Source organism: Hyphomicrobium sp. (assembly GCF_035548195.1).
In the GTDB taxonomy this organism is placed as follows: Bacteria; Pseudomonadota; Alphaproteobacteria; order Rhizobiales; family Hyphomicrobiaceae; genus Hyphomicrobium_B.
This window is the reverse complement of the sequence record NZ_DASZTY010000009.1, coordinates 1-102,041: the sequence shown is the minus strand read 5'-3', so window position 1 is coordinate 102,041 and position 102,041 is coordinate 1. Positions and strand designations below refer to the sequence as shown.

The 102,041-nt window shown below is 57.1% G+C and carries 97 protein-coding genes, 2 tRNA genes and 6 pseudogenes; 64 read left to right on the top strand and 41 right to left on the bottom strand.

Annotated elements, in window-relative coordinates; translation table 11 throughout:
* Window positions 1–1,736: HAD-IC family P-type ATPase (locus VHB22_RS02935; protein ID WP_325455455.1), on the bottom strand; the 1,736-nt coding region annotated here is incomplete at its 3' end.
* On the bottom strand, window positions 1,733–1,945 hold the full coding sequence (locus tag VHB22_RS02930) for a ChaB family protein (protein ID WP_325455454.1): 213 nt from the start codon (window positions 1,943–1,945) through the stop codon (window positions 1,733–1,735). The genes VHB22_RS02930 and VHB22_RS02935, both read right to left, overlap by 4 nt.
* Before the next feature lie 301 nt (window positions 1,946–2,246).
* Here VHB22_RS02930 and VHB22_RS02925 point away from each other — a divergent pair, with 301 nt between their 5' ends.
* Genes VHB22_RS02925 through VHB22_RS02900 form a run of 6 tightly spaced genes read left to right on the top strand, consistent with a single transcriptional unit; the run spans window position 2,247 to window position 10,893 of the window.
* The gene (locus VHB22_RS02925; RefSeq protein WP_325455453.1) at window positions 2,247–3,503 is read left to right on the top strand and encodes a nitrate/nitrite transporter; all 1,257 of its coding nucleotides are present in this window, start codon (window positions 2,247–2,249) and stop codon (window positions 3,501–3,503) included.
* Window positions 3,504–3,524: 21 nt separating this feature from the next.
* A complete protein-coding gene (locus VHB22_RS02920) occupies window positions 3,525–7,283 on the top strand; it encodes a nitrate reductase subunit alpha (protein ID WP_325455452.1) in 3,759 nt (1,252 codons plus the stop codon).
* Window positions 7,280–8,812 (top strand): nitrate reductase subunit beta, encoded by a 1,533-nt coding sequence (gene narH / locus VHB22_RS02915; RefSeq protein ID WP_325455451.1) that lies wholly within the window; start codon window positions 7,280–7,282, stop codon window positions 8,810–8,812. The genes VHB22_RS02920 and narH overlap by 4 nt, the downstream gene beginning before the upstream one ends.
* 11 nt (window positions 8,813–8,823) lie before the next feature.
* Window positions 8,824–9,450: a nitrate reductase molybdenum cofactor assembly chaperone gene (gene narJ / locus VHB22_RS02910; protein WP_325455450.1), complete on the top strand. Its 627-nt coding sequence runs from the start codon at window positions 8,824–8,826 to the stop codon at window positions 9,448–9,450.
* A 10-nt stretch (window positions 9,451–9,460) separates the two neighbouring features.
* Window positions 9,461–10,180 (top strand): respiratory nitrate reductase subunit gamma, encoded by a 720-nt coding sequence (gene narI / locus VHB22_RS02905; protein WP_325455449.1) that lies wholly within the window; start codon window positions 9,461–9,463, stop codon window positions 10,178–10,180.
* Window positions 10,177–10,893, top strand: a complete 717-nt coding sequence (locus VHB22_RS02900; RefSeq protein ID WP_325455448.1) for a peptidylprolyl isomerase — start codon at window positions 10,177–10,179, stop codon at window positions 10,891–10,893. Before narI ends, VHB22_RS02900 begins: the two co-directional genes overlap by 4 nt.
* Before the next feature lie 132 nt (window positions 10,894–11,025).
* Here VHB22_RS02900 and VHB22_RS02895 read toward each other — a convergent pair whose 3' ends face one another.
* Entirely contained in the window at window positions 11,026–11,214 is a 189-nt protein-coding gene (locus tag VHB22_RS02895) for a hypothetical protein (protein WP_325455447.1), read from the bottom strand.
* A 249-nt stretch (window positions 11,215–11,463) separates the two neighbouring features.
* On the opposite strand from VHB22_RS02895, the gene VHB22_RS02890 reads away from it, so the two are divergent.
* Complete coding sequence (locus tag VHB22_RS02890) at window positions 11,464–11,886, top strand: CBS domain-containing protein (RefSeq protein ID WP_325455446.1); 423 nt, start codon at window positions 11,464–11,466, stop codon at window positions 11,884–11,886.
* A gap of 40 nt (window positions 11,887–11,926) precedes the next feature.
* Window positions 11,927–12,376 carry a DUF2267 domain-containing protein gene (locus VHB22_RS02885; protein ID WP_325455445.1) on the top strand — a complete coding sequence of 150 codons (450 nt, stop codon included), beginning with the start codon at window positions 11,927–11,929 and terminating at the stop codon, window positions 12,374–12,376.
* A 29-nt stretch (window positions 12,377–12,405) separates the two neighbouring features.
* Here VHB22_RS02885 and VHB22_RS02880 read toward each other — a convergent pair whose 3' ends face one another.
* Both VHB22_RS02880 and VHB22_RS02875 read right to left on the bottom strand, forming a co-directional pair.
* On the bottom strand, window positions 12,406–12,681 hold the full coding sequence (locus VHB22_RS02880) for a DUF6455 family protein (protein WP_325455444.1): 276 nt from the start codon (window positions 12,679–12,681) through the stop codon (window positions 12,406–12,408).
* Between the two features lie 128 nt (window positions 12,682–12,809).
* Window positions 12,810–13,367: a host attachment protein gene (locus VHB22_RS02875; RefSeq protein WP_325455443.1), complete on the bottom strand. Its 558-nt coding sequence runs from the start codon at window positions 13,365–13,367 to the stop codon at window positions 12,810–12,812.
* A gap of 92 nt (window positions 13,368–13,459) precedes the next feature.
* Between VHB22_RS02875 and VHB22_RS02870 the strand changes: the two genes are divergently transcribed.
* Both VHB22_RS02870 and VHB22_RS02865 read left to right on the top strand, forming a co-directional pair.
* Window positions 13,460–15,346: a PAS domain S-box protein gene (locus tag VHB22_RS02870; RefSeq protein ID WP_325455442.1), complete on the top strand. Its 1,887-nt coding sequence runs from the start codon at window positions 13,460–13,462 to the stop codon at window positions 15,344–15,346.
* Between the two features lie 164 nt (window positions 15,347–15,510).
* Window positions 15,511–16,035, top strand: coding sequence for an Hsp20/alpha crystallin family protein (locus VHB22_RS02865; RefSeq protein WP_325455441.1), 525 nt, complete (start codon window positions 15,511–15,513; stop codon window positions 16,033–16,035).
* A gap of 57 nt (window positions 16,036–16,092) precedes the next feature.
* Here VHB22_RS02865 and VHB22_RS02860 read toward each other — a convergent pair whose 3' ends face one another.
* A complete protein-coding gene (locus tag VHB22_RS02860) occupies window positions 16,093–16,821 on the bottom strand; it encodes a response regulator (RefSeq protein ID WP_325455440.1) in 729 nt (242 codons plus the stop codon).
* A gap of 145 nt (window positions 16,822–16,966) precedes the next feature.
* Between VHB22_RS02860 and VHB22_RS02855 the strand changes: the two genes are divergently transcribed.
* Window positions 16,967–17,659: a Crp/Fnr family transcriptional regulator gene (locus tag VHB22_RS02855; RefSeq protein ID WP_325455439.1), complete on the top strand. Its 693-nt coding sequence runs from the start codon at window positions 16,967–16,969 to the stop codon at window positions 17,657–17,659.
* A gap of 57 nt (window positions 17,660–17,716) precedes the next feature.
* Here VHB22_RS02855 and VHB22_RS02850 read toward each other — a convergent pair whose 3' ends face one another.
* Window positions 17,717–18,037, bottom strand: coding sequence for a hypothetical protein (locus VHB22_RS02850; protein WP_325455438.1), 321 nt, complete (start codon window positions 18,035–18,037; stop codon window positions 17,717–17,719).
* Window positions 18,038–18,280: 243 nt separating this feature from the next.
* Here VHB22_RS02850 and VHB22_RS02845 point away from each other — a divergent pair, with 243 nt between their 5' ends.
* From VHB22_RS02845 to VHB22_RS02835, 3 genes are all read left to right on the top strand, one after another.
* Window positions 18,281–20,296 carry a protein-L-isoaspartate(D-aspartate) O-methyltransferase gene (locus VHB22_RS02845; RefSeq protein WP_325455437.1) on the top strand — a complete coding sequence of 672 codons (2,016 nt, stop codon included), beginning with the start codon at window positions 18,281–18,283 and terminating at the stop codon, window positions 20,294–20,296.
* Between the two features lies 1 nt (window position 20,297).
* Window positions 20,298–21,128 carry a universal stress protein gene (locus VHB22_RS02840; protein WP_325455436.1) on the top strand — a complete coding sequence of 277 codons (831 nt, stop codon included), beginning with the start codon at window positions 20,298–20,300 and terminating at the stop codon, window positions 21,126–21,128.
* Between the two features lie 65 nt (window positions 21,129–21,193).
* Window positions 21,194–21,502, top strand: coding sequence for a cytochrome c (locus VHB22_RS02835; protein ID WP_325455435.1), 309 nt, complete (start codon window positions 21,194–21,196; stop codon window positions 21,500–21,502).
* A gap of 45 nt (window positions 21,503–21,547) precedes the next feature.
* On the opposite strand, the gene VHB22_RS02830 is transcribed toward VHB22_RS02835, so the two are convergent.
* A complete protein-coding gene (locus VHB22_RS02830) occupies window positions 21,548–21,904 on the bottom strand; it encodes a cytochrome c (protein ID WP_325455434.1) in 357 nt (118 codons plus the stop codon).
* A gap of 208 nt (window positions 21,905–22,112) precedes the next feature.
* On the opposite strand from VHB22_RS02830, the gene VHB22_RS02825 reads away from it, so the two are divergent.
* Genes VHB22_RS02825 through VHB22_RS02815 form a run of 3 tightly spaced genes read left to right on the top strand, consistent with a single transcriptional unit; the run spans window position 22,113 to window position 25,196 of the window.
* Window positions 22,113–23,252, top strand: coding sequence for an ABC transporter permease (locus VHB22_RS02825; protein WP_414652697.1), 1,140 nt, complete (start codon window positions 22,113–22,115; stop codon window positions 23,250–23,252).
* A gap of 4 nt (window positions 23,253–23,256) precedes the next feature.
* Window positions 23,257–24,045: an ABC transporter ATP-binding protein gene (locus VHB22_RS02820; RefSeq protein WP_325455432.1), complete on the top strand. Its 789-nt coding sequence runs from the start codon at window positions 23,257–23,259 to the stop codon at window positions 24,043–24,045.
* Between the two features lie 2 nt (window positions 24,046–24,047).
* Window positions 24,048–25,196 (top strand): ABC-type transport auxiliary lipoprotein family protein, encoded by a 1,149-nt coding sequence (locus VHB22_RS02815; protein WP_325455431.1) that lies wholly within the window; start codon window positions 24,048–24,050, stop codon window positions 25,194–25,196.
* 38 nt (window positions 25,197–25,234) lie between these two features.
* On the opposite strand, the gene VHB22_RS02810 is transcribed toward VHB22_RS02815, so the two are convergent.
* The 5 genes from VHB22_RS02810 to VHB22_RS02790 all read right to left on the bottom strand — a co-directional run bounded on the left by VHB22_RS02810 (window position 25,235) and on the right by VHB22_RS02790 (window position 28,507).
* Window positions 25,235–25,777 carry a flavin reductase family protein gene (locus VHB22_RS02810; RefSeq protein ID WP_325455430.1) on the bottom strand — a complete coding sequence of 181 codons (543 nt, stop codon included), beginning with the start codon at window positions 25,775–25,777 and terminating at the stop codon, window positions 25,235–25,237.
* 92 nt (window positions 25,778–25,869) lie between these two features.
* Window positions 25,870–26,907: a zinc-dependent alcohol dehydrogenase family protein gene (locus VHB22_RS02805; protein WP_325455429.1), complete on the bottom strand. Its 1,038-nt coding sequence runs from the start codon at window positions 26,905–26,907 to the stop codon at window positions 25,870–25,872.
* A gap of 217 nt (window positions 26,908–27,124) precedes the next feature.
* Window positions 27,125–27,622 (bottom strand): hypothetical protein, encoded by a 498-nt coding sequence (locus VHB22_RS02800; protein WP_325455428.1) that lies wholly within the window; start codon window positions 27,620–27,622, stop codon window positions 27,125–27,127.
* A gap of 69 nt (window positions 27,623–27,691) precedes the next feature.
* Window positions 27,692–28,042: an HPF/RaiA family ribosome-associated protein gene (locus tag VHB22_RS02795; RefSeq protein ID WP_325455427.1), complete on the bottom strand. Its 351-nt coding sequence runs from the start codon at window positions 28,040–28,042 to the stop codon at window positions 27,692–27,694.
* A 9-nt stretch (window positions 28,043–28,051) separates the two neighbouring features.
* A complete protein-coding gene (locus VHB22_RS02790) occupies window positions 28,052–28,507 on the bottom strand; it encodes a c-type cytochrome (RefSeq protein ID WP_325455426.1) in 456 nt (151 codons plus the stop codon).
* Window positions 28,508–28,823: 316 nt separating this feature from the next.
* On the opposite strand from VHB22_RS02790, the gene VHB22_RS02785 reads away from it, so the two are divergent.
* From VHB22_RS02785 to VHB22_RS02770, 4 genes are all read left to right on the top strand, one after another.
* Window positions 28,824–29,924 carry an HlyD family secretion protein gene (locus tag VHB22_RS02785; protein ID WP_325455425.1) on the top strand — a complete coding sequence of 367 codons (1,101 nt, stop codon included), beginning with the start codon at window positions 28,824–28,826 and terminating at the stop codon, window positions 29,922–29,924.
* Window positions 29,921–32,671, top strand: coding sequence for a ribosome-associated ATPase/putative transporter RbbA (rbbA, locus tag VHB22_RS02780; RefSeq protein ID WP_325455424.1), 2,751 nt, complete (start codon window positions 29,921–29,923; stop codon window positions 32,669–32,671). Before VHB22_RS02785 ends, rbbA begins: the two co-directional genes overlap by 4 nt.
* 6 nt (window positions 32,672–32,677) lie before the next feature.
* On the top strand, window positions 32,678–33,802 hold the full coding sequence (locus VHB22_RS02775) for an ABC transporter permease (protein WP_325455423.1): 1,125 nt from the start codon (window positions 32,678–32,680) through the stop codon (window positions 33,800–33,802).
* Between the two features lie 281 nt (window positions 33,803–34,083).
* On the top strand, window positions 34,084–34,608 hold the full coding sequence (locus VHB22_RS02770; protein ID WP_325455422.1) for a hypothetical protein: 525 nt from the start codon (window positions 34,084–34,086) through the stop codon (window positions 34,606–34,608).
* Between the two features lie 698 nt (window positions 34,609–35,306).
* Here the strand turns inward: VHB22_RS02770 and VHB22_RS02765 are convergent.
* Window positions 35,307–35,617: pseudogene (locus tag VHB22_RS02765) on the bottom strand (MBL fold metallo-hydrolase); the annotation flags it as partial.
* A gap of 14 nt (window positions 35,618–35,631) precedes the next feature.
* Between VHB22_RS02765 and VHB22_RS02760 the strand changes: the two are divergent.
* Window positions 35,632–35,940 (top strand): AAA family ATPase, encoded by a 309-nt coding sequence (locus VHB22_RS02760; RefSeq protein ID WP_325455459.1) that lies wholly within the window; start codon window positions 35,632–35,634, stop codon window positions 35,938–35,940.
* A 141-nt stretch (window positions 35,941–36,081) separates the two neighbouring features.
* On the opposite strand, the pseudogene VHB22_RS02755 reads toward VHB22_RS02760, so the two are convergent.
* Together VHB22_RS02755 and VHB22_RS02750 are read right to left on the bottom strand one after the other, a co-directional pair.
* Window positions 36,082–36,201: pseudogene (locus tag VHB22_RS02755) on the bottom strand (NAD(P)-dependent alcohol dehydrogenase); the annotation flags it as partial.
* Between the two features lie 61 nt (window positions 36,202–36,262).
* A complete protein-coding gene (locus VHB22_RS02750) occupies window positions 36,263–36,757 on the bottom strand; it encodes a pyridoxamine 5'-phosphate oxidase family protein (protein WP_325455421.1) in 495 nt (164 codons plus the stop codon).
* 188 nt (window positions 36,758–36,945) lie between these two features.
* Between VHB22_RS02750 and VHB22_RS02745 the strand changes: the two genes are divergently transcribed.
* The 4 genes from VHB22_RS02745 (at window position 36,946) to VHB22_RS02730 (ending at window position 38,873) form a co-directional block, all read left to right on the top strand.
* Window positions 36,946–37,230, top strand: coding sequence for a hypothetical protein (locus tag VHB22_RS02745; protein WP_325455420.1), 285 nt, complete (start codon window positions 36,946–36,948; stop codon window positions 37,228–37,230).
* 488 nt (window positions 37,231–37,718) lie between these two features.
* Window positions 37,719–37,928, top strand: a complete 210-nt coding sequence (locus tag VHB22_RS02740; protein ID WP_325455419.1) for a hypothetical protein — start codon at window positions 37,719–37,721, stop codon at window positions 37,926–37,928.
* Window positions 37,929–37,968: 40 nt separating this feature from the next.
* Complete coding sequence (locus VHB22_RS02735; protein WP_325455418.1) at window positions 37,969–38,598, top strand: hypothetical protein; 630 nt, start codon at window positions 37,969–37,971, stop codon at window positions 38,596–38,598.
* Window positions 38,523–38,873 (top strand): ABC transporter permease, encoded by a 351-nt coding sequence (locus VHB22_RS02730; protein ID WP_325455417.1) that lies wholly within the window; start codon window positions 38,523–38,525, stop codon window positions 38,871–38,873. The genes VHB22_RS02735 and VHB22_RS02730 overlap by 76 nt, the downstream gene beginning before the upstream one ends.
* Window positions 38,874–38,999: 126 nt before the next feature.
* Here the strand turns inward: VHB22_RS02730 and VHB22_RS02725 are convergent, their stop codons facing one another.
* The 7 genes and pseudogenes from VHB22_RS02725 to VHB22_RS02695 all read right to left on the bottom strand — a co-directional run bounded on the left by VHB22_RS02725 (window position 39,000) and on the right by VHB22_RS02695 (window position 47,956).
* Window positions 39,000–40,040 carry an FAD:protein FMN transferase gene (locus VHB22_RS02725; protein WP_325455416.1) on the bottom strand — a complete coding sequence of 347 codons (1,041 nt, stop codon included), beginning with the start codon at window positions 40,038–40,040 and terminating at the stop codon, window positions 39,000–39,002.
* Window positions 40,041–40,049: 9 nt separating this feature from the next.
* Window positions 40,050–40,598 carry a nitrous oxide reductase accessory protein NosL gene (locus VHB22_RS02720; RefSeq protein WP_325455415.1) on the bottom strand — a complete coding sequence of 183 codons (549 nt, stop codon included), beginning with the start codon at window positions 40,596–40,598 and terminating at the stop codon, window positions 40,050–40,052.
* Entirely contained in the window at window positions 40,595–41,425 is an 831-nt protein-coding gene (locus tag VHB22_RS02715; protein WP_325455414.1) for an ABC transporter permease subunit, read from the bottom strand. The genes VHB22_RS02720 and VHB22_RS02715 overlap by 4 nt, the downstream gene beginning before the upstream one ends.
* Window positions 41,422–42,342: an ABC transporter ATP-binding protein gene (locus VHB22_RS02710; protein WP_325455413.1), complete on the bottom strand. Its 921-nt coding sequence runs from the start codon at window positions 42,340–42,342 to the stop codon at window positions 41,422–41,424. The genes VHB22_RS02715 and VHB22_RS02710 overlap by 4 nt, the downstream gene beginning before the upstream one ends.
* A complete protein-coding gene (locus tag VHB22_RS02705; protein ID WP_325455458.1) occupies window positions 42,339–43,712 on the bottom strand; it encodes a nitrous oxide reductase family maturation protein NosD in 1,374 nt (457 codons plus the stop codon). Before VHB22_RS02705 ends, VHB22_RS02710 begins: the two co-directional genes overlap by 4 nt.
* Before the next feature lie 14 nt (window positions 43,713–43,726).
* A pseudogene (gene nosZ, locus VHB22_RS02700) lies at window positions 43,727–45,657 on the bottom strand (TAT-dependent nitrous-oxide reductase).
* A gap of 37 nt (window positions 45,658–45,694) precedes the next feature.
* Complete coding sequence (locus VHB22_RS02695; protein WP_325455412.1) at window positions 45,695–47,956, bottom strand: 4Fe-4S binding protein; 2,262 nt, start codon at window positions 47,954–47,956, stop codon at window positions 45,695–45,697.
* Between the two features lie 121 nt (window positions 47,957–48,077).
* On the opposite strand from VHB22_RS02695, the gene VHB22_RS02690 reads away from it, so the two are divergent.
* The 4 genes and pseudogenes from VHB22_RS02690 to VHB22_RS02675 all read left to right on the top strand — a co-directional run bounded on the left by VHB22_RS02690 (window position 48,078) and on the right by VHB22_RS02675 (window position 51,629).
* A complete protein-coding gene (locus tag VHB22_RS02690; protein ID WP_325455411.1) occupies window positions 48,078–48,935 on the top strand; it encodes a ferritin family protein in 858 nt (285 codons plus the stop codon).
* Between the two features lie 304 nt (window positions 48,936–49,239).
* On the top strand, window positions 49,240–49,605 hold the full coding sequence (locus VHB22_RS02685; RefSeq protein ID WP_325455410.1) for a CBS domain-containing protein: 366 nt from the start codon (window positions 49,240–49,242) through the stop codon (window positions 49,603–49,605).
* 242 nt (window positions 49,606–49,847) lie between these two features.
* Window positions 49,848–50,112, top strand: a pseudogene (locus VHB22_RS02680) (transposase); the annotation flags it as partial.
* A gap of 299 nt (window positions 50,113–50,411) precedes the next feature.
* Window positions 50,412–51,629 carry an NnrS family protein gene (locus tag VHB22_RS02675; RefSeq protein WP_325455409.1) on the top strand — a complete coding sequence of 406 codons (1,218 nt, stop codon included), beginning with the start codon at window positions 50,412–50,414 and terminating at the stop codon, window positions 51,627–51,629.
* A gap of 74 nt (window positions 51,630–51,703) precedes the next feature.
* Here the strand turns inward: VHB22_RS02675 and VHB22_RS02670 are convergent, their stop codons facing one another.
* Window positions 51,704–51,940: a 2TM domain-containing protein gene (locus VHB22_RS02670; RefSeq protein ID WP_325455408.1), complete on the bottom strand. Its 237-nt coding sequence runs from the start codon at window positions 51,938–51,940 to the stop codon at window positions 51,704–51,706.
* A 210-nt stretch (window positions 51,941–52,150) separates the two neighbouring features.
* On the opposite strand from VHB22_RS02670, the gene VHB22_RS02665 reads away from it, so the two are divergent.
* Both VHB22_RS02665 and VHB22_RS02660 read left to right on the top strand, forming a co-directional pair.
* On the top strand, window positions 52,151–52,486 hold the full coding sequence (locus tag VHB22_RS02665; protein ID WP_325455407.1) for a c-type cytochrome: 336 nt from the start codon (window positions 52,151–52,153) through the stop codon (window positions 52,484–52,486).
* 515 nt (window positions 52,487–53,001) lie between these two features.
* Complete coding sequence (locus tag VHB22_RS02660; RefSeq protein WP_325455406.1) at window positions 53,002–53,739, top strand: CBS domain-containing protein; 738 nt, start codon at window positions 53,002–53,004, stop codon at window positions 53,737–53,739.
* Between the two features lie 340 nt (window positions 53,740–54,079).
* On the opposite strand, the gene VHB22_RS02655 is transcribed toward VHB22_RS02660, so the two are convergent.
* From VHB22_RS02655 to VHB22_RS02635, 5 genes are all read right to left on the bottom strand, one after another.
* Entirely contained in the window at window positions 54,080–54,466 is a 387-nt protein-coding gene (locus tag VHB22_RS02655) for a DUF302 domain-containing protein (protein ID WP_325455405.1), read from the bottom strand.
* A gap of 127 nt (window positions 54,467–54,593) precedes the next feature.
* On the bottom strand, window positions 54,594–54,830 hold the full coding sequence (locus VHB22_RS02650; protein ID WP_325455404.1) for an SHOCT domain-containing protein: 237 nt from the start codon (window positions 54,828–54,830) through the stop codon (window positions 54,594–54,596).
* A 49-nt stretch (window positions 54,831–54,879) separates the two neighbouring features.
* Complete coding sequence (locus tag VHB22_RS02645) at window positions 54,880–55,401, bottom strand: Spy/CpxP family protein refolding chaperone (protein ID WP_325455403.1); 522 nt, start codon at window positions 55,399–55,401, stop codon at window positions 54,880–54,882.
* A gap of 473 nt (window positions 55,402–55,874) precedes the next feature.
* Window positions 55,875–56,453, bottom strand: coding sequence for a cytochrome b/b6 domain-containing protein (locus tag VHB22_RS02640; protein ID WP_325455402.1), 579 nt, complete (start codon window positions 56,451–56,453; stop codon window positions 55,875–55,877).
* The gene (locus VHB22_RS02635; RefSeq protein ID WP_325455401.1) at window positions 56,450–56,725 is read right to left on the bottom strand and encodes a PepSY domain-containing protein; all 276 of its coding nucleotides are present in this window, start codon (window positions 56,723–56,725) and stop codon (window positions 56,450–56,452) included. The genes VHB22_RS02640 and VHB22_RS02635 overlap by 4 nt, the downstream gene beginning before the upstream one ends.
* 419 nt (window positions 56,726–57,144) lie before the next feature.
* Between VHB22_RS02635 and VHB22_RS02630 the strand changes: the two genes are divergently transcribed.
* Window positions 57,145–57,846: a VIT family protein gene (locus VHB22_RS02630; RefSeq protein WP_325455400.1), complete on the top strand. Its 702-nt coding sequence runs from the start codon at window positions 57,145–57,147 to the stop codon at window positions 57,844–57,846.
* A 141-nt stretch (window positions 57,847–57,987) separates the two neighbouring features.
* Window positions 57,988–60,183, top strand: a complete 2,196-nt coding sequence (locus VHB22_RS02625; RefSeq protein ID WP_325455399.1) for a heavy metal translocating P-type ATPase — start codon at window positions 57,988–57,990, stop codon at window positions 60,181–60,183.
* A gap of 725 nt (window positions 60,184–60,908) precedes the next feature.
* On the opposite strand, the gene VHB22_RS02620 is transcribed toward VHB22_RS02625, so the two are convergent.
* On the bottom strand, window positions 60,909–62,180 hold the full coding sequence (locus VHB22_RS02620; RefSeq protein ID WP_325455398.1) for an MgtC/SapB family protein: 1,272 nt from the start codon (window positions 62,178–62,180) through the stop codon (window positions 60,909–60,911).
* Between the two features lie 161 nt (window positions 62,181–62,341).
* Between VHB22_RS02620 and VHB22_RS02615 the strand changes: the two genes are divergently transcribed.
* Entirely contained in the window at window positions 62,342–62,779 is a 438-nt protein-coding gene (locus VHB22_RS02615; RefSeq protein ID WP_325455397.1) for a universal stress protein, read from the top strand.
* A gap of 665 nt (window positions 62,780–63,444) precedes the next feature.
* On the opposite strand, the gene VHB22_RS02610 is transcribed toward VHB22_RS02615, so the two are convergent.
* The 3 genes and pseudogenes from VHB22_RS02610 to VHB22_RS02600 form a co-directional block, all read right to left on the bottom strand.
* Window positions 63,445–64,044 (bottom strand): hypothetical protein, encoded by a 600-nt coding sequence (locus VHB22_RS02610; RefSeq protein ID WP_325455396.1) that lies wholly within the window; start codon window positions 64,042–64,044, stop codon window positions 63,445–63,447.
* Window positions 64,045–64,242: 198 nt separating this feature from the next.
* Window positions 64,243–66,225, bottom strand: coding sequence for a DUF885 domain-containing protein (locus tag VHB22_RS02605; RefSeq protein ID WP_325455395.1), 1,983 nt, complete (start codon window positions 66,223–66,225; stop codon window positions 64,243–64,245).
* Window positions 66,153–66,393 (bottom strand): annotated as a pseudogene (locus tag VHB22_RS02600) (integrase core domain-containing protein); the annotation flags it as partial. The gene VHB22_RS02605 and the pseudogene VHB22_RS02600, both read right to left, overlap by 73 nt.
* Window positions 66,394–66,948: 555 nt before the next feature.
* On the opposite strand from VHB22_RS02600, the gene VHB22_RS02595 reads away from it, so the two are divergent.
* From VHB22_RS02595 to VHB22_RS02580, 4 genes are all read left to right on the top strand, one after another.
* On the top strand, window positions 66,949–67,626 hold the full coding sequence (locus tag VHB22_RS02595; protein WP_325455457.1) for a glycosyltransferase family A protein: 678 nt from the start codon (window positions 66,949–66,951) through the stop codon (window positions 67,624–67,626).
* 291 nt (window positions 67,627–67,917) lie between these two features.
* A complete protein-coding gene (locus VHB22_RS02590) occupies window positions 67,918–69,102 on the top strand; it encodes a DUF3644 domain-containing protein (RefSeq protein WP_325455394.1) in 1,185 nt (394 codons plus the stop codon).
* A 586-nt stretch (window positions 69,103–69,688) separates the two neighbouring features.
* Window positions 69,689–70,465, top strand: coding sequence for a hypothetical protein (locus VHB22_RS02585; RefSeq protein ID WP_325455393.1), 777 nt, complete (start codon window positions 69,689–69,691; stop codon window positions 70,463–70,465).
* 99 nt (window positions 70,466–70,564) lie between these two features.
* Window positions 70,565–70,996, top strand: a complete 432-nt coding sequence (locus VHB22_RS02580; RefSeq protein WP_414652696.1) for an EamA family transporter — start codon at window positions 70,565–70,567, stop codon at window positions 70,994–70,996.
* Between the two features lie 23 nt (window positions 70,997–71,019).
* On the opposite strand, the gene VHB22_RS02575 is transcribed toward VHB22_RS02580, so the two are convergent.
* Window positions 71,020–71,403 (bottom strand): tetratricopeptide repeat protein, encoded by a 384-nt coding sequence (locus VHB22_RS02575; protein WP_325455391.1) that lies wholly within the window; start codon window positions 71,401–71,403, stop codon window positions 71,020–71,022.
* 789 nt (window positions 71,404–72,192) lie between these two features.
* Here VHB22_RS02575 and VHB22_RS02570 point away from each other — a divergent pair.
* Window positions 72,193–72,870, top strand: coding sequence for a response regulator transcription factor (locus VHB22_RS02570; protein ID WP_325455390.1), 678 nt, complete (start codon window positions 72,193–72,195; stop codon window positions 72,868–72,870).
* A complete protein-coding gene (locus tag VHB22_RS02565; RefSeq protein WP_325455389.1) occupies window positions 72,857–74,269 on the top strand; it encodes a sensor histidine kinase in 1,413 nt (470 codons plus the stop codon). The genes VHB22_RS02570 and VHB22_RS02565 overlap by 14 nt, the downstream gene beginning before the upstream one ends.
* A gap of 114 nt (window positions 74,270–74,383) precedes the next feature.
* On the opposite strand, the gene VHB22_RS02560 is transcribed toward VHB22_RS02565, so the two are convergent.
* Window positions 74,384–74,956, bottom strand: coding sequence for a hypothetical protein (locus VHB22_RS02560; RefSeq protein WP_325455388.1), 573 nt, complete (start codon window positions 74,954–74,956; stop codon window positions 74,384–74,386).
* A gap of 349 nt (window positions 74,957–75,305) precedes the next feature.
* Here VHB22_RS02560 and VHB22_RS02555 point away from each other — a divergent pair, with 349 nt between their 5' ends.
* The 6 genes and pseudogenes from VHB22_RS02555 to VHB22_RS02530 all read left to right on the top strand — a co-directional run bounded on the left by VHB22_RS02555 (window position 75,306) and on the right by VHB22_RS02530 (window position 81,943).
* Complete coding sequence (locus VHB22_RS02555) at window positions 75,306–76,472, top strand: glycosyltransferase family 2 protein (RefSeq protein ID WP_325455387.1); 1,167 nt, start codon at window positions 75,306–75,308, stop codon at window positions 76,470–76,472.
* Window positions 76,460–78,508: a glycosyltransferase family 39 protein gene (locus tag VHB22_RS02550; protein WP_325455386.1), complete on the top strand. Its 2,049-nt coding sequence runs from the start codon at window positions 76,460–76,462 to the stop codon at window positions 78,506–78,508. The genes VHB22_RS02555 and VHB22_RS02550 overlap by 13 nt, the downstream gene beginning before the upstream one ends.
* Before the next feature lie 129 nt (window positions 78,509–78,637).
* Window positions 78,638–78,862 (top strand): annotated as a pseudogene (locus VHB22_RS02545) (integrase); the annotation flags it as partial.
* A gap of 450 nt (window positions 78,863–79,312) precedes the next feature.
* The gene (locus VHB22_RS02540; RefSeq protein ID WP_325455384.1) at window positions 79,313–79,666 is read left to right on the top strand and encodes a DUF3489 domain-containing protein; all 354 of its coding nucleotides are present in this window, start codon (window positions 79,313–79,315) and stop codon (window positions 79,664–79,666) included.
* A gap of 29 nt (window positions 79,667–79,695) precedes the next feature.
* The gene (locus VHB22_RS02535; protein ID WP_325455383.1) at window positions 79,696–80,226 is read left to right on the top strand and encodes a DUF2924 domain-containing protein; all 531 of its coding nucleotides are present in this window, start codon (window positions 79,696–79,698) and stop codon (window positions 80,224–80,226) included.
* Entirely contained in the window at window positions 80,219–81,943 is a 1,725-nt protein-coding gene (locus tag VHB22_RS02530; RefSeq protein WP_325455382.1) for a recombinase family protein, read from the top strand. The genes VHB22_RS02535 and VHB22_RS02530 overlap by 8 nt, the downstream gene beginning before the upstream one ends.
* Before the next feature lie 272 nt (window positions 81,944–82,215).
* Here VHB22_RS02530 and VHB22_RS02525 read toward each other — a convergent pair.
* Window positions 82,216–82,305, bottom strand: a tRNA-Ser gene (locus tag VHB22_RS02525).
* Between the two features lie 66 nt (window positions 82,306–82,371).
* Entirely contained in the window at window positions 82,372–83,379 is a 1,008-nt protein-coding gene (locus tag VHB22_RS02520) for a hypothetical protein (RefSeq protein WP_325455381.1), read from the bottom strand.
* Window positions 83,380–83,633: 254 nt separating this feature from the next.
* Here VHB22_RS02520 and rplU point away from each other — a divergent pair, with 254 nt between their 5' ends.
* The 11 genes from rplU (at window position 83,634) to VHB22_RS02465 (ending at window position 92,103) form a co-directional block, all read left to right on the top strand.
* Window positions 83,634–83,948, top strand: a complete 315-nt coding sequence (rplU, locus tag VHB22_RS02515) for a 50S ribosomal protein L21 (RefSeq protein WP_325455380.1) — start codon at window positions 83,634–83,636, stop codon at window positions 83,946–83,948.
* 30 nt (window positions 83,949–83,978) lie between these two features.
* A complete protein-coding gene (rpmA, locus tag VHB22_RS02510) occupies window positions 83,979–84,251 on the top strand; it encodes a 50S ribosomal protein L27 (RefSeq protein WP_325455379.1) in 273 nt (90 codons plus the stop codon).
* 114 nt (window positions 84,252–84,365) lie between these two features.
* On the top strand, window positions 84,366–84,887 hold the full coding sequence (locus VHB22_RS02505) for a GNAT family N-acetyltransferase (protein WP_325455378.1): 522 nt from the start codon (window positions 84,366–84,368) through the stop codon (window positions 84,885–84,887).
* The gene (obgE, locus tag VHB22_RS02500) at window positions 84,884–85,924 is read left to right on the top strand and encodes a GTPase ObgE (RefSeq protein ID WP_325455377.1); all 1,041 of its coding nucleotides are present in this window, start codon (window positions 84,884–84,886) and stop codon (window positions 85,922–85,924) included. Before VHB22_RS02505 ends, obgE begins: the two co-directional genes overlap by 4 nt.
* 108 nt (window positions 85,925–86,032) lie before the next feature.
* Entirely contained in the window at window positions 86,033–87,130 is a 1,098-nt protein-coding gene (locus VHB22_RS02495) for an ionic transporter y4hA (protein WP_325455376.1), read from the top strand.
* Window positions 87,131–87,286: 156 nt separating this feature from the next.
* Window positions 87,287–88,447, top strand: a complete 1,161-nt coding sequence (gene proB / locus VHB22_RS02490; protein WP_325455375.1) for a glutamate 5-kinase — start codon at window positions 87,287–87,289, stop codon at window positions 88,445–88,447.
* A 2-nt stretch (window positions 88,448–88,449) separates the two neighbouring features.
* Window positions 88,450–89,736: a glutamate-5-semialdehyde dehydrogenase gene (locus tag VHB22_RS02485; RefSeq protein ID WP_325455374.1), complete on the top strand. Its 1,287-nt coding sequence runs from the start codon at window positions 88,450–88,452 to the stop codon at window positions 89,734–89,736.
* A gap of 25 nt (window positions 89,737–89,761) precedes the next feature.
* Window positions 89,762–90,415, top strand: coding sequence for a nicotinate-nucleotide adenylyltransferase (locus tag VHB22_RS02480; RefSeq protein WP_325455373.1), 654 nt, complete (start codon window positions 89,762–89,764; stop codon window positions 90,413–90,415).
* A 144-nt stretch (window positions 90,416–90,559) separates the two neighbouring features.
* A complete protein-coding gene (gene rsfS / locus VHB22_RS02475; RefSeq protein WP_414652695.1) occupies window positions 90,560–90,988 on the top strand; it encodes a ribosome silencing factor in 429 nt (142 codons plus the stop codon).
* A 67-nt stretch (window positions 90,989–91,055) separates the two neighbouring features.
* Entirely contained in the window at window positions 91,056–91,538 is a 483-nt protein-coding gene (gene rlmH, locus VHB22_RS02470) for a 23S rRNA (pseudouridine(1915)-N(3))-methyltransferase RlmH (protein WP_325455372.1), read from the top strand.
* Between the two features lie 4 nt (window positions 91,539–91,542).
* On the top strand, window positions 91,543–92,103 hold the full coding sequence (locus VHB22_RS02465) for a DNA-deoxyinosine glycosylase (protein WP_325455371.1): 561 nt from the start codon (window positions 91,543–91,545) through the stop codon (window positions 92,101–92,103).
* On the opposite strand, the gene VHB22_RS02460 is transcribed toward VHB22_RS02465, so the two are convergent.
* From VHB22_RS02460 to VHB22_RS02450, 3 genes are all read right to left on the bottom strand, one after another.
* Window positions 92,100–92,924, bottom strand: coding sequence for an SDR family NAD(P)-dependent oxidoreductase (locus VHB22_RS02460; RefSeq protein ID WP_325455370.1), 825 nt, complete (start codon window positions 92,922–92,924; stop codon window positions 92,100–92,102). The genes VHB22_RS02465 and VHB22_RS02460 overlap by 4 nt on opposite strands.
* Before the next feature lie 111 nt (window positions 92,925–93,035).
* The gene (locus VHB22_RS02455; protein ID WP_325455369.1) at window positions 93,036–93,425 is read right to left on the bottom strand and encodes an META domain-containing protein; all 390 of its coding nucleotides are present in this window, start codon (window positions 93,423–93,425) and stop codon (window positions 93,036–93,038) included.
* A gap of 23 nt (window positions 93,426–93,448) precedes the next feature.
* Complete coding sequence (locus VHB22_RS02450) at window positions 93,449–95,128, bottom strand: acyl-CoA dehydrogenase family protein (RefSeq protein WP_325455368.1); 1,680 nt, start codon at window positions 95,126–95,128, stop codon at window positions 93,449–93,451.
* A gap of 333 nt (window positions 95,129–95,461) precedes the next feature.
* Here VHB22_RS02450 and VHB22_RS02445 point away from each other — a divergent pair, with 333 nt between their 5' ends.
* Window positions 95,462–96,346: a YihY/virulence factor BrkB family protein gene (locus tag VHB22_RS02445; RefSeq protein ID WP_325455367.1), complete on the top strand. Its 885-nt coding sequence runs from the start codon at window positions 95,462–95,464 to the stop codon at window positions 96,344–96,346.
* A gap of 87 nt (window positions 96,347–96,433) precedes the next feature.
* On the opposite strand, the gene ccrA is transcribed toward VHB22_RS02445, so the two are convergent.
* The gene (ccrA, locus tag VHB22_RS02440; protein WP_325455366.1) at window positions 96,434–97,756 is read right to left on the bottom strand and encodes a crotonyl-CoA carboxylase/reductase; all 1,323 of its coding nucleotides are present in this window, start codon (window positions 97,754–97,756) and stop codon (window positions 96,434–96,436) included.
* A 250-nt stretch (window positions 97,757–98,006) separates the two neighbouring features.
* Here ccrA and VHB22_RS02435 point away from each other — a divergent pair, with 250 nt between their 5' ends.
* From VHB22_RS02435 to VHB22_RS02415, 5 genes are all read left to right on the top strand, one after another.
* Complete coding sequence (locus VHB22_RS02435) at window positions 98,007–98,366, top strand: hypothetical protein (RefSeq protein WP_325455365.1); 360 nt, start codon at window positions 98,007–98,009, stop codon at window positions 98,364–98,366.
* Window positions 98,367–98,499: 133 nt separating this feature from the next.
* Window positions 98,500–100,515, top strand: a complete 2,016-nt coding sequence (locus tag VHB22_RS02430) for a protein meaA (protein WP_325455364.1) — start codon at window positions 98,500–98,502, stop codon at window positions 100,513–100,515.
* A 133-nt stretch (window positions 100,516–100,648) separates the two neighbouring features.
* Window positions 100,649–100,999: a hypothetical protein gene (locus VHB22_RS02425; RefSeq protein ID WP_325455363.1), complete on the top strand. Its 351-nt coding sequence runs from the start codon at window positions 100,649–100,651 to the stop codon at window positions 100,997–100,999.
* Between the two features lie 70 nt (window positions 101,000–101,069).
* A tRNA-Leu gene (locus tag VHB22_RS02420) sits at window positions 101,070–101,155 on the top strand.
* Between the two features lie 158 nt (window positions 101,156–101,313).
* Window positions 101,314–102,041 (top strand): tyrosine-type recombinase/integrase (locus VHB22_RS02415; protein ID WP_325455362.1); only part of this gene is annotated, 728 nt, incomplete at its 3' end.

The window sequence follows — 102,041 nt, the reverse complement described above, 5'->3', positions numbered from 1 at the left end:
GAGATGCGGACAAAGAGATCCGTTACGATCGCCCGGTCTGCCAAGGCCCTGTCAGTCAGCTTATTGATTTCGTCGCCCGTGAGAACACCGTGCGCTGGAATACCCAGCATCTCGACCAAATGCGAGACGACCGGCGCGGCGTCGCCCGAAACGATCTTGACGCTTATGCCGGCGTTGACGAGGCGCGCCACGGCATCGCGCGCAGTTGCCTTTGGGGGGTCGAGAAAAGCCGCGCATCCGACGAATGTCAGAGCCACCTCGTTGGCAGGCGCTATTCTGGAGCACTCGGGGTTCATTGTCCGTCGGGCGACTCCGAGCAGGCGCAGGCCGTCGCGGCTTTTGTCCTCGAAGAGTTCTAGAATTTTTCGGCGCATGACATCGTCCAGGGCGACGACGCTTCCATCGGACCGTTCCATATCCGTGCAGAGAGCGAGAAGTGCTTCTGGCGCTCCTTTCGTGATCATCTGGTGCTCGTCACGTCGGGCAACGAGGACCGAAGCACGGCGGCGCTCGAAATCGAAGGGCGCGTCGTCGACGTGGTCCCAATCACTTTTGGATTTGGGCGCGCCGGCAAGGATCGCGTCGTCAAGATTGCTGCGCATGCCGCTCGCGAAGCGGCTGTTGAGCTGAACGAGTTCCGCAACGCGTTTGCTTTCGCGGCCATCCGCATCGAAACTACCGACATGCGCGATCTTTGCTTCCGTCAGCGTTCCTGTCTTGTCGGTGCACAAGACATTCATGGCACCGAGATCGTGAATGGCAGAGAGGCGCTTGACGACGACCCGGCGTTCCGACATCCGGACAGCACCGCGTGCCAGCGTCACCGTCATGATCATCGGCAGCAACTCCGGCGTCAGGCCTACTGCCAACGCGACAGCAAACATGAAGCTTTCAAGCGAAAGTCCATGCCTGACGAGTTGTGTCAGAAGAACGAAAAGCACCAAGAAAGCGGTAAGCCGAAGAATCAAAACACCGAGCCCGTGCAAACCCCGCTCGAAGCTGGTCGGCGGCTCTCTCGTCTGGACGGAGGCCGCAATCGCACCGAAGCTCGTTTTTCCTCCGATGCGCTGGACCAGCATTATGGCTTCGCCGCCGACGATCGTGGTCCCGGCAAACAGCGCATTGGTGGCATCCGCAATCGACGGAGATTTTGACGTCTCCGGCGACTTTTCGACCGGGTAAGGCTCGCCTGTCAGGATTGCTTCATTGGCGATTGCGGCACGGCTCGCGAGCACAATACCGTCAGCCGGTACAAGATCACCGCCGCGTAATTCGACGACATCCCCACGCACGATATCTCTGACAGGTAATTCGACAGGAAGCCCGTCGCGGCGCACTGTTGCGGTGACCGCAATTGAACGCTGCAGCGCGGCGATTGAGGATTCGGCCTTATGTTCCTGGAAGACATCAAGAATGATCGATAACGCAACGATCAGGACAATTACGGCGAAGCTTTGCCAATCACCCATCCCACCCGAAATTGCGGCGGAGATCAGCAGAATGGCGACCAATGGCTCGGCGACGCGGCGCGCTATCTTTGCGACAAGACTTTGGTGCCGGCGTGTGTCGATGACATTCGGGCCGTCGCGTGCAAGCCGCGCTGCTGCTTCGGCCGAGGTCAATCCCTGCCACCGGCTCGCGAGCACGCGCATCGCCTCGCCTATCGGGGCAAGCCAAAACGCTTGTGGTGCCGCAGATTGTGGGCTCTGGAGCTTGGAGCTGGCGCGAGGTGTCATCGACTGACCCAGGAATTTCCTAGCTTGCGGTATTTTTTCTTGACCGCTGACCACGCGATGCGATGGCAAAGCTCCTCGCGCGCGTACTCGGTCAACGCATTGTAGGTCTGCCAAGCATTGTTGAAGGCTGCTCGAAAGATTTCCTGCGCATGCACGGGTAGGCGCGATCGCAGTGATGGCGGCAGGTTGTCTAGGCTCTGAAACGGCATCATAGCCTCCGCTGGGATCTCCGGAGTATTTGGCCGATTGGGGACTCTTGTAGATAATTCGACTTTCTTTCCAAATCGGATTTGATACCAGTCAATACGGGGCCGCATACAAAGTATATGTTTAGCGAGGACTCCTCTTGGCGTCCCGACGGGCTCTTTTCTCCACGACCGTCCTATTTCGGAACGACGCGATGTTCCTATCGCAGCGTTGGACAACCTCCGTCGAGCTATCGCGGCCGCGGCTCTTCTTGCATAATATGGATCAGCGCCTACGATCGGCATGCTTGGCTTAGAGGTTCGGATGGCGAGATCGGGAAGCACGTCGGTTCTACTGGTCAGCACTTGGGCCTTCACCGTCTGCTTTGCGGTCTGGATGATGTTCGGCGTCGTCGGCATTCCGATACGCGCCAAACTCGGCCTCGACGGTACTCAGTTCGGATTGCTGACCGCGACACCCGTTTTAACCGGTGCGATATGCCGCTTGCCGCTTGGTGCCTGGACGGACCGCTTCGGCGGTCGGCGCATCATGCTGCTGCTTTTGCTCGGCTGCTCCGTGCCGGTGTGGCTATCTTCTTACGCGACAGCTTTGTGGCAGTTTTTGTTGCTAGGTCTGGCGCTAGGGCTCGTCGGCGCTTCATTTGCGGTCGGCACACCCTACGTAGCGCGGTTTTTCCCAAAGGAGCGGCGCGGTTTCGCGATGGGCTTCTTCGGCGCCGGAACCGTGGGCGCCGCGCTCAACATGTTCGTTGCGCCTGCTATTATCGATACCTATGGCTGGGAACTAGTGCCGAAAATTTATGCGGTGGCCTTGGTCGCTACGGCAGGACTGTTCTGGATTTTCTCAGCGCCAGATCCGGCGCGCAGCGACGGGAAGCAGCAGTCAATCATGCAGCAGCTCGCGGTTTTGCGCGAACCGCGCGTTTGGAAGTACTGCCAGTATTATTCGATCGTCTTCGGCGGCTTCACGGCCCTTTCGATCTGGATGCCGCAGTATTTCAAGACTGAGTACGGGTTCTCCATCGCGCAGGCCTCGCTACTTGCCGCCTGTTTCTCGTTGCCTGGAGGTGTATTTCGCGCGCTCGGCGGCTGGCTTTCGGACCGCTTTGGCGCACACGCCGTGACATGGTGGGTGCTGTGGGTCGCGGCCATCTGCCTGTTCCTGCTGTCATATCCAAAGACGGATCTAACGGTGCATACGGTGCGCGAACCTTTGAGTTTCGAGATCGCGCTGCCGTATTGGTTCTTTACGGCGCTGCTCTTTTTGCTCGGCTTCGCCTTCGCTTGCGGCATGGCTTCTACCTTCAAATATATTGCGGACGATTTTCCAGACAACATGGGTATCGTCAGCGGCGTCGTCGGCATGGCTGGCGGTCTCGGCGGCTTCTTGTTGCCCATCATGTTCGGCGCCATTCTCGACTGGTTGGGCGTAAACTCGAGCTGCTTCATGCTCCTTTACGGAATCGTGCTGGTCTCGTTGACGCTAAATTACATAACCGAAGTACGACGAGCCTCACCGCTCGGTCCGACAACGACGACGAAGGACGCGATGCAAGCCTGATGGAATGACGAGGGCATCTCAATGAGCCACTTTCTCGAGCGATTGACCTATCTTTCCCGGCGGCGGGAGTCGTTCGCCGATGGTCACGGCGAGGTCCGCGATGAAGATCGCATGTGGGAGGAAGGTTATCGGCAGCGATGGCAGCACGACAAGATCGTGCGATCCACGCACGGGGTGAATTGCACGGGTTCGTGTTCCTGGAAGATCTATGTGAAAAGCGGCGTCGTGACGTGGGAGACGCAGCAGACCGACTATCCACGCACACGTCCCGGAATGCCCAATCACGAACCGCGCGGCTGCTCGCGCGGGGCGTCCTACAGTTGGTATCTCTACAGCGCGAGCCGCATCAAATATCCAATGGTGCGGGGACGACTGGTGAAGGCCTGGCGAGAAGCCAGAAAGATGCTTGGGCCAGTCGAGGCTTGGGCCGCGATCGTGGAGAACGAGAAGACGACACGGTCTTATAAGTCGATGCGCGGACGCGGCGGCTTCGTGCGCTCGACTTGGGAAGAGACGAGCGAGATCATCGCCGCTTCCAATGTCTATACGATCAAGAGATGGGGGCCGGATCGCGTCGTCGGCTTCTCTCCCATTCCGGCGATGTCGATGGTCTCCTATGCCTCGGGTGCGCGTTATCTGAGCTTGATCGGCGGCACGCTGCTTTCATTCTACGATTGGTATTGCGACCTGCCGCCGTCGAGTCCACAGACATGGGGCGAGCAGACCGACGTGCCGGAGTCGGCCGACTGGTATAACTCGGGCTACATCATCGCCTGGGGCTCCAACGTGCCGCAGACGCGCACGCCCGACGCGCACTTCTTCGTCGAAGCGCGCTACAACGGCACGAAGGTCGTGGCCATCACGCCCGACTATGCGGAGGTCGCGAAACTTTCCGATCTTTGGCTGCATCCGAAGCAGGGCACCGACGCGGCGCTGGCGATGGCGATGGGCCACGTCATCCTGCGCGAGTTCTTTCTCGACAGACAGGTGCCCTACTTTCAGGATTACTGCCGCCGTCTGACTGACATGCCGATGCTTGTGCGGTTGAGAAAGGATGGTAAGCGCTGGGTGCCCGACCGCTATGTTCGCCAAAGCGATCTGCCCGACGCGCCGAAATCGGATCGCGCGGCGTGGAAAACGATTGCGATTGCGGAAGAAACCGGCGCGCTCGTCGTTCCGCAGGGTTCGATCGGTTATCGCTGGCCGGCAGACGGAGAACTTGCGGGGCGCTGGAACCTTGAGCCAAAGGACGGAGAGACGGGCGCAGACGTACGCCTCGCGCTGAGCCAGATCGATCGGCACGACGAGATCGTTTCGGTCGCGTTTCCGTATTTCGGCGGCATACAACATGAACACTTCCGCGAGAACGATCAGGGCGGAGATGTCTTGCTGCGAAACGTTCCCGTGCGGCGCGTCGCACTAGCGGACGGCGAAGCGTTTGTCGCTACCGTGTTCGACCTGCTTTGCGCCAACTACGGACTCGACCGCGGTCTTGGCGGCGCTTGTGCCAAGGATTTCTCCGACAACGTGCCGTACACGCCTGCCTGGCAGGAGCAGATCACCGGCGTTGCCGCCGACAAAGCGATCGCCGTGGCACGTGATTTCGCCGGCAACGCGGAAAAAACGAAGGGCCGCTCGATGGTCATCATCGGCGCGGGCATGAATCACTGGTACCACCAGGACATGGGCTACCGGAGCATCATCAACATGCTGATGATGTGCGGGACGGTCGGGATTTCCGGTGGCGGCTGGGCGCACTATGTCGGGCAGGAGAAACTGCGACCGCAGACCGGCTGGACGATGCTGGCATTCGCGCTCGATTGGGTGCGTCCGCCCCGGCACATGAACGGTACGTCGTTCTTCTACGCGCACAGTGATCAGTGGCGCTATGAGAAGCTCGACGTTGCTGAATTGCTGTCACCGCTTGCCGATCCTGCGCCCTATCGCGGAAGCATGATCGACTTGAATGTCCGCGCTGAGCGCATGGGCTGGCTACCATCCGCGCCGCAACTCGCAGCAAATCCGCTGACGCTTGCGGCAGAGGCGGAGCGCAATGGCGTGGGGCCGCGGGATTATGTGATTGCAGGGTTGAAGTCGGGCGAGATCGGGATGGCGTGCGAGGACCCGGATAATCCGGTCAATTTCCCGCGCAATCTCTTTATCTGGCGGTCGAATCTGTTCGGCTCTTCGGGCAAGGGACACGAGTATTTTCTGCGTCATTTTCTTGGCACCCGCCACGGTCTGCAGGGAAAAGACCTCGGCGAAATGGGAGAGGCAAAGCCGCAGGAAGTCGCCTGGCGCGATCCGGCACCTGAAGGCAAACTCGATTTGGTCGTGACGCTCGATTTCCGGATGTCGACGAGCTGTCTTTATTCCGACGTCGTGCTGCCGACGGCCACGTGGTACGAGAAAAACGACCTCAATACGTCCGACATGCATCCTTTCATCCATCCGCTTTCGGCCGCGGTAGATCCGGTGTGGGAGGCACGCAGCGATTGGGAAATCTACAAGACGATTGCGAAGCGCTTCTCCGAGCTTGCGGTGGGACATCTGGGTGTCGAACGTGACGTGGTGCTGACGCCGATCCAGCACGATACCGCAGGCGAGCTGGCGCAACCTTTCGACGTGAAGGACTGGAAAAAGGGCGAGTGCGAGTTCATTCCGGGCGTCACCGCTCCGCAAGTCGCTGTCGTGGAGCGCGACTATCCAAATACTTATCGGCGGTTCACGGCGCTGGGGCCGCTTGCAGACAAGCTCGGCAATGGCGGCAAAGGCATCTCGTGGAATACCGAGACGGAGGTGGAAGGTCTCGGCAACTTGAACTATCGCGTCAATGATGGCGGCCCGACTGAGGGACGGCCGCGCATTGAAACCGATATCGATGCCGCCGAAGTCATTCTCTATCTGGCGCCGGAAACGAACGGCGAAGTTGCGGTCAAGGCGTGGCAGGCCCTCGGCAAGGTGACGGGTCGTGACCACACGCACCTCGCCGAGATGCGCGAGGACGAGAAAATCCGCTATCGCGACGTGCAAGCGCAGCCGCGCAAAATCATTTCCTCACCCACGTGGTCGGGCATCGAGAGCGAACACGTCAGCTATACGGCCGGCTACACGAACGTGCAGGAGCTGATCCCGTGGCGCACGCTCACGGGTCGCCAGCAATTCTATCAGGACCATCGCTGGTTTCGCGATTTCGGTGAAAGCTTCGCGGTCTATCGGCCGCCCGTGGATACGCGCACGGTCGGCGCGATGCTCGGCCAGCGCAGCAACGGCGAACGTGAGATCGTCCTCAACTTCATCACTCCGCATCAGAAGTGGGGCATTCATTCGACCTACACCGACAACCTGATCATGCTGACGTTATCGCGCGGCGGGCCGATCGTTTGGATTTCGGAAACCGATGCGAAAAAGGCGGGCATCGTCGACAACGATTGGATCGAGCTGTTCAATCTCAACGGTGCGATCGCCGCGCGTGCCGTCGTCAGCCAACGCGTGCAGGATGGCATGTGCCTGATGTACCATGCGCAAGAAAAGATCGTGAACGTGCCGGGTTCGCAAATCACCGGACAGCGCGGCGGCATTCACAACTCGGTCACGCGTATCATGCTGAAGCCGACGCACATGGTCGGCGGGTACGCGCAGCTTGCCTACGGCTTCAATTACTATGGCACTGTCGGATCCAATCGCGATGAGTTCGTGATCGTCCGCAAGCTCAACAAGATCGATTGGCTCGACCACTCCAATCCTGTCGATCGCGCGATCGAGGAGACCGCACTATGAAAATTCGCGCCCAGATCGCGATGGTCATGAACCTCGACAAGTGCATCGGATGTCACACGTGCTCGGTGACCTGCAAGCAGGTGTGGACCTCGCGACAGGGCATGGAATACGCGTGGTTCAACAATGTCGAGACAAAGCCTGGCATCGGCTATCCGAAAGACTGGGAAAACCAGGAGCGCTGGAAGGGCGGATGGCAGCGCAAGAAGAACGGCAAGATCGTGCCCAAGCAGGGCGGGCGCCTCGCCGTGCTCGCAAACATCTTCGCTAATCCGAACCTGCCTGAGATCGACGATTACTACGAACCCTTCACCTTCGACTACGAGCACCTGCACGTTGCGCCGGAGCTGCCGACCTCTCCCGTTGCGCGGCCGCTGTCGCTTGTTACGGGACGCCCTATGGACAAGATCGAATGGGGCCCGAATTGGGAGGAGATCCTTGGCGGCGAATTCGACAAGCGTTCGCAGGATTACAATTTCGAGGCTGTACAGAAGGACATTTACGGGCAGTTCGAAAATACATTCATGATGTACCTGCCGCGGCTTTGCGAGCACTGCCTCAATCCGAGTTGCGTCGCGTCCTGTCCGTCGGGCTCCATCTACAAGCGCGAGGAAGATGGCATCGTCCTCATCGATCAGGATAAGTGCCGCGGATGGCGCATGTGCGTGTCGGGCTGTCCGTACAAGAAGATTTATTACAATTGGACCTCGGGCAAAGCAGAGAAGTGCATCTTCTGCTATCCGCGGATCGAGGCCGGACAACCGACCGTCTGCTCGGAGACGTGCGTCGGACGCATTCGGTATCTCGGCGTGCTGCTTTACGATGCCGACGGCATCGAGCACGCCGCGTCCACCGAGGATGAACAGGATCTCTACGAGGCGCAGCTCAAGCTATTCATAGATCCGCACGACCCGGAGATGGCGGCGAAGGCGCGCGCGGATGGCGTGCCGGATGCGTGGATCGAAGCAGCGCAGCGCTCGCCCGCCTACAAGATGGCGGTTGATTGGAAAATTGCGTTCCCGCTCCATCCAGAATACCGCACGCTACCGATGGTGTGGTACGTGCCGCCGCTCTCTCCCATTCAATCGCACGCGAATGCCGGGGCGATCGATACAGTCGGTGAAATTCCGGACGTGCGGTCACTGCGCATTCCAGTGCGGTATCTCGCCAACCTTCTGACGGCTGGTGCCGAGGCTCCGGTCGTTTCGGCTCTCGAGCGTATGCTAGCGATGCGCATCTACTTTCGAAAGCGCCAGCTCGGAGAGGATGGTGGCGCGGCCGTGCTCGACCAAACCGGTCTTTCGGTTGCGCAGGTCGAGGACATGCACCGCTATCTCTCCATTGCCAACTACGAGGATCGCTTCGTCATCCCGACGAGCCATCGCGAGCAGGCGGAGGATGCCTACGGACTCAAAGGTTCGTGCGGCTTCAGCTTCGGCAATGGCTGCGATTTCGGGCCGCCGCAGTCGACGCTGTTCGGTGGCAAGATGGGCCGGCGCAAGATGACCCCCGTCAGGCCGCTCGATACATGAGGACACCGCACATGCTGATCTTCAAGGCTCTGAGCGCGCTTCTTTCCTATCCAACAGCGGCAATGCGCGAGGCGTTGCCGGACATCGCCGAAGTCGTTCTCGGTTCAAGCTTTATAACGGAGCGCGAGCGCGCCGGTTTGCTCGCTCTGATCGGGGAGCTAAATCACGACGATTTACTGGCTGTCGAGGAGCGCTACGTCGATCTTTTTGACCGCGGCCGCGCGCTGTCGCTCAATCTTTTCGAGCATTTGCATGGCGATAGCCGCGATCGCGGCACGGCGATGATCGATCTGAAGCAGCTTTATGCCAAGTCAGGCTTCGAGCTTTCCTCACGCGAGCTGCCGGACTTTCTTCCGGTCTTACTGGAATATCTCAGCCAGCAGTCCATTGAGGAAGCACGCGAGCTGCTTGCCGATTGCAGTGCGATTCTCGCCAGCATCTGCCGGTCGCTGATCGCGCGCCAGAGCCGCTATGCGTCGGTGCTGCAGGCGTTGTTGGTCATCGCAGGCGAGCCGCCGATCGACGCCGCAAAAATTCCACCGGTGCGCAATTTGCGTGAAAACATCGATCAGGAATGGGCGGAACAGCCTGCCTTTGCCAACGCTACGCTTGGCGCAGGCGGCGAAGTCAATCAATAGGAGGCGAAACATGCTCTCCAATGCTTACGTCAATACGCTGCTGTTTGGAGTCTATCCCTATATCTGTCTGGTGGTCCTGCTGATCGGCAGCCTGATCCGGTTCGATCGCGAACCCTATACGTGGAAAAGCGATTCCTCGCAGATGTTGCGCAAACGTGAACTGCGGCTCGGATCCAATCTCTTTCATTACGGCGTGATCGTCGTCATCCTGGGCCATTTCGCCGGCTTTCTGGCGCCGCATTGGATGGTCGACTGGGCGCTCACGCCGGCGGCTCACCAGCTTCTGGCGATGGTTGTCGGTGGCATTGCCGGGGCGATTGCCATCGTCGGCTTGACGATCTTGTTGCACCGTCGCCTTGCTGATCCGCGCATTCGTTTGAACAGCCGCAAATGGGACATCGCGGTTGCGTTCATGCTGTGGCTGCAGCTTGCACTAGGTTTGCTGACTGTCCCGCTCTCGGCTTATCACATGAATGGTGCACTGTTTGAAACTCTGACAGGCTACGTGAAGGGCATCGTCACGCTTGATGCCGGAGCGGCCGCACTGATGGTTGGTGTGCCTTTGACGTACAAGCTTCATATCCTGCTCGGCTTCACGCTGTTTCTCGTTTCGCCGTTCACGCGCATGATCCACATATGGAGCGGAGCCGGTGCGCTTGCCTATCTAGTCCGGCCCTATCAGATCGTGCGCACGCCGAAGACGCGGGCCAAGGAGCCGATCCGCTCATGACAGTTTCGGTCAACGGCGTCGACGTTAAGGGAGAGCCGCAAACGTCTCATGAATTCGCTGCGGTCCGCGAGCTGTTGCGGCAGCGCGCTGTCGCGGTGGGATTGCTTGCGAAGGACGCCGGCGGCGATCAGGTTGATGCCGCCGTCGAAGCGCTTCTCGCACGCGAGGTAACGACGCCAACGCCAACCGATGCCGAATGCCGGCGCTATTACGATCAGCACCCGCGGGAATTTGAAAGCGGCGATCTCGTTCACGCGCGGCATATCCTTTTTCAGGTGACGCCCCGCGTCAACGTTCCCGAGATGCGCGCCCGCGCCGAGGAGGCGTTGAACGAGCTTCTGCGTGAGCCGGAGCGGTTCGCGGCGATAGCGCGCGAGCTGTCCAATTGTCCCTCTGGCCAGCACGGCGGCAATCTGGGACAGATCGGGCGCGGCGACACGGTGCCCGAGTTCGAGACGGCGCTTTTTAAACTGAGGCCGCCAGGGCTTCTGCCGGAGCTCGTAAAAACGCGTTACGGCTTTCACGTCGTCGCGATCGACCAACAGATTCCGGGATCGAAGCTTCCCTATGATCTCGTGCGTGACCGCATTGGCGAACGTCTCCGTGCGGCGGTCGAGCAAAAAGCGCTGCAACAATATGTGAGCATGCTCGCAGGCCGGGCCGAAATCGTGGGCGTGGACCTCAACGGTAGCACCTCGCCATTGCTGCAATAAACGCTGTTTCCGGGAAGAAGATCAGTTGCTGACACGGGTAGAAATGCGATCAAGCCGGTTTGGCTGATGAGCAGGAGCTTTTCGGATTCGGTGCCTATTTCTCGACCAGCAACGCTTGGTTGTCGCTAACCATCAGCGCTTTTTTGCGTTGAGCCGATCCGCAAGGAATTCCCAAAAAGCGGCAACGGCGACAAGGCCCGTGATAAGAAGGAGGGCGACAACCATCTGAACGATGCTGAAGTTCACGGCATTGCGAGCCACGAAATAACTGGCAATAAAGGCCGCGAGGATCATAATCGGGTGGATGATCAGGTTCGGCATGACCGACGCTCCGGTGACAGGTTCGGCGACGAGTTAAGTCGACTTTCTGCCGGCGGAACTTGATGCGCATTAAGCAGTCATTTGCTTCCGGATAATTCAGAGAGACTGCATCGGCCGTGTGAACTTCGCCCATTTTGAGAAGTATATTTGCTGTCGGAGTTCCTGACGCCGGAAGGCCTCCGTTGATCGGAATCAAAGCCGACGTGTTTCGATGCGTCATGGATTCCAATTTTTGATTAGGAGATGACCATGAAAGTCAGGGAAGCAATGCATAAGAACGCGGAATGGGTAGCTCCCGAGGCGCCGCTCGCGCAAGTCGCGAAGAAAATGAAGGACCTAGACGTCGGATCGCTTCCCGTCGGCGAGAACGATCGCTTGATCGGCATGATCACGGATCGGGACATTGCGTGCCGCGGATTTTCGGATGGCAAAAATGCATCCCGTCTTACCGCGCGTGACGTGATGTCAAAAGGCATCGTTTATTGCAACGATAGCGACGAGCTCAAGGACGCCGTCCATCTTATGGAAAAAAAGAAAATCCGCCGTCTACCCGTCATTAACGAGAAGAAGCGGATGGTCGGCATGCTAACGCTCGGCGATATCTCGCATGCGGCGTCGCGCGATTTGTCGGGTGAGGTTATAACCGCTGTGTCGGCACATCATGCGCGGTGATGTGCAGATTCGGCTTTCAACAAGAAATGGAGCGCTGATTGTGACAGTCCCTCCGTCAATTGCGCAGACCGTACAAAAAACGCAGGAATGGCTGAAGGAGTTGATCGAGAACGGCGATCTTGCAGATGTTCAGGAGTCGCTTGCAGTTCTTCGTGTAGTACTTCACCACTTGCGGGACCGGCTGACGCTCGAGGAGGCCGTCGACCTCGGCGCTCAACTACCGACACTTGTTCGCGGCATTTATTACGAAGGATGGCAGCCTCGCAAACGCGTCCCTCGCACGCGGTTGAGACAGAAATTCGTCCATCAGGTTGCGGAGAAGAATTTTCCAAATGCGGTTCCCTCGGAGCGGGCAATTCGGGATGTCTTCGCACTTCTTGCGCACCATTGCGACCCAGGCGAAATCTCGGACGTGATTGGCCAGCTTCCGGGCGAGCTAAAGGAATTATGGCCGAAAACGGCGCAGACGTTCCGGGCGCGAATGAGTTGATTTCTCTGGCAATTGCGCCGGTTTGCAGATCATGGCTTGGTGCGTTTGCACATCCTGAAAAGCTCTGCATTCGGACAGAACTCCGGTGGTCCGTTCTTCGTCTCAGGTGAAAATAGCCATGCCCGGCATCTGGTTTCGTAGATGCAAAATCGGCACTTCGATCGCGCATCCATGAACGCCTCACCTACCTCGACCCGCATAACCTCGACCACGTCTACGTGGCTCGCCTCCATGATCTCATCCATCAGCTTCTGGCGGCGAAGTACTTGATGGAACATCGGCCATCGGGGAACTGACGCTTGCATTGTTCCTCTCCTTCAGCTGCGTGGCCCATAGGTTATGCGCACTCTCGATGCCGTTATTGCTCTGCATCAGAGAGGGATAGCGGCAGCGCGTCGCGGGAGGCGTTGGCAGGCGATGGTTGTCTCAGCCGCTAAAAGTTGAACACATTCTCGATGTGAGAGGCAATTTCGTTATTTGGAAGGCGGGTCAGATCCTTGTCGATCTCGGCGATGATTTTATTTCGCACCTCGGGTTTGATCATTTTGCGGAGATTGCCAAGCATAGCGGGCGGCGCAACCACAACCAATCGATCGAATGCGTCCTTCGCCGAGTGGTCAGCCAGCATGGTTGCAAGCTGGCTGGCGAACAAAGCTTCTAGAGCGGTGTGCGGATCACTTCGTGGTTCGACAGCATGGCGGGAGTGTCCGACAGATTCATAAACGCGCCCTGGAGCATCCGCGCTAAGTAAGTGGCTCGGAGGATTGTCGAGGCGCGACTGCGATCCCGCGACGAGCTGCATGCGTTGCCCCTTCCCTGTCGTTTCCAGAATACGCGCCCGGCCTCCGTCTGCAACCAGTATCCATGTCCGTGTGTATTTCATGCCAGGAATAACCTTGTTTGCCTTTTCGCGTCTCAAAGCTAATTTGCACTGTGTACGTGGAAACGCCTTGATCGAGATCAGTTCGAGGAGGGAATTGATCTGGATCATGCACTGTGCGCTTCAGCAATGTGCCTGCTAAAGGTACGTGCGTCGCGATGATCGCATAACCGCATATATGAAACGAACGCAAAGGCTGGTCTATGCTGCAGGCAATCCTCGAATCCGCCGCCGCTGCAATATTGGCCATCGACGATAGAGGCCTGATAAAAGCCGTAAATCCCGCGACCGAGCGCATGTTCGGCTATACGTCAGCTGAAATGCTCGGTCACAATGTCAATATGTTGATGCCGGAGCCGTACCGCACGCAACATAATCAATATATGCAACGGTATCTGCGGACGGGGGAGAAACGGATCATAGGTATCGGCCGAGAGGTTGAGGGCCAGCGCAAGGACGGCACGATTTTTCCACTTCACCTCGCCGTAGGCGAGTTCAAGGTCTCCGGCGAGCGCTTTTTTTCCGGCATTATGACCGATCTCAGCTCGCACGCCCGCTTGCAGGCGGAGATAGACCGCCAGTCATTGATGTTTCGAGCTGTCTTCGATCATGTGCCGGAAGCGCTTGTCATCTCAGCGTCAGGAGGGCCGATTGTCCTGATCAATCCTGCTGCCGAGCGCATGTTTGGCTATAGCGCGAGCGAGGCTGCCGGGCTCGATTGGACAGCGCTCTTCCACGAGCCGCCCGACAAGAAGAAACTGGAAAAGGATTTGGCAGCGAGGAGCGATGGCGGAAGCATCGCTATCTCCACAGTCCTGCGTTGCAAGGACGGACGCAAATTCCCAGCTCAGGGACATGTTGCGGCCATTAGGGCCGCCGATCAGACGCAGATGACAGTCGTCAGCCTTTTCCGCGACATGACTGAGGAGATGAAGCGGAGAGAAGGTTCTCTGAGGCTTCAGAAGCTCGAGGCTATCGGGCAACTGACAGGCGGCATTGCCCATGACTTCAATAATTTGTTGACGATTATTTCCGGTAACCTCGAGCTATTGGAAGGGGCGGTTTCGAATACAGAGGATCGAGAGCTTCTATCCCGCGCAGTTAGGGCAGCTGATTCTGGTGCGCGGCTCACCCGAAGATTGCTGACGTTCGCACGCCGAAGGCAACTGGTTCCGGAAGTGATCAATCTGAACGAACAGGTCCAAAGCATGTCGGAGCTTCTTCGCCGCACGCTGGGTGACACGATCGATCTGAGGACGAGTTTTGCGCGAGATCTATGGCTTGTGCGTGCAGATACGGGTGAAATTGAATCTGCGGTTATCAACCTCGCCATCAATGCGCGTGATGCAATACCGAATGGCGGCAAACTTTCCATCCAGACCAGCAATGTCATACTGGAAAGAGATGAGGTTGGTTTCGAAGGGCCGCTAATGGCGGGCGATTACGTGCGCATATCGGTATCCGATAACGGCATCGGAATGAGTAAGGCAGTACTTGGCCGAGTCTTCGAGCCATTCTTCACAACCAAGCCACCGGGACGTGGAACTGGATTGGGCCTCAGCACGATCTATGGTTTCATCAAGCAGTCTGACGGGAACATCACGATTTACAGTGAGCCGGACGTTGGCACGACGGTGAATCTCTATTTCCCACGGTGCCTGGATCAGGTCGGTGCGGCTGCTTCGGCGGCAAACGCGTCGAAGGAGGAAAGAGGGAGGGGCGAGCGCATCTTGGTCGTCGAGGACAATGGAGATGTACGTGAATTGACCGTGCAGCGCCTGCAACGCCTCGGTTACGACGTTGTCGACTTTATCACGGGCGCGGCGGCGCGCGACGCGCTCAAGAGTGGATTAGAGGTCGATCTGGTGTTCAGTGACATCATGATGCCCGGCGGGCTGACAGGGATCGATCTCGGAAAATGGATTAGCGAACATTATCCGGCGTTGCCGGTGATTCTGACGACTGGGTTTGCGGACGAAGCGACCGACATCGCGGCTGCCGCCGCCGCGTGGCCGATCTTACGCAAGCCCTACACACAAAGCGATCTTGCAGAAGTCGTGCGCAGGACGCTTGAAAAGCGGCAGATTTGACCATCCGCCCCGGCGAACCGGCGGTTCGGCCCAGCGAGCTTATGCGGGCGTTCGCTCTTGCCTCAGCCGCACCCTTGACTCGCATCAAGGCCGCCCAATTTCCAGGGAGTATCCGGATGCACGAATACCGTGATCCTGACCAATGTAACCGAATGGAGGTTGTGATGTTAGTTCGAAATATGCTGCCCCGGCTTTGGCGAGATGACCGCCATCCTCTCAGCTCATTGCGCAACGAAATGGACGAGCTCTTCGAAAGCTGGACGAAGGAATTTGGCTTTCCGCAGACGCCATGGGCACAGGCGCAATCCGGAAGAGAGTTAAGTCCGCGCATGAACGTCTCTGAAACCGACAAGGAATTACAGATTACTGCGGAGTTGCCGGGCGTCGATCAGAAGGACATCGAGATCACGCTTACCGGGGGCGATCTTCTTATTAAGGGTCAGAAGAAATCCGAGACCGACGAGAAGAAGGACGAGCGAGGCCGTTCCTATCATCGCATCGAGCGGTCTTTCGGCTCGTTTGAAAGGCGACTCTCGCTGCCCTACGATGTTGATCCTGACAAGGTCCAGGCATCGTTCAAGGATGGAGTCCTTACCCTGACGCTGCCGAAACCGCCCGAGGTACAAAAATCCGCGAGGAAAATCGAGATCAAGGGCGAGAGGCAAATCGAAGCAAAGAGAGCTGCGTGAGCTTATGATCGATCGGGGACGCTGGGTTGCTTTGGCGTCCCCGCTCGTAGCGAGCGCTTAGCCTTTCATCCGCTTCACGTCACACGCGAACATATAGCCGATGCTGCGGATGGACTTGATCTTCGCCGACGCGCCTACATTGGAGTCGATCTTGCGGCGAAGTCGGCTGACCAGCGCGTCAATCGAGCGGTCAAGCGGCGAGTAGTCGTGTCCATTCAACAAGTCCATGATCTCGTCGCGTGTGAGAGCACGATGCGGTCTCCGAACGAATATCTCGAGGAGATTGAACTCTGCAGTCGTCAGCTCACGCGGTACGCCTTTTTCATCCTTAAGCTCTCGGCTTGTTATATCCATTACCCAGCCTGCGAACTCGTAAACCTCGTGCTCAGGATAGGGCGCCGCCAAGGCCGATCGATTGCTGCCTTCACGTCGTCTCAAGACGGCGCGAACACGGGCTAACACTTCGCGCAAGTTAAAGGGTTTCGAAATATAATCGTCGGCGCCAATCTCAAGACCGACGATACGGTCCACGGTATCGCCCTTGCCGGAAACCATGATGATGGGGACGTCATGCTTTGCACGTATTTCGCGTGCGAGGATGAGTCCATCCTCCTGGCCGAGAGATAGATCGAGCGTGATGAGGCTCGCCACCTCCCGCTCCAAGCTGGCGCGTGCCGCCGCTGCGTCTGCAGCTTCAGCAACAGAATAACCTTCTCGCTCGAAGCACGTCTTCAGCAGACGCCGGATTTCGGGCTCATCATCAATGACAAGTATTTTCGTTGTCATATCAGTTTCTTCCGAAGTTCCGGACGCGGGGATTTCGAAATTACAAAATGTTACAATTAATTACCGTTGGCGCATACCCTTGAGATTCTTAGCCGCTTCTATGTCGCTCGGTCGATGAGGCCTTTAGGCAGACAGGAGAGCGGACATGTTGAGCGGAACAACGCGTGCTCATGATATCGTTTCGGATAAGCCTCATGCGCTACTTTCGAGCGACGAAAGAAAGCAGCGCGAGAGCTTTGAGAATGCCCCTTTCCGGAGGATCGAAGCCAAGGAATACATTTTCTGCGATGGCGATCCCAGGACGCACATTTTCCACGTCGAACAGGGGGTTATTGCGTTGTCGAAGGTTCTGGGCGACGGCCGCCGGCAAATCATCGATTTCGCGTATCCGGGCGATTATATCGGCCTCGGTCTCCGTCAGGATTATATCTTTGATGCCCAAGCGATCTGCCTCGCTAAGGTTAAGTGCATCCCAGCAGCGACACTGGAGCAGGCAGCCGCATCCGATCCCAATCTGGCATTAAAGCTTTACAAGGCGGTGTCGGCGGAGCTTGCAACCGCCCGGAATCTTCTGGTCTGCGTTGGCCAAGGCACTGCCATGGAGCGGATCGCCATGTTCCTGATCGGCTTGCGTGATCGCGCCGCGGTATCGGGCGTGAATGATGGCGTTTTCAGCTTGGTCATGCGCCGCTCCGACATTGCCGATCTTCTAGGTCTGACGATCGAGACGGTCAGCCGAACATTGACGAAGCTCCGCGGCATGCGTGTCATCGAAATTGTAAACGCGACCGAGATCCATATTCTCGACGAGAACAAGCTGGAGCAATTGGCCGCTTGAGAGCTCGAATGTCGCGAACTGGCGCTCGCGCGACGGCCGTATGTCCGGCGCGATTTTTCACTTTATGCTTATGTCCGACTTTTTGGTGGCCGCGAGCAACAATAACGTTTCCGCATTGAGACAGTAGCGTTCCCAGCTCGAACCGTTGATACCATCGGTCATGTCGTCGAAGCACTGTTGCTTGTGGGAGCACGCGGCGCACGTGCTGCGCAGACGTTCAAGTATTTCTGGCGATACCCGCTCGATGCCTTTGGGATTCAAGCCGAGAGCCGTCAAACGCCATTCGAGCAACACACATCCGCGGAGAGCGTAAGATTTCTCGCTCTTTCGGTCGAAATGCGGAGAAGTCTTCTGCTTTCGGCAGCCACCAGAATTCATCTGAGCCTCCATGAGTGAGCCGGCATCAAGGTCACATCTCATGGCGACGCGCATTGTTTCAAATCAATCATCGCAGCAATTATTGTCCGACAAGGAACCTCGCTTCTCCGCGGATCTTTATCTTTCTGAGGCGCGCTTCGCCTGTCCAATTTCCCCTCTCTTGATCTGCCGCAAGTGCAAGCGCGCTCCACTCTATAATGACTTGGGTGTCCTCATGTCGCGAGCGAGCGCGAGGGTAAGAGTATGAAGCACGATGTCGAACAGCAAACGATCGAACGAAGGCAGTTTGTCGAGAGGCAGATCGAGGCACGTGGCGTGCGTGACCAGCTCGTGCTCGACGCCATGGGGAAGGTTTTGCGTGAACTGTTCGTGCCGAAGGAACTCAGAAGCGAGGCATATGAGGATAGCCCGCTTCCGATCGGATCGGGCCAGACGATTTCTCAGCCCTATATCGTGGCGTTCATGATCGAGGCGCTGGCTCTCCAGGGTGGAGAGAAGGTGCTGGAGATCGGCGCCGGTTCCGGATATGCGGCGGCCGTCCTTTCGCGGATCGCAGGCGATGTTTTCACCATCGAGCGCGTCGGCGAGCTTGCGCGACGCGCGGCTTCGAACCTGAAAAAGGCGGGTTGCGAACGCGTCCATGTTCGTCACGCCGACGGTACAGAGGGCTGGGCGGAAGAAGCACCGTTCGATGCCATACTCGTGTCGGCCGGCGCGCCGGATGTGCCAGCGTCATTGATGCGGCAATTGAGGGTAGGCGGCCGCATGGTCATTCCCGTTGGAAAGAACCCGCGCGCGCAAGAACTCATCCGTATCACGCGGACCACGGAGGACGACTTTCAGCGTGAGGATATTGCGGATGTCCGTTTCGTGCCGCTGATCGGCAAGGAGGGCTGGGAAAGCGAAGACGATGGATGGCAGGCGCATCCGCCGCGTGTCATTCAGACGAGACCGGCTGTTAGCGTCTCGGTGCCAGGGCTCATCGCGAAACACGCGCACATATTCTCCGATCTGAAGGATGCCGATCTCGGGTTACTGGAACAGCGGATCGGAGAGGCGCGGGTCGTGCTCATCGGCGAAGCGACCCACGGCACGTCGGAATTCTACAGAATGCGGGCACGCATTACGCGCCGGCTGATTGAATCCAAGCATTTCAATATCGTCGCCGTAGAGGCGGACTGGCCGGACGCTGCGCGCATCGATCATTATGTCCGTCATCGTGATGTACCGCGATCCGAATGGACTGCGTTTGCGCGCTTCCCGGCGTGGATGTGGCGAAACCGGGAAACCCGGACGTTTGTCGATTGGCTGCATAAGCGCAACGCCACGCTGGAATATGAAAAGCGCACCGCCTTCTACGGATTGGATCTTTATAGCCTCTACAGCTCAGTACGTGCGGTCATCAGCTACCTGGAAACGGTCGATCCGGATCTCGCCGAAGTGGCGCGTCAACGCTACGGATGCCTGATGCCATGGGAAGCAGATCCGGCGGCCTACGGCCACGCAGCTTTGACAGGCGCTTATCGTAAGTGCGAGCAGGACGTGGCGCATTTGCTAGTCGAGCTTCTGCAAAGACAGCAAGGGTATTTGGCCGAGGATGGCGACCGCTTCTTCGATGCTGCTCAGAATGCCCGTCTCGTCGCGAACGCCGAGCGTTACTATCGGGTGATGTATTACGGCTCGCGCGCGTCCTGGAATCTGCGCGACAGCCACATGTTCGATACTCTGAAACATGCGCTTGATTTTCATGGGTCCGACGCGAAAGCAGTCATCTGGGCTCATAATTCCCATGTCGGTGATGCGTCCGCGACGGAGATGGGCCGGCGAGGTGAATACAACATCGGCGAGCTTTGCCGGCGGCATTTTGAGCCCGAATGCTACGCCATTGGTTTCGGAACAAACGACGGGACCGTTGCTGCTGCCTCGGCATGGGATGGTCCAATGCAGGTCATGAACGTTCAGCCTGCGCATCCACAGAGTTACGAGCGTCTTTTCCACCTGACGAACGCGCCGGCGCTGATGCTGTCACTCCAAGGAGCGGCTCAGGACGATCTCGCCGAAAGACTGATGAAGCCGCTGCTCGAACGGGCGATCGGCGTGATCTACCGGCCAGAGAGCGAACTCGCCAGTCATTACTTCGAAGCGAAGCTGCCGCTACAGTTCGACGAATATATTTGGATCGACCGGACATCGGCCATCCATCCGCTGGACGTTCTGGAAGTCGAGGGTATGCCCGAAACGTATCCATTCGGAGTCTAAGATGCAGTATCGGACAATATTGTTGAGCCTCAATGACGAGCCGCGCGTGCCAAATCTCGTAAGCGTCGCGCTATCGTTGGGGGGCGATAACGCGCACGTTATCGGCCTTTATGCTCTGCCGTCGGTTGCCCCTCCGCAGGAGGCCATTGGCGTGGGCGATAGACCCTGGCTGGATGAGCAATTGCGCTCATTCGAGGGCCAGGCAGAGCGCGTAAGGAATAAATTCGAGGGTCTGTTCAAAGGCAAGCGGGCAACCCATGAATGGCGTTTCGATAAGTCGAGTTTCGATGCGTCCGTTGCGGATTCGGTAATTGAGCACGGCCGAACGGCAGATCTGATCGTTACCAGCCGAGCCCCGCAAAACGGGTGGATCGATGATGTTGCCGAACGGGCTGCCATCGAGAGCGGGCGTCCGGTCATCGTGCTGCCAGAAGAAGGCGACTTGCTATCGATTGGCAGGGAAATCACAGTCGCGTGGAAGAGCTCAAAAGAGGCGACGCGCGCGGTCTTCGATGCTTTGCCGTTGCTGCGGAAATCGCGGCACGTGCGTCTTCTGACTGTGTTTGAAGATGGTGTTGAGAATGTCGATCTTGCATTAAGGGCCGAACTCCTGGCATCGCTCTCCAGGCACGGCATTGAGGCCGAGATCGAATCCATCCCCAAGATCGGTCTTTCCGTCGGAGATGCCCTTCTCGATTATGCCAAGAGCCGAAACCAGGACTTGCTCGTTATGGGACTCTACGGGCATTCCAGATTCCGCGAATTCTTTCTGGGCGGCGCGTCGCGCGACGTGCTCGGCCATGTGTCCGTTCCTATATTTCTATCGCACTAGGAGTGGCCCCATAGGAGGTGACATTGAAACAGTATCGAAGCCGGTGTGCGTGGTATGGAGCCGCGATGGCTACCGCACTCATACTGTCTATTTCAGCATACGCGCAGGAGCCGGGCGATGCCAAGGCAGGTTACGCTTTCGCGCAGCGAAATTGCGCAGAGTGTCACGCCGTCGGGCGCGGTCAAACCGAATCTCAAAATCAGGATGCGCCGAGCTTTGAGAGTGTCGCCAAAACGGGCGGTATGACGGGACGGGCACTCGTTGTCTGGTTAGAGACCTCGCATCCCACGATGCCGAATTTTCTCTTTTCGGAAAAAGATCGCAACGACGTCGTCGCATACATCCTGAGCCTGAAGCCAGTGCCGGCACAATGAGGGTGGCACGCGAGATGTCCTGGATTTTCCCCCTTTCAGCCGGACTCACGGCTTGTTTGGCGCGACGCGTTTGAGGCTGTCGAGATAGGCCAGGATCGCGTTGATCTCGTCGGGTTGGAATACAAATTCTGGCATGTCCGGATGCCCAGAAACGATGCCTTCGGCCAATGCTTCGGCGAGATACTCTACGGGATAGCGCTTTACGACATCGCGAAATGGCGGCGCTTGTGGATGATGACTCTCGTCGGTCCTCCCTATCCCATGGCATCGCGCGCACTTTTGCTGAAGAATCGCTTCGCCGCGATCGATGTCGCTGGACTGGGCGCTCAGGTCGGCGACCCCGAGGTTCAGCGTGCATAAGATGCAGGCTGCCAATAGCGATGGCCAAGTGTAAGACGGCATACGACAACATCCTCGCATAGGCTCGCCGGTCTCCAAATGGGAGAAAGCCGAGGCGTAATAAACCTCTAGCTGATGAGCAGTCGTTGACGGGCATCAACGCCTAGGAAGAACTCCACCGCATAATCTCTGTAACATCTCGGTGGCGTGCGTCCGCGACTACGGATTGAGCTGTCCGGATGCGAGATGGAAGCGGCCTCCAAAGGCCTGAATGCGTAGGGGCCCTGCCTTGGGAAGTGAGCTACTGCAGCCGATCGACGACGATGGTGGAACAAAGTTCAAGGCGAGCGGTGCCTGGACAGCGGATAATGCGCGTGAACTGGATGTCATCGCGCGAGACCTAATGGGGGCGCGATCTTTCGAGATAGATGCAACGGATATCAAAGCCTTCGATACATTCGGCGCTCGAACGCTCTACCGGCTGTTGCGCAGCTCCACAATGAGTAGCTGTGATGTTTCTTTGCATGGCTTGCCGCAGCACTACGGCGATCTATTCAATCGTGTCAGCAAAGCTGCCGACAATCCACATGCAGCCGCTGAGGCCAGTTGGTCATTAAATTCCGTCGTAAGCGTTCTCGGGCAGAACGTTCTCCGCATGGAAGTCGGCCTTTTAGATTTCCTCGCAATGGTTGGGGAAATTGGCAACGCTGCGGTTCGCGTGTCTCTTAATCCGCGGAGCTTTCGTTTGACGTCCGCCGTCAATCAGCTCGATCGCGTTGGGTGGCAGGCAGTTCCGATCATTCTTCTGATTACATTTTTGATTGGCTGCATCATCGCGCAGCAGGGCTTCTTCCATTTCCGCAAATTCGGAGCGGATGAATATGTCGTCGACATGGTCGGGATACTCATTCTGCGCGAGATCGGCGTCTTAATCGTGGCCATCATGGTCGCTGGACGATCTGGGAGCGCCTACACCGCCGAGCTTGGATCGATGAAGATGCGTGAGGAAATCGACGCATTGCGAACTATGGGACTCGATCCTGTTGAAATCCTTGTGCTCCCCCGCGTTGTCGCATTGATCATCGCGCTGCCGATGCTCGATTTTCTTGGCTCAATGGCTGCGCTCTATGGCAGTGGACTCACCGCTTGGTTTTACGGACATATGAGTCCCGAGATCTTCATTGCTCGCTTGAAAGACGCGATATCGATTACGCACTTCAAGGTCGGCATTATCAAAGCGCCATTTATGGCGCTGGCGATCGGAGCAGTCGCATGCGCCGAAGGTTTTGCCGTGAAGGGCAGTGCGGAATCTCTTGGACGTCAAACCACGTCGTCGGTCGTCAAATCGATATTTCTCGTGATCGTTCTGGACGGATTGTTCGCCATTTTCTTCGCCTCAATCGGGATGTGAAGGCATGGGCCAGTCGATCGATCCCGTTATTCGTGTGCGCGACCTCGTCGTCGGATTCGATGACTTTATTGTTCTCGATCACATTTCCTTAGATCTCCTTCGCGGGGAGATCCTTGGCCTCGTTGGAGGCTCCGGCAGTGGCAAGTCGGTGCTTCTCCGGACAATCATCGGGCTGCTGCAGAAGAAAGAGGGATCGATCGAGGTCCTCGGTAGCGACATAGACCACATGAGTTATGAGGAAAGGCGCGCGATAGAGCGACGTTGTGGTGTTCTCTTCCAGCACGGAGCGCTGTTCTCGTCTCTCACCGTGTTGGAGAACGTCCAGTTTCCGATGCGTGAATACTTGGGCATTTCGCAAGGCTTCATGGACGATGTAGCTCTCGCTAAGCTCGATATGGTCGGTCTCAATGCCAGGGACGCGGAGAAATACCCATCAGAACTTTCCGGAGGTATGACCAAGCGTGCGGCTCTTGCCCGTGCATTGGCACTCGATCCAGAAATCGTTTTTCTCGACGAGCCAACGTCTGGCCTCGACCCTATTTCCGCGAGCGATTTCGACGCATTGATCCGTACGTTACAACAGACCCTGGGCCTCACGGTCTTCATGGTAACGCACGACCTAGCGAGCCTTGCCAACGTCTGTGATCGCATTGCTGCGCTCGTAAACGGCAGAGTCGTTGCTTCAGGCACGCTTGAAGCGATGAAAGTCTCTGCGGATCCGTGGGTGCGAACATACTTCGGCGAAAGAAAAGGGCGGCCGGTTCTGAGCAGGAGCGCGAGGCAACGCGAGTGAGGATGACCATGGAAAACAAGGCTCGTTACATTCTCGTTGGTCTTTTCACGCTCGCGGTTATTGTCGCGGGTTTTGCATTCACCTACTGGCTCAATACGACTGGCGCCCTACAGCAACGATCGTACTATCGCATTCGCTATCAGAATTCCGTCGCGGGTTTGCTTGTTGGCTCTGCCGTGCAGTTCAACGGCGTTCGCGTCGGCGAGGTGACGGCCCTCGATCTCAATCCTGCCACCCCAAAGGAAGTTGTCGTCACGGTAGCGGTGGCGCCGTCCGCACCTGTGCGTAGCGATACCAAAGCGGGAATTGCCTTTCAGGGTTTAATGGGTGCACCTGCTGTCGCGCTTACCGGCGGATCGAGCACGCCGCTGCCATCAGGGACATCTTCTGCGGATATACCTGTTCTGATCGCAGATCCAGACGCGGGGAAAACAATGACCGAAGCCGCGCTGGGTGCGCTACATCGGGTCGATGCCGTCGTTTCGGAAAATTCCGCTCCTCTCAAAAGCACGATCGCTAATCTCAGCAAGTTTACAGACGCACTTGCACGCAATTCGGATCGTGTCGATAGCATTCTTGCCGGGCTTGAGCGCATGACTGGGGGCTCGAAGGCACAGAACGCGGTCTTTGACCTGACGGCTGCGCGCAGGTTCCCGAAATTCCGAAAGCCTGCCCTGGGCCTGCTGGTTGTACAATATCCGACAGCTGCCGCTGCGCTCGGGCAGGACAAAATTCTGATCCGGGACGATGGCGGGCTCAAGCCTTTTACGCCGGAAGCGAAGTGGAGCGACATGCTGCTTGAGGAAGTGCAATCGAGTATTGTGCAGAGTTTCGAAAATGCCGGCTTTCTGGGTCAGGTGTCGCGACCGGTCGAAGGCACAACGGCGGATTTTCAACTCGTAACGGATATTCGCAATTTTCAAATTCTTGCAGGAACACCAGCGACCGCCGATGTCGAGTTCTCCGCCAAGGTTCTCAATGGCGAAGGCCATGTGGACGGTGCGCGTCTCTTCCGCATAAATAAGCCGGTTCATTCACCGGATGCTGTTGGTGCCGCAAGCGCGCTCGATGCAGCCTTTGGATCGATGCTGCCTGATCTTGTCGTCTGGACGTCGACAATCATTGGGAGCGCTCCTTCAACGCCGCACTGATCGATCACGCTCGAGTGCTCAAAAGCATAGCTACGTCTTCAGAGACCCGTTGGAAGCTTGGTAGCCATCATTTTTTTCCGATCATATTTGCGGCCGTCCGCTACGAATGTGCCGTCGCCGACAGCATGCAGCATGCGCTTTTCTTTCCGCCCAACGTCGATGTGCGCAACAACACCCTCAAGCATGACAATGTCGTGACGTTGGATAAGATCGATGACCTTGCATTCGATGTTGGCGAGGCATTCTGCAATCAAAGGCGCGCCGACAGCCTTTCCAGCGACGGCCGTGACCCCAAATTTGGCGAACTTGTCAGTATCGCCGCCCGAGCATGTTCCAATGCCTACCACCTGATCCAGCATGTCGACAGTGGGAATGGCAATCACGCACTCCTTGGTTTTTCGCAAAGCGGCGAACGAATAATTCCAGCTTCCGGTAACGAGAGCGAATACCGGGGTGAAGTCTTGCACCATGATCCAAGAGATCGTCATGATGTTGCTCCTACCCTTGTCTCGGGTCGTCACGAGCACCACTGGCCCGGGCTCAATCAGGGTGAAGGCGCGGCTCAATTTCATCTCTCGCATCCAAGCAATCTCCAGAATGCGCTTAAAGCTTGTCGCTGAATAGGATCTTTGCCGTTGCCGCGTCGCTTGCTTTGCGAGTTGGATGATTTTGGTCAAGCTTCGATGATAACCTTCAAGGCCCGCGTCTCTGCCGCTCGGCTGAAGGTGTCATAGGCATCAAGAATTTTGTCGAGCTTGAACCGATGGGTAATGAGCTTTGTCGGGTCGATCTTGTGTGCCTCAACGGTCTTCAGCAGCATTGGCGTAGATACGGTGTCGACAAGGCGCGTCGTTATGGTGATGTTCTGACTCCAGAGACGCTCAAGATGCAAATCGACCTTGACTCCGTGGACACCGACATTCGCAATCGTTCCTCCCGGTGCAATGATATCCTCGCAGGTCAGAAACGAAGCAGGCACGCCTACGGCCTCTATGGCTGTATCAACGCCGCGTCCGCCGGTTAATTTCATTACAGCTTCTGTGGCTTTGTTTCCCGTGGCGTTAATCGTTTTTGTGGCGCCAAAGCGTCTTGCGGCTTCGAGCCGGTTGTCATCAAGATCAATCATGATGATTTCTGCCGGCGTGTAGAATTGCGCTGTCAATAAGGCCGCAAGCCCGATCGGGCCGGCGCCTACAATTGCGATTGTACTGCCTGGCGCAACCTTGCCGTTGAGAACTCCGCACTCAAATCCGGTCGGAAGGATATCACTGAGCATGACGAGAGCTTCCTCATCGATCCCTTCCGGTATTCGATAGAGGCTCGTGTCGGCATGAGGGATTCGAACGTATTCGGTTTGTGTGCCGTCAATCTCGTTGCCAAGAATCCAGCCGCCGCTTGTGCAGTGCGAGTACATGCCCCGCCGACAGTATTCGCAGCGTCCGCATGCGGAGATGCAAGAAATAAGAACGTGGTCGCCGGCGCGAAAAGTCGCGACGCCTGGTCCGACTTTCTCAACAACGCCAGTCCCTTCGTGACCCAAGATTCGTCCGGGACTGCATGTTGGAACATCGCCCTTCAAGATGTGGAGATCGGTGCCGCATATCGTCGTCTTGGAAATCCTCACGATGGCATCGCCTGGGTTTCTTATATCCGGAATAGGCCGGTCTTCGACAGCTTTCTCGCCGGGGCCTTTGTAGATAAGCGCTTTCATTGTGCGTCTCATTTCGATGCCAGTATCGCAGTTATCTGCCGTACGATTTACGATTATTACTTTCCGGCCCTTGATCTGGATCAGTCCTTTCGACGCAATTAAATGCGGAGTCCGCAGATCAGCTTTGCGCATGCCCGCGGGGGCGTCTTAAAAGCTGCAAACTATCTGCGCTCCGGCGGATCTGCTACTGCCGCAGCGACATGTCTCGGCTCTATTATTATTTCATTATTATTTCGGCGGCAGCGAGACGACGATAGAGATCACGGCGCCGTTTCAACGGCCACCAGTCGTAGAGGAATGTTTCAATCGGCTTCCAGTTCGCAACCCAGCCGACAAGCAGCAAACTTTCCGCAATCGTGCTGGCAAATGGACCAGCGCCGAGTCGCGAACGCACAATTTGACTCGACATGAAACAGACAATGAGAATCGGTAGGCCAATTGCCACGTAACGGCGTCCGATTCGGAAAAGCTCGTTAAGTTCGCGCTGCTGAGCTTCGGCACGTTGCACGAAGTAATTTAGAAGCGCCGTTCTCAGGTCACGCTCCTCTGCCTTCCTGGCTTCAAGTTCGGGCAGATGAATAGCTATTGCAAACTCCGCATGCGTTGGAAGTTCGCGAGCCCATCCCACGATATACTCCGCAGCATCGTCGTCGAGATCCCTTTCCGGGAATGGCGAAGGGTCAAGAGAATTGAAGAGTTGAGAAAGCTCCTTCACGCGCACTTCAATGATCTGCCGAGGTGAGGAGTTGGGCGGCATATCGACCGATGCTAGTTCTGCCCAGAGTCAGCTGCGTTCGCTTTGGGAGGTCTTCGTCTCTTGCGAACGAGGTCCTGTAATTGGCGGCGGGCCGCGGCAAAATGCGTCGGAGATTGTGACGTTGAGATCCTCATTTCGGCCAGTCTTGGCCGGATCGTGCGTGACGGCGATGTCCTCTACGCCCGGAACTGTGAAGATGAGCCTAACACTATAGCTATCGCCCTTGCTATGGCGACGCTGCTCCTTGTCGATGACGACGCGAGCAGCGGTCAGGCGCCCATAAAATTGTTCAAGCTTGTCAAGTTCTTCGCGGACGCGGTGCTCGATCGCATCGCTATGCTCGACGTGTTCGAAACTGATTTGGATAGAAGCTTCCATTTCTCGAACTTACTTCTGAATGGATTGAAGATAGGACTTGAGTTCGATGACGGCGCGGCGGGAATAAGCAGCGCCGGCCTTGCCGCCATTGCCCTCTTTGCTGAAGACCAAGCCCCAAATTGGCATGGCGCGCGTCCCGTGTCCGGAGATGTCGCCGCCAAAGCGGATGATGTCGGCAATACGCGGGGCATCAAATTTGCCGTTCTCCTGTTTGCTGAGGGTCGTGAGGTCTGCCGGCTTCACATTGAGCACACCGGCCATGGGCCCATTGCCGGTGCCGTCACTGCCGTGACACTGCGCGCAATGCTCAAGAAATAAATCTTTGCCCGACGGCACGTCGACAGCACCAAGCGGCTTGGCAATTGCCCAAGTCGCAAAGATCGAAACGGCGACGAGCATGGAAGCAACAAGCGCAAAAGCGGCGTAGGAGCTTTGCGCGAGATACGAGCGGTTTATGTCTAACATCTGAGTAACCGGCAATTCTGTTGACTGGCAATAATTCAAAGCAACTGACGGCGCGAGCATTGACAAGCGTCAAACGAAGTGCCGTGCTGCTGACGGCAGCAAACTTATATTCAATACATTGAACTGCTCTCAAATTTGTTCCAGGTCAACGCACACGCCCTTTTAGTCCTTAACGCTAACGCTAACGCTAACGCTAACGCGAATGCGGTGTGCTCTTGCGTCTCTTTTCGTTTGGGCTTGGCGCTCACGAAGCTATTGGAGCTGCCAGAGCAATAGAAATTTTCTTGAACCCATTAGGCAGAGTGGGCGATGCGCCATGCAGCCTGAGCAAAATGCAGAGAAAGAAACTGTTGCCGCTGAACGGTTTCCGCCTCAACAGCAACAACTCGTCCCTAGGATCGAGAAGCCACCGGCGTTGACGAGGTCGACTTCGGTTCGCCGCTTTCTTCGCTGGCGTCCGATTCTTGTTGTGCTCATAGGTATCTCAGCTTCTGCCGGAGCCGCTTACTGGTGGATGCATCGACCGCCGCCGCTCCCGGCCGCAATCGTGGTCGGCAACGGGCGGATCGAAGCCGACCCGATCGACATAGCGACTAAATTCCCGGGGCGGGTTCTTGAACTGCGCGTCGACGAGGGTGCCAAGGTGACAGCCGGTCAGATCCTGGCTGTCATGGATACGCGCGACCTCGAAGCTTCATTGAAGAAAGCAGAAGCGCAGGTAGAGCAGGCAAAGAAGGTCATCAACGAGACAAATGCTCTTTTGAATCAGCAGCATTCTCAGCTCGTGCTTGCGCAGCAGCAAATGGACCGGGCCAGCTCCTTATTCAAAAGTGGATGGATCACGAAAGAGGTCTTTGACCAGCGGCAGCAAGCTCTCAATGCGGCACAGGCAGGAGAGATTGCGGCTCAGGCACGTGTAACGGAAGCGGTGCATGCTCTGGAAGCGGCCAATCACGATGCGGAACTTCTCCGGGTCAATATCTCCGACAACACACTGGTCGCGCCTCGCGCTGGCCGGATTGCTTATCGTATTGCCAATACCGGCGAGGTTTTGGCTGCGGGCGGCAAGGTCTTTACCATGCTCGATTTCGGCTACGTCTATATGGACATTTATCTTCCGACACTCGAAGCCGGCCGGGTCAGAATCGGAGATGACGCCCGTATTGTGCTCGACGCGTACCCAGATCATCCCATTCCCGCGAACGTCACCTTCATTGCCGATCAGGCGCAGTTTACGCCGAAGATGGTTGAGACGCAGACCGAACGCGACAAACTGATGTTCCGTGTGCGTGTGCGCATCGATCCGGCTCGCTCGATTTCACACGCCGATTACGTCCGAAGTGGATTGCCGGGCATGGCATATGTCCTGACAGATGCCAAAACCAAGTGGCCGGAGCGCCTGCAGGCGAAGTCATGACGATGGCGAGCGAAACGTCTGTTGCTCGTCTTGAAGGCGTTTCTCATAAGTATGCGAATGTTTTTGCGCTTGATGACCTAACTGTCGACATTCCGGCCGGGAGGATGGTTGGTCTTATCGGCCCGGACGGGGCCGGCAAGTCATCGCTTCTCGCCTTAGTCTCGGGTGCGCGCCGAATTCAATCAGGTAGCTTAACCGTTCTCGGCGTGGATATGTCGAAGGCTGTGGATCGGAGAGCGATCTGTCCGCGCATCGCATACATGCCGCAGGGTTTGGGCAAAAATCTTTATCCCGATCTGAGTGTGCGCGAAAATATCGAGTTTTTTGGCCGATTATTTGGCCAGAATTGGATAGAGCGCGAGGCGCGCATCGCACATCTGATGGAGAGCACGGAGCTATCGTCGTTCGCTGATCGACCGGCACAAAAGCTCTCGGGCGGTATGCGTCAGAAACTGGGCCTTTGCTGTTCACTCATCCATGATCCGGATCTCTTGATCCTCGACGAGCCCACAACGGGCGTCGATCCGCTCTCGCGGCGACAGTTCTGGAAGCTCGTCCAGCGCATGCGCCGCCGGCGCGTGGGCATGAGTGTCATTGTCGCGACCGCCTACATGGAGGAAGCGGAACAGTTCGATTGGCTCATCGCAATGAATGCAGGTGAGGTTCTCGCCATGGGAACGCCTGCCGACATTAAGAAAGAGACGGGCGCGAAGACGATCGAAAACGCCTTCATCAGTCTTCTTCCTCCAGGGATGAGAGCTGGGCACCGCACGCTCGAGATCCCGCCACCTATCAAAACGATTGACGGCCCCGTGATCATTGCGCGCGGTCTTACGCGAAGGTTCGGCGACTTCACAGCTGTCGATCACGTAAGCTTCGACATCCGTCGCGGCGAGATTTTCGGTTTCGTCGGCTCAAATGGCTGCGGCAAGTCCACGACTATGAAGATGCTGACCGGTCTTTTGCCGTCGACCGAGGGCTCGGTAACGCTGTTCGGCCATCCAGCAAAAGCGGGCGACATGCATCTGCGCACGCGCGTCGGTTACATGTCGCAATCGTTCTCGCTCTATAGCGAATTGACTGTCCGGCAGAACCTCGACTTGCACGCTCGATTGTTCCATTTATCCCGGTATTCCATAAAGAACCGCATCGACTTTCTGATCTGGCGGTTCGGCCTTTCGGATTATATCGACAAGCTTGCCGAGGATATTCCGCTGGGTATCCGGCAGCGGCTGTCGTTGGCTGTCGCAGTCGTGCATGAGCCAGAGCTTCTGATTCTTGACGAACCAACGTCGGGTGTTGATCCGATCGCGCGCGACGGATTTTGGGAATTACTGGTCGACCTCTCGCGAAAAAACGGTGTGACGATCTTCGTTTCGACGCACTTCATGAGCGAGGCGGCGCGCTGTGACCGCATATCGCTCATGGACGCTGGCCGCGTTTTAGCGACGGATACTCCTGATAACCTGATCAAGTCACGCGATGCGCCGACGCTTGAAGAGGCATTTATATCTTACATCGAGGAGGCGGGCAGGTTCCAAACGACCAATGATATGGCGCCATTCAACACAGAATCTGATCCGGAGCGTTCAGCAGAGGCGACAACTGTATCTTCGATATTCTCTTCGCGTCGGATGCTCGCCTACACGATCCGCGAATCGCTCGAGCTTTTGCGTGATCCGATCCGACTGAGCTTCGCGCTGCTCGGAACCGCATTTTTAATACTCATTTTCGGCTTCGGCATAACAACGGATGTCAACTCGCTATCCTTTGCGGCACTTGATCGCGACAACAGCTTCGAAAGCCGAGCCTATCTGAGCGAGCTCCGAGGTTCGCCCTACTTTATTGAGCAATCTCCGCTAAGGGATACCGCGGAATTACAGAGTCGGCTGAAGGGCGGCAAAGTTTCGGCAACGATAGAGATTCCTCCTGGCTTTGGTCGCGACATCCGGCGCGGGCGGCCGACGGAGGTTGGGGTTTGGATCGATGGCGCCATGCCCTTCAGAGCAGAAACTATTCACGGTTATTTGCAGGGCGCCCATCAGCAGTTTCTATCCGATCCCGCCATTCGTGGCCATGTGGGTCTGTCCGATCCGATCACGACGGCGAATATCGAGGTACGCTTTCGCTACAATCAGGACTTCGACAGCATCTACGCGATGGTGCCGTCGACCATGGCCATGCAGCTCGCACTGATTCCTGCCATTTTGATGGCGCTCGCCATCGTGCGCGAGAAGGAGCTTGGCTCTATCATCAACCTCTACGTGACGCCTGTGACGCGACTTGAGTTCCTACTCGGCAAACAAGCTCCATACATCGTCGTGGCGATGCTAAATTTTATTCTGCTGTTTCTGATGGCGATTTTGATATTCAAGGTGCCGCTCAAGGGAAGTTTCTTCACTCTTCTAGTGGGATCGCTCGTCTACGTCACGGCGACGACCGGCTATGGAATGGTGATCTCCTCATTCACGCGGACGCAGATCGCGGCGTTGTTCGGCACGGCCATTCTAACGGTACTACCCACGACGATGTTTTCCGGAATGATGACGCCCGTTTCGTCGATAACGGGCTTTGGAGCGATCATGGGTCGACTGTTTCCGATGACTTATTTCCTGCCGATCAGTGTCGGAACCTTTACGAAGGGATTGGGATTCGCCGATCTCGCGAGATATATCGGACTCCTCGCGCTCTTCATTCCGAGTCTCACCGGCGTGAGCCTGCTCCTTCTCAGCAAGCAGGAAAAGTGACCGGACATGCGCAAGCTTTCGAACATTTTTTGGCTTGGAACAAAGGAGCTGCGCAGCTTCTTCCGCGATTGGGTCCTGCTTGGACTCGTCATCTATTCTTTCTCGATCGCGGTGATGGCGCAGGCTCAGAGCAACTCACAGGAGCTGCACAGCGCTTCGATCGCTATCGTTGACGAGGATCGTTCAGAGCTCTCGCGGCGCATAGCAGGTGCTTTTCTGCCGCCTTATTTCAGGTCGCCGCACTACGTTGAGGAGCGGGATGTCGACCGGTTGATGAACACCGGCCGATACACGTTCGTCGTGGACATTCCGCCACGCTTCGAAAGCGATGTCCTTGGCCATCGCAATCCAGCGCTACAGGTCAACGTTGATGCGACGGCGATGGTCCAGGCTGGTATTGGCTCGAGCTATGCCGTGCAGATTATCACATCCGAGATCAACAGGGTTGTTTCCCGCAGCGAGAATGTGTCGGCGCCGGCGGTGACGCTTTCTGTTCGGATCGCCTTCAATCCTAATATCACGACTGCGTGGTTCACGTCTGTTATGGGCATCATCGGTTCTGTCACCATGCTCGCCATCATTCTTGCCGGTGCGGCTGTTGTACGAGAACGTGAGCATGGCACAATGGATCACCTTCTCGTCATGCCGCTGACGCCGTTTGAGATGGCCATGTCGAAGATTTGGGCGAACGCGCTCGTAATCACAGTCGCGGTTGGACTTTCTCTAATGATCGTCGTGCAACGCCTTCTTGGGATTCCGATTGCTGGCTCCATACCCCTCTTCATGTGCGGCGTAATCATCTATCTCTTCTTCGCGACGGCGGTTGGAATTTTTCTAGCAACGATTGCCCGCACGATGCCGCAACTCGGCCTGCTCTACATTCTGACTGCTGTTCCACTCAACATGCTGTCGGGCGCCAATACGCCACTCGAAAGCATGCCGCCATTCCTACGCACGATTATGCAGGCTTCACCCTCGACGCATTTTGTGTCGTTCGCGCAGGCGATCCTCTACCGCGGCGCCGGGCTCGACGTGGTCTGGCCCAGATTCGTCGCCATCGCGGCAATCGGTGGGCTTTTCCTGTTCCTGGCGCTCCATCGTTTTCGGAGCGTTACGTCCTTGGCAAGTTAACAAGATCGAGATGTTGAAGCTTCAATCGATCGGGCAAATGGATCGGAAATGGGGCTTGCTGAACCGACCTTTTTATGGCCTTTGGAGTCTGGCCAATCTTCGCGCTCAGCCAATATTTTGGCGAACAGTCCGCTTCAGCGAAATTAGGTTGCTGACTGCATTTAACAGCGGCTATCACAGTGGTCCTAGGGCATCATGCATTTCGTCCCATGTATGCCGCTGTCGCTGAGGACATCGGGCTGCCAGAATCCTTAGTTGCGAGATGGAATGGACGAGTGCCCGTGAGTGTCTTCACTAAGGAAATTCATCATGAGACGGGCCAAGTTGCGAGTCCCTATGACGGATCCGTCGATGGCGCCGATCCATTCCCATCGGCGCCTAAAACCCGCGGCACCGATCCGGTCTTTGAGAATATCATTGCCCCACTAACGACGAGCTTCGTCGCCTACCTGCGCGACGATTTGAAGTTCAAGACGGAACGGCCGTACGTTCTCCTCAACAGAGAGGTGAGCCGAAAATGGGACTGGGGACGGGACGATCCTTCAGGAGCGGTTGGCGCCGCCGATGATCTTCGCGAAGCATTGGCCCTCAATCCGAGCTTAAAGATAGCGGTCGTGCATGGCATGACAGATCTCGTAACGCCTTACATGACGAGCCGCTATGTGATTACGCGCCTACCGATCCAACTCACGCGGGACAGGGTATCACTCAATCTTCTCCCCGGCGGCCATATGATGTACCTCCGCCCGGACTCACGAGCTGCACTTACCAAGAGTGCCAAGATTAACTACCCGCATGGAGAGTAAGCAGGCCTCATCATACGCCGCGTCCAACTTCCGTTGACTTTGACCGATCTTGGTTGCCGACGGCAGTTTCTCCAAATTGCCCGCGCGCCATCTCTTCTTTGGCAGGTTCGTCCTGGAACAAGAAACGCATACTGCAACATATACGTATATTCGAACGCCTCAATTCTCGAGTATCCGTGTCATCTGAAACTCCTCCCTTGGATTCATTAAGTTGAAGTCTGCCAATTGCGACAGGTCAATTTTGACATTACCGGGCATATTCTGCCTTTGAAGAGGTGCATGAGCATGGTCGCAATCATATTCGCGATCTGCACTTCGACTTTTACCATGACGACGCTGGCTGGCGGTCAGCCAAATGATAACTGGTCTCCCGACTCCTCGGAAACAATTAAGCCGACGAAACCAGATCCCGAAAACGGGCGCATCATTGCTCGCGCGCTATGTACGAATTGTCATGTGATAGTGAGACCAAATGCGGCGGCCCCAGCTTTCCAGCGATTGCCAACAAACTGGATCAATCAGCCGAACGTATATCGACTTGGTTGCTTAGCGCTCACGGGCCGATGCCAAACGTTTATTTAACGCAAAAAGAACTTCGCGACCTCGCAGCCTACATAATCTCGCTGCGTAAATATAAGTCGTAACTTGATCGAAAAGATCGCGCCTCAGCTGCTTCGGGCGCATGGAGTCCGACGAATCTAAAGCTCATTGATAGGCGCTTTGAGATGGCGCTTGCCGGCTGGGTCCGACTCGGGAAGATGGCCGCCACGGATGTTGAATTGATGGAGGGGATGATGAGTTGAGGCAGGGGTAGAGTCACGCCCCGTGCCGTTCTCATTTTGACGAACGCTTCCTCACTGATGCCGTCACGAACATGGATGTTGTTCTTGCGTTCCTCCACGACAGTCGTATCCCATTTGATTTCTCGGCCGTCCGGCGCATAATCATGACACATAAACAATCTCGTCGCTGGAGGAAGCGCGAGCACGCGTTTCATAGAGCGGTACAGAACGTGCCGCGGCGATCGCCGAGCAATTCGATCCACCTCCTGGTGCCTGCGTGCTGTCGAGCGACCGAATGCGCAAGCAGCTTCATGGCGTTTCCGCCGAAACTCGGCTCGGTCAAGAAGCTTACAGCCCGGCCGTTTCCGAACGCGTCTACGCCGCTCTATTCGCAAAAGCGTGGGCGATCCTGAGCGATGGGCACACCGTCATCGTCGATGCCATTTTCGACCGAGCGGCAGACCGCCAAAAGATAGAGGCGTGTGGAAGAACTGTCGGGGTCCCATTCACCGCGTTGTGGCTAGAGGGCTCCCATGGATCTTCTGGTTGAGCGCTGGGCCAACGACGAGGTGCTCCTTCAGATGCGACGCCGGCGGTTGTCCGCGCACAGGCTGCACGTCAAAAAGGGCCAATTGGTTGGAGGATCGTGCTGGTCAGCGATGACTTGAGCAATGTGGTTGCACATGTGACTGAGAGCAGTGACGATCGCATTGTCGCCTAATCCAGCCGAAAAGGCATCCAGCGGCACCTTCAAGTCGCTCGAGTAGACGCCGAGCGAAGACAGAATCCCGCCCGGACGCAATACGCGCAGGCCCCATTTGCGATTGGATTTGAGCGCGATCAAATTCGTCCGACGGCGTCCGAACGGTCGCTCAGTCGAATTCATAAAGGAAGGTTTTGCCGTAGCCTGCCGCATAGTCGCCGAGCGAGATGGCAACGGGCGTAATCGAGTAAATAAAGAGCCGGTTCGATTCTGCCGGTGCAAACCGTTTTGCTGCCGGCACCGCTTTGAAAAGCAAAAGTTGCAGCTCATGCGCCCGAGCCGGATCGGCGATCTTGGTGGCTCTACCGGAAAGCGACAGCGCTTTTAGTTTATATGCGTTCTCCGTTTCGCTGGCGATCGCGGCCGATACTTTGTTGTTGAGCGCGATATTGCCGGCCTTTTGCGAAGTGGCCTCTGTGCCGAAATATAGGGTAAAACCCGTATTGACGTAGTAAACGGTCGCGGCTTGTGGAAAACCGTCAGGACGAATGGTGGCGAGCGTCATAATGTTATGATGCGCCAGCAGATTGAGAATGATGGCTCGTTTCGTCTCTTCCATCGGAGTTTCGATCGTATGGAATGTATTGCGCCGCTTGATGCTCAACTCTCTTGATCGAATGATTTGTGCAAAGGACTCGGAATGCCCCCTTCCCAGAATTTTGGAAAAGCTAACATGTGCCTGCAAGGAGGCTTTTGACCTGGAACAACTCTGCGGAGGTTGCGATGCCGCGATCCGCCAGCGGGCAATCCGCGCATGTCATCCATCCAGTTTTTTGAAGGGACAATGTCAGCATGCTTGGGGACCTCATTGCGCAATTGGACCGGCCGGAACTAGCAGCGAAAGTGCTCGGCACGCTTGATCCCGACCTCGCGGTTGTGATCGAGACTCGGGCAGCGGCCGCATCGATGACGACCGCGGATTTTGTTGCCGGAGCGGTTCGGGCATTCATCGACAGCGCCGACGATGATTTATGGTTTCAGATGCTCACGGTCATGCGCAAGACGGAGGATCCGGGGTTGACGGTCGTGCAGACGGTCCTGAAGTGGGTTGCGACAGAGCGCCAACGCGCGGTGTGAGCCGGCGCGCGAAGATTAGCTTTGATGTCTTGATCGATCGCCTCAAGATCAATCCGTTGATTTTCGTCAAGGCGACGGCTGCTGGATCGGTGCCAGCATTCTCCACGCTTGGCCAAAGGTTATGTTGCCAGCCGCAGTAATGCCTTGGCTCGTTTTCCCAGGTCATTGAGATCGAGCGCACTCTCATCCACCTGAGTGACCTCGGGCACCCGAGTAAGTAACCATCCAAGCAACAACGCAGGCCGATCGCAGCAGCTGAGGTGAACGTGAGTGCCGAGATGATGTGCATGCGTTGGCTGCGGAAGGGTTGGGTATCAGAAGCGTCAAGACTTTCTTCACGATGCTCACGGCCTCTGCTGGGATCGCGTCATTCCCGTCAATTCCGAAGGCGCAGGAGGGCCTAATCATTCCAGACGAGCCAGGCAAGGCAGAACCGAAAGTAGGTAATCCGCAGCACGGGCTTGGTTGTCGCGTGGGCGCTTTGTGCAATGCGCCACCTGATCGGAAAAAGTCCCCAGGCGCCGGTACCCTCTGACGGTCCGAGCTTCCGCAGTATCGCCAATCGTCGAAATCAAACCACGCAGGCGCTAGCGAATTGGCTGATCGAGCCGCATAAGCCGATGCCCAATATTCATCTCACGTGCGAGGAGATTCGCGATCTCTCCGCCTATATGCTGACGCTGCGGACGCCGCAGTAGTCGCGTGCGCTCTCTGCGTTAGGGAACATCTTGAGGGTCGATGGCCGGAGTGAACGTGGGCGGGAACGTTCCGCGCTTTCTGCACGGACTGAAATACCCAACCGGCAAGATCTGTAACGGCTTTGCTAAACGCCGCGTTGAGAGAGTTCGCGACGCTTGCCTCATCCACTATACTTGCCGGCACACTCACCTCGAAGAGCCGGCGGCGAGAATTTCGCCATCGCCGCTGATGATGTTCGCGGAAAATGCAATCTCGGCGTTGGGATTGGTCCGACGCCTGAACCCGCATTTCGAACGTGACGTGCTGGGAAATCGTAACCCGTCGCTACAGGCCGCCGTCGACGCCACGGCTATGGTGCAAGCGGGCATCGGCGTCGGTTATTCCCAGCAGTTCATTGCCACTGAAATCAACGATTTCGTTTTAAGGTCGGAGGCAATCCCAGTGCCGGCCGTCACTCTGTTCGTCCGGATCGCCTTCAATCCCAATGTGACGACCGCATGGTGCACCGCCGTCATGGGCATCATCAACTCCATCACCATGTTGGCGATCATTCTTTCCGTCCCGCGGTCGTACGCGAGCGCGAGCATGGCACGATGGGATCATCTGCTAGTGATGCCGCTTACGCCGTTCGAGATCGCCATGTCGAATATCTGGCCAATGCCCTGGTGATCACCGTCGCGGTCAGCCTATCGCTCACGTTCGTCGTACAAAAGCTGCTCAATATTCCAATTTCCGGTTCGGTGCCGTTATTCATGTTCGGCGTCGTACTTTATTTGTTTTTGGCGACCGTGGTCGGCCTGTTTCTGGCGACGATCGCCCGCACGATGCCGCAACTCGGGTTGCTCTACATGCTGGTGGCTATTCCGCTGAACATGCTCAGGCCATCCTTTATCGAGGTGCCGGTATCGATGTCGTCTGGCCAAAATTCCTGGCGGTGGCTTTGATTGGCGGACTATTCCAGGCACTGGCGCTCTATCGTTGCCGCAGTGTTTCGTCCTAGGCGAGATGAAACTTAGGATCGATGGCCGCGACGCTGGGCAGCGCTCGCACAGGCGCTATTGCCCACATGATCATGTCGGGCTTCGTGGGGTCGAGCCGAAATCCTGGTTGGTGCTGGACTTCAATTCGAATGACCCTGCCGCGGTCGAGATGAAAGCTCGCGTTCCGCTCGCGTGCTTCAACACGTCGAGGATGTGTGCATTATCCATCAGTGCAAACGCCGTCGAAAGAGAGTCGGCGAAGGCTGCCGTGTCACTGACGACGGACAAGGCTCGCGAAGGATCCGCACAGCGTCCCGTCACCGGATTGAAGATGTGATTGCATGCGCCGGATCTATCGAACTGAAACCCATAGGCGGCCGAAGTGGCAACCGCTTTGTTGACGATATCGATCGTCATCGCCTTTCGCTCATCGTTCGGAGGACCTTGCAGCGCCGCATGCCACGGCTCGCCATTCGGCCGCGCGCCGAGGGTACGAATTTCTCCCATATCAATCAGGCAGCTTTCAAGACCAGCCTCACGCAGTAAGTCGACCACGCGGTCGGTGATATAGCCTTGGGCGATGCCGTTAAGCGTCAGCGCCATGCCCGGCTTTTCGAGAGTGATCCTATCTCGGTTCGCTTGCACCTTGGACCAGCCGACGAGTCGTAATGCTCGATCGAGTTTTTCAGCAGGAGGGGGTGCGCTCACGCCAGCGTGCGCGGTAAAATGCTCGCAATAGCAGATCCATAGTGGCTGCACCGTTGGATCGAAAACACCGCCGGTTAAATGCCAGGCATGATCGCATTGGTTAAGCACATCCACCAGCTCCGGAGGCGGGGCGACGAGCACGCCACGTTTGTTCAGGTCGCAAAGTACGGAGCTGCTGTCGTAAAGCGTGAAGATTGTCTCGAGGCGCCTGGCTTCTACAATCACACGCTCAAGTAAGAGAGTTCCTGCCGCGCGGTCCGGATGATAGAGCCGGATGGTCGCGACGCCGCCTAGACAAATGCCTTGCCATTCTATCAAGGACGGATGTTCGTCACCGCGCGAAACGCCGAATGGAAGAAGGCCGAGTCCCGTGGCTGCGGCCGCGATGGTCACGAATTTTCGTCTTGTGGGAAGCCTCCTCATGTGACGCTCCTAGGGCGAGCCGCTCGTTTCAGAAGCTTTGCCGCGATTGTCCGTTCCTGTGTCCGAACCTAAAACATAGTCGGACGGAACCTCGGCAAACGAGACGACGCGGCCGCCGTTTATTTGCGCGAACTTGTCAGCCGCAGCGCGCTCCGAGAACGGCACGGTCTCGGGTGCGTCCATGCCGCCCTGCTTGCGACTGCCAATGACAAAAAATGCATGATGCGCCTCGACCCAGTTGTCGGCTCCAGGCTTTTCCCAGCTTGGCGCTTTGCCCATGTCGGAAACATAAACGGCAAGAACGTCTTTCGATTCCTCTGCGAGCATCGTGAAAGAAAACGCGTCGCGCGCGGAGGAGAACCACACGGGCTCGCTGCGGCTGGCAAGAATAATCTGCCCTTTGGGCCCTGGATGCTCGACAAGCGCCATGCCGCAGTAATGGCCGGTGGCCTCCGCGGTCAGCGTCCGTGGCGGAGGCAGTGCCTCGCTCGTCTTCTCGTGGCAACCCGCCATCGCGGAGCTCAACAGCGCCAGACCGATGACCAAAGCTCGCTTCAAAGCTCCCTCCGCGAAAAAGCAAGCCCTGCCAAGGCAAGCGGTACGATCACCCACGCAACGAGCGTCATAAGAAGCACGAGCGGGCTCAGCCGGCCGGACTCTGCAATGCCCGACATATTGGAGAGCACGCTGATGTTCTCCGCTCCCGCCAGATTGAAGAGGCGATAGATGTCCGTCGGATTGAAGAGCAGCAGCGCGCTTAAGACTGCCGATGAAATCGTTTTGCCCTGATCGACCACGAGAGCGCCCAGCAGGGCCATATCGAAAAGAACGACGAGCAGGAGCCAGATCCCTATTGCAACACCGGCCGCGGTAGCTCGCTCCCGCACGAGCGCGCTGATCAGATACCCGAGAGCAATGAAGACCGCGCCGAGCAGGATCGATGTCAGGATCATGCTGGTAAAGGCGACCCAGCTTGAGGCCGTGATCGCGGCGCCGGATACCGCCAGCGCGAAGGCAGCGGCACCATAGCCGAGAATCGTTGCGAAGCTCAGGACAGCCAAGTGACCCAAAAACTTACCGAGAAGAACCTGTAGTCGGCTCACCGGATAGCTTAGGAGCAGCAGCATCGTGCCCCGCTCCATTTCACCGACAATCGCGTCGTGAGAAATCAATAGGGCGACCAGCGGCACAACGAAAATTGTGAGACTCGATAAACTGACGATTACGACGTCGAGCGCGGCCGTACCGACATTGCCTGTGGGTGCACTGCCGAGAAATGCCAGTGACAGCGCGAGCGCCGCCAGAAGCAGCGTCATTGCGATGACCCAGCGATTGCGCAGGCATTCCTGAATCTCTTTTCCGGCGATCAAGAGCACGTTTTTCATAGTGCTTCACCGTGGGTGCGCAAGAAGTGCGCATAGAGGTCGTCAAGCGTCGGCTGAATGATGGTGACGTCCTCGGCAGGTCCGCCTTTATCGGTGGCGCGGCGAATGAGTGCGATCTTTGCGCCGGGCGCGGCATCGAACTCGACCAGATGGCCGTTGATCTCACGCCAGTTTGGAACGGGGCCAACGAGCGCTGCAAGGCCTTGCGCCTGGCCGGAGGCGACGGTCACGCGGATCCTGACCGGCAATCCTGCGATACGGTGCAATTGTTCGATGGAGCCGTTCGCCACCACGACGCCGCGGTTCATGATGATGACGCGGCGTGCGCGCTCCTCGAGTTCCGTCAGCGCGTGCGAAGAGAGCACGATCGTCGCCCCTGCCTGCTGCAATTCTTGCACGATCTCGTAGAATTCCTGCCGGAGGGCAGGATCGAGACCCGTGGTCGGCTCATCAAGGAGAAGAAGCAGCGGATCTCCAAAAAGCGCCTGAATCAAACCGAGTCGCTGCCGCATCCCTTTCGAGTAGGTTCGAATCGGTCGGTTCGACGCTGCGGTCAGCCCGACGCGCGCGAGGAGTTCATCGATTTTCGCCATCGGCACGTCCTTGAGACGGACGTAGAATGAGAGAACCTCCCGCCCCGTCAGCGCCCCGTTGAACGACACGCTTTCCGGAAGGTAACCAAGCCGTTTACGAGCCGCGAACTCTCCGGCAGCCGGGTCATCGCCAAGAACCCGAATGCTGCCTGATGTCGGACGCGAAAGGCCGACCATGAGCTTGAAGAGGGTCGTTTTGCCAGCACCGTTGTGACCGACGAGGGCGACGGTCTCTCCTGCTTCTAGCTTCAAGGAGACATCGCGCACGGCCTCGATGGCGCCGTATCGCTTCGTGACGTGATCAAGCTCGGCGATGGCTGTCACGGCCGCGCTCCTTCCTCATGAGGAATAGGAGGCAGTGGTGGGGCAACCATCAGCGGATGGCTATCAACGACCCCGCCGGGAAGCAGTGCCGGAAAGCGCGCCTGGGCCCAGCGAATGATCTGAACCGCCGGACTGTTGACCAGAACCTTGGCCTCGGGGGCAGTCCATAGGACTCTGTCGATGATGTCGTTTGGACGGTACGCAGCGTCGGCGATGCCATCGCCGTTGAGGTCGAAGGCCGGATTGTCACTCCAGAAATTGCCCCACCCCTTCTTCGACCAATCCAGATAACGGCTACCTACGTACTTCACTTGGTTGCGATTGCCGATGAAGGAGTTGCCGACGATTTCATTATTTTCCGACCCCGCGGTGAAATGGATTCCGATCTCGCAGCCTTCGAACCGATTATCGGCAAATCGGTTATTGTTGGCGTTGTAGATGAACACGCACTTCTCGGGCCCGATGCGCGCGCCCTGCGCGAGGGGCGGCACGGTTCCTTCGCCATTGCCTTTTGGTTTTCTACGGAGGCCCGAACTCAGCCAGCGCTCTGGCTGCTGCAGGCGTCCTCGGATGCGGTTTTCGGATATCTCGGAATTGTTGGCGAAGTTGAGCAACAACCCGTTGTCCCGGTCACCATCGGAAACATTTCCGCGCACACGCAGATGATGCGAATACATGATCGCCATGCCAACGGTGTTTCCAATCGAGACGTTGTGGCTTACCTCGCTATCGTTGGTGTACATGTAGTGGATTGCGAAACGCAGATCACGAAGGCGATTGCCGCTAAACGAGTTGTTGCGGCTGCTGACGGCGAAGATGCCGTCGCGCCCGAAGCGAACATCGTTGTCGAGAACCTTGGTGCCCGGTGCGTTCCACACTGATACGCCGTTGCCGGCCTCGCTGATGCGGATATTGGTCAGGCCGTCGATCACGTTGCTGCGCACCTGGGCGTCCGTTGCGCCGTGTACGTAAACGCCAAACAGATTGCCCTCGAGATGGTTCTTCACCACCAGCGCTCGTTCGGCGGTTTGCGCGAGGAATACTCCAGAATCCATGGTCTGGAGATTGCGTCCTGATCCCTTGATAGTTATCCCGCGGATCGTCACATCCGGAGAAGTGACGGTGATGACGCTGCTCTCGCCGTCACCGATCACGGTTGCGCCGGGTCTGGCGGTGAGCGTAGCGGGACGTTCGATCCGGATCGGGCCGCGGTATTCGCCCGGTGCGAGTTCGATGACGTCGCCGTCCTGCGCATGGTTAAGGATAGCCTGAAGCCCTGACCCCGGCGCAGCCGTGATCTGTGCCGCGCCGGCGAGGTCAGGGGTTCCGACGGCAAGCATCAGCACGAGGATGTGCAGGAGAATCTTCACATCGTTCTCCGGCGTCACGCGGCTCTCGGTTCCACCAGCATCCGCCCCTGCATTCCATATGCATGGCATGGCAGAACCACGAACAATAGTACCAGTACACTCCTGCCTTGTCGGCGGTGAACGTTACGGAAGCCGTTGCCTGCGGCGCCACTTCCATCTGGATGTCATAGTTCACGATCGAGAAGCCATGCGTGAGGTCTTCGACCGAGTCGATGTTGGTGACGTAGACGGTGACTTCCTCACCCTGCTTGACTTGGAAGTGGTCGAGGCCAAAGGCCGGCGCGGTGGACGTCATGTAGACGCGCACCTTGTTACCGTCGCGTATCACCTTGGAATCGGCTTCCAGGTTGACGCCGTCCGCCTTGGCCTGTTTCACCGCATCAGCGAAAAACGGATCCGCCCGATCCCAAATTGAAATTGGGTTGATCTTCGAACGGTGGACAATGGTGGCGTCGTGCGGCTCTGCGAAGCTCGGGCCGTCATGCACCAGCACCATCTTATCGCCAGAAATGTCGATGAGCTGATCGTTTTCCGGTTTCAACGGACCAACGTTGAGGAAGCGGTCTTTAGAGAACTTATTGAGCGAGATGAGCCACTTTCCATCCGCTTCCTTGGTTTGACCCATCGAGGTGTGGTTGTGGCCTGGCTGGTAATGGACGTCGAGCTTCTGGATAATCGGATCGACCTTCTCGCCTTTGAAGGCACGTTTGGCGAGATCGATGTTCCACTTGCAAACCTGGCTGTCGATGAACAGAGTGGTGTAGGCGTTGCCTTTTCCATCGTAGGCAGTGTGTAGCGGACCTAGGCCAAGCTCGGGCTCTGCCACAACGACGTCACGCGGCTTGATCTTGTCATCAAATAGCTGGTCGAACAGACGCACGTCGAATACAGTCACGGTCGGCGACAGCTTACCGTTGGCGACGACGTGGATGCCATCCGGTGCGGTGTTGATGCCATGCGGACTATTGGAGACCGGGACGTAGCGCGTATAGGCCGAGCCGTGGCGGCCATCGATAACGGGCACGCCATTCATTTCGTTAAAGTCGCCTTTCTTCACCGCCTTTTCGATGCGCTTGATGTTGAAGATGACGACCCAGTCCTGCTCGTTGGCCGTCATTTCAGCCAGCGTGACGCCTTCCTCGGAGTTGTAGCAAGTCGCAAAGGCGTATTTGCCCTGATAGTCGGCATCGACGTTGTCGAGATTGCCGTCGACGATGATCTGCCAGGCGACCTTCATTGTGTCGCCATCGACTGCGGTAAAGATGGCATGGTACTTTTTCGGGTCGTCGAGAATCTTGCCGTCATTCGGCAGCGGCACTCGATCCTCCCCATTGCAGAAGACATAGCCTGTACGAGGATATTTCTGCACACGCAGACCATGCACCGTATGTTGATTGGGGAGCTGGATGATCTTATCACAGCGCATGACATCGAGACGCACGCGCGCGACACGAGTATTCGCCTTGTCGTTCATGAAAATGTAGCGGCCGTCGTAGCTGCCGTCCGTGAACGACAGATGCGGATGATGTAAGTCGCCATTCATGTAAATGCCGCCGCGGGTTTTCAGAAACTCAACCGATTCCGGCAGCAGGCCTTCGGTCAGCACCTTTCGACTTTCGTTGGTGAGACCCCACCCCGTCGCGCTGCAACGATTGAACACGGGAACCCGGATGAGCTCGCGCATCGATGGAAGACCGATAATGCGCATTTCCCCACTCTGTCCACTGGAGAAGAAAACGTAATAGTCGTCGAGGTCACCGGGCGCGATTTCGGTTTTACTGTGCGGCGATTCCTTGGCGCTTGCGACTTGCGCATGTGCTCCGCCAACAACTTCGGAAACTCCGACCCCGGCTGCGATGCCGCTCATGCCGGCGGCGGCTATTACGCTTGTCTGCCCGAGTATATCGCGCCGAGTTAGGCCCTTTGTTTCCTTGCTGGTCGTCATGGCAACCTCCATCTGCCCCACGGCGTGGGTTTCGGTGCTAAGGTTTCACAATCTTCCCGACGTAGCTGATAAGTGGCCGTACCGGCTTCGTCGGTTCTTTCGTCGAAGGGAGCGAAAGTGCGGCGCTCCTTTCACGCTTCAGCCGCACTTGGATCATGTGCGGGCATCGGTGGTCGTCGTAATAGAGTTCCTGGCAGTGCATGCAGTAGATGCACTCATTGGCGTTGATGTGCCCCTCCGGATGTATCGACTGTACGGGGCATTCGTTGGCGCAACGCTGGCAGGGTGAGCCGCAGTCGGGCCATCGGCGCAGCCACTCGAACATCCGCATGCGCCCCGGAATGGCGAGCGCGGCACCCAACGGGCAAAGATAGCGGCAATAAAATCGTTCGACGAACAGGCCGGCGACGAGAAGCGCCGCGGCAAAAAGAACAAACGGCCAGTCACGTACGAACTTCAGGATGATCGCGGTCTTGAAAGGCTCGACCTCGGCAAGCTGTTCGGCCGCGCCAATCGAGTAGAGTGATACGCCAAAGAGCATCAGAAAGATCACGTACTTAATTGGCCATAACCGCTCATGCAGGTTCCACGCGACGCGAAGTTGCGGCACGCCTAGGGCTTTTGCCGCCGAGTTTGTCAACTCCTGCAGAGCCCCGAACGGACACAGCCAGCCACAGAACGGACCGCGACCCCAGAACAATAGCGAGATCGCCACCGCGGACCAGAGAATGAAAATCAGAGGCGCCGTCAGAAAATATTCCCAGCTAAATCCCGTCTCGAGGGCATTGGTGAATGTCAGCACGTTCACGACAGAAAGCTGCGCGTTGGCATACCAGCCAAGCCAGACAAGCGTGAATGCGAGGAAGCCGCGCCGGACCCATGTGTAGAAGAGTGGCCGGCTGACAAGTGCGTTCTGGAAGAAAAAGATCAGCGTCAGGACGGCAATGGCGAACGCTGTGATTGCGATCGAATCGGTATTGCGTCGCCACATCTGGTTCCAGAAGGGTTCCTCTCCTGCAGTCGTTGCCTGCGATTGCTCTGATTCAGGTGATGCCGCGAGTGGCACGGCGCCGCCCTCTGCGACCTTCGCTGCTGCTGCCGGGATTTTTTCACGGCGAATATAGCGGTCTGGCAGGGTATAAGGCAGGTCGAACGTCAAAAATGCTTTCTCGCGCGCGCCGGTCGACCGCTGAACGAGAAGCCGGAGATCCCAAGGCTCCGTCGGGTCGAATGCGAAATCATCCGGCACAGTAAAGAGCCCGATCTCATGTAGTGCCGGCGCGCCTTTCGCCGCGAGGTCACCAAGGCGCTCGTGATTGCGGTCGCGGAAGCGAATCCCCGAGCCACCCTGTTCGAGTTCGATCCGATCGAAGATGCCGCCACGAACGTAGCCCGACCCTTTGAATGAATAGAGGCCGTTGCCAGCGATAATCAGAGCTTGTTGCCCGGGCTTCAGGCGCTTTTGCAAGCGCTCGTGGGCAACGTCGCCGAGAAGGCTGCGTCCGATGACTGGCGCGCTCACGAGTGCGGTATAGAGATCGATGAAGGTGTCGTCAGGCTCGCCTTGTTCAGGGTGTGCCGCGGCTTCCTTGTTACCGGACTTTTCAAAAGCCTGGTTGATCTCGGCCACGGTGAGCGTCAGATGCCGTACCGAGCCATCACCCAGCAGACTCTGCCAATCGCGGCTTTCCTTTTGCGTCAGATCGATGGACTTCGTTTCTGTTTCGCCTGCCTTGGCCGCGCCAGCTTCGGGATTTGTGGGTGAAAGCCTCCCGCTCTTTACGATGCGCACGGCGGAACGCACGACGCTGTCGGCCATGACGAGAACAGTAACGGTCGCACCGCTCACGATATCCGGCTGAGGCGCCTGCTCCGTGCCCGCTGCAACGGCGCCCATGCGCGCACCGATCAGCTTGTTTATGGCTCCGACAACCCGCTGCTCGGGTACGCCGACAAGTACAATCGGTTCCTTATGGTCGACGAGCTTGAAACCCGTCAGTGTCCCTTGCTGATCGATCCCGACGAGGACGTGGATGGGTTTACCCGAATAGCCGATCGATGCGGTGAAGTCGGAATTCAGGTAAACGTAGCCCTGAAGTGCGTCGCCCACATAAACCGGAAGCAGGGGCGGCTCGCCTTGCGGTGTCCCGAAGCGCGTCGCTTTCGGAAAGAACTCCTGGGGTGTCGCCCGCGCTGCGAATTCTGCGAGCTCCGGCTTGGCAATCACAGGAGAGGTACAAATGAGGATGCCGCAGGCGATCAAGGTCGCGTGCAACCAACGAGTCAGCTTTGCAGCCACGGGGCAACCTCTCGGTCATCTGTAGCTACAGAATAATAGATGCATCAAGAATCGATGTTGATTTGGCTCAAACGTCGAAGTCGTCCAAACGTACAGAATAGCGGAGCCACGAGGTCGCGTCATGCCTTTCCTGAAATCAGAACCGGCCGGTCAGATCCGCACGATGAGCGAGTTTTTTGCACTCGCGCGCGCAATGGAAACGGATGCCGCCCGTCGCTATACGCAAACTGCCCAAGCGCTTCGTCGGCAGAATGCTTCAGCTTTGGCCGACCTATTCGAAGAGCTGGCCAAGGTTGAACTCGGACATGTCGAACAGGTCGAGGAGTGGGCCGAGCACAGGGCCACAATTGGCGGCACAGATGCACCGTGGCCGATACCCGATACGTTCGATGCCTCCCTGGAGGAGATCGTGCAGTCGAACCTGATGACACCGTATCGCGCCCTTGCCTCCGCGGTACACCACGAACAGCGCTCGTTTGCGTTCTGGACCTACGTTGCCGCGCACGCCGATGGTGAGGTGAAGAAAGCGGCTGAGCGGATGGCGAGTGAAGAGCTCGAGCACATCTCATTGCTTCGGCGGGAGCGGCGCAAAGCGTTTCACGCCGACCGGCGAAGGGCGGGCTCCGCGCAAGCGACGCTCGCCACCCTCGCCACCGTCGAACGGCACTTGGCCGATCTTGTCGGCGAACGCGCCGCGCGCGGGTTCAAGGCCGCCGAGATAGGGCCGATTGCAACGCAGTCCCGCGATGCCGCGGCACGGCTCGACGCTCTCGAAAAGATCGCGCGGCCAAAATTCTCGACCGTTGCCTTGCCTTCCAATCGAGAGAACGACATCGCCTCACTTTGCGAATATTTGGCGGAGGCATACCTGCGTCTGGCGGAAAACTCGCGCAACGAGCAAGTGCTCATTGCGGCCCAGGAGCTAGCCAAGAGCGCCATCTCTCGTCTGGAAAAGATGAACGTGCTGAAGTTGATCTGAGTGCGCTTTGTTCGCTCCTATCGGCTCTCGCTTTTGCCGTGCGCAAAAATTCCCTCGTGGGTGTTTCGGACTTTGCTCGCTACCGCAAACATACCGTCTTCATCAAGGGCTGGCGTCGGATGCCGTGCGAACAATAAGCAAACGGGCCTAGAGAGTGAGCCGGCAAGCTACCCTGGGCAGAGACGAAAGCACCCCATTCAAAGAGGAAGAGCGATCTTGCTAAGGCCTAAGCGGGAGGGCGATTTAATTGGGCATTGGGTTGATCGCACTGAGACACCGGAGATATCGTAGATTAGATGAAAGAATGCAGATGTTGGTGGAGAAACTGTTACCTCAAGCACGCGAGAGGCTCGTCACCATCTTAGATGAGGCTCCGTTAATAGAGGCGGCAAAGTTACTTCGCACCGGTATCGATATCGTTGTCGTTTGTGTTACACCGACCACCCTAGTAATGACGCGCAGCATTGTCACGTGCCAGCCCGGAGACTGGCTCCAAAATGTATGGGCGGTTATGAAGCAGCGGCAATTGAAGAATATTCCGGTGATCGATTCCGGGATCAAGCCGATTGGTGTGTTGAACGCGCGGGAAGTGTTGAATGTGCTGCTCGGAGAAGCAGAGAATGAAGAGGCACTGCTGCGTGATTACGTTATGAGTGTAGGCTATCATTAACTTGCTAATGCCGCATGGTGCAAAATTTATTGATAGATTTAGGTCTGCAGTAGCTCGCGGAGCGCGCTTGCTAACTCCGCTAGCTTGTAGGGTTTGTACAGGACCTTCAGGGTACTTCCCGTTGATCCTCCCCACTGAATTGGCCCGACTCGAAGTATGGACTTTTGCCCGAGGAGGACGGATATGGTGAGAGGAACTACAAGCCGGAGGAGGTCGTCTCGAAGCTGTGACGGGCGGACGTTCTGATCGCGCAAGGCTCTAAGATTCCGGATGTCGTGCGCACGCTCGGTGTAACGCAGGTGATGTACTACCGCTGGCGGCGTGAGTTTGGCAGTCTGCAAACGGACCAGGTCAAGCGGATGAAGGATCTTGAGTTTGAGAACCAGCGCCTGCGCAAGGCGGTGTTCGATCTCACGCTCGATAAACTGATCCTGGCGGAGGCCGCCAAGGGAAACTTCTAAGCCCTCCCGCCGCAGAGTTTGCATCGATCATGTCCGACGTGAGCTTCGAGGTAGGGGCGTGGGAAAAAGCGTGGAGATTGCCATGCTGAGTTATAACGCCATCGCGCGAACCATACGGAGGACTTTGTTCCAGCTCAAACGTCTTCGTCGCAGGACGCGATAAGGAAACCGCAGGTTGCGTTAGGGGCCGGAAAGGACATTCGCCGTATTGAACCGCGTGCATTGGATTTTGTTAACTCTCAGCATCATAACAGTGATCGGTGCCGTCATTAAGAGCCATTAAGTCGTGTGTGTCCGAGTGGAAACCGGGCGTGGCTTACACCGAGGTTTACGGGACGGAAACGCATGGCCATACCACGCCACAAATTCTATTCGGGGCCGGCAATCCTCAGCTACGGTTTTCGCCCATTCTTCTTAGGGGCAGCGATTTACGCGGGCATCGGCATTAGCATTTGGCTCCCGTTATTCACCGGTCACATCGCTATCCCAACGGCTATGTCTCCCGTGCGTTGGCACATACATGAAATGATCTACGGCTTTTTGCCGGCCGTGATCACCGGGTTTCTGCTCACCGCCATTCCCAACTGGACGGGCCGGTTACCGCTTCAGGGGACGCCTCTGGCGATTCTGGTGGCCGTGTGGTTGGCTGGTCGGCTTGGCGTCTTCTTTTCAGGCATGATTGGGCCGACAGCCGCCGGCGTTATCGACTGTGCCTTCCTGTTTCTCGTTGCAGCCGCCGCCGGGCGCGAGGTGGTCGCAGGAAGCAACTGGCGGAACATACCTCCGGTGTTGATCCTACTCGTGTTCTTAGCCGGGAACGTCATCTTCCATATCGAGGATGATACTCACGCAATGGCGGGTATCGGGACGCGGCTCGGTATCGGAGCCGCCGTTATGCTAATTTCGCTCGTCGGTGGACGTATTGTTCCGAGCTTCACGCGCAATTGGCTCGCCCGCGCAAATCCCGGCCGGCTTCCAATACCTTTGGGCCGCTTTGATACTGGCGTAATGGCGATCTCCGCCCTTGCGCTTGCGTTGTGGGTCTTCGCGCCGCGATGGCAAGTGACCGCCGCGCTTATGTTGGCGGCCGCGATCCTTCAAGCGATCCGACTCGCCCGCTGGGCTGGAGACCGAACCTGGCGGGATCGGCTGGTCCTTATCCTTCATATCGGCTACGCGTTCGTGCCGATTGGTTTTCTGCTCATGGCCGGCGCCATTCTATTTCCACAAGCCGTCCCGATCAGCAGCGGCATTCACGCCTGGACGGTGGGAGCCGTCGGCACGATGACGCTCGCGGTGATGACTCGTGCAAGCCTCGGCCATACAGGCCAACCACTCTCCGCCGATTGGCTAACGCAGGCGATCTATGCGTTCGTGATTGCCGCCGCTGCGTTGCGGATTGTCGCGGCATTTGTGCCCGAGTTCGGGCTCATCCTGTTGCATTCGGCCGCTGCTTTTTGGGTCGCGGCCTTCTGGGGTTTCGCGATCGGCTACGGGCGGCTGCTTTGGCAATCGCGAGCTGCTTCTTCCTCACCATCACAGAGCGGGCCGAAGGCGAGATAGGTCAAATTCTTGGAGACGTGCCTTCCAAGCAAGAGAAAGCCATCTCAAGCTATTTGATTCGGCAAAGTTGTATTTTACACGCGCTTCGGAGGGGCTGGCAGCTCGGTCGAGGCATTAAACGGATGAGGCGTTTGTTTGCGGTGGACGAGAAACGCGTGCCCCACAATCCCGAGACCCCAACCTAAAGCCGGCCAATAGAACCACAGATGATGCGGGCTTACCGAAAGATTGATCAGTAACAGGAGAATGTTCACCGCAACATAAACGATGAGGTGTATTCGAAGGCCTGGATTTTCTAGCAGCCGTCTCATTTGGAACTCCTTTTGACTCGGGAGATTGAAGTCTACCGGTTGCGCCAAGTCAATTTCAACATACCCCGACCACGGTACGGTTCCATTGATTTGAAACAAAGGGTCCAGGCGGGGTTTATGATCGTTCAAACGACTAGACATACCTCGCCCGAGAAGACGCACTGGAGCGCGGTCGCAATCATACTCGCGATCTTCGCTTCGACTTGTACCGTGACGAACTTCGCCAATGGTCATCCAAATGACAACGAGTCGCCCGACGTGGCGGAAACAATAAAGCCGACGAAACCAGATCCTGAAAACGGGCGCATTATTGCTCGCGCGCTATGTACAAACTGTCATGTGATCGGAGAGGGATCGAATGCAGCGGGCGTGAATGCCGATGTCCCCAGCTTTCCTGCGATTGCCAACAAATCGGATCAATCAGCTGAACGCATATCGAATTGGCTGCTTAGCGCTCACGGGCCGATGCCAAACATTCACCTGACGCGAAAAGAACTTCGTGACCTTGCCGCCTACATAATCTCACTGCGCAAACCCAGGCCATAGCTTGGCTCCGCCTCGGGCCGCTATAGAAACGGAAACTCGGAGGAATTAAGCCGGTCCCGGTTCGAAGAGAAAAAGGCATGCTATTGGCGCGCATACGTCGAGCAATCACGCAATACTAGGCCTTCGCTAAACCTTGAGAGAGGGAGTGGAACGATCACCCCCTATCAACCATCCTTCGGTGCTGGATCTCACAACAGCGTCAAGTCAGCTAGGTTCTGCCAAAACCTGAGATGCGACCGCGGTTTTGATCGTGATCAATGCATAGGTATCATTCTTCAGTAGCAGCTGGAGAACTTCGATGAACGATGAACATCTCGTCAGTTGGTTATCGAATGCAAGAAGCTAATGATCTTGTTGTGCTCCATAGTCTATTGGCAGCAGACTGCGAGGGCTTATGCGGAAAAAGTTCTCCAATTTCGCCACCGCCGGTTGGTCTGTAGGTCGCAGCGTTGATGCAGCTGGCGCAAACGCCAGCGGGAAGCGGATAAGATAAATTTAAATATGGAGGATGTGCGATGAAGGCGCATGAAATCATGAGTCGTCAGGTTGTTTCAGTAACGCCCGATAGCACCCTCGTCGACCTCGCTAACTTAATGCTCGAGAAACGCTTCAGTGGTGTACCGGTGATAACGGCGAAGGGCAAACTTGTCGGTATGATCACAGAGGGGGACTGCATGCACCGTGTCGAAACCGGAACAGAAAAGAAGCAGTCGTTTTGGCGCTCACTTCTTGCTAACCCCGAAGGACGTGCCGAAAATTATATTCGGGAACATGGCCGCAAAGTTTCTGAAGTGATGACACGAAATCTGATCACAGTCGGCGAGGAAACTGACGTATCCGAGATCATTCATTTGATGGAGAAGCATCAAGTGAAAAGAGTGCCGGTCGTAAAGGGGGGCACAGTTGTCGGTATTGTCAGCCGGGCTAACATTATGCAGGCGGTGGCGAGCGTGCTTCGGGAGGGAGTGGAGGGCAAGGACAGCGACGCAAGAATTCGCGGCAAGGTGCTTGATGCGCTTGCAGAACTGCCGTGGCCGGCAAAGACTTTCGTCAACGTTACAGTAAAGAACGGTGTCGTTGATCTTTGGGGGGCTTTTACAGCTTTTCGCCAGGACGAGTCCGCTATTGTCGCCGCGGAGAATGTTCCTGATGTCAAAGGCGTCCATAACCATTTGGCCTGGGTCGATCCACTTTCGGGGTTGGTGATTTACGAGGCTGGTGAAAAGCGGCCCGTCGCAGGCGCCACAAATTAGAGAGGTCCTCCTTTCTTGCGTCCGTTCGATTTTTGAGGCCGGCCGCATGAAACCACAGATGCTCGTCGTTCCGGTGTGTGTCCCTATCGGCATTTTCTAGCTCGCGCCACCAGTACTCCAATATAGAACCTTCGGCGGGAAGCCGAGGGTTCCAAACTGGGAGCCCCTACAAGCACATTTGAGGGCACAGACCGAGTTGTGGAATACACAATGTCCGCACGACCCCAAGGTCCATATGGAACAGGCACACTATCTGACGAACGCCTTGCCGAAAGCTGCCGCCGAAATGGCGCTGCATATTCTGGCTTACAATCTGACTCCGTGATGAGCATTCTTAATTCTAGAGCCGCGTGAGGACAGCGCTCAGCTTGTTGCGCACGGTCTCGGCGATTTCCGACAAGGCGGGTTTGCCAACACGCTCCATTGACGCTGTCGGATCGATTGTGGCCACCTCTACCTCCCCGTTGGCGCGCTCTTGCAAAATGACATTGCACGGGAGCATGACGCCGATTTTGTCTTCGGCTTGAAGTGCGCGATGGGCGAGCTGAGGGTTGCACGCACCGAGGATGCGATAGTGTTGCCAGTCGATACCGAGCTTTGTCTTGAGCGTGGAGCGGACGTCGATGTCGGTCAGAACGCCGAAACCTTCCTCTTTCAGCGCCGCGATAACTTTTTCGATCGCGGCATCGAACGGCACTTGAATGGTTTTTGCGATGTAAAAGCTCATGGCTTGAACCTTCAAGGTTGTGCCAGTGGCGTCGGATGCAATCATTCTGCTCGAACCGAGAACCGCGCGCCGCTACACGCGCGACAGCTGGCGCGCACGAATTCGAGGTTTGCCGCCGTTGGCCACGTCAGCTGATGAGCGCTTTGCGCCTCATTTCGTATTCCTCGCGATCGATCTCGCCTTCCGAGAACCGCTTATCGAGGATTTCGCGCGCCGTCTTCGAGCTCCGCTCACGGCTCGAATTGCGGTCGTAAAGCCGCACAATGGCGAGTACGAGGCCGACCAGAAGCGCTAAAGGGAGCGTCATGAACACCCAACCGAAACCCATACCCCAGCTTCCACTCGTCCACCAATCGTGCATCATTTTGCAGTCTCCATTTAACGCGGGACCACACTTCGGATTAATGCTCACATCATGCATCCGCCATGCCGAGCAACAGATCCGCCTTTTTCTTCTGGTCGGTACTCAGCACCTTATAGAGTGTCTCGGTCGCGGGCCGCAAAGCCTTGAGACTTTCAACCATGCTTTCCATCGTCTTGATGTGAGCGTCCAAGCGCTCGAGCGCGCTTCCCGTCTCCGTGGTCTGCGCCATCGCAGTGTGCATATCCTGCATGGCCGTTCCCCGGGCTTTGACTGCGCTCGCGTAATCGTTCCAAGCTGAGGTCTGTGCTTCAGTGACGCCTAGTTCAGCCTTTATGTAGGCAAGGCGTCCCTCCATCATGGGGCCGAAGTTCATCATCGCGCCCGGTCCCATCATCCCTTGCATCATCGTGCACCCGTTGCCGGAGCCCATCATGCCCATCCCCATGTGGCCCATCATGCCTTGGCCCATCATGGGCATCTGCTGCTGAACCGGCTGGGCGAGTGCCACGTCCGCGCCAAGATTAACGGCGCTGATCAGGGCCGCTGCGAGGAAACGCAAATGCCGTTTCATGATCCGATCCTTCTTCTCTAATGCCTGGGAATAATAACGTGCCCCGTTTCTGTACCTGCATGACCTCTCGACGAAGCTTGGCACATCGGATTTGCCATAAGGCTCATACGCTGCCTTGATCAGGGTCAAGGTCGACCGGGCTTCAACCCCGAATATTGGCTAGCGTCGGCGTAGAGTGGAGTGGCACTCCTTTTCGGTGAAGCGTCAATCCGGCCCGTGGGGCTGTATGAGCTTTCCGCCGAAAATCTTGCAAAAATCATCGGCGTCTTCTCTCTTGGAGAAACGACAAATCCAGTACTCTTTTCCCTGGCATCGGACCGTCTCGTAGATCGGTGAGACGTCGCGATTTTCACAGAATTTCGAAATTGCGATCCCGTTGGTGCCCTGAGCAATGGTTGATGGTAACGCGACGCCTAATGACCACTTCCCGCCAGACGGTTTCACAATTTTGCCATCGGCCAACGGAGGTCCCTTCATGGGGATCGCTTAAAACCTGTAAACATTGCGCGTACGAGATTTTCGCCATGTTCGATGCTAGCGAACACGACGCCCCCGACGTGGAGCGCCACCAGAACCAATGCTAAGTTGCTCGTGGTCGCATGAAGATTATCGACCCACTGCACACCCCAGAAGGCATCGGTGGTCATCATGATTCCGGTGATGCAAAGGATGAGCAGCATGGCGAGTAACGCGATGACCATCGCGCCGCCAGCCGGATTATGGCCGAGGTACCGTGCAGCCCGCATGTGCATCATGTCCGTCATATAACGCTGGATGATGCGTGGTCGATAAACGAAATCGGAAAAGAGTGCATGGCGAGAGCCCACAAAGCCCCAGACAATGCGTGCAAGGATGAGCGCAAGAACGATATAGCCGGCGGCGAGATGGGATTGGTCCCAGATTCCGCCGGTATACCAAGCTGTTGCGAACGCGATGACGAGGGACCAGTGAAAGACCCGCACAAAGAGGTCCCAAACCTTGACCGATCTCGATCCAGCGGCTTTCCCAGACTTAACCGTGGAGGCACCTTCTGAGGGGCGGCTCTCTATCATTGCGAGTGAACTATCTTTGCGGTTGTTGGATCGAGAAAGAGTTCCATTTTCTTCCCGGCCTTATCCGTCACATAAGCCTCATAACAATTACCCGCGCGCGTTGTTTTAATGCTCGTGACGGTGTAGCCGGCCTCTGTGACCTTGGCCTTAGCGGCCGCCTCCGTCATCCACTTGTCTTTCGCAGCTGTGGTGCAAGTACCGGAATAGCCAGCAGCGAATACTGGGCTAGCTGCGAGCAAGCAAAAAGCTGACACGGCCATCTTCATTTTCATAATTCAATCTCCATGAACGCATTAGTCCGGACGGCAATGTGATCCGGTCACCGGTTCTGGGAATTTTGTAGGCAGGTAAAAGCATTTGTGCGTTGACTTGCGTCAAAGTACCGGCGCCTCCGCAATGAAACCCAATAACGGGTTTGCTTGCAGAGTAGGGGGTGCTTCGAGATGCACGCGACGGCAGCGATAAGTATGCGGTTCGCTATAGTGCAATGCCGAATTAACGCCGACCTAGTTCCACATGGCTGTGATCGGCCTTCATTGAGTGGCCTGCTTGGAATATTAATTAGGTTCCTCCTTCTGCAAGATGCTGCGTGGACGAGGGAGCGGGCGTGGCCTGCGAGTGAAGCAATGCAGCAGGTCGCGGCACGAGGGCTTCCGCCGCCGCGCACGAGCACAAACGAAAGAGACAAAAAATGAGCAGACTCCATGTCCACACCGAAACCCACCTCGTCGATCGGATCGGGTGGCTGCGCGCAGCCGTGCTAGGAGCCAACGACGGCATTGTCTCGACGGCGAGCCTCATTGTCGGCGTGGCAGCTGCTTCAGGCAAACCTAGCGACATTCTCATCGCCGGCGTCGCCGGCCTCGTCGCGGGAGCAATGTCGATGGCAGCCGGGGAATATGTCTCCGTCAGCTCGCAAGCGGATACCGAGCACGCAGATCTCGCGCGCGAGCGCCAAGAGCTCAACGATAACATAGACTTTGAGAGGGAGGAGCTGGCGCAAATCTACGTCAAACGTGGCGTTGAGCACGAACTGGCCGTGAAAGTTGCCGATCAGCTCATGGCCAAAGATGCGTTGGGAGCGCACGCCCGTGACGAGCTTGGAATTTCTGAGATCAGCACGGCGCGCCCTGTGCAAGCTGCGCTAACCTCGGCTGCAACGTTTGCCGTGGGTGCTTCGATGCCGTTGTTGATGGTTCTGATCTCCCCGTCGGACAAGCTTGTGCCCATTGTCTCGGTCGCTTCTCTAGGTTTCCTCGCCCTCCTTGGGGCCGTCGGCGCCAAAGCCGGCGGCGCTAACGTCGTGAAGGCGACGGCCCGCGTCACGTTCTGGGGAGCACTTGCGATGGCTTTGACGGCCGGGATCGGAAAACTTTTCGCGATAGTTGTTTGAGATCACCGCCGTTCGTTCCAGATTTTGCGAGGCTCAACTGTGCCTGTTGCTTTTACTGAACGACTGCGACACAGAGCACTGATCGCTATTGCACTGTCCGGATTAATTTTCGGCGGACTGCTTTACGCGGTGGGCCAGCCCATGGCCGCGAAATGGCTTTGGGCGGCAGGGACGGTGCCGGTCGTCATCGGGCTGTTCGTGTCCATGGCTCGCGATCTTATGGCCGGTCGCATGGGTGTCGATGCCGTTGCGTTCGTCTCGATGTCGGCGGCGCTACTGCTCGGTCAGTCCCTTGCCGGGGTAGTTGTGGCGGTGATGTATGCGGGCGGCAATCTACTGGAGGACTTTGCCGTCGCGCGCGCCGAACGCGATCTCAAGTCCCTGACTGACCGCGCACCCCGCATCGCCCACCGGCGACACGGAGACTCGTTGGAAGACGTTGCGATCGAAGACATCGCCGTCGGCGATACCGTATTGGTGCGCGCAGGCGAAGTCATTCCTGTCGACGGTGTCATCCTCGCCGTTGCCGCGACACTCGACGAGGCGGCGTTGACGGGTGAACCCATTCCCGTGACGCGGCCGAAAGGCGATCGGGTTCATAGCGGGACAATCAATGCGGGCGAAACATTCGACATGCGGGCGACGGCGAGTGCCGGCGAAAGCACATACGCTGGCATCGTCAGACTGGTGACCGCGGCGCAAACGGCGAAGACACCATTCATCCGGCTCGCTGATCGCTATGCTTTGCTGCTGCTGCCGGTAACGCTAGCGTTGGCGGCGGCAGCTTGGCTATGGTCAGGTGATCCGATCCGGGGGCTCGCTGTTCTCGTGGCATCGACTCCCTGTCCGCTCATTCTAGCGGCTCCAGTTGCCTTCATCGCCGGTATCTCTCGCGCTGCTCGCCGCGGTATCCTCGTCAAGGGAGGCGCCGCGATCGAAGCTCTGGCGCGGACTCATACTGTAATGTTCGACAAGACCGGTACACTGACCGTTGGCGGCGCGAGACTTGTTGCCATCGAAACCGCGCCCCAGCAGTCGGCCGATGAGATCATGCGCCTTGCGGGCTCTCTCGAGCAGGCCTCCCATCATGTGGTCGCGGCGGCAATCGTTACGGCAGCGCGTGCACGGGGACTGGCACTTTCTCAGCCGACTGAGGTCAAAGAGACGATCGGATCGGGCCTTCAGGGTTTGGTCGAAGGTCACCAAGTTCGCGTGGGCTCCTTCGACTTGGTATATGGGCCGGCACAGCCTCAACCTTGGGCAATACGCGCACTTCGCCGGGCGTCATGGCGCTCCGCGCTGAGTGTATTCGTGTGGGCGGATGGCACCACAATCGGCGCGATCCTTTTAGCTGACGAACTGCGGCCGGAGACGCCAAGGGCTGTGCAAAATCTTCGCGCCGCCGGGGTGAAACGTATCATGATGGTTACCGGTGATCGCGCCGAGTCAGCTGATACGATCGCTGCGGCACTCGATCTCGACGCCGTGCTTGCCGAACGAGTCCCGTCCGATAAAGTTGAGGCCGTAGTTGTCGAACAACGGATTCACCCAACGATCATGGTCGGCGATGGCATCAATGATGCGCCTGCTCTTGCGGCCGCCGATGTCGGCATTGCATTGGGAGCTCGTGGCGCCAGCGCGTCATCAGAGGCCGCCGACGTTGTTATTCTCGTTGATCAGCTTGATCGCGTTTCCGACGCTGTTGCGATCGCTCGGCGAACGCGCCGCATCGCTATTCAGAGCATCGCCGCGGGCATGGCCATGTCGGGCGTGGCGATGATCGTCGCGGCGCTCGGATATTTAACGCCGGTGGAGGGCGCACTTACACAGGAAGCGATTGATGTCGCTGTCATACTCAATGCGCTGCGTGCGCTGACTCCCGGTTGGAGATTTGGTCGGCAGAGGCTTCAGACGGCTGCCAGCCGTGCTCTTCGGCAGGGTCACAGCAAACTTCAAGCCAGCCTCGATCGTTTGAGGGAAATTGCGGACGCTCTCGACGAGGCATCTTCTCAGCTTGCGGTTCCGCTAATCCTTGAGGCTAACGATGTGATTGCTCGGGACATCGTCGAGCACGAACGCGATGACGAGAGCAATGTGTATCCGCGAATTGCCAAGATCCTTCATGATGCTCCTGGGCTTGTCGCTATGAGTCGTGCTCACCGCGAAATTCTTCATTTGTCGCGCTTGCTTTCGAGATTGTCGAACGGCCTAAAGATTGAGTCCGTGGACAGATATCTGATCCGCGATGCCCAGCGGGTGATTGAATCAATTGAATCCCTAGTCCGCATGCACAATGCACAGGAGGACGACATCTACGAGCAAGCAGCGGCGAGCTAACACCTGACGTAGAAGCCCCTACCTGATGCTTTTCGCAGACAGCATGCTGCCGTCCGTGATAGTGACGTTCAACAATATCTAGGTCGAGGCTTTCTCTTTTCCCGAAATCCAAAGTCCATTTCCGTTTGACGCTAGCTAGGGGTCATATGTCCGAATTCTCGGCGATCTAGGTTGGCTTAATGCCCACAGATGCTTGAGCCAATCGCCGGTAGAGGTCGCGCCTCGCTTCGACGGCCACCAATCGTAGAGGAACGTTTCGATTGGTTTCCAGTTTGCGACCCAACCAACTAAAATCAGACTTTCGGTAATAACGCTCTCCATCGGTCCGGTACCCAGATGCGTGCGCGCCATTTGATTGCCAAGGAGACACACAACCAACACGAGGATGCCGATGAGTAGATAGCCTCGACCGACACGAAAAATTTCGTTGAGTTCGCGCTATTGCATTGAGGGAAGTAATTGGCCAGCTCAGCGCTGAGCCCGCGCTCCCGTGCTTTGCGGGCTTCTTCTTCCGGAAGTTGCACGATAATTCGAAGCGATGCGTCCCAAGGAAATTCACGCGCCCAGCCGACGATGTATTCTTCAGCATCGCTATCGAGGTCACGTTCTTGGAATGGTGAAGGATCGAACGAATTGAAGAGCTGCGTAAGCTCGCGAATTCGAACTTCGATAAATGCATTCTCCTTTGCCAAAGCTTGCCTAGCATGTATTGGCGGTCGCCGACGTCACCATTGAGCCGTAATGAAGTAGCCCAAAAGACCCGCTGCAATCGCCGCGCCCGCTGTAGCGAATAGGTTTCTGCCGATTGCAAACCCGCCCGTCATCCATCCCAAGCAGGCTTTGGAAAATGTATTCACAGTGACGACGATCAAGATGGCACGCGCAGCGACATCTGCTCCAAGTTCGCCTATTCCGAGGCGGGACATCGACAAGGTGATGGCATCAACGTCGGCGAAGCCGGAGATTGCGGCAAGCGCATAAGCTCCCGCGCTCCCGGCGTAGGCCGTCGCGACCTTTGTCATAACCGCGACGAGTGTGAGCAGAGCGCCAAATGTCAGGACTGTGCTGAGCTCGAAGGGGTTTGACAGTTCGACTTTTGAAGGAAAACCTCCGGCAAGTTTCTTTCTCGTCAGATACAGCCCTATACCCGTTAACGCTGCTCCGGCCAGCCCGAGAGGTGCGACCAACTTTGAAACCAAAGCAAAGTTGACGAAAGCCACGATGAGCAATACGCGCATCATCATCGTCGCCCATGAGAGAACGATCCCCGCTCCCAGGGCCCTATTCCCCCCAGGATGCTCACCTGCCAATTTCGACAACGTCATCGTAACGGCGGTGGATGAAGTCAAACCACCGGCAACACCCATGATTACAGCCCCCGCTCCGATTCCGGCAAACTTGATCGCGGCGTAGCCAACGAAGGAGATCGCGGCGATCATAATCGTCATAAGCCAAAGCTCGAACGGGTTGATCGCGGACCACGGATCGACTGTGTGGTTGGGAAGCAGCGGCAGTAGAACGCAGGTCATCGCCAGCAAAACGAGCGCCGAGCGAAGTTCATCCCAGGAGAGCCGTATCAGCCAGTCGTGAAGAACCCGCTTGAGAGAAAGCAGTCCAGCCACCGCGACACCTGCCGCTGCTGCGGCCTGCACATCGCCGACTACGGCAAAAGAGCCTAGCGTGAACGCAAGCATCGCGGCAACCACGGTGGTCGCGCCGAACGTGCCTTCGTGCGCTGTTTCCCTATAGCGGAATACAATGATCGCGGCGCTGAACGCCGAAAACGCAAGGCCGAGGGCGAGCACTCCATCCACGCCCTTTGTTTGCGCAATTGCTCCCCATACGCCGCCGAGCAGCGCGCACAACGCATGTGTTCGAAGCCCCGCCGCGCGACCGCCCTCGGGATGGTCCCGTGATTGCCAGCCGCGCTCAAGGCCTATGATGAGCCCAATAGCGAGAGCTACAGAAAGGCGTTGGAGAAGTTCGAATGTATCCATGCGGTAGAAGACCATTCGCGTGGAAAGTCAGAAAAACAAAAATACCCAGGTGTACAGCCATCATCCAACATGAACGGTGATAGTTGATGCGGATCAAAGTCCTTGGTTTTCCGGCATGAGATCAGATAGGCGCATTTTCCATTAGGGTTGCATGAAGTGACATGTACAAACATCTGCTTATTGCGACCGACGGTTCTGAACTCGCGCAAAAAGCTGTCGCGGAGGGGTTCGCCCTGTCGAAAGCTATTGGTGCGAAAGTAACGATATTAACCGTGACGGAGCCCTGGGGAATGGCTGCTCCGGCCGAAGTCGCGGTAGTTTATCCGGTCGAAGAATACGAGCAGGCTGCGGCGGCGAACGCGAGCAAAATCCTGGACGACGCATCCGCCGCTGGAACAAAATTACAGATTGCTTCCCAAACCGTTCATGTCAAAGACCAATATCCCGCCGAAGCCATAGTAGAAACTGCAAACGCGCGCGGCTGCGATTTGATCGTGATGGCATCGCATGGGCGTAGGGGCCTGATGCGCCTCGTGCTCGGAAGCCAAGCTAATCGTGTTGTAACGCAGAGCACGACGTCGGTTTTGATCTGCCGATGACATTGAAGATTTGGCTAAGCGCTATCCGGCGCGGACTAAACACGTCGCAAGTCTGCGCTTGCGCTTTGCTGCCATCGAACGATCCGGTGAAATGTATCTTCGCGCGAGCAAGTTCCACTCAAGCGTCCAACAAAGCTTGACCTGCCTCAAGGCGACAGTTTGAGGGTGCCCCTTAATGCAATTTCAAAATTGATGGTGACGCCATGCGAGCGTTGATATTCGTCTCTCTTGTACTTCCCTTAACGAGTGTTAGCGCGGAGGACGTAGACGCCAATCGGCCAGGAAGGGAACTCGAATGGTCGGACGAGACAGACGCCATTCCAATCATTGTCAGAAGTAGTTTGGCAACCAATTGATCCGAATCAAGGAAGCTAGTTCGGCACGAGTACAAAAATCAATGATTGTCCGGTCATCCCTCGTCGGACAGGTAATTGGGAGGCTCCAACTTCTCCCCCGTGAAGTGAGCCGATGCCTCGGAAGATATCCGAGGTAATGAACCCAAAACTAAGCGGCACCAAGCCTTCCCCGGCTTGGTGCCGCAAATCGTTGGGCGAACCTTGGAGAAGTCAGAAAAGCTTTACAAACGCAGATCTTCAAATCACGGGAAAAGCCCACCGGCTGACCGAGGCCGGATCGAAGGATGCCGATCCGGTCCGCGATTGCGGTCATGCGGCGCGTTTAAGAGATTCGTGAACAGCCTGGTTAGCCTTGTCCAAGGCAACGCGCGTCTCAGCCAGTGCCGATTGCATCGCCGACCAGGATTCGCTTCCAGCTTTTCTCAATTTCTCAAGCTTCGCCTTTGCCGCGTCGGCGTCGACCTTTATATGCTTCACTGCCGTTTCAACTTCTTCGCGGCGACTGTCAGCGAAGTTCGTGGCACTCTTGTGCAGCTTATCGATCGCTTCCTTCCAAGCCTTTCTTTGTGCATCTGCGCGGGCGCGAAAGGCCGCCTCTTGCTCCTTTGCCTGCCGATCTGTCGCGTCAAGAAATGATGATACGCTCGACTCGAACGCAGCCCATTGCGTCTGCAGTGCCGTCTTCGATTGCGCGATGGCAGCTTCGCTCGCCTGTCCATGCTCCCTGACCGCCTTATAGAAGTCATCGCGCACAGTCCGCATGTCAGTGATGGACTTTTCTGCCTTCGTACGGGCGTCGGCCTGGAGCTTCGCGGCTCCATGTTCGAATGAAGCCAACGTGGCATCAATCTCGTCGAGTCGTTCCTTGGCCCAATCCAAATATGTGTGAAGGCTACTTTGGCTACTCATCTCGAAACTCCTTCTTTGGAGGAAAACATGTAAGCAAAGCGCGACAATGGTGTTATTGCTTTGATTTGCCTCAATCGCAGGAGGCATTATGCGTGCATGAGAACTTGAAGGTTTTCGACAAATTTTCGCGTTCTCGCCACGCCATCTATACAAACCGAAGATGATGGGAGGCTGTACGACGTCGGCTCGACATGATGCTCAGCGCTTTGCGAGTTGGGCGGGAATGAAACGTTCGCGTACCGCCTTTGCAAGCAGAGCTGGTGGTAGCGGCCCTTCTTCAAGCAGGAAATTGTTGAATGCGAGCCTGTCAAATACATTTCCGAGTGTGAGTTCGGTTTCCATCCGTAACTTCATGATACGCGCATAACCATAGAAGTAACTGGCTGCCTGTCCGGGCATGTTGAAGGTGTAGCGGTCGAGTTCTTGTCGGACCATCGCTTTAGATAAAACGGCGTCTCGGGTTAGAAGAGCGCTTGCCCTCCCGCGTTCGATCAGTCCCAGATTTAACATCGGATCAAGCATCGCACGTGCCGCTCGGAATAATCGAAATTGTAGCGCAATTAATTGGCCATCGAGGGGTTCGTACGGCATCATCTCCGCCTCGGCATAAAGCGCCCAACCCTCCAAATTGACTGAATTGGCGGCAAACAGCGCTCGCGCGAGCGAGACGCCACGTTCAAGCATCGCCGTGAACTGCAGTTCATGCCCGGGCCGGCCTTCGTGGGCAGCCAGGGTCCAAGCCGCCGATGGATAATTGAAATCATCGAAGGCCCCGTCTTCGCCGAGCGCCGGATTTGTGACGGAAAGAACAAATGTCCCCTGTTCTCCGGTATTTCCAACCAAAGGTGCCGGCAAGAAATGTGGCGCTGGCTGAGACGCGTTCTCGGCGTCGCTTCCAAGACGCATGGCCATCGGCCTATTGGGCGTAAGGGCGATTCCTTGCTTTCGGATAATGGCCTCAATCGTTTCGATCACTTTCCGGTAGTGGCTTTCGAGTTTGCTTGGAGGGATCGAATCTTTTTTCAAAGCGCGGATCACGTCGCGGTAATCCGTCGCCGAGATGCCCTTCTCGCGAGCCACCAGCGGCGCGAGCTGTTGCATTGCCGCGCGCGTCTCCACGAACTCCAATTCAGCCCTGTGAATCAAAGACTGAGCGTCGACACCGACGCCGGTCCGCTTCAGCGCGTCGGCATATAAGGCAGGAGGTAGCTTTGTGTCTGTTCGGGCATGAGGCAGCACCTCGGAACGCAACCAAAACAAATATTCTTCGGTTTGCTTATCAAGCACATCGAGAGCGTTCTCGGCGCCGGCGATCTCGAAGTCGATGAATAATTTCCGGATACCGACCATGTAGGTGTCGGCATTGCGTAGAGCCTGTTCAACTTCTCGTCTCGCCGGATGTAGCAGCGCGCCATTGTCTGTACGTTCTTCATACCGCTGCTTCGCCAGCGTCATCAAAGGAACGGCGTCGGGGCCGAAGCCCACGTAGCGTTTGAGACGATCAAGAGCGTGCGTTCTGCGTTTGGCGGCAGTCTGCTCTGATAAAAGACCGCGCAGACCTTCGAAAATCAATTGGGGCACGTCGGCCCAAGGCAAGACCAGCTGTTCTTGCAATTCACTGCTTTCGATGTCGTCAGCTGCCGCCGCGATCATAATTTCAAGATCTTCGCGTACGCTCGGATCGCGCTCGATCTTGAGCTTTTCCTGTAATTCTGATTTCGCGCTAGCAACCGCCGAGCGGAACCGGCCGGCATTATCGGCTCGTAAATCCACGACACGATCATCGTAGCCGGGAATGCCAAAATCCGAGAATGATTCAGGTCTGAATTGTGCCTCTGCCCCGATCAGTATCTGCGCATAAGTATTGCTCCGCTCGACCCATGTTGCCGTCGTATCGACTAAGAATGGCGTTGGGTCTTGCGCAGTTGCGGCCGGAGACATCGCGCAAAGACCGAAAGTGACGATGACGCGTGCTTTTCTTAAGATGGTGAAGTCTCCCGAGAGTTCAACTTCATGCGGATCCAACCGAGCACGAATTGCCGAGACGTAGCGATCAAACCTTGGATTGCCGCAGGTGATCAGTTCCCACTGAGCGGCCAGGTTGAATGTTAGTTCAGGCTGCTTCCTTCTGCTAGATGCTGCGTGGACGAGGGAGCGTGCGTAGCCTGCGAGAGAGGCCATGCAGCAGATCGCGGCACGAAGACTTCGAGTGCCGGCGGCCGGTAATCGAGTAATTGATGGGGACGCACCGCATAGTAATGGCGGGGCCAGCTCTCGATGACAAACCTCTGCCTCACGGAGCGAGTAGAAGATCTCGCCATTGAGAAGTTCGTCTGTGAGCCTAGCATTAGATCGGCGCCCGATTGCACTTCCTGAGAATCGTATGGATGGTCAGAGGTTCCCATCCAGCGATCGACTTCCCTGCGGCAAGAATGATACCGACGCGACTTCCGACCGCAACGTTCCATGTCGAAGAATCTCCGTTATGGACTGCGTCTGCAGCGTCGCTTTATGTTTCGATTGAATTCCCATCATCAGGAGAAGAATTTGATGCATAGGCGGTCGCAATAGACTGTTCACCAGAAAAATTCGTCCTAATAAAACTCTACTCCTCCAATAGAATTAGGCGGCTCGTAGTAGATGCGAATGGATAATCCCAATAGCGGACCCGCAAAGATGCCTTCGAATATTCGTGCAATTTTCCTACGAGCGGTTTTCGAATAGACATGCCAAAGTTGCAAAGTCCGCTTTGCAGAGAGGCTGTGTGACAACCCGGAGTTGGGCGGTGTCGCTGTGACGACGTGAGCGGCGAGGCCGACCAACTTTGCTTTCCGCTAGTTTCGCGGCGAGAGCCGTCCCGCAAATCACCCCGACCGGCAACCGCCAAGCCATGCTTCCTCACATCTGGGACTGCTACGCAATCAGGACGATGAGGACTTCGAGTGGCTGATCCTCGATACCGGGAAGGATAGGGCCGCAATGTTCGCCGAAATCGAGGATTCGCGCGTCAAATACAGGTACGAGCGAAGGGACGATATGAAGATCGGTGACAAGCGCAACACCCTTTGCGAAGCCGCCGACGGCGATATCATCGCTATGTTCGATGACGACGATCACTATGTCCGCAACTATTTGACGACCATGCTGGCCTTTATGGACGAGGAAAAACTCGATTTCGTGAAACTGTTCGGCTTCTATCTTTTCTATCCGGCGATGGACCAGCTTGGATACTGGTATCTCACCTATGACGCGCCGCTGCACTTCGCCGTTCCGTCCTTCCCAAATTTTGATATCTATCCCAAGCGTGGCGACCGCGACACCAGGCGGGGCTACGGGTTCTCCTATGTCTTCCGCAGATGCGTCTGGGACGCGGTCAAGTTTCCTCATATGGATTACGGCGAGGATCAGGTCTTCGTGAATGAGGTGCGCAAGCGCTTCAAGGTGGGCGGAATGCAGGATGACAAGGGTCTATGTCTCCACATTCTTCACGGCGGCAACACAACGCAGAATTTTCCGCAGCGCCTCATCCACGCCGAAGAGCTCGAACGGCTCTTTCCCGACTTTAAGCCACCAAAGGTTTGATGAACTAACGGACGAAGAGGCACGTCGCGGTTGGTCGCCGATCAGAAATTGCGGGACTTTAAAAGATTCCCATGAGGTGGCAGCCGCTCTGCCGATCTACACCACAATGCTCGAACCCTCCCACGCGCGCTTTCGGCGTCGATAATTCTCCGCTCGAAACTTTTACCGCGGCGTCCCGAAACGCTAGGGATCACCGGATTGACTGTTGTCCCCACCCCCATGAGGAGCGCCTATTGCTGAGCTTCTCTCTTCATCCTTATGGTCAAAAGGATGAGGCGACGGGGGCAAAACGTGGCCAAGAAAAACAAGAATGTCTCCCTGACGGGCGAAGAAAAGCGCATTGTCAAGGCACTGCTTGCCAAAGGCTGGCGCAATCAAGACATCCAGGCTCTGATAAACACCGGGAGAAGCGCCACTATCAATGGCGGCCGAATCACCGGGGTGAAGAAGAACGACAGGCAGGAGCTCGCCACCGACGATCAGCTCGCCTTTTTTATTCTTAAAAAACGATCCTATGACTCCCAAACCGGCCTCAATCAGTATGACGACGAGCGCCTAGTGCGCGCCCGAGAGGCCATGATCCTCGCCGTTCAGATCTTCAACAGCGCGGCCCTCAAGTTCAGAACGGAAGTCTTCACGGTCCTTGCTAACGTTGCGTGGACCTACCTACTCCATGAACACTACCAGAGGAAGAGTGTTGCTGTTGTCAACGTAGATGGTCGTTCTCTTCTCCTGTCTCAGATGATTGACAGGGAAGATTGCCCTCTATCCAAGGGCGTGAAAGACAACCTGCGCGCTATGAAGATTCTGCGCGACAAAGTCGAGCACCTCATACTCGGCCACGCCGACCTCAAATGGGCACCCGTATTCCAGGCATGCTGCTTGAACTTCGACAAAGTGTTATGCGAACTCTTTGGTGATCAGCTCACTCTTTCTGGCCAGCTCTCGCTCGCGCTGCAGTTCTCGAGAATGAACATCGAGCAGTTAGCGACCATCGGGAAGTATGAGATCTCGCCGCAAATCGTGGCGATTGATGCTCAGATCACCCAAGGCATGACGGAGGAGCAGCTCAACGATATCGAGTTCCAGTTTCGCGTCGTCTATACGCTCGACGCGGCAGCGAAGACACAAGCGCACTTCCAGTTTGTCAGCCCTCTATCTGCAGAGGGAAAGGAGATCCATAATGTCCTTGCTAAGAAGGTAGCAGCAGACGAACTCTATCCTCTTAAGCCGGGAGTTGTCGTCGCGAAGGTACAAGAAATGTCGGGAGTACCATTCACCAGAAATCTCCACGTCAAAGCGTGGCACCTCTTTAAGGTTCGCCCCAAGAAAGGGGCCATCCAGCCGGAGAATACTGACAAGCGATATTGCATCTATCATGCGGCTCACAAAGACTACACTTACTCCCCTAACTGGGTGGATCGCCTCGTTGAGGAAGTATCCGACCCGCAACGTCTCGCTGCTATCAAGCTGTAAAATACTGATCCGGGATGCAAGAAGAAGGACGGAGTGATTTGACGGGTCCCAGTGTCCGCTCACGCTTTTTTCGATCGTCTTCGACTTGTCGATGATATTTGCGTCAGGCCGATGGGGCGGACCGCAGTGGCGGCTCTCGACGACCGGTCTTCACCTCAAAAGAGACATCACGGCAAATGCATGGGCATCGCATGATACCCAAGGTCTCCACGTCCGCTTGTGGGATCTTGCGGCTAAGTCGCGATGCAGAGAATGCGGACGTCGAGATAAATGCAAAACGTTCGGTTTAGTCGCTGAGGCGATAGGTCTGCTAAGGTGCTTCGAGCGGGTATTGCGTTTACGTCGCTTTCTCGACGCTCGACGAGCCCTTGGCACACTCGCGTTACCCGACCGATGCGGACGCGGCGTTTTGGCCGTTTCATGGCTGGGCAACACGGTGGCTGTCGTCGAATGCCAATGGTTCTGACTTTATCGTAACTATTCGAACAACTTTCTGCCGAGCCGTCAGAGCTTATCAGCCACATCTGCCTTATGCCCAATTTCCCCCAATCCGGGCGCTGATCGAAGTAGAACGGGGTGAGCACTAATGCCGAATATCACGGCTGGGGTCGGTCCAACCATTTCAAAAGTGGCTAAGGTCACACTCTATTTTTGGCTCATGAAAATTCTTGCCACGACGCTCGGCGAGACGACTGGCGACTATATCTCCATGACGCTTAACCTCGGTTATTACATCGGGCTGGCGATCACCTTTTGCGCACTTATCGTCATCCTTGCCGCCCAGATCGCCTCGCGAGATTATCATCCGCTGCTTTTCTGGATTGCCATCATCGCGACGACGACGGCAGGAACCGAAATCTCCGATTTCATGGATCGATCGCTTGGGCTCGGTTATCTCGCGGGCACCGGGCTTCTTCTGTTTGGGCTGCTCGCTTCGCTCGCAATCTGGTACTACCGCGATCGCAGCCTCCGCATCTATCCGATCACGCGCAAAGATACCGAGATGATGTTTTGGATAGCTGTTCTTTTTTCCAACAGCCTCGGCACTGCTTTTGGCGACTTTCTCGTCGACAATCTGGGTTTGACATTTATTCAGGGCGCGCTCGTAACGGCCGCGGTCATCGCGCTCGTCGGCGTTCTGCACTACTATCGCGCCGTCAACGAGGTCGCGTTGTTCTGGATCGCCTTTATTTTCACACGCCCATTCGGCGCGACATTCGGCGACTTTCTCACCAAGCCGGTTTCAGCTGGCGGTTTGAGCATACCGCGAGAGTATGCCTCTCTGATTACGCTTGGATTGCTTCTCGCGATTTTATACGCGTCCTCGAAATGGACCCATCAAGACGACGCCGAAACCGCATAGCGGCAATGACATCGCCCGGCTTGCCGATTACGCCGGGTTGCGATTTTCCCGGGCTCAGTGAAAAATCTTGGAAGATTAATCTGAATGGGAGGAGCTAGCGTGATATTTCCCACCGGTTGGGTCGCATGGGCTCTCCTTTCGGCTTTTTTCGCAGCCCTGACCGCAATCTTCGCGAAAATCGGCGTCGCGAATATTAATTCTGATCTCGCGACGTTCATAAGGACGATCGTGGTTGTCGTTGTATTGGGCGCCATTCTCATGGCGCGCGACCTCTTCCAACCCATCGGCAGCATTTCACCACGGACGTACTTATTCCTGGCGCTCTCTGGCCTGGCGACAGGCGCCTCATGGCTCTGCTATTTCAGGGCGCTCCAGATTGGTGAGGCTGCTCTTGTTGCGCCTATCGACAAGCTCAGCGTCGTGCTGGTCGCGATATTTGGTGTTACATTTCTTCGCGAACACCTCACATTGGTGAACTGGGCCGGCATCGCGATGATCGCCTCGGGAGCCATTCTCGTGGCTTGGCGCTGAGGGCATCGGCCTCCGATCTCGCCTCAATTCCCGGATTTCGACAGACTTTGCGTCACGTCATCGAGGCGTTGCCGCGCCCAATGGTTCCGGGGATCAAGTTTAAGCGCTTTTTCAAGATCGAGTTGCGCATGATGAAATTCCCCTAACTCGGCGAATGCCATGCCTCGATTGTAGTATGCATCCGAGCGCTTGAGTTCGTGATCGCCCACGGGAACGATAAATCGCGAACATGCAGCAAGGGCTTCGATGGGTGCGAGCCTGGAACCCAGACAGGCTTGGCGGTCGATGTCTTCGCTCCGCCATCTCTCCGGCTTTTCACATCCCGACCCGATACTAAGAATGGCAAAAGCCATCAGGACGAACCAAAGCCGGTTCGGCGAATTTCTCGCAGTCACGCCGTGCGCCATGCGGTTATTTCCACGCGATGACGGCAAGGAATTTCTGCCAAGCCTTCGCTATCGGGCGAACGAATGCCGACCATTTCGTTTCGGCTCGAGAGGGGGCCGCGACCTTCGCGAGTGGGTCTTGGTCATCGGCTGTCGGTGCGGGGGGTGCCTCTCCTAGGAGAGCTCGCTTTGCCTCCTTCAAGGAGAAGCTCTTCCGAGGCCAATTGGAGCATACCGTATCTTTCGCGACATGGCATCCCGACGCCTCGAACGATGCTTTAACTGCCTTCACGCAGGCCTTGCCGATCAATTTCTCCGCAAAGGGCAATCCCTCGAGCGATTGCGATTTTCTTATTTCACATCGGATATTCAGCACGGGTTTGACGCACGCCACGCAAATCGGTTCTGCGACGGCTATTTTCGACGCAATGGATAGGCAGGCGCCCAGCCAAAGCACGCGCTGTCTGCCTATGATTTTCCCTAAAGCGAACATGGTTACCCTCAGTCGCGACGCCTAAAATCCCGCGACCCGACGCTGGCAATAAGGCGACCGCTTCGCCAATCTGTATCGTTCACCATGTGAGACGCCGCCAAACGTTCAAATCATACAAATTGCTAACATTGCGGCCGCGGTCTCGCCGCTTGCGACCCAGAGGTCATCGCGATCGACGCGCGTCCTGCGCATTATGGAGGCCGAGCGTCAGCTCCCCCTCCATGCGCACACGCTGCTTTTCGCGTACACTGTTCACCGCCCATCTGAAGCAGAAGCTGTGGGCCAGAACGGGAGACCGCCCGCTTGATGGATGCTCCATGCACATCCTCGTAATAGAAGACGACGACCAAACGTCACGCATTGTCAGGCAAAGCCTCGCGGACCAGGGACACACTGTCGAAGTCGCCAACGATGGCCAAAGCGGTTTTAAGCACGCCACCGTCGGCAGCTTCGATGTCCTGATCATCGACCGAATGCTTCCCGGCCTAGACGGGCTTTCCATTGTCCAGCGGCTTCGGTCGATGAAGGTGACATCGGCGATCCTGTTCCTGACCGCCGTTGGCGGAATCGAAGACCGCATCGAGGGATTTGAGAGCGGGGCCGATGACTACCTTGTCAAACCCTTTGCCCTCGGTGAACTTATCGCGCGTGTGTCGGCTCTTGGGCGGCGGCCGCCGACATCGTACGAGGAATTTTTATTCAAGATTGCGGATCTTGAAGTCAATTTGATCAAGCGGGAGGTCAAACGGGCGGGTGAGATCATCCATCTGCAGCCACGCGAATTTCGTATGCTCGAGATCCTGCTGCGGAATAGCGGTCGTGTCGTCACTCGCTCGATGATGCTTGAGCAAGTCTGGGGTTTGGAGTTGGATCCAAAGACATCAATTGTTCAGACGAATGTGAGCCGGCTGCGGCTGAAAATCGATCGTCCGGGAGATATACCTCTGATACGCACGGTGAGAGGACTTGGCTATCGCATCGATGATAAAGACTAGGCTGACGCAGCGCACGGCCTTTCGCCTAGCGGCGCTTGTGGCGGCGATTATTTCATTGACGAACCTAGTCATCTTTTCGGTGCTGTTCTTCGCCATCAACAATCAGCTTAACGAAAACCTCAAAGCTCATGTCGAGGAAGTCCGCAGAACGTTGGCGGATGTAGAAGTCAGCGGTGGCTTCGAGGGATTGGCGGCGATGGTCAATCGCCATGCGCAGGTAGCGCAATCGAATGAAGACATTTACCTCCTGACAGATAGGGCGGATCAGTATGTCGCCGGCAATATCAGGGTGATCCCCCGATTCCCGGGCTGGAAAACGATCCCGTGGCATGAATTGCCGCTCATAGGTGCTTGGACTGCCCCACGCGCGAGTACTGCAGTGGTCGGACGATGGACAACGATAAAGAACGGCTTTCTCTTCGTCGGGGACGGCAACGGCGACATCAACGACGCGCAGCGCGTTCTTCTCAAAGGGCTTCTATGGGGAATTGGACTGTCGATACTGTCGGCAATGATCGGCGGTTACATCCTCGGCATGAATGCACAAAAGCGCATCGCCAAAATGGAAGGGGTTCTTGGCGCCGTTGCATCCGGACAATTGCAGGAGCGCGTGCCTCGCAGTCCGTCTGCAGACGATCTTGATCATGTTGCGGCGCTGATAAACGCCACGCTCGACCGACTGCAGGCGCTCATCGGAAATTTGCGACAGGTCTCCACTGACATTGCGCATGATCTTCGAACACCCATAGCGCGTATGCGGCAGAAGCTCGAAGTCGTTCAAACGAACTCATCGGACTTGGCGATATATGAATCTGCCGTCGAGGAAGCTCTGCTGGAAATAGATGGAATCTCCGAAACGTTCGACGCGCTGCTCAGAATTTCGGAAATCGAAGCGGGCGCACGGAAGAGAAAATTCGTCGATGTCGAATTGAACAGCTTACTCATCAATATCGTCGACGCTCTAGAAGCTGTCGCCGAGGAGCAGGACCAGCAATTGACTGGGCTGATCGGAAACACTCCTGCTACTGTGCATGGCGACCGGAAACTTCTGAATCAGCTCTTCATCAATCTGGTCGAGAACGCCATCCTGCATTGTCCTTCGGGCGCGCAGATCAGCGTTGAACTGGCTGCGGACGGCGGACATCCGACTGTGAAGGTCCGGGACACCGGCGCCGGAATACCTCCCGAAGAACGCGAAAAAGTGTTCAGACGCCTTTATCGCTTGGAGAAAAGCCGCGCAGCTAAGGGCAGCGGTCTTGGCTTAAGTCTCGTTTCCGCGATCGCGGAACTCCATAGCGCCAAGGTCACACTTGCCGACAACAATCCGGGCTTGATCGTCGAGGTGGCATTTCCGCAGCAACGCGTTGAAGCGCGTAAAAGCAGCGTCAACCTCTCCTAGAGCGGAAGTCAGACATAGCCGAGTCGAACAGGAGATGGATGGTGGCAGCCGCTAAAGGCCATCAGTTGCAGAATTGTATAATAGCCCTTGAAACCGTGGCGTCGGAACTGGGCGTCATAACGCGTCGAAGTGTAACTTTATGGCGCGTATTGCGGCGGCACGGTCACGATAGGCTCTCCGATTTCCAATGAATTGATTTGCGACGAGCGTCCACGTCGCAGTGCCTGCGGAGCTAGCCGAAACAAGCTCCGCCAGGCGCGCATGAAAGGACTGGCCATTGCCGCTTGCTTCAGCAAGATCGGAGCAGATGCTCTTTGCAACGCTCTCGTTGGCGGATTTGAAGCGGCGCGCGCTCGCATCGGGCAATAGCGGCGGCAGCGAAATCTCTTCGAAAAAAGCGCCGATCGTCGCATCGGGACGGCCAGCGAAAATTCGTTGAATTTCGGCCAAAGCAATGCTCGGTTTGATCGCTCCAGCGGCTCGCAAACCATCTTCTATCGCTGCAAGCGACTCTTTCAGCCGAGCAGGATAACGCGCGGATGATCTGGTGCGCTTCAATCGAGCAGCAATCGTCTCGTTTCTACCGCGCTCGAGGAATACCGCAAGGCGATGTAATTCTTGGGAACGATCGAAATCAGCAATATTGGCGAACGCTCTCAGCGCGCGCGCCAGATCCTTCGTGTGCATGCAAACTGTCTCGAGCGGTCGATCCTTCGCAGAACCGAACTGCAGGACAGCGATTCATTTGCGGCCATAACCACACAAAATTGTAAACAACGTCATCGCAATTGCTTTGTGAAACTTATGCGCGCGCAGCGCTTGTCAACAACATTACATCCTCGTCGTCGAACTGTCGCGTAACGCCGCTAACGATACAGGAATGTAGGGAAAACGACACGGTTCAGACACCAACAGCTAGGACGGTGCCGCGGGGATCCGAAATGGTGGGGCTGGTGGGAATATTTGCACAAAAGTCGATTGTGATCCAGCGCACATGCGGCGACGATCGCCTGCTTCCTGCCGAGACGAATCCAGCATGACGATGCTCGATTCGCATTCGCACGCGATTACGGCGGCACACGAAATTGAGCGACGTACCGGAAGCCACCGCGAAGGGGTTAGTGCCGGTCCACGCCTAACCATCGTTGTTCCGACCTACTGCGAGGCCGAAAATGTTGAGCCGTTGATCGAGGCTCTCGATACCGCTCTTGCCGGCATTCGATGGGAAGTCATCTTCGTCGACGATGACAGCCCCGATGGAACTTCGAATCTGGTGCGCCAGCGGGGCGAACGCGATAGCCGCGTGCGCGCAATCCGTCGCATTGGGCGGCGTGGTCTCGCCGGAGCCGTTATCGAAGGCATGCTGGCAGCGGCGGGCAAGATCGTCGCGGTTATCGACGGCGATCTGCAGCACGATGAACGGCTCTTGTCGGGGATGCTCGCAGAAATCGAACTCGGGGCCGATCTTGTCATTGCCTCACGATATATCGGTGCCGGTAACGCCGGCAGTGGGTTCTCCAAAAGCCGACAGCGATCGAGCGTGTTCGCCACGCGATTGACGAACATGCTTTTGAAAACCCAAGTCAGCGACCCGATGAGCGGCTTCTTCATGATTCGCCGCGAGGTCATCGAAGCCATCGCTCCGAAGCTTTCAACCGATGGATTCAAACTGCTGCTCGATATCCTCGCCTCGTCGCCAGAGCTTAAAATAACGGAATTGCCTTACACGTTCAGGCCTCGACTGCTCGGCGCCTCGAAGCTCGATGGGCTCGTTGTTGCCGATTTTGCTGGGCTGTTGCTCGCCAAATTTACCAGCAATCGCGTTTCGCCACGCTTCTTTCTGTTTGCGCTGGTTGGCGCGTCCGGCCTGTTTGTCCATCTCGCGGTGTTGCGGACCATAGTCGTACTTCCCGTGGCGCCCTTCTATCTCGCACAGTTCCTGGCGGCGCTGGTAGCAATGACGACCAACTTCTTCCTCAACAATGCATTGACGTTTCGCGACCGACGATTGACCGGACTGAATGCGTTGAAGGGCCTTGGCGTGTTCTATTTGGTTTGCAGTGTAGGTACGTTTGCCAACGTCGGCATAGCCGAACTCATTTATCTTCGCGATCCCAGTTGGTGGCTTGCGGGCATCGCAGGCGCCGTGATGGCAGCGGCATTCAATTATTCAGCGAGCGCGATGCTGACATGGCGGAAATAGAGATGGAAGTCGCGGCGCGCTCCAGATTCAATGTCGCGCAAGGCGCTTCAACGCTCAGCATAACCTCGTTTCTTTCCCGAGGGCAGCGCCTGATGGCAATGGCCGGTGGGGCGGTGTCTCTGCGGACTGCGATGCGCTTTACGGCTGTCGTAGTTGTTGGCGTTTGCATCGACTACGCTGTGCTAAAAACTCTGATCACGCTGGGCCTAGGCGTGGGGGCGGCACAGGCATCAGGCCTCCTTTGCGGGATAATTGTCAGCTATGCGCTAAACTCCAGGTGGACGTTTTCGGATTATCCTACGCGATCTCCTGAAGCGGAGTGGCGCATTCTCAGCCGCTTTGTTGCCATCGGTTTTTTGGCATTCTTTCTGTATGCCGGCGTTCACCAGCTTGCATTGAACGTTTGGAAGTGGCCACTGGCGGCAGTGGAATTTCTCGGCATCTCAACGGCTGCGCTCGTCGGCTATGTCGGCAGCGCATTCTATGTTTTCCCGCTCGTCGGACAGCGAACGTCGGAGCGGATACGATGGCGTATCGCTGCCGTTGGCGTGGTCCTCTATGCAGTTCTTCTGCGGCTCGTCTTCATGCGCACAGTGGACCTCATTCCAGAGGAGGCCTACTACTGGAACTACTCTCAACATCTAGATTTCGGGTATCTCGATCATCCGCCGATGGTTGCGTGGCTCATCTGGCTGTCAACGCAGATTCTTGGTGGAAGCGAATTCGCTCTTCGGGCAAGCGCACTATTGACGTGGTTTGTCACTGGCGCGTTTTGTTTTCAACTCACGCGTAACCTCTACGGAATGACCGCGGCGTTTATCTCCGTGCTCCTGCTGTCATCACTGCCGTACTATGTCGTATCCGGCTTCTTGATCATGCCAGATGCTCCCCTCATGGCGGCTTGGGCGGGTACACTTTTCTTCCTCGAACGTGTGTTTTTCGGCGGAAGCCAAAGGGCATGGCTAGGCGTCGGCATCTCTTTGGGATTGGGTCTTATATCAAAGTACTCGATCGCGCTTCTTGGCCCCGCGATCGTCCTCTTCATGCTGCTCGATTCAAAGTCGCGCGTTTGGTTTCTCCGGCCGTGGCCTTATGTCGGCGCGGTACTGGCATTGGCCATCTTTTCGCCCGTGATTATCTGGAATGCAGATCATGGATGGGTTTCATTCATCTTCCAGAGTGCACGGCGCGTCGAGGAACCGGTTCGATTTTCCTTCCACCTCCTGCTTCTTTCGATCGTGGCTATCCTGACGCCCGTCGGTATGATCTCGGCGGCGCGGGTGCTTTTTGAGGAAATATCGTCAACCCGCCGGTTTTTCTCCAATGGGGATCGTCGACGGCTATTCGCCTTTGTTTTTACCGTCGTACCGCTATCGGTCTTCGTCGCATTCAGCTTGCTTCACGACGTCAAACTAAATTGGACGGGACCGATCTGGCTGGCCGTCTTGCCGGCGGTAGCAGCGCTCTGCGCGATGAAGAGTCAAAATGGAGCGTTCGGGAGATTTGATTTGCGTCAAGCTTGGTCCGTTACGATCGTATCCTCATTAGTTATTTGTGGTGGGGCATTTTATTTCATCGCCGTCGGCCTGCCAGATCATCCGCTCAAATCCAGTCTGCAACTGCGGGACCTGCCGATCTCTTGGAAAGAGTTGGGCGAACAAGCATTCGAAATCCAAAAACGCGTCCGCGACCGATATAATGAAGATCCGCTTATGGTCGGCATGGACCGTTATTTCATGGCCAGTGAACTCGCCTATTATGACGGCGACCACGACGGGTCCAAAGAGACGGCAGGACGTGGCCTCTTTGGGTCCGAGGGCCTGATGTACACTTACTGGTTTCCCGCCGCCGAACAAAACGGGCGCGACATGATATTGTTTGGTTTCGAGAAGCGCCAACTCAACTCGGCAGATTTGGCGCCTTATTTTCAGTATCTCGGACCGCTTAATATCGCGACCATCAGCAGGGGTGGGGTCGAAGTCGGCTCGTTTTATTATCGTGTCGGCTATAATTTTCGAGCGCTCCCGGCGCGGTAGGATTGCGCGATGCCAATCGCAACGATGCGGGCGTCCCTGAATGAGAAAACCAATCTTCAACCTCGCCAAGAATGCCGACGCCAGCCTTGAGCAGATCGAACGATTCTATGCACGCTACTTGCCGCTGTCGTGACGCCGAGCTGTTACGCTAGGGATCGCGCCACCATAAGGCAGAAGAAGACGGGCCGTCCGGTTCGGTTTGAGCTGACCGACCAGACGCTGCAAGCAATACGAACGGGAAACCTTCGTGCCGTCCAGCTTTTGCTCGGACATTCGGAGATCGAGAGCACCGTGCGCTATCTCGGCATCGAGGTCGATGATGCGATCGAGATCCCGGAGAAGATCGACATCTAGCCGGCTAAGGGCAGAGCAGAGGGCTCTGCCTAGCCAGGATCGCGTCAGAAGCGCTTTGCGAGGATTCGCCGGGAGAAGGGTCCGCAGATCATTCGAAAGCAGTCGTGGTTGCGATTGGCTCGGGCGAGTGCAGTTCAACACCGCCAAGAGTCCGCTTCTGGGATAAAGCATCCTTGGGCCCTACTTCCAGCAACAAGGTCGACGCTTTCCGCCTGATATCCGCGCGCTCATTCGACCCGTCTGGTTGTCATCTGACAGAGCTAATTAACTGAAATTTCGACAGTAGCTGTCATAGCCGAATCGGTCCTCGACTTCTGTCGCAAAGGACGCATTGGTTGTGTGACAGGCACCGCAGTTGACCGGGTGCTTATGGGCTCGCCTCGCGATTTGCGGGGCTTCGGGCAGTGGGAGCGTCGATTAGGACGTTTCCTAAGAGCCACGGAGTCCTAAATGACCGCACCTGAAGTCCATTCCTCGACTAAAGCCAAACGAGCAACTCCACCCAGCAAAGCAGGTAGACCGAAGGCCCATCCCAAACAGCCGAAATTGTCCGTCACACCGGCAGAGCTGCCGAAGGTCGAGGCGGCGGCGCGTAACACGAAGCAGAATCGCATTCTAGCACTGCTGAACGAACGCAACGGCGCGACCATCCCCGAAATGATGCAAGCGACGGACTGGCAGCAGCATAGCGTTCGCGGCTTCCTGGCCGGAACGGTCAAGAAGAAGCTCGGTCTCGCTCTGACGTCCTCCAAATCCGATGGAGAGTTGCGCCGGTATCGGCTCGAGACACGGCGCGGCCGCTGACATTCGTTATGTCCAATCGAAGATCGATCTTGGCAAGAGCCACGGCGGCTGTCTCGGAAGCAGCCGCCGTGGTCGACCTTGATAAACTACAGAACAATAGTGAGCAGAGGGATTTGGCACGGCAGATCGCTGCGCTCGATGAAGCATCCTATGCCGAGTTGCAGACCCTGTGGAGCCGGCATTTTCGATATCGTGCGCCGAAGAAGCTCGCTCGCGAGCAGTTAGAGCTTGGCATTGCCTGGAAGCTGCAGGCACAATTGGACGGTGGTTTGAATGCCGCCACGAGGCACCGGCTCAATGTCCTCGCCCACATGCTGGTGACGAACGCCGATCCAGTTCAGAAGCGCACGATTATGTTGAGATCTGGGGCTCGTCTGCTTCGGGCATGGGGCGGGGATACTCACGAAGTCCTTGTCACAGAGGACGGCTTCGTCTGGCGCGGAAAAACGTGGGCGTCTCTGTCGATCATTGCTCGCGAGATCACAGGCGCGCGCTGGTCCGGCCCGCGGTTCTTCGGGCTAGGTATCGCGGCCAAGCAAGAAGATGACGGCTATGCGTAGTCGAGGCAACTATAGTCAGCCAGAGCGTCATCGCTGTGCGATCTACACGCGTAAGTCCTCCGAGGAAGGGCTCGAGCAGGACTTCAACTCGCTCGATGCTCAACGCGAAGCTTGCGAGGCTTATATCAAGAGCCAGAAGTCTGCCGGCTGGATTGCTCTCCCGGCAATGTACGACGACGGTGGGTTCTCTGGCGGCAGCATGGAGCGGCCAGCGCTGCGTCGGTTGTTGGCCGATATCGAGGCCGGCCAGATCGACACGGTCATTGTCTATAAGGTCGACCGCCTGACGCGATCGCTCGCCGACTTCGCTAAGATCGTTGACGCCTTCGATGCCAAAAAAGTGTCGTTCGTCTCGGTCACCCAGCAGTTCAATACCACCACGTCGATGGGACGTTTAACGCTGAACATGCTGCTGTCCTTCGCGCAATTCGAGCGTGAGGTCACAGGTGAGCGCATCCGCGATAAGATCGCCGCATCAAAAGCCAAAGGCATGTGGATGGGTGGCGCGACGCCGCTTGGCTACGACGCCACGGACCGGAAGCTCCTGATCAATATTAAGGAGGCCGACACGGTGCGCCACATCTTCCGGCGCTATGCGGCGTTGAAGTCGGTGCGCGCGCTCAAAGACGATCTCGATGCGGCCGGCATTGTGAGCAAAGTCCGCATCTGCCGCGACGGTGCGCGGCGTGGCGGTGTTCCGATGGTACGCGGCGCGCTCTATCTGATGCTGCAGAACCAGATCTATCGCGGCAAGATCGTTCACAAGGGAACCGTCCATCCTGGCCAGCATGATGCGATCATCGATGAAGAACTTTGGAATGAGGTGCAGGACGCACTGACGACGAACAGAGTGGAGAGGACGGTGCAATCCACGGCGACGGCACCGAGCCTGCTCGCCAGCCTCGTTTATGACAGTAGCAGCGAGCGCATGGTACCGACGCATGCCAACAAGAAGGGCGTTCGCTACCGCTATTATGTTAGCCAGTCGTTGATCAAACGGGGCCGTGCTGCGGTTTCAGAAACAGCGTGCCGCGTTCCCGCAGCTGATCTTGAAACTCTGGTCGAAAACCGCATCTGTGCTCTGCTCAGAGATCAGTCCATCATCGTAGCTGCTAGTGACGCATCGTCGATTTCTGTTCGGAAGGCTTTGATCGAGCGATCGGCCGATCTCGCGCGCCACTGGAACACATTACCTGCAACGCGGAAGCGCGTCCTCCTTCACGTACTCATCAATCGGATCGATGTGCGATCGGATCGGGTAGAGATCGCGATCTGCCCTGCCATGATAACGCACATCACGAAGCCTGATCCCGATTTGCAGCGCCTTCCCGCACGGCCGACCGGTTCGATCGAGGTGCTCACCATTCCTGCCCGTGTTCGGCGGACCGGAATGGAGACGCGGCTATTGATCGAGAGTGCTCAATCGGACGACCGGCAACCGGATCGCAGTCTCTTGCGCTTGCTCGGACAAGCTCGCCGCTTTCACGACATGGTCGCGCAGAACACGAACATGTCCGTTGCGGAGCTGGCCGCAGCAGCCGGCGTCACCCGATCCTACTTTACACGCGTCTTCCGGTTGAATTTCCTCGCGCCTCGGATCACCATGGCCATTCTGCAAGGCCGTCAGCCTCTGGAGCTGACTGCAAACAAGTTGAAGCAAGCCGGCGCGTTGAGCCCATTCTGGCCGGACCAGCTTCGTCAGCTGGGTTTCAACTGAACACCCACCGTATGTATCTCAGACAATAATGTGAGTGCCGCAGTCGCTTGCCCTCGCGACATATGTCTCAGGGTTCCGCTCGGTCCGCCGCACGCACCGGTACCACGGCATCGCCGCTAGGAGACTTTCGGCGTGACGGACTCGGAAAACCGGAACTATAGCCGTCTCTCTGACGCTTACCGGAAAGCATCTCGTGCTAAGTCGCGGATAATGCGCGGGAATAGCCGACGATCCGAGAGACGCGTATTTTATCGCGTAATATCAATATTTTATGGCGGAGAGGGAGGGATTCGAACCCCCGGTACCCTTGCGAGTACTCCGCATTTCGAGTGCGGCGCGATCGACCACTCTGCCACCTCTCCGGAAGCCGTGGCGCCTGACGGCAAGGTGCGGCTTGTAACTGTGCTTCGCGGTTGGTGCAAGCGCTCTCAGGCGGCGGGAAGCCAGGTTATATCGAGAACGGCAGTCGCAGGCCTTGTGTTCTCGAAGCCCTGGGCGAGCATGCGGCCCTCTTTCGCATCGGCGACCATCACGAGGCGCGTGTTGTCGTTCAGAACGGGAGGCTTAAGCCAGGGAAAGACCGGATCAAACGCGAGCTCGGCGTTGTTCAAGATCCGGGCGCGATCGGCGCTTTTTTCGCCCCGGGAATGGCCTGTCCATCCGAACGTTTGCCAATGGTTGGCTGCGGTTTGCGATCCCCGGTAGGCACGGGCTTCACGTTCGGTGCGTTCGATCACCGCGGTTTCGTGAGGGACGGTCCCTGCCAGCGTAAATATCGCCGGCGTTGAGATTGGCAGTTCGACGAGCATCCGGTGCGCGTCGTCGAAGTTTCGTGCTTCCTCTGCAACCTTCCGCAGCAGGTGCGCGGGAGTCGGATAGGGCATGTGCCACACGCGGCGGCGGTTGGCAGCCCAATCGATATAAAAGAGGCCCGTAGCATAGCGCATGGGCGCTTGATTGAGCGCGGCGGAAAACCGGCCAGGCGCCATGACCTGAAGCACGCCCGTGTAGCCCGGCCAAGTCATTAGCGCGAAGGGCCCGGCGCTGGCCCCCTTTACTTTCGCGCAGACCAAATTTTCGCCAAGACCCGGTGATTTCCAATCGAGCACACGTATCAGCCGCGCCGACTGGCCGCCGGGTGACGGAGCAACGCGGCAGGTACAAGCCCATTCGTAATTGACCGAGAAAAAATAGGCGCCAGGACGACCGAGAAGCCGGGCGATGGTGTCGATTTCGGAAAGATGCGTGTTGTTCCAGCGTGCGAGCCAGGCCCGCGAAACTTGGTCGAGCGCCCTCAGAAGGCTGCGCGGGTAACGACGAGAGGCGCTATCGAGCAGGGCGTGGGTTCGGTCTTTGCAGGCGCGTAAAGTCGCAAGCGAGAAATCGCAGCCCGTTTCGAGAACAGGAATAACCGGGAGATTTGGCACGGGTTGCATGGGAGGGGCCATTGTGGCCCGGGTTTGTGACCGGGCTGGGTTTAGGTCACAATCAATGTCCAAACGCCGCACACAATTGACAAGGTGCCTCACTTCGACAATAAACCGCCAATTCGCAGGCGGGAAAATATGCCTGCGTTGAATGCGCTGCCCGAGGCTTTAGCTGGAAAATCCAGCACCCTTTTGAAAGTCCATCGTTTTTCGATGGCGCCACAGGGCGCGGTAACAGGCCACGAAGGCCGGAAGGATTGGACATGTACGCTGTCATCAAGACGGGCGGCAAGCAATACCGCGTTTCCAAGGACGATGTCGTCACGATTGAGCGGGTGCAGGGCGATGCTGGGGCCAAGGTCGAATTCGATCAGGTGCTCATGGTTGGCTCGGGCGCTGACGTTACGATTGGTGCGCCGCTTGTCTCGGGTGCGAAGGTTGTTGCCGAACTCGTCGAACAGTCACGCGGGCCGAAGCTTATCGCTTTCAAGAAGCGCCGCCGCAAGAATTCGCGCCGCAAGAAGGGTCATCGTCAGGACCTTTCGATTGTGCGCATCACCGATATCACCGGCGCGTAACGAGCCGCCGCATCATTCGAGGATTCTCTAATGGCACAGAAAAAAGCAGGCGGCTCGACACGTAACGGCCGCGATTCGGAGAGCAAGCGCCTTGGCATTAAACGCTATGGCGGCGAGTACGTCATCCCAGGCAACATCCTATGTCGTCAGCGTGGCACTCAGTGGCATCCAGGCGCGGGTGTCGGGATGGGCACCGATCACACGATCTTCGCTGTCGAAGAAGGCACCGTCCAGTTTGACACCAAGCGCAATGGCCGCGTTTATATCTCGGTTAAGCCGGCCAAGCCGGTCGCAGCGGAATAATCAGCTTCCGTCATTGCGCAGAAGGTTTCGGGGATGGCAACGCCATCCCCTTTTGCTTTTTCGGCGGCCGGCTCATATCACTTTTCGCCACAACCATTCTCTTTAAGCATCATCATGCGAACCGCTCGCCTTTGTCTCAGAGCCGTTGTTGACGGCGACGCCCCGCGCATCGCAGCGCTCGCGGGCGATTGGGATGTTGCGAGTATGACTGGACGCATTCCTTATCCTTATTCGGAAGCCGCCGCTTACCAATGGATCAACGGTGTGGAGGAGGGAGAACGCGTTTTCGGCGTCGAATGCCGATCGGAACTGATTGGTATCTGCGGATTTACGCTGGAATCGAACGGCGATGCTGAACTCGGCTACTGGATCGGAAAGCCGTACTGGGGTCTGGGATATGCGACTGAGGCCGCGAATGCAGTGATGGATTACGGTTTCCGAAAAGCCGGTGTACGGCGGTTCATCTGCAAACATCTGACGGGTAATCCAGCGTCGGCGCGTGTCATCCAAAAGCTCGGGTTCAAATATGTCGGCGACGCGACGGGCTGGTGCGAGGCGCGGCAGTGCGAATTACCGGCACTGAGCTACGAGCGCCGCCGTCCGTGGACGATGACCATCCGGGCGTTGGCGTCATGAAATTTCTTGATCAGGCAAAGATCTACATCCGATCCGGGGCCGGCGGAAACGGATGCATCTCGTTCCGGCGTGAAAAGTTCATCGAGTTCGGCGGGCCGAACGGAGGCGATGGCGGCAAGGGTGGCGACGTCTGGGTTGAGTGCGTTCAGAATCTCAATACGCTCATCGATTATCGGTACCAGCAACATTTCTTCGCCGATAACGGGCGTCCGGGGATGGGCCAGAATCGCGCCGGACCGAACGGCGACGATTGTATTATCAAGGTGCCTCCGGGGACGCAGGTCTTTGCGGAAGATGGAGAGACGCTGCTCGCCGATCTGACGGAGCCAGGAGAGCGCGTCAGGTTGGCGAAGGGCGGCAACGGGGGCTTCGGCAACGCTCACTTCAAAAGCTCTACCAATCAAGCGCCGCGCCACGCCAATCCGGGTCAACCGGGCGAAGAGTTGACGATTTGGCTCCGGTTGAAGCTGATTGCCGACGCCGGACTTGTCGGTTTGCCCAATGCCGGAAAATCGACGTTCCTTGCGACGGTCAGCGCGGCGAAGCCGAAGATCGCCGATTATCCGTTCACGACGTTACACCCAAACCTCGGTGTCGTGCGGGTCGGAGATACCGATTTCGTGCTGGCGGATATTCCCGGACTGATCGAGGGTGCCAACGAAGGCGCGGGACTTGGCGACCGGTTCCTCGGTCACATCGAGCGGTGCCGGGTTCTTCTGCATCTGGTCGATGCAACGTCGGAAGACGTTGCGGGCGATTACAAGACCGTTCGACGCGAGTTGAAGGCGTACGGGAACGACATCGATAAGAAGAAAGAGATTGTCGCGCTGTCGAAAATCGATGCGCTCGATCCGGACACTCTCAAGGAGCGGCGCGAGATCCTCAAGAAGGCGGCGCGAAAAGCGCCTCTGTTGCTTTCTGCCGTCTCGGGAACGGGTGTGAAGGATGCGCTCTACGCTCTGGTGCGGGAAATTTCGCGCGGCAGCCAGAACGAAGAGGATGCTGACGGTGAGGCGGGCGGTTCTTGGCACCCGTGAGTTGGCCACCCTGAGCATCCGGCCCTCCACTCACTTGCGGCTTGTCCGCAACTCACGCACTATCGTGATCCGTCGTCGAATCCTCCGCCAACCCGAGCAAAGCGATACATGGTTCACTCCGCGCGAACACCTGTCTGGACATGGTTTCTGCCGGTTTTGGGCATTCTGCTTTTTGCCGGCGCGACGGCTACAGGTTTCGGCGAAAATTTTGCGTCCGACCCGCTGGGTATCGCAATTGCGGTGATTCTTGTGCCGCTGCTCATGTCTGCCGTCTTCGCGGCAGTCTATCACGCTGAAGAGGTGGCGCACGTTACGGGCGAGCCGGTTGGAACGCTGGTCCTGACGATTGCGGTTACGGTTATCGAGCTGGCGCTAATCGTATCGTTGATGCTGACCGGAAAGGCCGCTTCGACGCTTGTTCGCGATACGGTATTTTCCGTGATCATGATCATCACCACCGGCTTGGTGGGACTTTGTATTTTGGTCGGCGGGCTTCGTTATCGTGAGCAGAGCTTTGACGTCACGTCGGCAAAGATCTATCTCGCAATGCTGATCGTGTTGACGACGCTGTCGATCATTCTGCCGAATTATACGAGTTCGGCTCCCGGACGGCTTTATTCAACGAGCCAACTCGCTTTCATCAGCGTCGCCATCATTGCGCTTTACGGTGTGTTTCTGTTCACCCAGACTGTCCGGCATCGCGATTACTTTACCGGTGACCGCGAGGAGTTCGGAGCGACACCGCCGCCAAAAGGGCGGATACTCACTTCAATTATTTTTCTATGCGTCGCACTTTCGGCTGTGGTTCTGCTCGCCAAGCTCTTCGCAATAGAAATTAATGCGGGCGTCGCAGCGATCGGCGCACCGGCGGGCGTCAGCGGCGTTGTCATCGCACTTATCGTTCTGCTTCCGGAATCTATCGCGGCAGTTGGTGCGGCCAGCCGCGATAATCTGCAGAGAAGTCTCAACTTGGCGCTGGGTTCGTCACTTGCGACCATTGGACTGACGATTCCGGCGATCGCAGGGGCGAACATCTTTCTTCAAAAGTCACTTATCCTCGGCCTCGATCCCCGCGACTTGGCGTTGGTTATGATGACCCTTGCAGCGAGTATCCTTACATTCGGTACTGGGCGGACCAATGTGCTCTTCGGCTTCCTGCACCTCGTCATTTTCGGAACTTTTCTGTTTCTTGCGTTCGTGCCCTAACCAAAACCCTCATTATTCGGTGGCCGCGGTAGCTAAAAATCAACGCGTCTGGCTGATATGCGGCCCATGCCTCTTGCCGGGCGGAGGGCATTTGCAGATAAGCACGGCAAGATTTGTTGTTTCGAGCACCTGACCCGACTTCGATCCGAGATGGACATGGTTCGCGCCTCAGCGTCCGATACTCCGATAGCAACCGTGCGCCCCGAATGGGCGAAAGCGCGGCGTATCGTCGTGAAGATCGGCTCGGCGCTACTGACGGATCAGACAACCGGACGTATTAAAACCGATTGGCTCAACTCCTTAATGGATGACGTGGCTGAACTCGCGAAGGCGGGGAAGGAGATCGTGCTTGTCTCCTCCGGCTCGATCGCGTTGGGCCGGCACGCTTTGAATCTGCCCAAAGGACCGCTGGAGCTCGAACAGAGCCAGGCGGCGGCATCCGTCGGTCAGATCAGCCTGGCACATGCCTATCAAGAGTTAGCGGCGGCGCGAGGACTTACCGCGGCGCAAATTCTTCTTACGCTCGGCGATACGGAAGAACGTCGCCGATATCTCAACGCGCGAAACACGATCGAGGTTTTGCTTGCTCTCAAGGCCGTTCCGGTTGTCAACGAAAACGATACTGTTGCGACGGCCGAAATCCGCTACGGCGATAATGATCGACTGTCGGCGCGCGTCGCGTCCATGGTTTCGGCGGATTGCCTTGTGCTGCTGTCCGACGTCGACGGACTTTATACAGCTCCCCCGAACGACAATCCGAATGCCAATCATATCCCGCTCGTCACCGAGATTTCACCCGAGATTGAAGCAATGGCAGGCGATGCCGGCACTGAGCTTTCCAAGGGTGGGATGAAGACCAAGATCGAAGCGGGCAAGATTGCGCTCGCGTCGGGGACTGACATGGTCATCACAACCGGAAAGGTGCTCCATCCGCTGCGGACTATTTCGGAAGGCGCGCGCGTCACATGGTTTATCGCTAAGTCCGATCCAGTTACGGCGAAGAAGCGCTGGATTCACGGTCAACTTGTGCCGAACGGACAAGTCTTTCTCGACGCGGGCGCGGAAAAAGCGTTGGCTTCGGGCAAAAGTCTGCTTCCAGCGGGCGTCACACGGGTTGACGGCTCGTTCGATCGGGGGGACGCCGTTATTATCCGAGCCGCAGATGGACGGGAGCTTGGTCGCGGTCTTGTCGCCTATGCGGCGGACGATGCCCGGCGTATCATAGGCAAGCGTTCGAGCGAAATCGCCGCGATCCTGGGTTTTGAAGGACGCGATACGCTGATCCATCGAGATGATATGGCGCTGACGAGGAAATAGCGATGAACAGACCGGAGCGCATCGAGAATGAGACCGCGGAGCTGATGCGCGGCATTGGCGAAGCCGCGAAAAAGGCGAGCCGCCGACTGGCGGTGGCCACAACGGAAGAGAAGAACGCGGCGCTTCTCGCAGCGGCGAAAGCTTTGCGCGCGGCAACCCCAACGATCCTCGCGGAGAATGCCAAAGACATCGAGGCCGCGAAAGCTGCGGGCCGTCCTGCCGCGTTCGTGGACCGCCTGTTGCTGGACGAAAAGCGTATCAACGGTATCGCCGTAGGACTTGAAGAGATCGCGGCGCTTCCCGATCCGGTCGGAACAGTGCTCGCAGAATGGACGCGGCCGAATGGTCTCAAGTTTCAGCGCGTGCGTGTTCCGCTGGGGACGATCGGCATTATCTACGAGAGCCGTCCGAACGTGACGGCGGATGCCGGGGCTTTGGCACTGAAGGCCGGAAATGCCGCTATTTTGCGTGGCGGCTCGGAGAGCCATCATTCAAGCGTCGCCATTCACGTATGTCTCGTTGAAGGCTTGCGTGCGGCGGGCTTACCAGAAGCGGCTATTCAACTCGTACCGACGACGGATCGAGAGGCGGTCGGAGCGATGCTCCGCGGCTTGAACGGTTCTGTAGACGTCATCGTCCCGCGTGGCGGCAAGGGGCTCGTGCAGCGCGTGCAGGATGAAGCGCGCGTTCCTGTCTTCGCGCATCTCGAAGGCATCTGCCACACCTATGTCGATCAAGGTGCGGACATGGGGAAAGCCGTGCCGCTGGTTGTGAATGCGAAGATGCGGCGCACGGGGATTTGCGGCGCAACGGAATGCTTGCTAGTCGATCAGAATGCGCATGGAGATATCCTCGCTCCGCTGGTGAAAGCTCTTCTCGATGCGGGTTGCGAGGTTCGCGGCGACGAGGCGACGCGGAAAGTCGATCCGCGCGTTAAGTCTGCGCAGCCCGACGACTACGGCAAAGAGTTTCTCGATGCGATTATCGCGGTGAAGATGGTCGATGGCGTCGACGGCGCGATCGAGCACATCGCGCGTTATGGTTCGCAGCATACGGATGCGATCATCACCGAATGCGAGGCGACGGCAGAGCGGTTCCTAAACCGTGTTGATTCCGCGATCGTGATCGTCAATGCGTCGACGCAGTTCGCTGACGGCGGAGAGTTTGGGTTTGGCGGCGAGATCGGCATCGCGACCGGCAAGATGCACGCGCGCGGACCGGTTGGCGTCGAGCAATTGACGAGCTTCAAATACAAGGTGCGCGGCGACGGCCAGATGCGGCCGAAGTGAGCACCGCGGATGAGGCACACCTGATTTGACGCGAAAGATTTCGCTGCAGAGCTTCGGTTCGCTTCGCGTCCGTACGCCCCTTTGTCTTCCCGGCCAGCGCGTCGGGATTATGGGCGGCTCGTTCAATCCTCCGCATGCCGGACACCAAATTGCGGCCGAAGCTGCGATGCGGCGGCTTGGCCTCGATCAGGTTTGGTGGCTGATCACGCCCGGCAATCCGCTCAAATCGCATGACGGGTTGTCGTCGTTTAGCCGCCGGATGGCGCTCGTCCGCTCGTTTGCGCGCGGCCCGCATATGAAGATTACGGGGTTCGAACGGGATCTCGGGACGCGCTATACCGCTGCGACTCTCGCGTTTTTGAAGCGCCGGCATCCTGGCGTCCGATTCGTCTGGATCATGGGGGCCGACAATCTTGCATCTTTCGACCGCTGGCAGCATTGGCGGAGCATTGCGGAGACGATGCCGATTGCCGTCGTCGACAGGCCGGGCTGGCGGCTCCGGGGGCTATCGTCGAAGGCTGCGCTCGCACTTTCGCGTTGGCGATTGCCGGAATCTGAGGCCCGGTCGCTGGCGGCACGTGAGCCTCCGGCTTGGTTGTTGCTGACGATCCGATTATCCGATCTTTCTTCGACCGCCTTGCGCAACGCCGCAGCGCCCGCAGACGTGCTAGCGCCCTAGCGCATTGAAAATTATGACGTTTTCACGACAAGTCGCGTCCCGATTTTATTTGCGAGCTGGTCCGACGCCGTTTAATATATTGCCAGTCCGGAATTGGCCGGACCGTCTGACAGCGGGTTTCAACCAGCAAAGGATGTTTACCGCTTGATCCGAACCACAACCGAGGCCGCTCGCAAGAGCACCTCTCTGGCCCAGTCCGCCGCCAAGGCGCCGGATGCGGCTGCTCTCCTCGATGACGTCGTCCGATGGCTTGACGACGCGAAAGCCGAGGAAATCGTTTCTATCCCCCTCGAAGGAAAATCAGCGCTCGGCGATTTTATGGTCGTCGCTTCCGGCCGTAATGACCGGCATGTCGCCGCCATTGCGGAGCAGCTGCGTGAGAAATTGAAAGCGCGGGGCGAGGCGCGCGTCAGGGTCGAAGGTCTGAGCGCCTGCGACTGGGTGCTGATCGATACGGGCGATGTCATCGTCCACGTCTTCCGGCCCGAGGTTCGCGAGTTCTACAACCTCGAGAAGATGTGGCAGGCGGAGATTCCGCCGGATGCTTCGCGTGGCGACAGCTCGCAGCACTGACGCAGCTGCAGTTTCACCGTTTTGAATCGGACGCGGCCGAGCGCCTTGGCCGCGGAGCGTTTGATTGATGCGCATTGCGATCTCGGCGATCGGTAAATTGAAAGACGCCGAAGAGCGCGCCATCGTCGAGCGCTACGTGAAGCGGCTCAATGGGGCAGGCAGGCCGCTGGGCCTTGGTCCGATCGATATCCATGAGATTCCTGAAAGCCGTGCTCCCGATACAGGCGAGCGCAAGCGCGATGAATCGGTACGACTGATCAAGGACATTGGCGGTGGCGACACCGTCGTGGTGCTGGAGCCCACGGGAAAATTGCTGACGAGCGAAGCATTTGCCGGGTTCGTTCGCGATACGCGCGATGGTGGGTGCAAGTCGTGTTTTTTCCTTATCGGAGGCCCGGACGGCCACGGCGAAGCTGCTCTCGGCAGGGCGTCGCTGAAGCTGTCCCTCGGTGCGCTGACGCTTCCACATGGGCTTGCGCGCGTCGTTCTGATCGAGCAGCTTTATCGGGCAGCGACCATTCTTTCGGGGCATCCCTATCATCGGGCATAAAGTAATGGCGGAAGGAACAGCGGACGTTGGACGGAGCGATGGGGCTGCTCCTGCGCTCGCCAAGTACAGCTTTCCACCGATCGTTACGCTGGAAGCGCGTCTACTTATCCTCGGCACTTTGCCGGGAGAGGAGTCGCTGCGGCTTCGGCAATATTACGGGCACCCGAGGAATCACTTCTGGCCATTGATTGCCGCGATTTTTGGTGAGCCGTTATCCGCGGTGTACCCAGAGCGTGTGCAGCTTTTGCAGCGGAATAGATGCGCGCTTTGGGATGTGCTCGAAAAAGCCGAACGCATCGGAAGCTCCGACGCCGCCATCCGGAACCCAACAGCAAATCCGTTCGCGACATTCTTTTCCGACTATCCGGAGATCAAGACGATTGCCTTCAACGGACAGAAGGCGCGCGACTTGTTCCGGCGCCATGTAGTGAAGCCAGGTCTTGTTTCCGAGCACGATTTCACGATGCTCGACTTGCCATCGTCCAGCCCGCTTTACACGCGACCTCTGGAAGAAAAACTCGCAGTCTGGCGCGAAAAGCTCGCTCCCGTGATTATGGCTCGCTAAAAGTTACGTGCGAAATAGTCGATGCCGAATTGCGGAAGGAAGCGGCGCATGGCGGCTGCAAGATAGGTCGGAACAGTGACGTAGTAGTGTCGGTGCGGACGCATGCTTTCGACCGCGTGTACGAGCCGTTTGCTGACGGCTTCGGGCTCAAGCTTGAACTTCATTTGGCCGCCAGCTTTCATCCGTTCGAGACGCGTACGATAGACGTCTCTATGCGATGAACTTTCGATGTCGATCGTTGCGAGAAGCCGTTCGACTGCGTGCTCTACGAAGCGAGACCGGATCGGTCCGGGCTCGATCAGCGCAACATGGATGCCTGAGCCTTCAAGTTCCAAACGCAACGATGTCGTCAACGCTTCGAGAGCAAATTTCGAAGCGCAGTAGGCGCCACGATAAGGCGCGACCACCATACCCAAAACAGACGAGCAGTTGACAATGCGCCCGGCGCCGTTCTTGCGCATGGCTGGGATCAAGCGCCGCGTGAGATCGTGCGTGCCGACAAGGTTGACTTCGAGCTGTTGGCGCAAAAGCGCCGGGGTTAGATCTTCGACGGCTCCAGGTTGTCCGAAGGCTGCATTGTTGAACAAAGCATCGAGGCGACCCCGCGTCAGTTCCAGAGTGCGGATAGCGCATGTTGCGATCGACTGGGGATCGGCGAGTTCGAGGTGAAGGGCTTCGACGCCTTCGTAATTCGTGAGCCGGGCGAGATCTTCGGGTTTACGTGCCGTAGCAAGGACGCGCCAGCCCCGCTGCTTCATCGTTCGGGCTGCGTCGAGACCGATGCCCGAGGAGCATCCTGTGATGAGTATTGAGCGTGCCATGTCGTCGCGAATCCGACCCCCGGAAGAGCGTTAGAACGCTTCCGTGTATATCGTCAGATTCCCAAGGTGCAAATCCTGTCGCGGTTCAGCACATGGCGCTCGCCGGCCGGATTATCTCTTGAACTTTGCGAGGGTGTGGCCGCTCTCGTCTTTCAAAAGAAGCATATTATTGTCGATCACGAAGGATCGGGCCGCCTGAAGGGCCGCGAAGTACTGCGACTCGGTCTCGATTTTTCCTTCGCACATCATTTTGGTCGAGACGAGCGGACCGATTTGAATGGCGTCGTCTTCGATCGTGATCGGACCATTGAAGCGATTGCAGCCGCCGGTTCCGGATGCTCTGTCGGTCGTATATTCGAGCGTCGGGCCGGTAACGGGCTTGCCATTCAATTCGATGGCTGTCCAACTTGCGGTGATCGGGCCGTCATCATCGTCAGCACGTGCCAGTGTGCCAAAGGTGAGGGCGAGTGCTCCGATAAGGAGAGCTGTGGTACATCTCATGATCCTACTCTCCGATTGCGCTTTTAGTTGGCGCCTTCGAGAAGGCGCCGCGCGATGACCTGGGCCTGAATCTCGGCAGCGCCCTCGAAGATGTTTAGAATGCGCGCATCGCAGAGCACCCGGCTAACCGGATATTCGAGTGCGAAGCCGTTGCCGCCGTGGATCTGCAAGGCATTGTCGGCATTGGCCCATGCCACACGGGCGCCGAGCAACTTCGCCATGCCGGCTTCAAGGTCGCAGCGCCGCCCTGCATCCTTCTGACGTGCGGAGAAATAGGTGAGCTGGCGAGCGATCATCGTCTCGACGGCCATCATCACGACCTTGTTGCGAACGCGCGGGAACGAATAGATCGGCTTGCCGAACTGGTTACGTTCCAGCGCGTATTTCAGGCCAAGGTCCATTGCGCATTGGGCGACGCCGACAGCGCGTGCAGCTGTCTGAATGCGTGCGCCTTCGAATGTATTCATCAGTTGCTTGAAGCCCTGACCTTCGACGCCGCCGAGAAGGTTCTCTGCCGGGACTTCGAAATTATCGAAGGAAATGTCGTATTCCTTCATGCCGCGATAGCCGAGCACTTCGATTTCGCCGCCCGTCATGCCTTCCGCAGGAAAAGGATTTTCGTCGCTGCCGCGAGGCTTCTCGGCAAGGAACATCGAGAGTCCTTTGTAACCCGGCTCGTTCGGGTTGGTCCGCGTGAGGACGGTCATGATGTCGGCGCGTACAGGATGCGTGATCCAGGTCTTCTGGCCGGTGATTTTGTAGGTATCGCCGTCTTTCACGGCGCGTGTTTTTAGCGATGCGAGGTCCGAACCCGTGTTCGGCTCCGTGAAGACGGCCGTCGGAAGCATTTCGCCGGTAGCAATTTTCGGCAGGTACTTCTCTTTCTGCTCCGGTGTGCCGTTGTGCAGGATCAACTCGCCTGCGATCTCGGCACGCGTTCCGAGCGAGCCGACACCGATGTAACCACGCGACAATTCCTCGGAGGCGACGCACATGGATTCCTTGCCAAGCGCCATACCGCCGAATTCTTCCGGCAGTGCCAAGCCGAAGACGCCAAGCTCAGCGAGTTTCGAGATAACTTCGAGGGGAATGTACTCGTTCTTGAGATGCCACTCATGCGCGTGGGGAACGACTTCGTCGAGCGAGAACTTGCGCATCAGATCTTGAATCTGTGCATGCGTTTCATCGAGGCCGGTGTCGCCGAACGTCATTGCTTCGGGCTGCGCCGCGATCAGCTCGCCCAAACGAGCCTTGACCGCTTCGGATCCGCCTTCCTCAACGAGGTCGGCGATCGAATCTTCAAAGCGGCGAATGTCGGCTTTCGGGACGCCGAGCGCATCGGGCCGGGCGATTTCGAGCTGGCTCATCGGAATGCCGTTGGCCACCTGCGCGCCGTACTCGGCGAAGGCGGCGATCAGCAAAAGCTGCTCGAACTCTCCGAAGCGCCCTTCGCTATTGAGGCGATTGGCCCAATCGTGCATTTGGCGGAGGCCTTCGACGGTCGTCGCGAGCCACGCCAGTCCGTGTGCGGAGTGCTGGGCGTTATCGATGCCGCCGGCTTCCTGTATTTTAACGCGCACCCCGGCCTTCGCGGCTTGCAGGATGCGGTCTGCTCCGGTGACGGCTTCGCCGCAGCGCTCTATGAGTTTCTCGGTTCCTGCGGACAGAATGTTAGCTCCGGCCTTCAACGGCGCGACGGACATGCAGATCTCCTGAAAAGTGGCCGGGCGAATGCTTGGGTTAATCCCAGCGAACCTGGCGCTGATCAAGTTTTCAATGAGGGTGATCAGTTCACTAATCAGGGGGAATAAGCCAACTGCCCAGAGACCGCAACCCGTGCGCCGACGCAGGCTCGTTGGGGCAAGGTCTTTCGGATCGGACCTGCCGCCTAACGGTTAATCGATGGAAGGGCATCGGAGCGGGACAGTGTGTCCCAAAGGGTATTGGACCGGAAGACCGACTGCCGCAGTGTGGACCTCGTGCGGGCGAGTCACTACGTTTCGCCGAAAACAAATAGGCAAGAGAGCGGATTATCTATGAAGCGGATGCGCAGGCTGTTCGAGGCCCTTTATCGGCTTTACGAGCATTCGGGCTTCGCCATGGCCGGCGCCGTCGCCTTTTCGTTCGTCGTTTCGCTCTTTCCTTTTTGCATTTTTCTGGGTGCTCTTTCGGGCTTGTTCGGCGGTCGCGAACTCGCACAGGACGCAGTCAACCAGCTCTTCGCGATTCTGCCTGAGCCGGTCGCCAAGGGGCTGGCGCCGGAAGTGATGGCTGTGATGGGGTCGCGGCGCATCGATCTTCTTACTGTCAGTGCGTTCCTCGCTCTGTTCTTTGCGACCAGCGCGATTGAAACGCTCCGTGCGGCCCTTAATGGGGCTTACCGGGCTCGCGAGACTCGGCCCTATCCGCTCTGTCTATTGATCAGCATGTCGTTTGTTTTCGTAAGCGCGCTGTCGACGCTTGTTCTGACATGGGCTGTCGTTATTGGGCCGGGTGTGATCGGTGCGGCGATTGCGTCTCAGTTTCAATCGGAATGGCTCAAAACTCTGTTTGACTCGACGTCGCTCGGCCCCGGTGTGCGTTATGGTTTGGCCGGCACGGTGATCGCGGCGCAGCTTCTCGCCCTGCATCTGTGGCTCGCCGCAGGACGTCGGCGTCTGGCGGACGTTTGGCCCGGGGTCGTCCTCTCAATCTTCCTCTGGCTGGCGCTTGCCGGCCTTTGGTCGCGCTATCTGGCGTTTACGAACTATTCGTTGTTTTACGCGGGACTTTCGCAGCTGATGATCGCTTTGATTTTCTTTCAGTTTACTGCGATCACGATTTTGCTCGGCGCCGAATTCAATCGCGGCATTATTGAGATGAAACGGATGCGGCGGGAAGCGGCCGAGCGGGCCGCGTTCGGATCGGGATCGCCGAGTTGAGTGCGGTCGTTCCAGTAGTGTGAAGGAGAGGGGAACAAATCCCCCTCGTCCGGCCATCGGCACCTTCCCCTTGGGGAGACGGAAGAATTAGCGCGGTTGGGTCCCGGCTTCGATGACGTCTTCAAGCGTCCGAAGGCCCGTGGTCGGTGCGGAGACGAGCACTGCCATATTGCCCGGTTTGTGCTCATTCCTCATCATGCGCATGTGTGCCTTGGGGATCTGCTCCCACGACAGGACTTCCGACATGCAGGGGTCGATACGGCGCTCGATAACGAGGCGGTTGGCTTGGCTTGCCTGCATGAGGTTTGCGAAGTGGGAGCCCTGGACGCGCTTCTGGTGCATCCACAAATAGCGGGCGTCCATCGTCAGATTATAGCCGGTGGTGCCTGCACAAATGACGACCATACCGCCGCGCTTTACGACCTGCACGGAAACGGCGATCGTCGATTCTCCGGGGTGCTCAAAGACGCAATCTACGTTCACGCCCTTGCCGGTGATGTCCCAAATTGCCTTGCCGAACTTGCGCATCTCCTTCAGCCACTCGTTATATTCCGGCGTGCCGACTTTCGGGAGCTGTCCCCAGCATTTGAAATCTTTGCGATTAATGACGCCCTTGGCGCCGAGCTGGAGGACGTAATCGCGCTTGTCTTCTTCCGAAACGATGCCAATGGCATTGGCACCCGACGTTGCGCAGAGCTGGACCGCAAAGCTGCCAAGGCCGCCCGATGCTCCCCAGACAAGAACGTTGTGCCCAGGTCGCAGAACGTGCGGGCGGTGGCCGAAAAGCATGCGGTAGGCCGTCGCCAAAGTCAGCGTATAGCAGGCACTTTCTTCCCACGTCAGGTGCTTCGGGCGTTCAAGAAGCTGGCGGTCCTGGACGCGGCAGAACTGCGCGAACGAGCCATCCGGCGTCTCGTATCCCCAGATGCGCTGGCTCGGCGAAAACATCGGATCGCCGCCGTTGCACTCTTCATCGTCGCCGTCATCCTGGTTGCAGTGGATGACGACCTCATCGCCGACCTTCCAACGCTTTACCTTGGAACCGACGGCCCAGACGATGCCGGACGCATCGGATCCTGCGATGTGATAAGGAAATTTGTGAACGTCGCGGATCGGTGAAATAGGTATGCCGAGTGAAGCCCAGACACCGTTGTAATTGACGCCCGCAGCCATGACGAGCACGAGCACGTCGTGACTGTCGAGCTCCCAGGTCGGAACGACCTCGATCTGCATCGCTTTGTCGGGTTCGCCATGGCGTTCTTCGCGAATCGTCCAGGCATACATATTTTTTGGCACGTGTCCGAGCGGAGGAATTTCCCCGATCTCGTAAAGGTCCTTCTTGACCCCAGTTTCGGGCGATTGGGCGGCTTTTGCCGCGTCACTTTTTGTTGCCACGTTTTGGCTCGACATTGGTGCTGCGTCTCCCGACATTCCCGCGACGAGGGCCATTCTGGCTCGTCTTCTTCGCGCGTCCTCACGTCCCGTTGAGGGATCGCAGTATGAAGCACGTTTTTGCGCTGCAATGAAGGGGTCGGGGCCCGCTAAGCATGCGGGGGCCGCAAGAACTCCTTAACTGCATATCTTTATCCTAAGCCTCTACAAGACTTGAGGCGTTTTGCCACCCGCTTGTTCGCCGCACGTCCCCGATCGGATGACCGCAATGCAAGACCTGATGTGGCAGCTCAAAAATACCGATTCCTTCACGTTTTATACCGCTGCGGTGTTCACGGCCCTCGTTTTCTGGTTTATCCGCGAAATCGTGGACGCGCCGACGCTCGCGGTCGGGGCTGTTCCAGTTCTGATGGCGGGGGGCCTTTTGGCGCCGATTTTCTTTCGCGCCGAGATGATTACCCTTGCTTACGATCATGATACCAATCTTGCCGCGGTCGTCGGGGTGGGCGTTTTGGCGGGGCTCGCCTTAGTGATTGGAATGAAATGGCTGGGAACGTTGTTTGTCGAATACCGCGTGCGGCGTACACGCCTTGCTCCAATGGCGGGTCGCCAGCGCGTGCGACGCTAGCTTGATCTGGACCTAGGCTCGGCCGTAAAAGCGCGAGAGCGCGGCGAACTTCCGTTTTGTCTTTCCGCGACATTCATTTACTTTACAATCGCTTAAGCCGTTCATCGTTCCTGAGCCGAAAGACGCACTTCGTATGCCGGAAACCAAGACCGAAAATTCGACCAAGAGCAAAGAGGGCAAGCCCGAACGCGACAAGCCCTGGCTGTTTCGGACTTACGCCGGCCATTCCACGGCGGCCAAGTCGAACGCCCTCTATAAAAAGAACCTTTCGAAGGGACAGACCGGCCTTTCGATCGCCTTCGATCTTCCGACGCAGACAGGCTACGATTCCGATCACGAACTGGCTCGCGGAGAGGTCGGCAAGGTGGGCGTTCCGGTGTCCCATCTCGGAGACATGCTGACGCTGCTCGACGGTATTCCGCTCGATCAAATGAATACGTCCATGACGATCAATGCGACCGCCGCTTGGCTGCTGTCGCTTTATATCGCCGTTGCGGACCAGACCGGCGCTTCGCGCGTGAAGCTCACCGGCACCATTCAGAACGATATCATCAAGGAATACTTGTCGCGCGGAACTTATGTGTTTCCGCCCGAGCCGTCTCTTCGGCTGATCAAGGACACTATCGTTTTCTCGACGAAAAACGTCCCGAAGTGGAATCCGACGAACGTCTGTTCCTACCATCTTCAGGAAGCGGGCGCGACGCCGGTTCAGGAGCTTGCCTACGCACTCGCAACGGCCATCGCCGTTCTCGACACTGTAAAGGCTTCGGGGGAAGTCCCGGCGGATGAATTCGGCAATGTGGTCGGACGCATCTCTTTCTTCGTCAACGCGGGCATGCGCTTTATTACCGAGATGTGCAAGATGCGCGCGTTCAACGAGCTTTGGGATGAAATCACGCGCGACCGATACGGTGTTGCCGACGCGAAGCACCGCCGATTCCGTTATGGTGTGCAGGTGAACTCGCTTGGCCTAACCGAACCGCAAGCCGAGAACAACGTCTATCGTATTCTTCTCGAAATGCTGGCGGTTACCCTATCGAAGAATGCGCGCGCGCGTGCCGTGCAGTTGCCTGCCTGGAACGAGGCGCTGGGACTGCCGCGTCCCTGGGATCAGCAGTGGTCGCTCAGGATGCAGCAGATTGTTGCCTACGAAACCGACCTTCTGGAATACGGCGACATCTTTGACGGTTCGACGGAAGTTGCGAAGAAGGTCGCCGCTCTTAAGGAAGAGGCGAAGGCGGAACTTGCGACGATCGACAAGATGGGCGGCGCCGTGGCGGCGATCGACTACATGAAACGGCGGCTTGTCGAGAGTAATACGTCGCGGCTTTCGCAGATCGAAACCGGCGACCTGACCGTTGTTGGCGTCAACAGGTTCACCGAGGGCGAGCCGTCGCCGCTTTCCGCCGGTTCGGATGCGATCATGGTCGTCGATCCGGCCGTCGAAGCCGAGCAGATCGAGCGTCTAAAAGCGTGGCGCGCCAACCGGGATGCGAAGAAAGCTGAAAAAGCACTTGCCGAGGTCGAGCGGGCCGCGAAAGAGGGCCGCAACATCATGGAAGCTTCTATCGAGGCGGCCAAAGCGGGGGTTACGACCGGTGAGTGGGGTACGACTCTGCGCAAAGTCTTCGGCGAATACCGGGCGCCCACGGGCGTCGCTCAGGCCGCTGTCGCTCGTGATAGCACGCAACTCGAAGCTGTTCGTGCACGAGTAGACGAGGTTTCCGACAGGCTTGGGCGGCGCATCAAGTTTCTCGTCGGCAAGCCGGGACTCGACGGGCATTCGAACGGAGCGGAACAAATCGCGGTACGCGCGCGCGACGTGGGTATGGAAGTCGTTTACGAGGGCATTCGTCTGACCCCGGCGCAGATCGTCCGTGCGGCGGTGGATGAGGCCGTGCATGTGGTCGGCTTGTCCATTTTGTCCGGGTCGCACGTTCCGCTCGTCAAGGATGTCATGGAGCGGATGCGCAAAGAGGGGCTCGACGACGTGCCGGTGGTTGTGGGCGGCATCATTCCTCCCGAGGACGAAAAAGCGCTGAAGGCGTTCGGTGTTGCCGCCGTCTATACGCCGAAGGACTTCCAGCTGAACGATATCATGGCCGATATTGTCCGTTTGGTTGACCGGCACGCGCAGGCGGCGGCCTGAGTGGCCTGCGCTCGGGAATGAACCGCGCGGCATTGACGCCACGGGTTAACGCCGGCGAGACGGCTGCCGTCACGGAACGGATGACACCATCGGGCCGGTCTGGTACACGCACCGCGTTTTAAGGAGCTTCAACGTGCGCGACGATGTACGGCGGCGGCTTGATCGGGCGATTTGGCTCGAACGCGCGAAATACGCAGCAATTGGGCTGGGTGTTCTCGCGGCGATCGGCTTGGCTTTCGGCTATGAGACTTTGGACCTGAAGGTTGACAACAAGGAAGTCGCCGGCAAGGTGACCGACATTCAGCCGCTGGTCACGAGATCGAGTACGGCGGAAGCTGAAGGCGAGAACGTGATTGTCCAGCTCGACCATGGTCCCCTGGTCCGTGTGCTGGCGTATAAATCTCGCGGGCTCAAGATCGGCGATAAAATCGAGGTTGTGGAACATCACCACGCGACCGGCCGCGTGACGCATACCCTTAAATAGGCTTTATCGCGCGTTGACGGCGCGTGCGATGCCGGTATAGATCGCCCCTTCTCGCCCGTTTCGGGCGCTAGCCTCAGTGGCGGAACGGTAGACGCGGCAGACTCAAAATCTGCTATCCGCAAGGGTGTGGGGGTTCGAGTCCCTCCTGAGGCACCATTTAGCCCTCCAAGAGCGTCCAGTACCTTCCAAAAACGTCTTATAAATCCAATGTTTCATAGGGACTTGCAGTCCTAGAACATTTGGTGGTTTCCGTTGGCAGCCGAGCAAATTGGGGGTATTCTTGGGGGTATCTTGATCTAGCTTGACTGGACGACATGCCCCTGACCGATACCGCTATCCGGCGCACAAAGCCCGCTGCCAGGCCCTACAAACTTGCCGACGGCGGCGGCCTGTTTTTACTGATCAACCCGACCGGCTCGCGCCTCTGGCGGTTGAAATATCGAGTGGATGGCCGCGAGAAGCTTCTCGCGATTGGCCCATATCCGGACGTGACGTTGGCGAAGGCACGTGAGCGTCGAGATGATGCAAAAAAGACTATCGCAGACGGCGGCGATCCATCCGCTCGGAAAAAGCAGGCGCGCAAGGAAGCCAAGGCCGCCGAGACGAACACATTCCGGGCCATCGCGGAAGAGCATCTTGCCAAGCTGGCGCGCGAAGGCTTGGCGGAAATCACGCTTGGTAAAAGGCGGTGGCTGCTTGATTTTGCCTACCCGCTTTTCGGCGATCGGGACGTGAAATCCATTTCATCGGCAGATGTGTTGCAGGTGCTCCGCCGGGTTGAGGTCAAAGGACATCACGAAACAGCACGGCGGTTGCGTTCCGTTATCGGCTCCGTCTTCCGCTATGCCATCGCGACAGCGCGCATCGAAAACGATCCTACCATTGCTCTACGGGGCGCGCTTACAACCCCGAAGGTTCATCATCGGCCTGCCGTCACTTCAGCTCCGGAGCTTGGCAGGCTTCTGCGGGCCATTGACACCTATCAGGGGCAACCGGCCACATGTGCCGCGTTGCAGCTCATGCCGATCCTCTTCCCGCGCCC

What these genes read in the sequence shown, in the direction of transcription:
- VHB22_RS02930 (WP_325455454.1), bottom strand. Translation starts at nt 1,945, where the DNA reads ATGCCGTTTCAGAGCCTAGACAACCTGCCGCCATCACTGCGATCGCGC.
- VHB22_RS02925 (WP_325455453.1), top strand. Translation starts at nt 2,247, where the DNA reads ATGGCGAGATCGGGAAGCACGTCGGTTCTACTGGTCAGCACTTGGGCC.
- VHB22_RS02920 (WP_325455452.1), top strand. Translation starts at nt 3,525, where the DNA reads ATGAGCCACTTTCTCGAGCGATTGACCTATCTTTCCCGGCGGCGGGAG.
- narH (WP_325455451.1), top strand. Translation starts at nt 7,280, where the DNA reads ATGAAAATTCGCGCCCAGATCGCGATGGTCATGAACCTCGACAAGTGC.
- narJ (WP_325455450.1), top strand. Translation starts at nt 8,824, where the DNA reads ATGCTGATCTTCAAGGCTCTGAGCGCGCTTCTTTCCTATCCAACAGCG.
- narI (WP_325455449.1), top strand. Translation starts at nt 9,461, where the DNA reads ATGCTCTCCAATGCTTACGTCAATACGCTGCTGTTTGGAGTCTATCCC.
- VHB22_RS02900 (WP_325455448.1), top strand. Translation starts at nt 10,177, where the DNA reads ATGACAGTTTCGGTCAACGGCGTCGACGTTAAGGGAGAGCCGCAAACG.
- VHB22_RS02895 (WP_325455447.1), bottom strand. Translation starts at nt 11,214, where the DNA reads ATGCCGAACCTGATCATCCACCCGATTATGATCCTCGCGGCCTTTATT.
- VHB22_RS02890 (WP_325455446.1), top strand. Translation starts at nt 11,464, where the DNA reads ATGAAAGTCAGGGAAGCAATGCATAAGAACGCGGAATGGGTAGCTCCC.
- VHB22_RS02880 (WP_325455444.1), bottom strand. Translation starts at nt 12,681, where the DNA reads ATGCAAGCGTCAGTTCCCCGATGGCCGATGTTCCATCAAGTACTTCGC.
- VHB22_RS02875 (WP_325455443.1), bottom strand. Translation starts at nt 13,367, where the DNA reads ATGATCCAGATCAATTCCCTCCTCGAACTGATCTCGATCAAGGCGTTT.
- VHB22_RS02870 (WP_325455442.1), top strand. Translation starts at nt 13,460, where the DNA reads ATGCTGCAGGCAATCCTCGAATCCGCCGCCGCTGCAATATTGGCCATC.
- VHB22_RS02865 (WP_325455441.1), top strand. Translation starts at nt 15,511, where the DNA reads ATGTTAGTTCGAAATATGCTGCCCCGGCTTTGGCGAGATGACCGCCAT.
- VHB22_RS02860 (WP_325455440.1), bottom strand. Translation starts at nt 16,821, where the DNA reads ATGACAACGAAAATACTTGTCATTGATGATGAGCCCGAAATCCGGCGT.
- VHB22_RS02855 (WP_325455439.1), top strand. Translation starts at nt 16,967, where the DNA reads ATGTTGAGCGGAACAACGCGTGCTCATGATATCGTTTCGGATAAGCCT.
- VHB22_RS02850 (WP_325455438.1), bottom strand. Translation starts at nt 18,037, where the DNA reads ATGAATTCTGGTGGCTGCCGAAAGCAGAAGACTTCTCCGCATTTCGAC.
- VHB22_RS02845 (WP_325455437.1), top strand. Translation starts at nt 18,281, where the DNA reads ATGAAGCACGATGTCGAACAGCAAACGATCGAACGAAGGCAGTTTGTC.
- VHB22_RS02840 (WP_325455436.1), top strand. Translation starts at nt 20,298, where the DNA reads ATGCAGTATCGGACAATATTGTTGAGCCTCAATGACGAGCCGCGCGTG.
- VHB22_RS02835 (WP_325455435.1), top strand. Translation starts at nt 21,194, where the DNA reads ATGGCTACCGCACTCATACTGTCTATTTCAGCATACGCGCAGGAGCCG.
- VHB22_RS02830 (WP_325455434.1), bottom strand. Translation starts at nt 21,904, where the DNA reads ATGCCGTCTTACACTTGGCCATCGCTATTGGCAGCCTGCATCTTATGC.
- VHB22_RS02825 (WP_414652697.1), top strand. Translation starts at nt 22,113, where the DNA reads ATGCGTAGGGGCCCTGCCTTGGGAAGTGAGCTACTGCAGCCGATCGAC.
- VHB22_RS02820 (WP_325455432.1), top strand. Translation starts at nt 23,257, where the DNA reads ATGGGCCAGTCGATCGATCCCGTTATTCGTGTGCGCGACCTCGTCGTC.
- VHB22_RS02815 (WP_325455431.1), top strand. Translation starts at nt 24,048, where the DNA reads ATGACCATGGAAAACAAGGCTCGTTACATTCTCGTTGGTCTTTTCACG.
- VHB22_RS02810 (WP_325455430.1), bottom strand. Translation starts at nt 25,777, where the DNA reads ATGCGAGAGATGAAATTGAGCCGCGCCTTCACCCTGATTGAGCCCGGG.
- VHB22_RS02805 (WP_325455429.1), bottom strand. Translation starts at nt 26,907, where the DNA reads ATGAAAGCGCTTATCTACAAAGGCCCCGGCGAGAAAGCTGTCGAAGAC.
- VHB22_RS02795 (WP_325455427.1), bottom strand. Translation starts at nt 28,042, where the DNA reads ATGGAAGCTTCTATCCAAATCAGTTTCGAACACGTCGAGCATAGCGAT.
- VHB22_RS02790 (WP_325455426.1), bottom strand. Translation starts at nt 28,507, where the DNA reads ATGTTAGACATAAACCGCTCGTATCTCGCGCAAAGCTCCTACGCCGCT.
- VHB22_RS02785 (WP_325455425.1), top strand. Translation starts at nt 28,824, where the DNA reads ATGCAGCCTGAGCAAAATGCAGAGAAAGAAACTGTTGCCGCTGAACGG.
- rbbA (WP_325455424.1), top strand. Translation starts at nt 29,921, where the DNA reads ATGACGATGGCGAGCGAAACGTCTGTTGCTCGTCTTGAAGGCGTTTCT.
- VHB22_RS02775 (WP_325455423.1), top strand. Translation starts at nt 32,678, where the DNA reads ATGCGCAAGCTTTCGAACATTTTTTGGCTTGGAACAAAGGAGCTGCGC.
- VHB22_RS02745 (WP_325455420.1), top strand. Translation starts at nt 36,946, where the DNA reads ATGCTTGGGGACCTCATTGCGCAATTGGACCGGCCGGAACTAGCAGCG.
- VHB22_RS02740 (WP_325455419.1), top strand. Translation starts at nt 37,719, where the DNA reads ATGCGCCACCTGATCGGAAAAAGTCCCCAGGCGCCGGTACCCTCTGAC.
- VHB22_RS02735 (WP_325455418.1), top strand. Translation starts at nt 37,969, where the DNA reads ATGGCCGGAGTGAACGTGGGCGGGAACGTTCCGCGCTTTCTGCACGGA.
- VHB22_RS02730 (WP_325455417.1), top strand. Translation starts at nt 38,523, where the DNA reads ATGGGATCATCTGCTAGTGATGCCGCTTACGCCGTTCGAGATCGCCAT.
- VHB22_RS02725 (WP_325455416.1), bottom strand. Translation starts at nt 40,040, where the DNA reads ATGAGGAGGCTTCCCACAAGACGAAAATTCGTGACCATCGCGGCCGCA.
- VHB22_RS02715 (WP_325455414.1), bottom strand. Translation starts at nt 41,425, where the DNA reads ATGAAAAACGTGCTCTTGATCGCCGGAAAAGAGATTCAGGAATGCCTG.
- VHB22_RS02690 (WP_325455411.1), top strand. Translation starts at nt 48,078, where the DNA reads ATGCCTTTCCTGAAATCAGAACCGGCCGGTCAGATCCGCACGATGAGC.
- VHB22_RS02685 (WP_325455410.1), top strand. Translation starts at nt 49,240, where the DNA reads ATGCAGATGTTGGTGGAGAAACTGTTACCTCAAGCACGCGAGAGGCTC.
- VHB22_RS02675 (WP_325455409.1), top strand. Translation starts at nt 50,412, where the DNA reads ATGGCCATACCACGCCACAAATTCTATTCGGGGCCGGCAATCCTCAGC.
- VHB22_RS02670 (WP_325455408.1), bottom strand. Translation starts at nt 51,940, where the DNA reads ATGAGACGGCTGCTAGAAAATCCAGGCCTTCGAATACACCTCATCGTT.
- VHB22_RS02660 (WP_325455406.1), top strand. Translation starts at nt 53,002, where the DNA reads ATGAAGGCGCATGAAATCATGAGTCGTCAGGTTGTTTCAGTAACGCCC.
- VHB22_RS02655 (WP_325455405.1), bottom strand. Translation starts at nt 54,466, where the DNA reads ATGAGCTTTTACATCGCAAAAACCATTCAAGTGCCGTTCGATGCCGCG.
- VHB22_RS02650 (WP_325455404.1), bottom strand. Translation starts at nt 54,830, where the DNA reads ATGATGCACGATTGGTGGACGAGTGGAAGCTGGGGTATGGGTTTCGGT.
- VHB22_RS02645 (WP_325455403.1), bottom strand. Translation starts at nt 55,401, where the DNA reads ATGAAACGGCATTTGCGTTTCCTCGCAGCGGCCCTGATCAGCGCCGTT.
- VHB22_RS02640 (WP_325455402.1), bottom strand. Translation starts at nt 56,453, where the DNA reads ATGATAGAGAGCCGCCCCTCAGAAGGTGCCTCCACGGTTAAGTCTGGG.
- VHB22_RS02635 (WP_325455401.1), bottom strand. Translation starts at nt 56,725, where the DNA reads ATGAAAATGAAGATGGCCGTGTCAGCTTTTTGCTTGCTCGCAGCTAGC.
- VHB22_RS02630 (WP_325455400.1), top strand. Translation starts at nt 57,145, where the DNA reads ATGAGCAGACTCCATGTCCACACCGAAACCCACCTCGTCGATCGGATC.
- VHB22_RS02625 (WP_325455399.1), top strand. Translation starts at nt 57,988, where the DNA reads ATGGCCGCGAAATGGCTTTGGGCGGCAGGGACGGTGCCGGTCGTCATC.
- VHB22_RS02620 (WP_325455398.1), bottom strand. Translation starts at nt 62,180, where the DNA reads ATGGATACATTCGAACTTCTCCAACGCCTTTCTGTAGCTCTCGCTATT.
- VHB22_RS02615 (WP_325455397.1), top strand. Translation starts at nt 62,342, where the DNA reads ATGTACAAACATCTGCTTATTGCGACCGACGGTTCTGAACTCGCGCAA.
- VHB22_RS02610 (WP_325455396.1), bottom strand. Translation starts at nt 64,044, where the DNA reads ATGAGTAGCCAAAGTAGCCTTCACACATATTTGGATTGGGCCAAGGAA.
- VHB22_RS02605 (WP_325455395.1), bottom strand. Translation starts at nt 66,225, where the DNA reads ATGGCCTCTCTCGCAGGCTACGCACGCTCCCTCGTCCACGCAGCATCT.
- VHB22_RS02585 (WP_325455393.1), top strand. Translation starts at nt 69,689, where the DNA reads ATGCCGAATATCACGGCTGGGGTCGGTCCAACCATTTCAAAAGTGGCT.
- VHB22_RS02575 (WP_325455391.1), bottom strand. Translation starts at nt 71,403, where the DNA reads ATGGCGCACGGCGTGACTGCGAGAAATTCGCCGAACCGGCTTTGGTTC.
- VHB22_RS02570 (WP_325455390.1), top strand. Translation starts at nt 72,193, where the DNA reads ATGCACATCCTCGTAATAGAAGACGACGACCAAACGTCACGCATTGTC.
- VHB22_RS02565 (WP_325455389.1), top strand. Translation starts at nt 72,857, where the DNA reads ATGATAAAGACTAGGCTGACGCAGCGCACGGCCTTTCGCCTAGCGGCG.
- VHB22_RS02560 (WP_325455388.1), bottom strand. Translation starts at nt 74,956, where the DNA reads ATGCACACGAAGGATCTGGCGCGCGCGCTGAGAGCGTTCGCCAATATT.
- VHB22_RS02555 (WP_325455387.1), top strand. Translation starts at nt 75,306, where the DNA reads ATGACGATGCTCGATTCGCATTCGCACGCGATTACGGCGGCACACGAA.
- VHB22_RS02550 (WP_325455386.1), top strand. Translation starts at nt 76,460, where the DNA reads ATGGCGGAAATAGAGATGGAAGTCGCGGCGCGCTCCAGATTCAATGTC.
- VHB22_RS02540 (WP_325455384.1), top strand. Translation starts at nt 79,313, where the DNA reads ATGACCGCACCTGAAGTCCATTCCTCGACTAAAGCCAAACGAGCAACT.
- VHB22_RS02530 (WP_325455382.1), top strand. Translation starts at nt 80,219, where the DNA reads ATGCGTAGTCGAGGCAACTATAGTCAGCCAGAGCGTCATCGCTGTGCG.
- VHB22_RS02520 (WP_325455381.1), bottom strand. Translation starts at nt 83,379, where the DNA reads ATGCAACCCGTGCCAAATCTCCCGGTTATTCCTGTTCTCGAAACGGGC.
- rplU (WP_325455380.1), top strand. Translation starts at nt 83,634, where the DNA reads ATGTACGCTGTCATCAAGACGGGCGGCAAGCAATACCGCGTTTCCAAG.
- rpmA (WP_325455379.1), top strand. Translation starts at nt 83,979, where the DNA reads ATGGCACAGAAAAAAGCAGGCGGCTCGACACGTAACGGCCGCGATTCG.
- VHB22_RS02505 (WP_325455378.1), top strand. Translation starts at nt 84,366, where the DNA reads ATGCGAACCGCTCGCCTTTGTCTCAGAGCCGTTGTTGACGGCGACGCC.
- obgE (WP_325455377.1), top strand. Translation starts at nt 84,884, where the DNA reads ATGAAATTTCTTGATCAGGCAAAGATCTACATCCGATCCGGGGCCGGC.
- VHB22_RS02495 (WP_325455376.1), top strand. Translation starts at nt 86,033, where the DNA reads ATGGTTCACTCCGCGCGAACACCTGTCTGGACATGGTTTCTGCCGGTT.
- proB (WP_325455375.1), top strand. Translation starts at nt 87,287, where the DNA reads ATGGTTCGCGCCTCAGCGTCCGATACTCCGATAGCAACCGTGCGCCCC.
- VHB22_RS02485 (WP_325455374.1), top strand. Translation starts at nt 88,450, where the DNA reads ATGAACAGACCGGAGCGCATCGAGAATGAGACCGCGGAGCTGATGCGC.
- rlmH (WP_325455372.1), top strand. Translation starts at nt 91,056, where the DNA reads ATGCGCATTGCGATCTCGGCGATCGGTAAATTGAAAGACGCCGAAGAG.
- VHB22_RS02465 (WP_325455371.1), top strand. Translation starts at nt 91,543, where the DNA reads ATGGCGGAAGGAACAGCGGACGTTGGACGGAGCGATGGGGCTGCTCCT.
- VHB22_RS02460 (WP_325455370.1), bottom strand. Translation starts at nt 92,924, where the DNA reads ATGGCACGCTCAATACTCATCACAGGATGCTCCTCGGGCATCGGTCTC.
- VHB22_RS02455 (WP_325455369.1), bottom strand. Translation starts at nt 93,425, where the DNA reads ATGAGATGTACCACAGCTCTCCTTATCGGAGCACTCGCCCTCACCTTT.
- VHB22_RS02450 (WP_325455368.1), bottom strand. Translation starts at nt 95,128, where the DNA reads ATGTCCGTCGCGCCGTTGAAGGCCGGAGCTAACATTCTGTCCGCAGGA.
- VHB22_RS02445 (WP_325455367.1), top strand. Translation starts at nt 95,462, where the DNA reads ATGAAGCGGATGCGCAGGCTGTTCGAGGCCCTTTATCGGCTTTACGAG.
- ccrA (WP_325455366.1), bottom strand. Translation starts at nt 97,756, where the DNA reads ATGTCGAGCCAAAACGTGGCAACAAAAAGTGACGCGGCAAAAGCCGCC.
- VHB22_RS02435 (WP_325455365.1), top strand. Translation starts at nt 98,007, where the DNA reads ATGCAAGACCTGATGTGGCAGCTCAAAAATACCGATTCCTTCACGTTT.
- VHB22_RS02430 (WP_325455364.1), top strand. Translation starts at nt 98,500, where the DNA reads ATGCCGGAAACCAAGACCGAAAATTCGACCAAGAGCAAAGAGGGCAAG.